This window comes from Acetobacterium sp. K1/6 (genome assembly GCF_034438075.1).
Classification (GTDB): domain Bacteria; phylum Bacillota; class Clostridia; order Eubacteriales; family Eubacteriaceae; genus Acetobacterium; species Acetobacterium carbinolicum.
In genome coordinates this window covers 115,343-230,685 of record NZ_JAXQGA010000004.1, presented here as the reverse complement: position 1 = coordinate 230,685, position 115,343 = coordinate 115,343, and the positions used below count along the sequence as shown (strand labels likewise).

Annotated in this window: 100 protein-coding genes, 1 tRNA gene and 3 riboswitches (2 of these 104 running past the window's edge); of the genes, 74 read left to right on the top strand and 27 right to left on the bottom strand. The window is 43.4% G+C overall.

Translation table 11 applies throughout. From position 1 onward, the window contains the following. Positions 1-270, bottom strand: partial view of an ABC transporter permease subunit gene (locus tag U2P91_RS05355; RefSeq protein WP_322519223.1) — the start only. Its footprint begins 528 nt before the window's first position; only the first 270 of its 798 coding nucleotides appear in the window; its start codon is at positions 268-270; its stop codon lies off the left edge, out of view. Further along, entirely contained in the window at positions 267-1,157 is an 891-nt protein-coding gene (locus U2P91_RS05350) for an ABC transporter ATP-binding protein (RefSeq protein ID WP_322519222.1), read from the bottom strand. The genes U2P91_RS05355 and U2P91_RS05350 overlap by 4 nt, the downstream gene beginning before the upstream one ends. Before the next feature lie 195 nt (positions 1,158-1,352). On the opposite strand from U2P91_RS05350, the gene U2P91_RS05345 reads away from it, so the two are divergent. Continuing rightward, positions 1,353-2,027 (top strand): NAD(P)H-dependent oxidoreductase, encoded by a 675-nt coding sequence (locus U2P91_RS05345; RefSeq protein ID WP_322519221.1) that lies wholly within the window; start codon positions 1,353-1,355, stop codon positions 2,025-2,027. 316 nt (positions 2,028-2,343) lie between these two features. Then, positions 2,344-4,434 carry a diguanylate cyclase gene (locus tag U2P91_RS05340; RefSeq protein WP_322519220.1) on the top strand — a complete coding sequence of 697 codons (2,091 nt, stop codon included), beginning with the start codon at positions 2,344-2,346 and terminating at the stop codon, positions 4,432-4,434. Positions 4,435-4,540: 106 nt separating this feature from the next. On the opposite strand, the gene U2P91_RS05335 is transcribed toward U2P91_RS05340, so the two are convergent. Both U2P91_RS05335 and U2P91_RS05330 read right to left on the bottom strand, forming a co-directional pair. Further along, positions 4,541-5,749: a HAMP domain-containing sensor histidine kinase gene (locus tag U2P91_RS05335; protein ID WP_322519219.1), complete on the bottom strand. Its 1,209-nt coding sequence runs from the start codon at positions 5,747-5,749 to the stop codon at positions 4,541-4,543. Between the two features lie 12 nt (positions 5,750-5,761). Continuing rightward, positions 5,762-6,436 (bottom strand): response regulator transcription factor, encoded by a 675-nt coding sequence (locus U2P91_RS05330; RefSeq protein WP_111888449.1) that lies wholly within the window; start codon positions 6,434-6,436, stop codon positions 5,762-5,764. 166 nt (positions 6,437-6,602) lie between these two features. Between U2P91_RS05330 and U2P91_RS05325 the strand changes: the two genes are divergently transcribed. From U2P91_RS05325 to U2P91_RS05310, 4 genes are all read left to right on the top strand, one after another. After that, complete coding sequence (locus U2P91_RS05325) at positions 6,603-7,277, top strand: polyphosphate polymerase domain-containing protein (RefSeq protein WP_322519218.1); 675 nt, start codon at positions 6,603-6,605, stop codon at positions 7,275-7,277. A 30-nt stretch (positions 7,278-7,307) separates the two neighbouring features. Further along, positions 7,308-7,979: a DUF4956 domain-containing protein gene (locus U2P91_RS05320; RefSeq protein WP_322519217.1), complete on the top strand. Its 672-nt coding sequence runs from the start codon at positions 7,308-7,310 to the stop codon at positions 7,977-7,979. Between the two features lie 14 nt (positions 7,980-7,993). Further along, on the top strand, positions 7,994-9,946 hold the full coding sequence (locus tag U2P91_RS05315; protein ID WP_322519216.1) for a CotH kinase family protein: 1,953 nt from the start codon (positions 7,994-7,996) through the stop codon (positions 9,944-9,946). Between the two features lie 209 nt (positions 9,947-10,155). Continuing rightward, positions 10,156-10,245 (top strand) — tRNA-Ser (locus U2P91_RS05310). A gap of 112 nt (positions 10,246-10,357) precedes the next feature. Here U2P91_RS05310 and U2P91_RS05305 read toward each other — a convergent pair. Together U2P91_RS05305 and U2P91_RS05300 are read right to left on the bottom strand one after the other, a co-directional pair. Further along, positions 10,358-10,786: a DUF3788 domain-containing protein gene (locus tag U2P91_RS05305; RefSeq protein WP_322519215.1), complete on the bottom strand. Its 429-nt coding sequence runs from the start codon at positions 10,784-10,786 to the stop codon at positions 10,358-10,360. A gap of 412 nt (positions 10,787-11,198) precedes the next feature. Continuing rightward, on the bottom strand, positions 11,199-12,362 hold the full coding sequence (locus U2P91_RS05300; RefSeq protein WP_322519214.1) for an iron-containing alcohol dehydrogenase: 1,164 nt from the start codon (positions 12,360-12,362) through the stop codon (positions 11,199-11,201). Between the two features lie 254 nt (positions 12,363-12,616). On the opposite strand from U2P91_RS05300, the gene U2P91_RS05295 reads away from it, so the two are divergent. The 7 genes from U2P91_RS05295 (at position 12,617) to U2P91_RS05265 (ending at position 20,948) form a co-directional block, all read left to right on the top strand. Beyond that, positions 12,617-13,234, top strand: coding sequence for a hypothetical protein (locus tag U2P91_RS05295; RefSeq protein ID WP_322519213.1), 618 nt, complete (start codon positions 12,617-12,619; stop codon positions 13,232-13,234). A gap of 55 nt (positions 13,235-13,289) precedes the next feature. After that, on the top strand, positions 13,290-13,958 hold the full coding sequence (locus tag U2P91_RS05290; protein ID WP_322519212.1) for a class I SAM-dependent methyltransferase: 669 nt from the start codon (positions 13,290-13,292) through the stop codon (positions 13,956-13,958). Positions 13,959-14,031: 73 nt separating this feature from the next. Further along, a complete protein-coding gene (locus U2P91_RS05285; RefSeq protein ID WP_322519211.1) occupies positions 14,032-14,883 on the top strand; it encodes a hypothetical protein in 852 nt (283 codons plus the stop codon). Between the two features lie 270 nt (positions 14,884-15,153). Further along, positions 15,154-16,893 (top strand): ABC transporter ATP-binding protein, encoded by a 1,740-nt coding sequence (locus U2P91_RS05280; protein WP_322519210.1) that lies wholly within the window; start codon positions 15,154-15,156, stop codon positions 16,891-16,893. Then, positions 16,890-18,764 carry an ABC transporter ATP-binding protein gene (locus U2P91_RS05275; RefSeq protein ID WP_322519209.1) on the top strand — a complete coding sequence of 625 codons (1,875 nt, stop codon included), beginning with the start codon at positions 16,890-16,892 and terminating at the stop codon, positions 18,762-18,764. The genes U2P91_RS05280 and U2P91_RS05275 overlap by 4 nt, the downstream gene beginning before the upstream one ends. 128 nt (positions 18,765-18,892) lie before the next feature. After that, entirely contained in the window at positions 18,893-20,164 is a 1,272-nt protein-coding gene (locus U2P91_RS05270) for a hypothetical protein (RefSeq protein WP_322519208.1), read from the top strand. A gap of 145 nt (positions 20,165-20,309) precedes the next feature. Further along, the gene (locus U2P91_RS05265) at positions 20,310-20,948 is read left to right on the top strand and encodes an SOS response-associated peptidase (RefSeq protein ID WP_111888439.1); all 639 of its coding nucleotides are present in this window, start codon (positions 20,310-20,312) and stop codon (positions 20,946-20,948) included. A 112-nt stretch (positions 20,949-21,060) separates the two neighbouring features. Here U2P91_RS05265 and U2P91_RS05260 read toward each other — a convergent pair whose 3' ends face one another. Beyond that, positions 21,061-21,684 (bottom strand): hypothetical protein, encoded by a 624-nt coding sequence (locus U2P91_RS05260; protein WP_322519207.1) that lies wholly within the window; start codon positions 21,682-21,684, stop codon positions 21,061-21,063. Positions 21,685-22,163: 479 nt separating this feature from the next. Here U2P91_RS05260 and U2P91_RS05255 point away from each other — a divergent pair, with 479 nt between their 5' ends. The 4 genes from U2P91_RS05255 to U2P91_RS05240 all read left to right on the top strand — a co-directional run bounded on the left by U2P91_RS05255 (position 22,164) and on the right by U2P91_RS05240 (position 25,617). Continuing rightward, positions 22,164-22,553, top strand: a complete 390-nt coding sequence (locus tag U2P91_RS05255) for an iron chaperone (protein WP_322519240.1) — start codon at positions 22,164-22,166, stop codon at positions 22,551-22,553. A 137-nt stretch (positions 22,554-22,690) separates the two neighbouring features. Next, positions 22,691-23,617, top strand: coding sequence for a helix-turn-helix transcriptional regulator (locus U2P91_RS05250; protein WP_322519206.1), 927 nt, complete (start codon positions 22,691-22,693; stop codon positions 23,615-23,617). Between the two features lie 248 nt (positions 23,618-23,865). After that, positions 23,866-24,933, top strand: a complete 1,068-nt coding sequence (locus U2P91_RS05245) for a GGDEF domain-containing protein (protein WP_322519205.1) — start codon at positions 23,866-23,868, stop codon at positions 24,931-24,933. A gap of 96 nt (positions 24,934-25,029) precedes the next feature. Then, positions 25,030-25,617, top strand: a complete 588-nt coding sequence (locus tag U2P91_RS05240; RefSeq protein ID WP_322519204.1) for a hypothetical protein — start codon at positions 25,030-25,032, stop codon at positions 25,615-25,617. Positions 25,618-25,633: 16 nt separating this feature from the next. Here U2P91_RS05240 and U2P91_RS05235 read toward each other — a convergent pair whose 3' ends face one another. Together U2P91_RS05235 and U2P91_RS05230 are read right to left on the bottom strand one after the other, a co-directional pair. Beyond that, entirely contained in the window at positions 25,634-26,518 is an 885-nt protein-coding gene (locus tag U2P91_RS05235; protein WP_322519203.1) for an EFR1 family ferrodoxin, read from the bottom strand. 1 nt (position 26,519) lies between these two features. Continuing rightward, positions 26,520-27,143, bottom strand: coding sequence for a TetR/AcrR family transcriptional regulator (locus tag U2P91_RS05230; protein WP_111888434.1), 624 nt, complete (start codon positions 27,141-27,143; stop codon positions 26,520-26,522). A 205-nt stretch (positions 27,144-27,348) separates the two neighbouring features. On the opposite strand from U2P91_RS05230, the gene U2P91_RS05225 reads away from it, so the two are divergent. Next, positions 27,349-28,062, top strand: coding sequence for a J domain-containing protein (locus U2P91_RS05225; RefSeq protein ID WP_322519202.1), 714 nt, complete (start codon positions 27,349-27,351; stop codon positions 28,060-28,062). A gap of 32 nt (positions 28,063-28,094) precedes the next feature. After that, entirely contained in the window at positions 28,095-28,505 is a 411-nt protein-coding gene (locus tag U2P91_RS05220) for a hypothetical protein (RefSeq protein ID WP_111888432.1), read from the top strand. Between the two features lie 56 nt (positions 28,506-28,561). Here the strand turns inward: U2P91_RS05220 and U2P91_RS05215 are convergent, their stop codons facing one another. Both U2P91_RS05215 and U2P91_RS05210 read right to left on the bottom strand, forming a co-directional pair. Next, entirely contained in the window at positions 28,562-30,556 is a 1,995-nt protein-coding gene (locus U2P91_RS05215) for an EAL domain-containing protein (RefSeq protein WP_322519201.1), read from the bottom strand. A gap of 392 nt (positions 30,557-30,948) precedes the next feature. Further along, a complete protein-coding gene (locus U2P91_RS05210) occupies positions 30,949-32,148 on the bottom strand; it encodes an ATP-binding protein (RefSeq protein WP_322519200.1) in 1,200 nt (399 codons plus the stop codon). Positions 32,149-32,531: 383 nt separating this feature from the next. On the opposite strand from U2P91_RS05210, the gene U2P91_RS05205 reads away from it, so the two are divergent. Beyond that, positions 32,532-32,795, top strand: coding sequence for a hypothetical protein (locus U2P91_RS05205; RefSeq protein WP_322519199.1), 264 nt, complete (start codon positions 32,532-32,534; stop codon positions 32,793-32,795). An 80-nt stretch (positions 32,796-32,875) separates the two neighbouring features. Here the strand turns inward: U2P91_RS05205 and U2P91_RS05200 are convergent, their stop codons facing one another. Genes U2P91_RS05200 through U2P91_RS05185 form a run of 4 tightly spaced genes read right to left on the bottom strand, consistent with a single transcriptional unit; the run spans position 32,876 to position 33,982 of the window. Continuing rightward, positions 32,876-33,091, bottom strand: a complete 216-nt coding sequence (locus U2P91_RS05200) for a hypothetical protein (protein WP_322519198.1) — start codon at positions 33,089-33,091, stop codon at positions 32,876-32,878. Positions 33,092-33,110: 19 nt separating this feature from the next. Then, positions 33,111-33,296, bottom strand: coding sequence for a hypothetical protein (locus U2P91_RS05195; RefSeq protein ID WP_322519197.1), 186 nt, complete (start codon positions 33,294-33,296; stop codon positions 33,111-33,113). A 12-nt stretch (positions 33,297-33,308) separates the two neighbouring features. Next, positions 33,309-33,764, bottom strand: coding sequence for a hypothetical protein (locus U2P91_RS05190; RefSeq protein ID WP_111888427.1), 456 nt, complete (start codon positions 33,762-33,764; stop codon positions 33,309-33,311). An 11-nt stretch (positions 33,765-33,775) separates the two neighbouring features. Then, positions 33,776-33,982 (bottom strand): helix-turn-helix transcriptional regulator, encoded by a 207-nt coding sequence (locus tag U2P91_RS05185; RefSeq protein ID WP_111888426.1) that lies wholly within the window; start codon positions 33,980-33,982, stop codon positions 33,776-33,778. Positions 33,983-34,335: 353 nt separating this feature from the next. Here U2P91_RS05185 and U2P91_RS05180 point away from each other — a divergent pair, with 353 nt between their 5' ends. From U2P91_RS05180 to U2P91_RS05145, 8 genes are all read left to right on the top strand, one after another. Then, complete coding sequence (locus U2P91_RS05180) at positions 34,336-35,835, top strand: carbohydrate-binding domain-containing protein (RefSeq protein WP_322519196.1); 1,500 nt, start codon at positions 34,336-34,338, stop codon at positions 35,833-35,835. Between the two features lie 208 nt (positions 35,836-36,043). Then, positions 36,044-36,766 carry a response regulator transcription factor gene (locus U2P91_RS05175; protein ID WP_322519195.1) on the top strand — a complete coding sequence of 241 codons (723 nt, stop codon included), beginning with the start codon at positions 36,044-36,046 and terminating at the stop codon, positions 36,764-36,766. Between the two features lie 47 nt (positions 36,767-36,813). Further along, the gene (locus U2P91_RS05170) at positions 36,814-38,118 is read left to right on the top strand and encodes a HAMP domain-containing sensor histidine kinase (RefSeq protein ID WP_322519194.1); all 1,305 of its coding nucleotides are present in this window, start codon (positions 36,814-36,816) and stop codon (positions 38,116-38,118) included. A 173-nt stretch (positions 38,119-38,291) separates the two neighbouring features. Then, the gene (locus U2P91_RS05165) at positions 38,292-39,050 is read left to right on the top strand and encodes an ABC transporter ATP-binding protein (RefSeq protein WP_322519193.1); all 759 of its coding nucleotides are present in this window, start codon (positions 38,292-38,294) and stop codon (positions 39,048-39,050) included. Between the two features lie 2 nt (positions 39,051-39,052). Continuing rightward, positions 39,053-41,419, top strand: a complete 2,367-nt coding sequence (locus U2P91_RS05160; RefSeq protein WP_322519192.1) for an ABC transporter permease — start codon at positions 39,053-39,055, stop codon at positions 41,417-41,419. A 79-nt stretch (positions 41,420-41,498) separates the two neighbouring features. Next, the gene (locus tag U2P91_RS05155; protein ID WP_322519191.1) at positions 41,499-42,221 is read left to right on the top strand and encodes a TetR/AcrR family transcriptional regulator; all 723 of its coding nucleotides are present in this window, start codon (positions 41,499-41,501) and stop codon (positions 42,219-42,221) included. Between the two features lie 3 nt (positions 42,222-42,224). After that, positions 42,225-43,259, top strand: a complete 1,035-nt coding sequence (locus U2P91_RS05150; RefSeq protein ID WP_322519190.1) for an amidohydrolase family protein — start codon at positions 42,225-42,227, stop codon at positions 43,257-43,259. Between the two features lie 142 nt (positions 43,260-43,401). Beyond that, complete coding sequence (locus tag U2P91_RS05145; protein WP_322519189.1) at positions 43,402-43,926, top strand: macro domain-containing protein; 525 nt, start codon at positions 43,402-43,404, stop codon at positions 43,924-43,926. A 154-nt stretch (positions 43,927-44,080) separates the two neighbouring features. Here the strand turns inward: U2P91_RS05145 and U2P91_RS05140 are convergent, their stop codons facing one another. Further along, the gene (locus U2P91_RS05140) at positions 44,081-44,740 is read right to left on the bottom strand and encodes a helix-turn-helix domain-containing protein (RefSeq protein ID WP_322519188.1); all 660 of its coding nucleotides are present in this window, start codon (positions 44,738-44,740) and stop codon (positions 44,081-44,083) included. 168 nt (positions 44,741-44,908) lie between these two features. Here U2P91_RS05140 and U2P91_RS05135 point away from each other — a divergent pair, with 168 nt between their 5' ends. From U2P91_RS05135 to U2P91_RS05115, 5 genes are all read left to right on the top strand, one after another. Next, on the top strand, positions 44,909-45,538 hold the full coding sequence (locus U2P91_RS05135) for a corrinoid protein (RefSeq protein ID WP_026393360.1): 630 nt from the start codon (positions 44,909-44,911) through the stop codon (positions 45,536-45,538). A gap of 50 nt (positions 45,539-45,588) precedes the next feature. Then, on the top strand, positions 45,589-46,575 hold the full coding sequence (locus U2P91_RS05130; RefSeq protein WP_026393361.1) for a uroporphyrinogen decarboxylase family protein: 987 nt from the start codon (positions 45,589-45,591) through the stop codon (positions 46,573-46,575). 82 nt (positions 46,576-46,657) lie between these two features. Beyond that, a complete protein-coding gene (locus U2P91_RS05125) occupies positions 46,658-47,746 on the top strand; it encodes a uroporphyrinogen decarboxylase family protein (protein ID WP_322519187.1) in 1,089 nt (362 codons plus the stop codon). A 66-nt stretch (positions 47,747-47,812) separates the two neighbouring features. Beyond that, the gene (locus tag U2P91_RS05120; protein ID WP_322519186.1) at positions 47,813-48,790 is read left to right on the top strand and encodes a uroporphyrinogen decarboxylase family protein; all 978 of its coding nucleotides are present in this window, start codon (positions 47,813-47,815) and stop codon (positions 48,788-48,790) included. A gap of 101 nt (positions 48,791-48,891) precedes the next feature. Then, positions 48,892-50,079 (top strand): MFS transporter, encoded by a 1,188-nt coding sequence (locus U2P91_RS05115; RefSeq protein WP_111888406.1) that lies wholly within the window; start codon positions 48,892-48,894, stop codon positions 50,077-50,079. A gap of 86 nt (positions 50,080-50,165) precedes the next feature. On the opposite strand, the gene lpdA is transcribed toward U2P91_RS05115, so the two are convergent. The 5 genes from lpdA to U2P91_RS05090 form a co-directional block, all read right to left on the bottom strand. Then, positions 50,166-51,551 (bottom strand): dihydrolipoyl dehydrogenase, encoded by a 1,386-nt coding sequence (lpdA, locus tag U2P91_RS05110; RefSeq protein ID WP_322519185.1) that lies wholly within the window; start codon positions 51,549-51,551, stop codon positions 50,166-50,168. A 23-nt stretch (positions 51,552-51,574) separates the two neighbouring features. Beyond that, on the bottom strand, positions 51,575-52,891 hold the full coding sequence (locus tag U2P91_RS05105; RefSeq protein ID WP_111888404.1) for a dihydrolipoamide acetyltransferase family protein: 1,317 nt from the start codon (positions 52,889-52,891) through the stop codon (positions 51,575-51,577). A 299-nt stretch (positions 52,892-53,190) separates the two neighbouring features. Beyond that, positions 53,191-54,165: an alpha-ketoacid dehydrogenase subunit beta gene (locus U2P91_RS05100; RefSeq protein ID WP_111888403.1), complete on the bottom strand. Its 975-nt coding sequence runs from the start codon at positions 54,163-54,165 to the stop codon at positions 53,191-53,193. Further along, a complete protein-coding gene (locus U2P91_RS05095) occupies positions 54,162-55,148 on the bottom strand; it encodes a thiamine pyrophosphate-dependent dehydrogenase E1 component subunit alpha (protein WP_111888402.1) in 987 nt (328 codons plus the stop codon). Before U2P91_RS05095 ends, U2P91_RS05100 begins: the two co-directional genes overlap by 4 nt. A 222-nt stretch (positions 55,149-55,370) precedes the next feature. After that, complete coding sequence (locus U2P91_RS05090) at positions 55,371-57,332, bottom strand: sigma-54-dependent Fis family transcriptional regulator (protein WP_111888401.1); 1,962 nt, start codon at positions 57,330-57,332, stop codon at positions 55,371-55,373. Between the two features lie 335 nt (positions 57,333-57,667). On the opposite strand from U2P91_RS05090, the gene U2P91_RS05085 reads away from it, so the two are divergent. Next, positions 57,668-58,153, top strand: a complete 486-nt coding sequence (locus tag U2P91_RS05085; protein ID WP_111888400.1) for a GNAT family N-acetyltransferase — start codon at positions 57,668-57,670, stop codon at positions 58,151-58,153. Between the two features lie 40 nt (positions 58,154-58,193). After that, on the top strand, positions 58,194-58,730 hold the full coding sequence (locus U2P91_RS05080) for a GNAT family N-acetyltransferase (RefSeq protein WP_111888399.1): 537 nt from the start codon (positions 58,194-58,196) through the stop codon (positions 58,728-58,730). 56 nt (positions 58,731-58,786) lie between these two features. Here the strand turns inward: U2P91_RS05080 and U2P91_RS05075 are convergent, their stop codons facing one another. The 3 genes from U2P91_RS05075 to thiC all read right to left on the bottom strand — a co-directional run bounded on the left by U2P91_RS05075 (position 58,787) and on the right by thiC (position 62,876). Further along, on the bottom strand, positions 58,787-60,214 hold the full coding sequence (locus tag U2P91_RS05075) for a sensor domain-containing diguanylate cyclase (protein WP_111888398.1): 1,428 nt from the start codon (positions 60,212-60,214) through the stop codon (positions 58,787-58,789). 115 nt (positions 60,215-60,329) lie between these two features. Then, entirely contained in the window at positions 60,330-61,472 is a 1,143-nt protein-coding gene (locus U2P91_RS05070; RefSeq protein WP_111888397.1) for a hypothetical protein, read from the bottom strand. A gap of 111 nt (positions 61,473-61,583) precedes the next feature. Beyond that, positions 61,584-62,876: a phosphomethylpyrimidine synthase ThiC gene (gene thiC / locus U2P91_RS05065; protein WP_111889752.1), complete on the bottom strand. Its 1,293-nt coding sequence runs from the start codon at positions 62,874-62,876 to the stop codon at positions 61,584-61,586. 108 nt (positions 62,877-62,984) lie between these two features. Next, positions 62,985-63,083: riboswitch (TPP riboswitch) on the bottom strand. A 334-nt stretch (positions 63,084-63,417) separates the two neighbouring features. On the opposite strand from thiC, the gene U2P91_RS05060 reads away from it, so the two are divergent. The 13 genes from U2P91_RS05060 (at position 63,418) to U2P91_RS05000 (ending at position 80,517) form a co-directional block, all read left to right on the top strand. After that, positions 63,418-65,538, top strand: a complete 2,121-nt coding sequence (locus tag U2P91_RS05060; RefSeq protein WP_111888396.1) for an HD domain-containing phosphohydrolase — start codon at positions 63,418-63,420, stop codon at positions 65,536-65,538. Positions 65,539-65,579: 41 nt separating this feature from the next. Next, positions 65,580-66,035 carry a redoxin domain-containing protein gene (locus tag U2P91_RS05055; RefSeq protein WP_111888395.1) on the top strand — a complete coding sequence of 152 codons (456 nt, stop codon included), beginning with the start codon at positions 65,580-65,582 and terminating at the stop codon, positions 66,033-66,035. Positions 66,036-66,181: 146 nt separating this feature from the next. Continuing rightward, positions 66,182-67,036 (top strand): DUF92 domain-containing protein, encoded by an 855-nt coding sequence (locus U2P91_RS05050; RefSeq protein WP_111888394.1) that lies wholly within the window; start codon positions 66,182-66,184, stop codon positions 67,034-67,036. Between the two features lie 52 nt (positions 67,037-67,088). Beyond that, positions 67,089-68,066, top strand: a complete 978-nt coding sequence (locus U2P91_RS05045) for a tocopherol cyclase family protein (RefSeq protein WP_111888393.1) — start codon at positions 67,089-67,091, stop codon at positions 68,064-68,066. A 49-nt stretch (positions 68,067-68,115) separates the two neighbouring features. Further along, a complete protein-coding gene (locus U2P91_RS05040) occupies positions 68,116-68,241 on the top strand; it encodes a hypothetical protein (RefSeq protein ID WP_256372195.1) in 126 nt (41 codons plus the stop codon). A gap of 395 nt (positions 68,242-68,636) precedes the next feature. Then, a complete protein-coding gene (locus U2P91_RS05035) occupies positions 68,637-69,569 on the top strand; it encodes a 5'-nucleotidase (RefSeq protein WP_111888392.1) in 933 nt (310 codons plus the stop codon). 4 nt (positions 69,570-69,573) lie between these two features. Beyond that, on the top strand, positions 69,574-71,085 hold the full coding sequence (locus tag U2P91_RS05030; protein ID WP_111888391.1) for a TIGR02677 family protein: 1,512 nt from the start codon (positions 69,574-69,576) through the stop codon (positions 71,083-71,085). Continuing rightward, entirely contained in the window at positions 71,072-72,217 is a 1,146-nt protein-coding gene (locus U2P91_RS05025; RefSeq protein ID WP_111888390.1) for a TIGR02678 family protein, read from the top strand. Before U2P91_RS05030 ends, U2P91_RS05025 begins: the two co-directional genes overlap by 14 nt. Beyond that, complete coding sequence (locus tag U2P91_RS05020; RefSeq protein WP_111888389.1) at positions 72,217-76,329, top strand: TIGR02680 family protein; 4,113 nt, start codon at positions 72,217-72,219, stop codon at positions 76,327-76,329. The genes U2P91_RS05025 and U2P91_RS05020 overlap by 1 nt, the downstream gene beginning before the upstream one ends. Then, a complete protein-coding gene (locus tag U2P91_RS05015; RefSeq protein WP_322519184.1) occupies positions 76,322-77,593 on the top strand; it encodes a TIGR02679 domain-containing protein in 1,272 nt (423 codons plus the stop codon). Before U2P91_RS05020 ends, U2P91_RS05015 begins: the two co-directional genes overlap by 8 nt. A gap of 63 nt (positions 77,594-77,656) precedes the next feature. Then, on the top strand, positions 77,657-78,826 hold the full coding sequence (locus U2P91_RS05010; RefSeq protein WP_111888387.1) for a YcjF family protein: 1,170 nt from the start codon (positions 77,657-77,659) through the stop codon (positions 78,824-78,826). After that, complete coding sequence (locus tag U2P91_RS05005) at positions 78,819-79,943, top strand: GTPase (protein WP_111888386.1); 1,125 nt, start codon at positions 78,819-78,821, stop codon at positions 79,941-79,943. The genes U2P91_RS05010 and U2P91_RS05005 overlap by 8 nt, the downstream gene beginning before the upstream one ends. Before the next feature lie 136 nt (positions 79,944-80,079). Next, the gene (locus U2P91_RS05000) at positions 80,080-80,517 is read left to right on the top strand and encodes a flavodoxin domain-containing protein (RefSeq protein ID WP_111888385.1); all 438 of its coding nucleotides are present in this window, start codon (positions 80,080-80,082) and stop codon (positions 80,515-80,517) included. A gap of 249 nt (positions 80,518-80,766) precedes the next feature. On the opposite strand, the gene U2P91_RS04995 is transcribed toward U2P91_RS05000, so the two are convergent. The 3 genes from U2P91_RS04995 to U2P91_RS04985 form a co-directional block, all read right to left on the bottom strand. Then, positions 80,767-82,035: an ammonium transporter gene (locus U2P91_RS04995; protein ID WP_111888384.1), complete on the bottom strand. Its 1,269-nt coding sequence runs from the start codon at positions 82,033-82,035 to the stop codon at positions 80,767-80,769. Positions 82,036-82,201: 166 nt separating this feature from the next. Further along, positions 82,202-82,543 carry a P-II family nitrogen regulator gene (locus U2P91_RS04990; protein WP_111888383.1) on the bottom strand — a complete coding sequence of 114 codons (342 nt, stop codon included), beginning with the start codon at positions 82,541-82,543 and terminating at the stop codon, positions 82,202-82,204. 102 nt (positions 82,544-82,645) lie between these two features. Continuing rightward, positions 82,646-84,679 carry a glutamine synthetase III gene (locus U2P91_RS04985; RefSeq protein WP_242988707.1) on the bottom strand — a complete coding sequence of 678 codons (2,034 nt, stop codon included), beginning with the start codon at positions 84,677-84,679 and terminating at the stop codon, positions 82,646-82,648. Between the two features lie 486 nt (positions 84,680-85,165). Between U2P91_RS04985 and U2P91_RS04980 the strand changes: the two genes are divergently transcribed. The 26 genes from U2P91_RS04980 to U2P91_RS04855 all read left to right on the top strand — a co-directional run. Beyond that, positions 85,166-85,393 (top strand): hypothetical protein, encoded by a 228-nt coding sequence (locus U2P91_RS04980; RefSeq protein ID WP_111888382.1) that lies wholly within the window; start codon positions 85,166-85,168, stop codon positions 85,391-85,393. Positions 85,394-85,903: 510 nt separating this feature from the next. Continuing rightward, entirely contained in the window at positions 85,904-87,232 is a 1,329-nt protein-coding gene (locus U2P91_RS04975) for a glutamine synthetase family protein (RefSeq protein ID WP_111888381.1), read from the top strand. A gap of 109 nt (positions 87,233-87,341) precedes the next feature. Then, entirely contained in the window at positions 87,342-87,914 is a 573-nt protein-coding gene (locus U2P91_RS04970) for an ANTAR domain-containing response regulator (RefSeq protein ID WP_111888380.1), read from the top strand. A 142-nt stretch (positions 87,915-88,056) separates the two neighbouring features. Beyond that, the gene (locus U2P91_RS04965; protein ID WP_111888379.1) at positions 88,057-88,428 is read left to right on the top strand and encodes a DUF2294 domain-containing protein; all 372 of its coding nucleotides are present in this window, start codon (positions 88,057-88,059) and stop codon (positions 88,426-88,428) included. Between the two features lie 179 nt (positions 88,429-88,607). Beyond that, the gene (locus tag U2P91_RS04960; RefSeq protein ID WP_242988484.1) at positions 88,608-89,786 is read left to right on the top strand and encodes a 5-(carboxyamino)imidazole ribonucleotide synthase; all 1,179 of its coding nucleotides are present in this window, start codon (positions 88,608-88,610) and stop codon (positions 89,784-89,786) included. 4 nt (positions 89,787-89,790) lie between these two features. Continuing rightward, positions 89,791-91,392, top strand: a complete 1,602-nt coding sequence (gene ppcA, locus U2P91_RS04955) for a phosphoenolpyruvate carboxylase (RefSeq protein ID WP_204355517.1) — start codon at positions 89,791-89,793, stop codon at positions 91,390-91,392. A gap of 73 nt (positions 91,393-91,465) precedes the next feature. Beyond that, positions 91,466-92,002, top strand: a complete 537-nt coding sequence (gene purE, locus U2P91_RS04950) for a 5-(carboxyamino)imidazole ribonucleotide mutase (protein WP_111888377.1) — start codon at positions 91,466-91,468, stop codon at positions 92,000-92,002. A gap of 301 nt (positions 92,003-92,303) precedes the next feature. Continuing rightward, positions 92,304-93,572, top strand: coding sequence for an adenylosuccinate synthase (locus tag U2P91_RS04945; RefSeq protein ID WP_111888376.1), 1,269 nt, complete (start codon positions 92,304-92,306; stop codon positions 93,570-93,572). A gap of 72 nt (positions 93,573-93,644) precedes the next feature. Beyond that, on the top strand, positions 93,645-94,763 hold the full coding sequence (gene carA / locus U2P91_RS04940) for a glutamine-hydrolyzing carbamoyl-phosphate synthase small subunit (RefSeq protein ID WP_111888375.1): 1,119 nt from the start codon (positions 93,645-93,647) through the stop codon (positions 94,761-94,763). Further along, positions 94,754-97,954, top strand: a complete 3,201-nt coding sequence (gene carB, locus U2P91_RS04935) for a carbamoyl-phosphate synthase large subunit (protein ID WP_111888374.1) — start codon at positions 94,754-94,756, stop codon at positions 97,952-97,954. The genes carA and carB overlap by 10 nt, the downstream gene beginning before the upstream one ends. A gap of 150 nt (positions 97,955-98,104) precedes the next feature. Continuing rightward, positions 98,105-100,369 (top strand): EAL domain-containing protein, encoded by a 2,265-nt coding sequence (locus U2P91_RS04930; RefSeq protein ID WP_111888373.1) that lies wholly within the window; start codon positions 98,105-98,107, stop codon positions 100,367-100,369. After that, positions 100,359-102,041 (top strand): GspE/PulE family protein, encoded by a 1,683-nt coding sequence (locus tag U2P91_RS04925; RefSeq protein ID WP_322519183.1) that lies wholly within the window; start codon positions 100,359-100,361, stop codon positions 102,039-102,041. The genes U2P91_RS04930 and U2P91_RS04925 overlap by 11 nt, the downstream gene beginning before the upstream one ends. Before the next feature lie 11 nt (positions 102,042-102,052). Next, positions 102,053-103,108 (top strand): type IV pilus twitching motility protein PilT, encoded by a 1,056-nt coding sequence (locus U2P91_RS04920; RefSeq protein WP_322519182.1) that lies wholly within the window; start codon positions 102,053-102,055, stop codon positions 103,106-103,108. Between the two features lie 254 nt (positions 103,109-103,362). Beyond that, positions 103,363-103,481: riboswitch (cyclic di-GMP riboswitch) on the top strand. 126 nt (positions 103,482-103,607) lie between these two features. Then, positions 103,608-103,712, top strand: a riboswitch (cyclic di-GMP riboswitch). 164 nt (positions 103,713-103,876) lie between these two features. After that, a complete protein-coding gene (locus U2P91_RS04915) occupies positions 103,877-104,437 on the top strand; it encodes a type II secretion system protein (RefSeq protein ID WP_322519181.1) in 561 nt (186 codons plus the stop codon). A gap of 343 nt (positions 104,438-104,780) precedes the next feature. Then, a complete protein-coding gene (locus tag U2P91_RS04910) occupies positions 104,781-105,179 on the top strand; it encodes a hypothetical protein (RefSeq protein ID WP_322519180.1) in 399 nt (132 codons plus the stop codon). A gap of 32 nt (positions 105,180-105,211) precedes the next feature. Continuing rightward, positions 105,212-105,976 carry a prepilin peptidase gene (locus U2P91_RS04905; RefSeq protein ID WP_322519179.1) on the top strand — a complete coding sequence of 255 codons (765 nt, stop codon included), beginning with the start codon at positions 105,212-105,214 and terminating at the stop codon, positions 105,974-105,976. A 32-nt stretch (positions 105,977-106,008) separates the two neighbouring features. After that, complete coding sequence (locus U2P91_RS04900) at positions 106,009-107,193, top strand: type II secretion system F family protein (protein ID WP_322519178.1); 1,185 nt, start codon at positions 106,009-106,011, stop codon at positions 107,191-107,193. Between the two features lie 11 nt (positions 107,194-107,204). Then, positions 107,205-108,698 (top strand): hypothetical protein, encoded by a 1,494-nt coding sequence (locus U2P91_RS04895; RefSeq protein WP_322519177.1) that lies wholly within the window; start codon positions 107,205-107,207, stop codon positions 108,696-108,698. Next, positions 108,695-109,462, top strand: a complete 768-nt coding sequence (locus U2P91_RS04890; protein WP_322519176.1) for a hypothetical protein — start codon at positions 108,695-108,697, stop codon at positions 109,460-109,462. Before U2P91_RS04895 ends, U2P91_RS04890 begins: the two co-directional genes overlap by 4 nt. 105 nt (positions 109,463-109,567) lie before the next feature. Further along, positions 109,568-111,685 carry a hypothetical protein gene (locus U2P91_RS04885; RefSeq protein WP_322519175.1) on the top strand — a complete coding sequence of 706 codons (2,118 nt, stop codon included), beginning with the start codon at positions 109,568-109,570 and terminating at the stop codon, positions 111,683-111,685. A gap of 10 nt (positions 111,686-111,695) precedes the next feature. Beyond that, a complete protein-coding gene (locus U2P91_RS04880) occupies positions 111,696-112,157 on the top strand; it encodes a hypothetical protein (RefSeq protein WP_111888362.1) in 462 nt (153 codons plus the stop codon). Continuing rightward, on the top strand, positions 112,154-112,663 hold the full coding sequence (locus tag U2P91_RS04875) for a type II secretion system protein (protein ID WP_111888361.1): 510 nt from the start codon (positions 112,154-112,156) through the stop codon (positions 112,661-112,663). Before U2P91_RS04880 ends, U2P91_RS04875 begins: the two co-directional genes overlap by 4 nt. A gap of 71 nt (positions 112,664-112,734) precedes the next feature. Continuing rightward, a complete protein-coding gene (locus U2P91_RS04870) occupies positions 112,735-113,541 on the top strand; it encodes a prepilin-type N-terminal cleavage/methylation domain-containing protein (protein WP_322519174.1) in 807 nt (268 codons plus the stop codon). Positions 113,542-113,718: 177 nt separating this feature from the next. Then, complete coding sequence (locus tag U2P91_RS04865; protein WP_322519173.1) at positions 113,719-113,847, top strand: AAA family ATPase; 129 nt, start codon at positions 113,719-113,721, stop codon at positions 113,845-113,847. A gap of 15 nt (positions 113,848-113,862) precedes the next feature. Next, positions 113,863-114,294: an arsenic metallochaperone ArsD family protein gene (locus U2P91_RS04860; protein ID WP_111888359.1), complete on the top strand. Its 432-nt coding sequence runs from the start codon at positions 113,863-113,865 to the stop codon at positions 114,292-114,294. Between the two features lie 254 nt (positions 114,295-114,548). Beyond that, on the top strand, positions 114,549-115,343 hold the 5' portion of the coding sequence (locus U2P91_RS04855; protein ID WP_111888358.1) for a nicotinate phosphoribosyltransferase. It continues 639 nt past the right edge of the window; 795 of the gene's 1,434 nt are visible here — the first part of the coding sequence; the start codon lies at positions 114,549-114,551; its stop codon lies beyond the right edge, outside the window.

Below are 115,343 nucleotides of genomic sequence, written 5' to 3'. Positions count from 1 at the left end.
GAGGTTCATGGCCTGGATGGCACCGGCCAGTAAAACATAGGTCAGGGCAAATTGATAAAAACTCAGAATGCTGGAAAGATCCAGGTCGGCAACCCCTGCCGCTTGTTGAAATTCAATGGGGAGGCTATGAAAAACCTTCTCAAATTCTTCCAATTGGCCGGAAATAGACGGATAAAGCAGCATAAAAAGGCTTAAAATCCCAATCAGTGAGATACACCAGACGACCAGTGCGTTTCGGCCCATCCGCAACTCCTGTTTTAGGATGTTCATGGCAGATCCTCCTTCTGGTAATAATGCATAAAAATTTCCTCAAGACTGGGTTCCTCAACCAGTAGATTTAAAAGGTTCTGACCCTGAAGCCGCTCAATTATGCGATTAATATCTCCTTTAAATAAAAAATGGAGGGTGTTTTCACTGACCGTTAAATTAGTAACCCCTTCCAGGTTAAAGTGGTGCACGTCAATAATTCCCTTATAATCCAGGGTGAATTTTTTATAATTGTGCTTTTGCATATCCCGGATATTTTCGACGCGAACAATGGTGCCATCCTTGATGATGGCAACTCGGCCGCACAGCTTTTGAACCTCAGAAAGAATGTGAGAGGAGAATAAAACCGTGGCACCGTTCTGGTTTTCCGCCTGGATCAGGTCAAAAAATTTCTGTTGCATCAGTGGGTCCAGACCTCCGGTAGGTTCATCCAGAATAATCAGTTTGGGTTCATGGAGCAGTCCCTGAATAATGCCTACTTTCTTTTTGTTTCCGTAGGACAGGTCGTCAATGCGCTTATTTAAATCAAGATCCATGACTTCAGCCAAACTTTCGATCCGTCGGTAGTCCACATTTTCATAAAAGCTGGCCGAATAATTGAGCACTTCGCGAACCTTCATATGCTCATAATAAAAAACCTCTGAAGGCAGGTAGCCAATGTCCCGGCGAATTTCATTGCCGTACTTAATACAGTCTTTACCGAAAATTGTAGCCGAACCGCTGGTCGGATGAATCAGCGATAGCAGGGCCCGAATCGTGGTAGATTTACCAGCTCCGTTGGGACCAATGAAACCGAAGATCTCACCTTCTTTCACAGAAAAGGATACATTTTCGATGCCTCGATGTTTTCCATAATATTTTGTCAACTGATTGATTTCAATTATATTCATGCAGATCCCCTTCTTTCACGTTTAATCAGATAAATTACTAGGATTTTATTAGTTTACCCGAATACAGAGAAAATAAACAGCAGCAGGAAAGGGGAAGATCAGCAAAAAAACGAATATTTTTGTTAGAAGTCCTGTTCCGGGGGAATATAAAAAAAATAGCTAAAAACAAAAGAGAAAAAACAGGAGGCGAGTACGTTGAAAAAGGAAGAAACAAGAGACCTGATTCTGAATATATTTAATAATCGTTATACCTGCAAGGGTTACGATGCCGATAAAAAAGTTAGTGATGAAGATTTTACGGTGATTATGGAGGCGGCGCGGCTGTCGCCCAGCTCAATGGGGCTGGAACCCTGGAAATTTGTGTTACTGAATAACCGGGTGATCCGCGAGAAAATTAAGCCCTTCGCCTGGGGTGCGGAGGTCAGTTTGGATGGTGCCAGTCATTTCGTCCTGATTCTGGCCAGAAAATCCGTTGATCTCCAACCGGACTCCGACTACGTGGAGTATATAATGAACGATATCCAACATTTTAGCGACGATTTGAGACAGGCGCGAAAAAATAAGCTGGCGAGCTTTCAGGCGGACGATCTGAAAATCGTCGGAAATGATCGGGCCTTTTTCGACTGGGCCGGCAAACAAACCTACATTCCACTCGCAAATATGCTAACCGCCGCCGCCATGCTGGGAGTCGATTCTACCCCCATGGAAGGCTTTAATACTGAAAAGGTGGAAGCGGTTCTGGTTAAAGAAGGCATTCTTGACCCGGTCCATTTTGGGTTATCCTGCATGATTGCCTTTGGTTACAAAAATAGAGACCATCGTCCTAAAACAAGAAGAAAAATAGAAGAAATTCTGGAAACCATTGATTAAAAGTAAGCCGATACTTAATCACAACTGACCGTGAGGCAAAGGTTTAATAATAAACAAATGATCAAAAAGTAAAAGTCGCTTCTCGACAAGTAGGAACTGAGCGCAAGGCGCACAGACTTTTCGGGGAGGGACTATTATTACTTAGGGCAATAAAAAAAGTGAGTTTCGAGATAAAAAAATAGGAATCTATTTAGTTATGTTATATAATGATGAAATTAAGAACAAAAAGTAAACCATTACAAATGAAAAATGATCATTTTACCGCTTCTTTAGGGCTCAAAGCATGGGTAAACAGGTTGGAAAAGGAGATAAAAGAATGGAACCAGCAGCGGCGAGTATGCTATTGATACTGGGACTATTTAGTGCAGTGGGAACACTTGCTGTGTTATTAGTTCGAAGTAATAAAAAATTGCAGAAATCGAATGAAAAGACGAGAAGCAGCAAGGATAGCCGAGGTAAAACAGATCAAGAAAAACTGATCAAAAAGCAGGAGAAAATGCTTTTTCGAAATAAGATTCTGGTTAATGTATTGAGTAAAAATTTCAGAAATGAAAAAAAGCAACTGGATTACGTTTTACACGAAGCCCTGAAACTGACGGTAAGTAAGGTTGGTTATATCTGCTTTTATAATGAAAAAAAACAGGAATTCACTCTAAAGACCTGGTCAAAAGGAATGATCAAAGAGGTGGAAGTGCCAAAGCTAATCTATCGATTAGAAGAAGCGGGGGTATGGGGTGAAGCGGTTCGTCAGAGAAAACCCATTATTTTAAACATCGCGGTTGTTGAGCCATCAGCCGGACAGGAATTTCCCGGGGGTCAGAAAATTGCCGGTAATTTTATCGCCATTCCCATTTTTATTGATGAAAAAATCAAAGCCACCGTTGGCTTCGCTGGTAAAGAAGACCGCTATGATGATAATGATGTGGATGAAATGACGGTGCTGATGAACGGTGTATTGAGCAATCTGGAAAGACGGATTATGCAAAGAAAACTGTTTGAAGAGCGCAGCAAATACTTTCAGACCCTGATCTCGATCGGGGATGGCGTAATGGTGGTCGATCCCGCCGGCAAGATAGAAATGCTCAATCAGGTGGCTCAGCAGCTGACCGGTTGGGCCAATGAAGAAGCCCGGGGAAAACACTATACCGAGGTTTTTGTTTTGTCCCATGAAGACCACCGCCAGGAGATTATTGACCCTATTTTTACGGCAATGAAAACCGATCAGACCCAGGAGTTGAGAAACCATGCGGTGTTAACGGCAAAAGACGGCTCGGTCTTTCATCTGGAAGATAGTGCCGCGCCAATCAAGAACGAAAAGGGCGAAACCGTTGGCATTGTTTTAGTATTTCGTGATGTTTCGGAGAAAAATGAGCAGCGCAAAGAAATTGAATATTTAAGCTTTCATGACGCCCTGACCGGACTTTATAACCGCCGCTTTCTGGAAGAAGAGTTATTGCGGCTGGATATTGAAAAAAACCTGCCGATTTCGATTATCATGGGCGATGTGAACGGTTTAAAATTGACCAATGATATTTTTGGTCACGCCCATGGCGATGTATTTCTTAAAAAAATTGCCGAAGTGATGCGCAGGACCTGTCGGGCGGATGATATTATCGCCCGGTGGGGTGGAGATGAATTTGTTATCCTACTGCCTAAAACCACCGTTGAGCAGGCAAAACAGATTAAAAAGCGGATTAAAACCGAGTTTGCCCGAGATGGGGTACAGGTTATCAAAGGAAATATTTCCCTGGGCTGTGATGTTAAAACATCAATGGATCAGAGTATCATGGAGTGTCTGGATTCCGCCGAAGAAAAAATGTATGCCGCTAAGATTTTAGAACGGGATGACTTTAAAAGTTCAACCCTGGATTCGATCATTACAACCCTGCAAAGTGACTGCCCCCAGGAAGAAGAACATGCCCAGCGGGTTAGTCAATGGTGTCATGATTTGGGTGTGACCATGGAACTTCCTCATGTAAAAATCAGACGGATGAAATTGGCCGGTTATTTCCATGATATCGGCAAGATTGTTTTGCATAAAGATTTGTTGGAGGAAAATAGTGAGCGCACCGCGGAAGAAATATCTGAAATCAAGAAGCACCCGATTATGGGGTATCGGATTCTTAATGCCTTTGATGATACCATGTCCCTGGCCGATGCGGTACTCCACCATCATGAAAGATGGGACGGCAGTGGCTATCCTAAAGGGCTGAAAGGGGAAGAAATCCCTTTTTTGGCAAGGGTGGTTGCGGTTGCCAATTATTATGACCGGTTGCTCTCTGCAAAAGAAGGGGAAGCCCTGGAGAAGAATCAACATCCACTGATCCATCTGGAAAAAATCGAGGGGCGTTTTGATCCGGAAATCAAACGGGAATTTATCAATATGATTAAAAATATTCCCAGTTAGTATAGCCCAGTTATTCTGTTTTATTCATTTCAGTTAAAAGAGTAAAAAGCCATCGGAGTTAAAACCCGGATGGCTTTTTAAACGCTCTTTTTTAGGGGCAGATCGTTTAGAGGATGACAGTAAACCGAACCCAGGAACCAACCTCGCTGTTTACCCGAATCGTTGCCTGATGTTCGTCAACAATCGATTTAGCAATGGCCAGTCCCAGCCCATAGCCCCCGGTGGCCTTGGAACGGGACGCATCGTAGCGGTAGAAACGCTGAAAAATTTTATCCTGCTGATCTTCGGGAATACCGGCACCGGTATTGAACACTTCAAGATGAATCGTATCACCAACTCGCTTAAGGATGAGTTCAACAAGCCCGTCATCGTCGGCATTTTTAATGGCATTGTCAATCAGGATGGCAACGACCTGTTTGATTTTATTCGCATCACCCAGATAGGAAATACCGTCTGTAATCTTAAGGGTGTAGTTTTTGTGTTCCTCAAAAGCGATGCTTTCAAAGGTTAAGGCAATGCTTTCCACGGCGTTGCTTAAATCAAAAGGTGAATAAACACCGATGGGTTTGCTGGAGTCCAGTCGGGCCAGGGTGAGAAGACTATTCACCAGGGTATTCATCCGGATTGACTCGGATTGAATGTGAGAAAGATACTTGTTTGCGCCAATGTCCCCTTCCAGGACATCGGCATTGACACTGATGACTGAGAGCGGGGTTTTTAGTTCATGACTGGCATCGGAAATAAAGCGCTTCTGTTTTTCAAAGGCTTCCTCTACCGGTTTGACCATCAGGTTGGCCAGAAAAAGCGAAACAAAGAAAAGCACAAACAGGGTTATACTGCCAATGATCAGCGAGGTGCTCAGAAGTCGGTCCGCCAGGGCATTGGAAATTCGCTGATCGACAAAGACCAGCAATTGACCATAGGGTTTTTCAACAATCAGATACCGATAACCGCTCAGGGTGCCGGAAGCTTTGTTCTTATTAAGCATCTGATTTGCCAGCTCCAGGACTTCTGCGGATTCCAGACTGGTATTGGTGCTGCCGTTGACAGAAAAGAGGTTAGTAGCCGGGTTAACCTTAACCGAAAAGGTTTTTTCCCGTTCAAATACATCCGGGGGGAGATGATCTCCGGGTACCATCGGGGTCTCACGAGGAGCCATCCCATCATTTTCGGCCAGGGCTGATAACAGGGTCATGCTTTGACGTTCACTGGACTGGTAGTTGAAATAGTTGATTGAGCCAATAATCAATAAAAAAACCAGAGACAAAATAATCATAATGGTGGCGACAAAGCGAATTTTTAGTTTTTTGATCATATCGGTTTATACTCACTTCGTCATTTCCAGAAAATAACCGATACCCCGGTTAACCTTGATCTGCACCTGAGATCCCACAAAACTGATTTTTTTGCGCAGAAACGAAATATAGACTTCGACATTGTTATATTCAGCTTCGTTGTCAAAACCCCAAACCTTTTCGATGAGCTGTTCCTTGGAAACGATCTGACGGGAGTTGATCATCAGGGTTTCCAACAACAAAAACTCCTTTAAACCAAGCTTTACTGAAGCACTACCACAAATAATCTCCCGGGTCTTCTGCCGCAAGGTTAAGTCGCCCCAGTGAGGATCGTCGATGATCACTTCACCTTTTCGTCGGGTAACAGCCCGAATCCGGGCCAGCAGTTCACCAGTTTGAAAGGGTTTGGTCAGATAGTCATCGGCGCCCCAATCCAACCCGGCAATTTTATCCTCCAGTTCGGTTTTGGCGGTCAGCATTAAAACCGGAGTTTTGATTTTAGCCTGCCGCAGTTCCTTTAGAATCGTCATGCCGTCTTTCCGGGGCAACATAATATCCAGAATAATCAGATCGTAGATACCCGTCAGGGCATAATCCAGACCGCTTTCACCGTCCATGCGAATATCCACACAATAGTTTTCTTTTGTAAAAATAGCTTTCAGGGCTTCCACCAGTCCCCATTCATCTTCTACCAGTAATAGTCGCATTCTTAACAACACCTCTTCCACTCTTGAATAGAACAATTATAGCATTATTCATTGAATCAAGCTTGAACTCTGGCTTAAAAGATTCTTGGTTCAATCTTTATTCAAGCTAACAAAACTATGATATGCAATGTTAAGAACGTGTTAAATCAAAACAAGGAGGTGCCCCATGCAATTTAGGCATGAACACAAACATGACATCAATTATTTAGACTATCTGATTCTGCGCAGCAAATTAAAAGCAGTGATGCAGCCGGATTTAAACACCAATGAAGATGGCAAATACCAGATCCGCAGTCTGTATTTTGATAATTACCGCGATGTTGCCCTGCAGGACAAGATCAGCGGGATCAATCGCCGGGAGAAATTCAGGATTCGCTGTTACAACAAGGATTTTAACTTTATCAACTTGGAAAAGAAAAGCAAGATCAATGGTCTTTGTTTAAAGATCAAAGCTATGATCACCAAACATCAGGCCGCCGCCATCCTGGACCACGACACCGATTGGATGGCTAAAAGTGAGGAGCCCCTGGTGGTGGAGTTTTACTCCAAAATGAAATCGGGACAGCTTAGGCCCAAGACCATTGTCGATTATAATCGGGAGGCTTTTGTTTACAGGCCGGGAAACGTTCGGATCACCATTGACCGGGATATTCGCACCGGTTTGTTCAGTACTGATTTGTTCAACCCCGATCTACCCACCGTTGCCACCGGGGATCAGCAGATTCTGCTGGAGGTGAAGTACGACCAGTTTATCCCGGAGGTTATTGCCAATATCATTCAACTGGATGGCCGCCGGCAAACGGCTTTTTCTAAATATGCGGCCAGCCGGATTTATAGCTGATAAATTATTAAACTAAGAGGGAGTAACTAAATGACATTTAACGATATTTTCAAATCTAATTTTCTGGAAAACGTCACATCGGTATCGATGATCGATATTGCCATAGCGATGATTCTGGCCTTTGGCATCGGTGTGTTTGTTTATCTTGTGCATAAAAAGACCTATAAAGGGGTCATGTATTCATCCGGTTTTGGGGTCACTCTGATCGCCCTATGTATGATCACCACCTTTGTGATGTTGGCTATTACCAGTAATGTGGTGCTGTCATTGGGGATGGTTGGGGCGCTTTCGATCGTCCGATTCCGAACCGCCGTTAAAGAACCCCTGGACATCGCCTTTGTCTTCTGGTCGATTGCCGCCGGGATTGTGTTATCAGCCGGTATGATCCCCCTGGCTATTCTTGGCTCGGTGCTGATTGGGCTTATCTTGCTGGTGTTTGTCAATCGCAAACCCAATGAGCTGCCTTATATTGTGGTGGTTAACTGTAGTGATCGGAACGCCGAAGAGGCGGTGAAAAAATTCATTGCCGACAGCGTTACCAAGAGCATTATCAAAAACAAAACGGTGTCCAAAGAAGGCGTTGAACTGAATATTGAAGTGCGGCTGAAAAATGACAACACCGATTTTATCAACGACGTGGTTGAGATGGATCATGTTAACCATGCCGTGCTGGTCAGTTATAACGGCGAATTTATGAATTAAGTGAGGTGACGGCATTGGCAGATCACAAGAATATTGAACGGATTTGCATAATCATTGGCATCATCACCCTGATCATCGGTATTGTTTTTTCATATTTTGGTGAAAGCGTGGGGATTACCGCCGGGAGCAGTGTTGATCTCAGCTACGAGACAAAATTATTTGATGACAGCGAGGTTCACACCATTGATGTAGTAATAAGCGAAGCAGACTGGAACAATCTTCAGGAAAATGCAACCGATGAAGCCGATCAGATTTGTGATGTCACCATTGATGGCGAAACCTTGAGCAATGTGGCCATCCGACCAAAAGGGAATTCATCTCTGTCTAGTGTGGCGTCCAGCGATTCGGAGCGTTACAGTTTTAAAATTGATTTTGACAAGTATAACGATAGCCTGAGTTATCACGGACTGGATAAGCTGAACCTGAACAATATTATCTCAGACAACACCTATTTAAAGGATTATCTTTGCTTTGACATGATGGAATATATGGGCGTGGATGCACCCCTGACCAGTTTTGTGAAAGTATCCATAAATGGTGAGTACTTTGGACTCTATCTGGCGGTGGAAGGGGTGGAAGAAGCTTTTGCCCAGCGAAACTACGGGTCGGATGATAGTAATATTTATAAACCCGACAGCATGCAAGTCGGCGGTGGAGAAATGGGTGGTGGCGAGAGGCCGGACATGACCAATATGCCGGAAATGCCCCAGGGAACAGATGGGGACCGGGAAATGGTGGATATGAGCCAGATGCCAGACATGACCGAGATGCCAGATATGACTCAGATGGGGAACATGGGTGGGTTCTCAGGTGATGATGTGGCCTTGATTTATTCAGATGATGATTTGTCCAGTTATGAAAATATCTGGGCAGGGGCTGTCTTTGATGTTACCACCAGTGACAAAAAGCGTCTGATTGAAGCCATCAAACAGCTTAATGCCGGCGAAAACTTAGAAGCAGTGGTGGATGTGGAAGCGGTGCTTAAGTACTTTGTGGTCCATAATTTTGTCGACAATTTTGACAGCTATACCGGCAGTATGAAGCACAATTATTACCTCCGGGAAGTGGATGGCCAGCTATCGGTGATCCCCTGGGATTATAATCTGGCTTTTAGTAACTTCATGGGTGGAATGGGTGGCGGCAACATGACGGCAACAGCGGTCAGTACCGATGAAGCCACAGCCTTGGTGAATTATCCCATCGATACCCCGGTATCCGGCACCACTATGGAAGAGCGGCCGCTGCTTAATCAACTGCTCTCGAATGAAGAATACCTGGCGCAATATCATCAGTATTTTGCAGAATTTATCTCCGGTTACTTTGACAGCGGTCAATGTAGTGAGACCATCGATGCCGCCGTGGCTCTGATCTCCGAATATGTAAAAGAAGACCCTACAGCTTTTTGCACCTACCAAGAGTATCAGGAAGGGGTTTCGGTACTAAAACAGTTTTGTGATCTTCGGGCACAAAGTATCAGTGGTCAGTTGGAGGGCAGCATTCCCGCGACCACCGACGGCCAGACTGCCCAATCGGCTACTCTAATCGATGCCAGCAGTCTGGAAGTTTCGGCAATGGGTAGCAATATGGGCGGCGGGATGGCCAGGGGTATCTCAGTACCGACCGATCAAAGTGTAGATCCAACAGCAAGTGCCGACGTAACAAGTCAGACACCGACAGAAATCAATCGGCAGTCGGCCAAGGGTCAACCCCCAAACCAATCCGACGGTGATGTAGAAATGGAAAAACCGGCCAACCAACCAGGAGCGGACACGGAATCAACAACTGTTGCCGGGGATCAGACCGGGGCGGGACAAACCACCCCGGCCAATGCGGACGGCCAGCAAAATAATCGCTTTAATCCCAATGGTGCGACAACAACAAATGATAATCTGTGGACCCTGATACTGCTAGGCGGCTCTTGTCTGCTGTTGGTTTTGGGCATTCTGGTGACAAAAATTTACAAATGATAAGCAGATACGGGTTAGAAAACTGACAGATTAACAAACACTAAAAAGCGGCGGTTGCCATTGGGAAAGCGCCGCTTTTAAGAACTTTAACCGGTGATTTATATCAATTGGCGAAAAAATGGAGGTGCAAAGAAATGATTGACTTTTATCTCGGTCTGCCGTATAATCAGTAAGCATGAAAAATTTGAATCGTTTTTTGTTCTACCTGAGGAGAGATGTCTGAGTGGTCGAAGGAGCACGCCTGGAAAGCGTGTGTACGTGTAAGCGTACCGAGGGTTCGAATCCCTCTCTCTCCGCCATTTAAAAAATTAGTAAAAATTAATAAAAAGTGATAACGCAGCCGCTCGGCTGTTTTTTTTTGTGGTTCTTTAGCGATTAAGGGATACCCATCAGGATAGACAAATGAAGCCATCACGGTCTGGGCTGGACCCGGATTTGAATCAGATTTTTTGCATCTTCCAGAATTCGTTCAGAGGTCACGGGAATCATCAGCCATCGGCCCCCGGCAGCAAAAGGTGTTCGGGCAAATAGCTCTTGAATTTCAGGGCTGGCCTGGGGAAGATACGCTTCAGCTTCAGTGAGTTCTTTATTTCCTATCACCACCAGTGCGATAAAATAACCATCCATTGGATAGAGCACACAAAGGGATTTGCTGCTTTTCCGGTACTTCAGATTCCAGCCACGCTGAGCGGAACAGCGGCTGTAATTCATGATCGGTTTGATGTGATAGGTGGCTTCAATAAAGCTTTGCAAAGCAATCCAGAGAGGATTATTGACGAAACTGATCATCTCGGCGAGTGTTGGCTCATGATCCTGTTCAAAATACTGACTCCATTCCATGGGAAAACCTCCAATATTTTTTCTGGTAATTGCAGAATGTACAAACGCCAAAACAAAGCCTAAGACACTTCCCCAACTACCGCTAATTTTATAATTAGAATTTATCACCATGACCCAGACAGGTCAAGTTAATTTAATAAAAATGGCGATTATCTATTGGAGAAGTCATCTGAAATTGAATGGTTTGGGGAAGAAGATGATGACTAATCGGCCTGGATAACATGACGAACAAAACATCCCCATGTTATGATGCCCATGTCAAGTTTGTTGATCACGAAAAGAACCCGATTTTCAATTTGAAAACCGGGTTCTTTGATAGTTTGAGAAAATTTTTCTTAGCGTTCTTCTTTTTTTTATCTGGAATAAAGGTGTTCTTTGTTATAATTGTTTGTCGGTATCAAGGGTGCGACAATTACATCGCATCTTTAAAGATCTGAATGACATCCTCTAGTTTTGCGGTTCTTGGATTGGTTCCGCTACAGGCATCTTTCATGGCATTTTTAGCCATAAGCTCGAAATCCTTTTCATTGACTCCAAGCTCGGTCAAGCCGGTTGGAATTCCAACATCTTGTGAAAGCTGAATAATGGCGTGCACCCCTTTTTCAGCGGCATCTCGGACAGAAAGACCATGAATGTTTTCGCCTAAAGCAACTGCAATATCGCTGAGGCGTTTGGGATTGCTGTTTAGGTTGTATTTAAGAACATGGGGGAGCAAGATGGCGTTGCATACACCGTGAGGGAGATCATAAAAGCCGCCCAGTTGATGTGCCATTCCGTGTACGTAACCTAAGCTGGCATTATTAAATGCCATGCCGCCTAAAAACTGTGCATAGGCCATATTGTTTCGGGCTTCAAAGTTTTGGCCGTTGGCGACAGCCTGACGAAGGTTTTCGCCGATGAGTTTCATCGACATTAATGCGGCAGCGTCAGTTATTGGGGTAGCAATGGTTGACATATACGCTTCAACCGAATGTGTTAAGGCGTCCATTCCGGTTGCGGCGGTTAAACCAGCTGGCATACCCATCATAAGAACGGGGTCATTAATTGAAACGGTTGGAGTCGCTCTCCAGTCAACAATGGCCATTTTAACGTGGGTTTCCGAGTTTGTTATAATACAAAAACGTGTCATTTCACTGGCGGTACCAGCGGTAGTATTAATGGCAATGAGTGGGGTCATTGGTTTGGTGCTTTTATTTACGCCTTCAAAATCACGGATGTTGCCGCCGTTGCTGGCAACTAGGCCGATTCCTTTTGCACAGTCATGTGAGGAGCCACCACCTAAGGATACAATTAAATCACATTTTTGTTTGGTAAAGACCTTTAAACCATCAGCAACATTAAGATCAGTTGGATTTGGCTGGGCACCTGAAAAAATAACGACCTTCAGTCCAGAAGCCTCAATAATATCTTTGACCTGATCCGCCACGCCCATTTTTGTCATGCCTTCATCGGTTACAATTAACGCTTTTTTTGCACCAAGACCTTTTGCCTGTTCGCCAACTTCTTTTACTGCACCGGGTCCCATTAAATTCACGACAGGCATAAAATACCCAAAAACTTGATCTGCAACAGCCATTTGATTATTCTCCTTTAAATTTTTTGTTTTTACCTCTATGCAAAACAGTAAGAGTAGAGCACGCATCCATTTATGAAAGGTTGTGTTGTGTCGGCAAGATCGTTTTTTAGTTCTCTTGTATTGATTATAGTCAAGGGAGATATTTATTCAGTGACTAGATCACTTTCAAATACGGTTGATAAAATTTGCATAAAAAGATGATTGGGTTTACAATAAATAAAAAGAGTTTAGGTAAATAATAAGGAGGATCTATCATGTATGTTACCAATAATAATTATGCGACTCAGAATCGGGTATTCTCTGGAACAGCAAAAATTGCTGGGGTTCGTTTGCCGGATTTTACGGATGTCCATGTCAATACAAAAAAGCAATCAGGAACGAGTGATTCTGAATATGAGCAGGCAATAATAGCACAAGCAATTAAGGATCAGCAAGCTGGAAAATTTCAGAATGAATCAGCGGGATTTAACAAATTGGCCAAAAGTTATGTTTCGGAAGTATCCCCAGATCGGAATCGAATTATTACGCAAGGTTTAAAGGAAGCATTAAAAAAAGGTTCGAAAAATGACCTGGATATTTTAAAACCGATTGATTGGATTGCTTTACTCTTTGAAGGAAAAATAAAGTATCAAAAAGAATCGGATTGTGTAGAATACGCTGAGTTTTATGATGGCAATGGCGAAATGGTTGCAAGCTATTCAAACGGCGGTTGGACAATGTTTGGTACAAAGGCAGAAACGGGTCGTCAAATGGAAATGTGCTCGATTTATAATGCGGCGTGGGGAGCGGCAGCAAAAGTAGGTAAACAGGAAAATGATGGTTTGGCAGAGAGTAACGCAAATCCAAACAATGCCCTTGATCGATTGGTATAAGGTCAAGAAAATCGGTGGTACCAGACAATCAATGACAACGAAAAGAGGATAAACAATGCATTTAAAAGACGTTTTTAACCAATATAGTCAAGATTATGATGCTAACCGGCGGCATTTCATTCCCCTATATGATACTTTTTATCAATCGGCTATCGATCTATTAAACTTTGATACTGATACGCCGAAGGTACTTGATCTTGGGGCGGGGACGGGGCTGATGTCAGCCTTTGTGCTGGCAGCTTACCCTAAGGCTCAGATCACCCTGATTGATCAAGCCCAGAACATGCTTGATCTGGCTAAGCAACGTTTTGAGGGGCGGGATCAGATGCACTATATTGCCGATGATTATACCAGTCACACCTTCGACGAAAAATATGATGCCATTGTATCAGCCTTATCCATCCACCATCTGGAAGATGATAAGAAGAAAAAGCTTTTTAAAAACTGTTTTTCAAGTCTTACTCAAAATGGCATCTTCGTCAATGCCGATCAGGTATTGAGCCCTGATCCGGAACTTGAAGAGCAGATCATTGGTATTTGGCATGATTTTGTTAGAAAAAGTGATGTTACTGAAGAAGAACTGGCCGCCTATTATCACCGCACCTCTTTTGATCAAACTACACCGCTTAATGATCAACTGGCCTGGCTTCTTAGTGAAGGATTTTCGAAAGCGGACTGCATCTTCAAATATCTGAATTTTGCGGTCTTTTTTGCAATAAAATAAGGCAGTAAGTGAAATAAAGAGACGAATAAGAATGATTCCCTCTTTGTTTTTCTTTTACATACGGAGGAAAAGTATGTCAGAAAGAAAAAAGAAGCAGTCAAGAAAAAACACTAAATGGATGATGACACTCCTGTTTCTGGTTTGTGCTCTGTTGGTACTATCGAGTTGTGCCAAGGATACCCTCACTGGTAATTGGGAATTGGTGCCCCGCGAAGGGGCGTTAAATGATACGGCAATGACAGGATATGTCTTTAACGAAAATGGTACCGTGAGCTTTTATAATGGTTATGATGGAAAGCTGACGATATCAGAAGGTGAGTGGCATAATGATAAAAACACCCTGGTGTTGCGTTTAGATGATATCGATACGCCAGAAAGGCGGATTCGGTTTAAAATAGAGGAACAAACCCTCTATCTTTTTTCGGATTCCGGAGAAGGAAAAACCGCTTATGATAGCCAATATAAAAAGGTCGAGCGATTCAGCTTTGAGGATTTTATTTTAGCGGCTAAAAGTCAGAAAGAAAAAGAAAAGCAGGATGCGCAAATTTTTTGCACCCTGTCACCGCAGGAAATCATTGAGCAGCTAAAAGAAGCGGGCCAACCGATTGGGGAAGTGGTCGTTTATACTGATCCTGTTTATGCAAGTGGCTTATTGAAACAACCGAATCTACAATTGGCCCAGGCGGCCCGCTTTGAAGATACGTCCATTGAACAGGCAGAAAATCAGAGTGAACCCTTGGGTGGATCAGTCGAAGTTTATCAGGATTATACGGTAGCGAAGCAGCGCTTTGATTATCTGAGTGTTTTTTCTGATGTGGCTGGGTTAACCTATCAGACCGGAAATGTCCTTTTGCGCCTGGATAATGCGATGCAACCAGAAAGCCGAAAGCATTATGAAACGGCACTCTCGGGTATTGTCAAATAAGTTGATTTACAGGATCATAATATCCTCTCTGACCCTTAGGAAAGACGGATGTCATGAAGTTATCGATTAAAGATGACTGGCATCCGTATAAGTTGGTCTTAGGTGCCTATCTTTCGAGTAGGCGATACGGTTTGAAACATAAAAATGAGATTTTTTAAACAAAATTGTTACTTTAAAAGGATATAAAAAATTTGACTGTTGAGACACGGTATTGCTTATGCTAAAGATAGCGATACAAAACAGTAAACAGCAATAAGGGAGGGATGATCAATGACCTATTTAATCCAATTTTTAAAAGAAAAAAAAATGATGCTGTTTTTAATTATTCTGGCCACGGTGATCCAGTCCTTTAGTATGTTGGCGGTACCCTTTTTTGCGGCCAAAATCATTGACGACGGGATTCTTAAAAAAGATCTGATGGCGATTGTGATATTGGGCTTACAGATGCTGGCGGCAGTGGGATTATCGGGCCTGATTTCTTTATTGGCCAGCTACCTGAGCGCCGATTTGGCCGCACTTTCAGGAAAATACCTGCGCGATCGAATTTTTGATAAAACTCAAGTCTTATCAATTCGTGATTTTAATCAGTTTAGTACCGCTTCGATGATTACCCGGGCAACGGGTGATATTACAGTTATTCAGCAGAGCGTGATTATGTTTGCCCAAATGATTTTGCCGGCACCGATTATCGCGGTAACAGCCATTATCATGACCATCGAAGTCAGTCCATCTCTGGTGCCAATTCCCATCATTGCAATGGTAGTTTTTATGCTGGCCATCTATGTTATCTTTATTAAAGCTACCCCGATCTCTAAAACCATCCAAAAACGGTTGGACGTTATTAATCGAATCATGGGTGAAGCGATTACCGGGGTTCGGGTGATCCGGGCCTTTGACAATTCGCAATTTGAACGAAAACGAACCAACGAAGCTTTTTTAGATTATGCTGACAATGTGATTCGCCTGAATAAGACTTTTGCAGTGTTTAGTCCACTGATCTGGTCAGTTGTCGGGATCAGCATGGTAGCGGTGTTGTGGTTTGGCAGTTTTCTGGTGCTCAATGGCGAAATTCAGGTTGGCGGTATTACCGCCGTTTCAGAATATACCATCCTTTTGTTGATCGCACTGATCATGTCGTCAATGGTGATGGTGATGTTGCCGAAAATGAAGGCCTGTCTGGATCGCACCCAGGAGGTACTCGATACGATCCCGGAAATTGAGGATGAAAAACAACCTCTGGCCTTACGAAACCCGGCTAGCCCTCAAAAGCTGGTCTTTGATCAGGTCAGTTTCTCCTATCGGGGTGCTGAGGAGTCCGTTTTAGAAGGCATTAGCTTTTCTTGTGAGCAGGGTAAAACCACTGCGATTATCGGCGGGACCGGGTCGGGCAAGAGTACCATTGCCAGTTTGATGCTGCGACTTTACGATGTAGCCAGTGGAACGATCACTCTGGAGGGGGCGGATATCCGTCAGATGACCCAGCACGAGCTTAGGGAAAGCATCAGCTATGTACCCCAAAAGGCGATTCTCTTTAGTGGGACGATTGCCGACAATCTGCGGATGGGAAACAGCCAGGCAACCCCGGCAGAATTGGAACAGGCTGCCCGGATCGCCCAGGCCGATGACTTCGTTACCGAGCTGGCAGAAGGTTATCAAAGTCTGGTGGCCCAGGGTGGCACCAATTTTTCCGGCGGCCAGAAGCAACGGCTGTGCATTGCCCGGGCCCTGGTAAAAAAAGCACCGGTGTATATTTTTGATGACAGCTTTTCAGCACTGGACTTTAAAACCGATGCCGCCCTCAGAAGAGCACTGAAAAAAGAGATGGCAGACGCAGCGATGGTGATCGTGGCCCAACGGGTCAGCACCATTATGGATGCCGATCAGATTATCGTACTGGATGCTGGCCGGATGGCCGGCATCGGACGGCATGGTGAACTGATGAAAACCTGCCTTGTTTATCAGGAAATCGTCGCGTCTCAGCTCAGCGAAACGGAGGCTGACAGTTTATGAAAAAACAGCGAAAAAAACCACAAAAGGAAAAGAAGCAAGCGCTTAATACCGAAGGCCTGCTTGAAAAGGAAGACCTCTCCGAGATGGCGGATATACCCAAAAATTCAAAGGCATCGGCTAAACGATTAATGGGGCTGTTGCTAAAACAAAAAGGGGCCTTGTTGATCATTCTGTTGGCGGCCGTGGTTAGCAACGGGCTCTTTGCCTTCACCCCCATCATCATGGGAAAAGCTCTGGATCAACTGATTCAAGCCATTAGTGATTACGGCATTGGCGGCAGTTTTGACAAGCTGGCTGGGATCCTGGGAATACTGCTACTCATGTTAGCGATGGCGTATCTGATTGGCGCAGTATTTTCCTTTCTTCAGGAATATACCATGGCCAGTGTGGGTGAAAAGCTGGCCTTATCGCTGCGGGAGAAAATAAGCGAAAAGATCACCAGGCTGCCGCTTCATTATTATGATGCCAATGAAACGGGAGAAATTTTAAGCCGAACCACCAATGATCCGGATAAGATTGCCGAGATTTTAAAAACCGGGGCCCTGCAGTTTGCCAATGCACTCTGCAACCTTGTCTTTAGCATTGTCATTATGTTTGTTCTAAATCCCGTCATGGCGGTGATCATCATTGCCACCATGTCCCTGAGCGTTTTTGCGACAAAGTGGATTTCGGGTAAAACGCTGGCAATTTTCTATGAAAATCAGAAGGTTTTAGGGGAATTAAACGGAAAAATCGAAGAATATTATAGTGGAAACCTGATTATCAAAAGCTTTAATCAGCAGGAGCAGGTTATTAAAACCGAGCGGGAGTTGAGTGATCGGCAGTACCAGGCCAACAAAAAATCACAATTTGTGATTTATGCCATCTATCCGGCAATCCGCTTTCTGACTCAACTCAGTTTTGTGACGACCGCCATTGTCGGAGGTGTTTTTGCCATTAATGGCACGATGACCATCGGGACAGTACAGGCCTTTTTGCAGTATGTCAATCAGATTGCTGATCCCATTACTCAATCTTCTTATTTTATCAATTCGATGCAGGCGGCCCTGGCATCAGCGGAACGGGTTTTTGAATTTCTGGACGAGCCTGAAGAGGTACCTGAAATCACCACGCCAAAACAGATTGTAGTACCGGAAGGTGCCGTGGTATTTGAACATGTCCGTTTTGGTTATCATCCTGGTGAATCGTTAATGGAAGATGTCAGCTTTACCGTCAGACCCAACGAGATGGTGGCCATTGTCGGGCCCACCGGTGCCGGGAAAACGACCCTGGTTAATCTACTGATGCGTTTTTACGAACTGGATGGCGGCACGATAAAAGTCGATGGAATTGATATTAAAGAACTGTCCAAAAGCGGGCTCCGGCGGATGGTGGGAATGGTGCTTCAGGATACCTGGCTTTTTAAAGGTACCATTGCAGAGAACATCGCTTATGGGAAGATGGATGCTACCCGGGAAGAGATTATCCAGGTAGCCAAGGCAGCCCGATGCGACCATTTTATCCGGACCTTGTCAGAGGGCTATGATACGGTGATCTCCAATGAAGAAGGAACTGTTTCCCAGGGGCAAATGCAGCTCCTGACCATTGCCCGAGCGATGCTGGCCAATCCCGCCCTGATGATCTTGGATGAAGCGACCTCCAGTGTTGACACCAAAACCGAATTGCAGGTGCAGAAAGCGATGCTTTCAAGTATGAAGGGAAAAACCAGCTTTGTCATTGCCCACCGGCTTTCGACCATCAAGTCAGCGGACCTGATTCTGGTAATGAAAAACGGCACCATCGTTGAAAAGGGAACCCATCAGGAATTGCTGGCCGCTGATACGTTTTATGCTGATTTATATAACAGCCAATTTAATAATCTGGCGCTGTGAAAAATACCAAATAGAATGAGAAACCGTAAGTCAAATATTGTGCTTGACAGAGAGGATAGTATAAAGACCAAGTTTATTTTTAAAGTGAATAACATAATCAAATTGTTGGATTTAAGTAGGGAGGAATTTTGAATAATTTTATTGTGCAGGAAATGATTGAGCAACTTAAGGGTAAATATATCAAATGGTGGTGGAAAACGGACAAGTGTTTTCCTGTTTTGGGTGAAAAAATCAGCCTCAAAGAAAAAATAAAACGGGAAAAGGAGTTGAACCAGTTTATCAATAACCTTTTTTCGCATTTAAAGCAATGTCCTAAGAATAAAGATCTACTAACGGACTGGAAAAATGCCTTATGGACACTGATAAAAAATCTTGGAGAACAGTCAGGCTTTACCGAAGATGAGGTTGATCAAGATTTTGCAAAAGCCCTTCCAAGTGTAACGAATCGCTTTATTTGCAGTGTCAAAGGGTTTAATGCTGAGATGGAATTAAAAAACATGCTGCAAGCCCTCAGAAATGTCTGGATCATGAATCTGCTCCAGGTTTTGTTTGCGGTTGAGGTTGAGTATACCCCTTCTATTTTTGCTTATAGCATGCTTTACCCGTATACTGATAATTATTTAGACGACCCGGAAGTATCCTTTGAAGATAAACAACAGATCAATAAACGCTTTAGACGCCGGTTAGAAGGTGAGCAAATAGATGCGAATGACGACTACGAAGCGGCCTTATTTGATTTTGTTGGGATGATTGAAAGCCAATATAGTCGGACAGATTTTAAAGAATTATATGAAAGTCTCTTATCTATTCACGACGCACAATGTAATAGTCTGATGCAGCATGATGAGATGACGTCCCCTTATGAAAAAGACGTCTTAGGAATAAGTGCGCAAAAAGGCGGGGCTTCGGTCCTGGCAGATGCCTATTTAGTGAAGGGCAAACTTTCTGATGGTGAGGTGGATTTTGCCTTTGCCTATGGCATACTGCTTCAATTATGTGATGATTTACAAGATGCCAAAGAGGATCTGGAAAATGAACACATGACTATTTTTTCGGTGACGTTGGGAAAGTGGCCGTTAGATCGGCTAACCAATGCCTTGTTTGATTTTTCTAATATGATAATGACAGATTCATATGAGCAACTGGATCATGAAAAATCCCGTAAAATGAAATCCTTCTTACAGAAAAACCTGACGCTATTAATATTTGAAGCGATTTCACAAAACCAGGATTTTTATAGTAAAGAGTATATAAAAGCCATTGAACCGTATCTGCCGTTTAGAATGACCTATACGAGAAAGCTTTATAAAAAACTGAAACGGAAGTATTCGAACTTTAAAAGCATGGCCGGATACACCATCGATGAGATCATCCTAATGGCAATGGAAGAAGCGCGTTAAAAATTAGCGAGTGCAATAAAAAGTGAAAATAGGGGGAAGTAAAGATGTGAGTATGTGTTACATGGGCTTGATAAGCCTAATGGGAATAGCAGAAAAAAATGTGTGGTCGTTGATTTTTAAAGGGGCCTTCTGGCAGGAGAAAAAAATGTGTGGACGTTATATTTTATATTCCGATAAAGAGGAAAGAGCGATCAAGGCAATCGTTGAAGAAGTGAATAAAAAATATCATACCGTGATAAAAAAAGGGGATATCCATCCAACTGATCTGGCGCCGGTTTACATCCCTCGGAAGGATCATCAGGGCATGGATCTGGTGTTAAAAAAATGGGGGTACACGCGGCATTTTGAGAAAAAGACCCTCTTGATTAATGCCCGCTCGGAAACGGTGCTGGAAAAACCCCTTTTCCGCGATGATTTTATGAACCGCCGTTGCTTGATTCCAGCGATGGGTTTTTATGAATGGAATGAGAAAAAAGAAAAATTCCGCTTTACCGGTACCGAGGAGCTGATTTATCTGGGCGGCTTTTTCCATCAACAAACAAAAGGTTTCGATGAGTTTATGATTATGACTAAGCCCCCAGTCGAATTGATCGCACCGATTCACAACCGAATGCCAGTGGTGATTCCAGCAGACCAGGCAACAGACTTTCTGTATTCCACAAAAACCGCGATAAAAATTAGCACGGAAAATCGGGTTGTCCTAAAAAAAGAATTGATTCAGGGAGAGAAGCAAGTTAGTTTGCTTGATCTTCTTGCGGATGTGGCTTCCCCAAAAGAAGTGTAACCAGATAATTTCAAAAAGTCTAAAAGTCGGTGAAATGTCTGTCATTTCACCGACCTTTTTATAGGCGGTATTAAATCTTCACCTTTTGAGGGCATTTAACAATTCGAGACTTTTAAAAATCAACAATTGTTTTAGCGACATCCGTTCCATCCGGGCCGGAGAATTTAACGGTTATCATGGATATCCCTTTTTTCATCCAAACTCGATCAATTTCCGGTTTGCCTTCAAAGCCCTGAGTTGAAGATAATTCATAACCATCTCCTCCGAGTTTCGCTTTAGTTTCCTCATAGGTCATCCCTTGAGTAATACTTTGTGCCTGTTCGTCAGTGACTCGTTTGTCATCCGGCAGTGTGATGAGGTAAGCTTCCAAACCCTCGACACTTTTATTAAAAACAACTTTTGAACTTCCATCTTGTGAAAAAACAGAGCTCAGACCAATCATAACACCATTTCCATTTGCGTCAGTATACTGGAATACATCAGTCATGGGTTCTTTAGCTGTTACGCCCAAGGCAGTATCCACCTCCGCTTTTGTCTGGCCGAGCTGAACCTTGTCATAGAACGCATAAATTTTATCCAGGGTAGCAGTGCTATCAACCGCTTCGGAACGATCACCCGTTTCGGAACCACCATCAGCGTCTTGAGTGCTTTGTTGACCACAGCCAGCCATAAAAACTGACGAAAAAACCAGCAAAACTAACAGTAAAATGAGTCGCCTGATTCTTGTCTTTGTCATCGAAAAACACCTCCTTTTTCTTTCAGTACGTTGATACCCATTTGGCGACTAAATAACAGTTTTGATTAAATATTGGCGGTGGTTTTTAAGGGCTGAAATAGGCGATTGATTTTAATAAGATTGACTAAAGTTTCAGAATAATCTGGAAATAGTGTTTATATCCACGTAAAGGTTAAAAGTTTAATGCACGGTTTCATAATAGGAGTATAATAAGGTATCAAGGAAAATGGGAGTTATTATGGAATTTAAAAATGTGATTGTTAAAAGACGGAGTATGCGGAAATACGACGTATCTAAAAAGATCGATGAAGGCGATCGGTTAAAGCGATGATTGCGGTGGGTTATGCAGCCCAGGAAGCTAAAATGCCTCCTCGTAAATCGGCTGATGAGATTCTAAAATTCTTTTAGAAAACTCTGGTTTGAAGAACAGTAGCCCGGAGAATGGTCTAGGGAAGGAGATATAGTTGAAAGGAATTAAAATGACTAAAATTGAAGACGGTAACCCAGTTGATGCGTATATCCGCCAATTCCCGGCGGACGTCCAGGTGATTCTTCAGCAAATCCGGCAGGTGATTAGAGAAGTAGTGCCTGAAGCCGATGAAAAGATTAGTTATCAAATGCCGACATTCTTTCTGGATGGCAATCTGGTTCATTTTGCTGCCCATAAAAACCATATCGGCTTTTATCCTGCACCCTCAGGCATCGAAAAATTCAAGAAAGAATTGTCAATATATAAGGGCGCCAAAGGTTCGGTTCAATTTCCACTTAATGAACCAATGCCTTTTGATCTGATCCGAAAAATCGTCGTTTTTAGAGTGGTAGAGAATCAGATGAAAGCGAAAAACAAGCAAAAAAAGAGCGAAATATAACAGCCTGAAAGATTATATCAAACGCTATAAAACAGTAAGCCCTCTAAATAAGGTTCTGGAAATGAGTGCTTTTAGCAAGGGCAGTCAAGCAATTTGATCCTTGTTGGTCTAAAATAAAGACAGGGGAGGTGAGAAAAATGGAAGAGGTACAGATTTTTCAGGCCGTGCAGCGGATGCAGGACTATATCGAAATCAATCTCACCCGGAAGATCACCTTGAAAGAACTGGCTAATGCGGCCGGATATTCGCCATGGCATGCGGCCAGGCTGTTTAAAGAAGTGGTCGGGAAAGCACCATTTGATTATATTCGGGCGTTAAGGCTCACAGAGGCGGCACTTTTGCTTCGGGATGGGGAGATGAAGATTGTAGATGTAGCCATGGATTTTGTCTTCGATTCCCATGAAGGCTTTACCCGGGCATTCTCCCGTCAATTTGGGATGGCCCCCAGCAAATATGGTCGACAGACACCGCCAATTCGATTGTTTATACCTCAGAAAGTTTTCGATGCCTACCAGTCTATGCATAAAGGAGAGAAAAAAATGAGTGAGAAACAAATGAATGAGAAACAAAATTCCAGAACCGTGTTTGTCCAGGTAATTGAACGACCGGCCCGGAAGCTTCTTTTAAAACGTGGTGTCAAAGCAACTGAATATTTTGCCTATTGTGAAGAAGTTGGCTGCGAGATTTGGTCGGTGCTCACCAGTGTGAAAGAAGCACTATACGAGCCCATCGGGATGTGGTTGCCCAAGCATCTCATTTTAGAAGGTACGTCCCAGTATGTCCAGGGAGTGGAGGTTCCGCTGGATTATGCCAATGTCGTTCCGGAAGGTTGTGAGCTGATTGAATTGCCTCCCTGCACGATGATGGTATTTCAGGGCGAACCCTATGACGATACCGATTTTATGGCCGAAATTGATGCAATCTGGGAGCATGTTAAGCGGTTTGATCCAACGGTTTATGGCTATCAATGGGCACCGGAAGCAGCACCGAGATTCCAGCTGGTGCCGATGGGCTATCGCGGGTATATTGAAGCCTATCCGGTTAACACCATTAACAAAATCTAGTCTCATCCAACACCAGCTAAGCCGGTTCAAAGCGGAAGAAAAATCTGCCCGCTTTGAACCGGCTTTTTAACAATCTATTATAACGATTTATTTCTCCATACAGTAAAAGTATGGAGATTTTTTGGGTGTGCCTGGTAAGGGGTGGATCTAAATAAGGGTTTCTTTTTAGTTTGAAAATGCATATAATAATGAGACGGTGAGGTCTGATTAAAATTCGAGCAAAGCGTTTTATTAATGGGGTGATACAGATGTTTTCAAAGTTATTTAATAAATATCTTACCAACGATTTTAGATTCACTTCCGAGGATCTTCAGTTTCGGCGGGTACGGATGATTAATTGTGTCCTGCCAATCGCTATTTTTGTGCTATTCGTTTTTTCCTTTGTTGCCTATGCCATCGAGCTTTATCCAGTGATGGTCAGTAATTTAATTGGCGGTGTGTTGGCATTTTTTGCGCTTTATGATTTTCACAAACGGCATTTTGTCTTTTTTACGGCGGTCTTAATAGTAGCTATTGAAATTTTTGTTCTGCTTAGTTTATTCTGGTTTGTGGGATTTAATCACTATGTACTTGTTTGGATAGTCGTCGTTCCCATTACTGCTTATTTTTTGCTAGGAAGAAAGGGCGGCCGAATTTTTACATTTAGTTTTTCCCTAATGGTTTTAATATTTATCTTCTTAAATTATGCGAATTGGGAAACCCAGGGTTTTACTAATGTTGGCCTACTTAATCTTGGCTTTTCATATCTGGGCATGATTCTGATAATCAGCTATTATGAACTCAGTATGCAAGAAGCACTAAAAAATTTAGAGCGAAAAAATCACGAATTGGCCATCTTATCTATCACCGATAGTCTTACCGGGATCTACAATCGGATTAAACTGGATGAGATTCTATTTTTAGAAATCAGCAATTATCGAAAAACCGGCAAAGATTTTGCCATCCTAATTGGTGATATTGACTTTTTTAAACAGATCAATGATAACTACGGGCACCTGTACGGGGATAGAGTTTTAAAAGAAATCACCCAAATAATGGGTGAAACGATCCGAGAAACGGATATTTGTGGGCGCTGGGGTGGTGAAGAATTTATGATTATTTGTTTGAATACGCAGATTGGCGGTGCTGTTTTTCTGGCGGAAAAACTCCGGCTGGCAATCGAAGATTTCTCCAGATTAGCACCTCATCAGGTTACCATGAGTTTTGGGGTTGCGCAATTTGAGCCACAGGATACCATTGAAACCCTCATCAAGCGGGCCGATGATGCCCTTTATCTGGCAAAAAAACGGGGTCGAAATCGGGTTGAACAATTATAGTTTAACGAGAGATATTTGCTTTAGATACAAAATTTAGTGACGGCACCATCATATAAATGGGTATATAAAAGAAAACTACAACAAAGGAGACGTAAAATGGACGATAAAATTTTAAAAAAGTATCCTTTTTCCTATGACATGGAAACCTTGGATAATGAACTGCACTTAAGAGGAAATGAAGCGATGTTGGATATTCTAGAACCCATCTATGAAATGGTTCAAAAGATTGCCATACCCAAAGTCATTTATTTTGAAGCTCAGATTACCGAAAAAACTGATGCATGGGTAAAGGTCAATGGTGTAGTCTTTGAAAGCGAGCTGTTGCGAGGTTATGTCAATCAGGGAGACCCGGTCTTTCCCTACATTGTTACCGTGGGTACCGAGCTGGATGATTATGCCAAAACCCTGAAGGATTCTATGGATCTCTTTATGATTGATGAAGTGATGAATCTGCTAGTTAATACCGGCAAGGTGTTCGTGGCGGATGCGGTCAAAGAGGTGTCAGGCTGGCAGTCGGTAAAGGATTATGTTCCCGGAAACGGCGAAGAATGGTCAACCGTGGAACAGAAACGTCTTTTTGACCTGTTTGCCGGCGAAACCGCCAAAATCGGGGTGACTCTGGGGGATAATTATTTTGTGCTGCCCGGGCGGTCCACCATTGGGATTTTATCACAGAAGAGATAAATCGGATCAGTAGAAGTTACTCAGCTTCTTTAAAATACGCGATAAAATGCTTGTAATAACCCTTTGATTTTTCGGTTACAAAGTTACCATTGATCTCTGGGTTATTTAAGATGCTATCAATATTAAACCCGCCGGTGTAGGGGTCGACAACACAGCCGGTCAGATTTCTTGCTTGTATGGCGTGAGTAGGACATCCGTAAATACAGCGCATACACCAAATGCAATGGGAGCCAAAACGGATTTGACCCGCAGTTTCGAGAATGTTATTTGTCGGACAATTACGGATACATTTGTTGCAGAGGTTACAGTTATCAGATGTTGAAAGACCTCTCGCAAAATATTTTGCCCCATAATGTTCTTCACCATAGTAGAGAATTCGAAGAAATTTACTAAGAATCCCATTGATTTTTAATTGCTGCGCCTGTTCATTGATGGTGTCGGTGACTATTTTATCAACTTTTTTTACAGCGGCGCCATATAATTGTTTATTTAGTTGATCGTCATATTTTATAAACCAGTTACAGGGCATGGCCAAGATGGAATTATGAAATACCAGATAGCCTTTTTCTTCCATTGTATGAATGATCGAATCGGATGCACCATGGTTAATGTAATGTGCAGAAGAGGCAGTTTTGAATATGAAGGCCTTCTTTCCCGAACAAGGGGGCAAGATCTTGGCAAACTGCTCAGTAATGCTGGAAGCACCGAATCCTAAGACCGGATGACCGACACCAATCATATCAAATTCATTAGTGATCAACGGTGTTTTATGATTTACAATATCCTCAATCCTGAATAATTCAACTTTGATGTGCTTTCGTTGATAGGATGCCGATAACAGTCTGGCGATAATTTCAGTATTGCCAGTACCTGAAAAGTAGAAAATCCCGATTCTTTTCATTTTAATAGTGCTCCTCTTGTGTGGATTCTAAAACCTTTTGGTCTAAAACAGAAGTGATAAACCGGTCCTCAAAATCTTCGATAATGGTATCTGAATTTGTATTCTTACTCATTACCAGAGAAGATAATACACCATCAAGTGCGGAGACAAGGGTTATTGCACTTGCACGGGTATTGTGTTTGCTAAACTGACCGCTGCTGACGCTTCTGTCGTAGAGCGTTTTGATAAAGTTGGTCATATTATCATAGTAATCCTCATAGACTTGCCACATTTCTGGAGACGAAAGGGCTTTAACCATAGTTAGAAAGAAAAAAGTCAGCTCCTTCTTGTGCGTCAACCAGTAACTGACATAGCTCTGGATGTAAAAGCGGATCCCCTCAACGGCGTCTGGATTTTCCGCAGCGATGCGGACATATTCATAAATCGGTTCGTTTAATTTTTCGTTTGCAAAATATAAGATTTCATCTTTGCTGCTAAAGTGATGATATAAACCGCCTTTACTGATCTGTGCTCTTTTTGCAATCGCCTCCATGGATGCACCTTCGTAACCCTTCTCAAGAAAAATTTCGACAGCGCTATTGACAATATCATCGATTCGCTTTTCTTTTGTTTCCCATTTAGACATTGTTTCCTCCTTTCAAAATAAAACCGACCGTCGGTTTTATTTTAATGCAATGACCTCGTTTAGTCAATCATTTTTCGTAAATGATAGTTGAATCAAAAGAAAACAATATTATTTTTAACGTTATTTAAACAAAACCTAAACATTTAGCGGTACAATCATTCCACAATTGATTTTAAAATAAATTTGCAGATAAGGTGGAATCATAATGAATTTGGATCCCTATCAAGTTTTAGGTGTCCCTCATGATGCCAGTGATGAGGACGTCTCAAAAGCATATAAAAAACTGGCGAAGCAATATCATCCGGATTTGAATCCGGGGGATCAGGAAGCCGCCCGAAAAATGAGCGAGGTCAATGCTGCCTATGATTTGATCAAAAGCGGTAAAGCCAATCTCGCTTATGGCAATGCCCATGGCACGGCCAGTCCGTTTTCACAAGGCAATTCGGGACAGACCAGAACGTATACCTATCGCTATGCAAGTAGTGATGGTCGTAGCGGCCAGGCAGACCCCTTTGAAGGTTTTGATCCCTTTGCGTGGATTTTTGGGGCATATTCGAGCCAGCGGCAGACCTATAGTTTTGAAGCAGCAGCAAACCATATCAATATGGGAAATTATGAAGAGGCAATTAATATCCTCAATCATCTGTCAGATCGAAGTGCCCAATGGCATTTCTACAGTGCCATTGCAAACTATGGCCTGGGTTACCGGGATATTGCCGTTGAGCATGCCAAAATGGCTGTTGAGATGGAACCGGGCAATGAAAAATATCAGAACCTGTTGAGTCAATTAAGTGGCAAACGCAGCTGGTTTTCTGGTCGGCGATCATCAAATTTTTCTCCTTTGGGAACTATTGTTAAGCTGTTTATTGGCTTTTACGCCATCCAATTTTTGCTTTCGTTTTTAGGCTTAATATTTTAGAACCTGTGATTAAATTAATTAGGAGACGATAAATGGAAAGTTTGAAAAATAAGCTGGTCCGCTTCATGACCGGCCGCTATGGGATTGATCAGCTCTATTATTTAGGGTTGTTTATGGGCTTGGGAGCGATGATGATCAATTTGAAGGTTGATTCGCTAGTTTTGACGATTTTTTCAGACGGTTTAATTCTCTTGGTACTGCTGCGAAGTTTTTCCCGAAATATCAGCAGACGGCGAATGGAAAATGAAAAATTCATGAGGCTCTGGAACCCGGTAAAAAAAGCAACCAGAATCTTGGTGCGAAGAATTAAAGGGATCGGCAGATACCGTTACCGGAAGTGTCCCCATTGTAAAAAGACGTTGCAACTCCCGATTAAGCGGGGAAAACACACTGTGAAATGTCCGACATGTCAGGAAAAATTTGAGGTTCGCGTGATTGTTTAAAAATAAAGCATCAGCAAGCCATAATAAATCGAGGAAATAATTGCTATCAACAGCAGCTATTGGTTGGCCAGCCCTTTAAAATAAACTGAGGGTGAATCGAAGGTAAAACTGCTGTCCTCAAAAATTGTATTTCTTTTTACAATGGTCTGAATTTCAAAAAGAATCTTTGTTAGTTCATCGCGCTCGTTAACGAGCGGAGCATAAGTATTTTGGGGAAGAAGAGGTTCGGGATCACTGATCCCAGTTTTTAGAATTGTTTTAGATTCATCTTTAGGTAAGGGTTTTGAATAGAAATCGCCCTGTCCGGCATAGCAATTGAGTTTTTCCAGAAAGGCTTTTTGTTCCCAGTTGTCAATTCCGACTGCGACCAGTTTGATATTCAGTTGCCGGGTAAGTTCAATAATGCTCTGCACAATTGATGCACTTGCTGTGACGGTCAGGACGTTATTTAAAAAGGATCCGTCCAGGATAAGGATATCGATATTAAAGTTCTGTAAACCGATAAAGCTGAAGTTGGGATCATTAAGAGCTATTTTAATACCCATTGACCGAAGTTCTTTTAAATTGTTTCGGATATTTTCCGAGTCATCAAGCAAAAGATCTTCAGTAACCTTGACAATTAAAAACTTCGGATCCAGAGAAAATTTTGTGAGAATTTCTTTTATCGTTAGGGCAAAGCTTTTTTCGTAGAACTGAATGCTGGAAAAATTAACCATCACATTTTGCTTGGGAAACCCTTCGTTTAAGGTTTTATTACAGCTTTGACAAACTTCATTAAGCATCCATTTTTCCATTTCAATGATACTTCCTGTTTCTTCTGACAGATAAATGAACTCGTCGGGAGAAACCAGTCCCCAGACGGGATGATTCCACCGGATCAAAGCTTCGGCAACCAGGATTTTTGTCTCTTTCAGGGTGACTATCGGTTGATAAAATATTTCAAACTGACTCTGGTAAATCGCCTTAATAAAATCGCTACGCAATTCGAATTGTTTATAATTTTGAATGCTGAAATCCGTGCAATAGAATTTAAACTTGTTCGGCCCCTCTTTTTTTGCCCAAAGCAGGGCAATATTGGCTTGTTTAATCAGGAACTCACCGCTTTCATCGGCCAGATCATCGGGATCCTTGCCTTTGGCATCCTCAGTGTAAAGACTGATTCCCATACTCATGGCGATTTCAAATTCATAATTAGCAGCTTTGAACGGCTGTAAAAATAAAGCGGTGATTTCACGAGCCATGGTCGCGTAGGCTTCTCGACTAGCGAGGTTTCTGGCAATAATACCGAACTGGTTTTCGGAATAACGTCCAATTATTTGATTTTTTTTAAGGAATGCTTTGAGCCGGATCATTATTTTCATGATCATCTGATCGCCAAATTGAGTGCCCAAAGCGTCACTGATATATTTAATCCGCTCAAAATCGAGCATCAATACGGCTAATGAGATGCCGTTTTTTTGGGAAAGTGCATACTGCTCAGCGAGAAGTGTTTTGAAATGGAGTCGATTGGGCAGGCCAGTCAGCTCGTCATGGGTAATTGTATAATTGAGTTTTTTTTCTGCTTTGACACGTGTTGTAGCATTGGTAAAACTCAGGATAATTCCTTCAATGGCGGGATGGCTTATTAAGTTTTGCATGTTGACTTCCAAATGAACCCGTTCACCAGTCTTTTTTTTATAGGTTAATATATTTTGGGTTTTGGCACCAGGATTTGCCAGTACGTAGCTGATCATGCCCTTTAATTTCGTCAGGTCCTCATCTTGGTAGAATTTAAATATTTTCTCGCCAATTAATTTGTCCGGCTGATAGTGGACGACCTTGGTTGCGGCATCACTGATAAACGTGATAATGCCCTCCGGGCTAATTATTTCATAGACTGTTTCAGATTCTTCGATCAAGGCTTGAAATCGATCTGTAACGTTCCAGTTGCTTCGCTGGGAGTCGACAAAAACCTGCGTATTATCCTCGGGCTCCGGGCTCTTCTTATCATGGTGTTGTCGAAAAAGTTTTTGAATATGATCCTGCTTTTCTTCCCAAATTTTAGGAATCATTTCAGATTTTTTTCTGGTGGATCATTTTTAGGGCTAAAACCCATATCGATTCTCCTTGTATCCTGTTTAAACCTATGTTTGATGGACGCTAAAACATAGTGATTAATTATTATGATAAGATTTCGCGTCTGACAGAGGTGCTAAGTGACATGTGGTCAGGGTGAACATCGATGCGTTTTGATAGACAACAGGGTTAATTTAGTATAGTTAACCTAACTGTAAATTTTTAGCGACTATTTGTCAAGCTAAAACAATACATTTAACATAGCTGGATACATCCGTTACATGTCGGATGATTGTGTAAAGAATAAAGCAACAAAAAACTTCAAAATCCCCCTTGCTTTCAGTTGAAAAGCACTGAAATAAGGAGGATTTTTAGGGTGCAAATAGTATTATGTTAGTAGAAAATCAAGGATATTGACAATTTTAATTCCGGAATAGTCATTAAAAACAGGGTTATCCATGGTAAGAATAAATTTAGGATAGTTATCGGAAATAGCTTCCAGGGGTCGCAATTCCCGCTGCCTGGTCGTTTCATCCAGAATGGTAGCCGAAACCTGATAATAATTTTTTTCATCAGATTTTGTTGCGACAAAATCGACTTCTAAGGTTCCGATTTTTCCAATCGTTACAGCATAACCTCGCCGTAAAAGCTCCAGATAAACGATGTTTTCCAGGACATGTCCATAATCAGTATTATACAGGCCAGTTAGCTGGTTACGCAGGCCCATATCCACCAGATAGTATTTCTCCAGAGTTTTGAGAAAAAGCTTGCCTTTGAGGTCATATCGATTGGCTTTATAAATAATAAAGGCATTTTCCAGCATTTTCAAGTAGTTGTCAATGGTTTCAGTGGTTACCTTCCGGCCGCTGCTGGTCAAGTAATCACTGATTTTCTTAGTTGACACAACATTGCCGATGTTGGCGGCGATATATTTCAAAATATTTTCGAGCAGAGCCGGATCCCGGATCTTATTTCGCTCAATGACATCCTTGATTAAAACCGTGTTGTAGACTCCTTCTAAAAAAGGGCCGATAGTGTCCGGCCGATCAAGCAGATCGGTGATGGTAGGAAGCCCACCGTATCTAAGATAGTTTGCGAACAATTGGGGAAGGGCCTCTTTGTTGTCTCCGGTAAAATCCAGATATTCCTTAAAGGATAGCGGCTGCATCTTAATTTCCACATACCGGCCGGATAGCAGGGTGGAAAGTTCGGAGGACAATAAATAGGCATTGGACCCGGTTAAATAAATATCAACATTGGCGTCCACCAAAAAGGAATTGACCACCTTTTCCCAAGACGGAATCTGCTGGATTTCATCCAGTAAAAGATAATGACATTCATCTTTATTGGTCAGACGATTCTGGATGAGCGTATGTAATTCCTTATAATTGGTAACGTCGTTAAACTCAAAGGATTCAAAATTCATGCGAATAATATAATCCGCTGAAATGCCGGTTTCAAGCAGGTGTTTTTCAAATAAATGTAACAGCGTGGATTTTCCGCAACGCCGGATCCCAGTTATCACTTTTATAAGTGGCTTGTCTCTGAATTGAATTAGTTTATTCAGGTATAGGTCTCTATTTTTCATTTTATCACCTCTATATTCGATTATAATCATAAATAGTTAAAAATACAATAATTTTCAGGATATAATCAAAGAACTTTAAGTTAATATTTGTGCGAAACCGGACAAGGAGATATTAAAATCAGTGCATGTAACCATTTGGTTTCATACGATAGGCTATTTTCCCCCCTACTGCTTAAAAGCAGTCTTTATAAAAAATTAAGCTTCCAAAACAGATAACGTTTCCATTGGTTATTTATTTAACAATCTATTCGATTTGTGTTATAATTCAAAAAAGATATAGAGTTACTAAAAATGCTGCCAGGGATCAACGGCGTTCAAAGCAACAATGCCAGTGATGCCGAATTCGATCCGTTTTCAGACTAAAAGTTTTGGAGGTCCAATCAATGATCGACACACATTTAAAAGAAGGAAAAGATGGAATACAAGTGGATGATGGCGTCAGAGAAATCAAGCTCTTCTGCAAAGTCTGTCCTCGTCAATGTGAAATGACCTTATTGATGGAAGGGATTTCGGTATTGATGGTAAAAGATGATGGCTGTAAAAAAGGCAGCAAGTTTGCCTATCGGGAAATGAAAAATCGAAAGATGCAGAAATATCAAAATGGAACGTGTTGCTGTGAAATGGACCCGATTGAAGAGGCTGTCTAAAGTGGTTAAAGTAGAATAAGAATATCGTTAAATATAGCACTCTCAATAAAAGGAACCCTCAACATTGTTGAGGGTTCCTTTTATTGAGGAGTTTTGAAATTTTTTAGTTTCAAGTAAGTAGACTCAGGTAAGATACCAATAATAATCTGACAAAGAGCCAGTCCCACCAGTCCCCCGAGGATAAAATGCAATGCTGGCATTTCCGGGAGCATATTTTTGCTGAAAAAATTGATAAGATTAAAAATGGCAAATAGCAGGATTCCAATTTTCAGTTCTTTTCTCATATTGGTTTTCATTTAATGAGCTCCATTTCTTTCACGGATTGTTCTGCACAAATCTTATTCGGGAATAAACCAGCACCGGTAGATCGGCTAGCATCATAAAACCAATGCTGCGTACGGCCCAATCCGGCAGGGGTAGGATTATCCAGTTAATGAACACCAACCCCAGACAAAACAGTATGATCATAACGGTAGCTGGAAATAGAATACGTTTTCTCATCAGCAGGCACCACTACATGGTTTTCGTACAATAAAGCTTAACCATGGCGCTGATCAATAGTTGAGCAGATACAGCGACGACCAGCGTATAAAAAACGACAATGTTAAAATACCCGGCAATTATGGCAGCAATAATCATCATGACAGAAGTAACTACAATCATTGGTGCACCAGCTTTATTACGGATTGCGATTAGCCGCTCGTCATGCTCCTTGTTGTACAATATTCTTAGCTTGGTCTCGTCATTGATTGTCAGACTCAGCTTGATGATATCAAAGACCGCCAGTCCGAAAATGCTGACAATCAGACCAAACTGGAATCCCGCCACAAAACCATCAGAGTGTGTTGCACTTGAGTGGTCCGTAATAATTATTGAATAAGTACTAAAAACCCCCAACACCATGGCAATAAATGCCATTCCTGAAGAAATTGCAATTCTTCGTTTAATCGTGGTTCTAAATTTTTCCATGATCCTGCCTCCTAAAATTCATTTAGTTCTGAAAAGTCAAAAACGTCTTCAATGGTCAGCCCGAAAAAATGGGCGATTTTGTAGGCCAGCACCAGAGAAGCAGTATATTTGCCCACTTCGATGGAGGTAATAGTCTGTCTGGTTGTTCCTACTTCCAGTGCCAGTTCTTCCTGAGATAGTTTTCGCTCTTTTCGTAATTCTTTTATTCGTGTTTTCATTGGTCACCTTCTACTAAATTGCATAGCATGCTTTGCACTATTAGTATAGTTCGCTTTGCATTAAATGTCAAGCGGGCTTTGCAAAAAAAATAAAATAACGATGCTACAATATTTAATTAACAAAAAACAACCAATTAAAATAAGAACACGGCTTATATCAATAAAAAAACAGCATTTATCCATATAACCATCACATTGCCCGCTTATAATTAAAATAAAAGAGACGGGTATCACAGAATTATTGTAAGATTCCCATTGCGATGCTAAAGGTTCTTCAACTGCCTGAGAATAAAAAGGACTTAAAAAATGCTTCGTAAAAATATTTTAAAAAGAGAGAAATGAGAGGATGTTTAATGAAAAAACTAAAGATTTTCATACCATTTTTATTGTTTATCATGGTAGTGGTTGCCGGATGCAGTTTGGATTCCGAGACAGCACCGGCAGAAACCACTGCGGCGGCGGTGATAGAAACCGCCTCAGTTTTAACCGCAGCAGTATCACCCACATCGACAATTGTTGTCGATCCGGAGTTTACTGATCGCGATCAGAAAACAACCTATGATGACACCAGTGCAGTTACTGTAACTCTGGATGGCAGTGACATTCAGGTAACCGGTGACGGTGCCACCGCCAGTAATGGCGTGCTTACCATTACGAAAGAAGGGACTTATGTGGTCACCGGGAATTTGACGGACGGGCAGATCGTCGTGGCAGCGGCCGATAGCGATAAGATTCAGATTGTGCTAAGTGGCGCGACCATCAATTGTTCAGACAATGCCCCGATCTATGTAAAAAGTGCCGACAAGGTATTTGTAACATTGAATGAAAACACCGTCAATACCTTAACCGATAGTGGTACCTATGTTCAGACCGATGAAAATAATGTTGATGGGGTTATTTTCAGCAAAGAAGATTTGACCATCAATGGCGAAGGAACCCTAAATATTACAACAAGTGATAACCACGGGATTGTGTCAAAAGATGATCTGGTGATTAGCGGAGGTATTTATAATATCACCTCAGCAGATGATGCGTTCAGTGGTAAAAACAGTGTCAAAATAAAAGATGGTGTCATTACCATTGATTCTTCAGCAGGCAAGGGGATGACCTCAAAGAATGCTGATGATAACACAAAAGGCTATGTCTACATTTGTGGCGGGACGATTACCATTAAAAACAGCACCGAGGGGATTGAAGGGACTGCGATTATTGTAGAAGACGGAACCATTAATATTACTTCATCGGATGACGGGCTTAATGGCGCCAGTGCCAGTGCCGCAGAAACCGATACCGGTGTAAAAGGCGGTGGTGCTGCGATGCAAAATGACTCAAACGTCTATGTTTCAATTTCCGGCGGCACTATCGATGTTAATGCAGCCGGAGACGGACTCGATAGCAACGGGAATCTCTATATTTCCGGTGGCACGGTGACGGTCAGTGGCCCCACCAATAGCGGCAATGGCGCCCTGGATTATAATGGCAGCGCCGATGTCAGTGGCGGAACCGTGGTTATTGCCGGTAGTACCGGAATGGCTCAATCATTTTCAGAAACATCGACCCAGGCATCATTGCTTTATAACCTCACATCATCCTGTGCAGCGGGGACAGAAGTAAAGTTAACCGATGCCAGTGGCAATAAGGTGGTTTCCTATACGCCGGATAAAACCTATCAATCGGTGGTGATCAGCACCCCAGATTTGGTCCAGGGTTCCACTTATACACTAACCTGTGGCAGCCAGACGGTGGAAATCCCCCTGACGGGCGTGGTTACCAGTAATGGCCAGACCGGCATGGGTGGGCCGGGCCAGGGTGGTCAGGGTCAACCCGGTCAGGGCGGTCAAAGACCGCAATAGATAAATATTTTTCTAAGAATTAAGAAAAGGCATGCTTCTTTTAATCAAAGGACATGCTTTTTTTTGAGTGGATCTAAGTGATAACAGCCAGTAATTCGAATTCAAACCAGATGCAATTGCGGCAGAATAATGATATGATTTAATTAAGGATTAGTACCTAATCAAATTGGATGACTTTCCCGATGCTTTCGGGAGGATTGGAGTAAGTGTGAACTGGGACTGTTTAATTGTCGATGATGAAATAGAACTTGCCAAAGCGACCTGTGAATATTTTGAAATGTTTGGCGTGACCTGCGCCTTTGTGACCAATTTTAATGATTGTGTTTTGTTCATGGAAAGCAACCTGGTTAAACTGATTTTGCTGGATATCAATCTGGGAAATGACAGTGGGTTTGAATTGTGTAAGGCACTCCGCCAAAAAACGGATATCCCGATTCTTTTTATCAGCGCCCGCCAGAGTGATGATGATGTTCTGATTGCCCTTAATATTGGTGGGGATGACTATATCAAAAAACCCTATTCTCTGAGTGTTTTGCTGGCCAAGGTAAAGGTGATTATCAAGCGGTATGAAGGTGCGGCTAAAAAATCTGGGCGAAGCGATACGGTCGGTTCTGAGGATCAAGAGAAAAACAACTATAGCAACCTGAGAATTGACAAGGATGCCATGAAAGTCTATCGGGATGGAAAAGACGTGGGTTTTAAAACAAAGGAATTCAAGCTGTTTTTATACCTCTATGAAAATAAAAACCGGGTGATTGCTAAAGACGAGTTATTTAAAATGATCTGGGGAGATGCATTTTTTAGTGATGGCACCCTGAATGTCCATATCCGCAAAATCCGTGAGAAAATCGAAGAAAACCCGAATCAACCCAAATATATTAAAACCATCTGGGGCACCGGATATATGTTTGAAACCCGGGAAAACGGATAGCTTTGGTCTTTATTATTCAGATACAAAACGATCAGTTGAGGAAATAGATGAAAATAAGAAATATCGTTATCCTGTTTACGGTACTGATGATGGCCATTTATATAGCCGCAGTCATCACGATAAATACCACCCAGATTAATCAGGTGAACGTCGCAGAGATTAACCACGTTGTTAAAACGATTGAAAAAGAGTGGACCCAAGGTGAGGTAGAAAAATCCGGTACGATTGCGGAGATGTCTTACCGGATCACTCTTGTTGCAGATGAAAACTATCAGGCGCTTCTGTTTGATGGCATCAAGAATCGTCAGACCATCATGGATTTGACTACATCTGATGGCCGACAAGAGGTGTTAGGTAAGATCATCTTTCTAACCAACGGCAGTGAAGAAGTAGTCATGAAAACAAATCTGCTGACAATAATCTCCTTTACCTTTGGCATTATGTTGATGATGGTTTATCTGGTTTTGGGGTTGGTGTATACTTCTGTTCTTCGGCCCTTTGGAGTGATGAAACAGTTTGCCCGGAAGGTTGCCGATGGTGATCTGGAATTTCGGCTACCGATGGATCGAGGCAATTACTTTGGCGCCTTCACTGAAAGTTTTGATCTGATGCGGGAAGAACTAAAAAAGGCCCGACAGGGAGAATATGCGGCCAATATCAGCAAAAAAGAGTTGGTGGCGGAACTATCCCACGATATTAAAACACCGGTGGCGACCATTAAGGCCATTTGTGAGCTCCTGGAGATCAAACTGGCAACTGTGAAAAGTGAGGATTTACCGGAGTCAACTGCGGTAATGACGCTCACCGAAAGCATCGAAAAAATCACCGTGATCGATTCCAAAGCAGATATTATTGATGCGCTGATTAGCAATCTCTTCCACGCAACCCTGGAAGAACTGGAAATGCTAGCGGTTCATGTGAGTGAACAGCCCAGTACTATCCTGATCCAGATGTTTAAGGATATGGATCATTTTGGGAAGATCAGCTTAAAAAATGATTTGGTCGAATGTCTGATTTGTTGTGATCCGCTGCGACTGGAGCAGGTGATTGACAATGTTATCAGTAACGCTTATAAATATGCCGATACTGCTATCGACATTTGGTTTAATCTGGACAAAAATAAGCAGTATCTGGAAGTCAAAATCCGAGATTATGGGGATGGGGTGAATCCCGATGAATGCCCGCTGGTGTTTGAAAAGTTTTTTCGCGGTTCTGGAGAAGCGGTTCAAAACACCCCGGGATCTGGGCTGGGACTTTATCTGGCCCGGCAGTTTATGACCGGTATGGATGGCAGCATCCATTGTTATAATGCGGATGGGTTCGTTGTTGAGTTGTGTATCAAGGTGGTTTAAGGTCGTCTTATTATAAAAAAAAGACTCGTTAAGAAACAGATAAGGATTTAATAAGAGTTGGTAAAAGACCGGTTAAGAACAGTTGACATATAATAGGGCCATGGAAAGCCAAAGCGGACCATGGTCTTTTATCATCGGGATTAAGACCGATTTAATTAATCGGGAGGAAAATAATGAAGCACACCATTTTAAAGGCGGAAATGCTCAGTAAAACCTATTCAAACGGCAGCATCATGCAGCATGTTCTAAAAAATCTCAACTTAGAAATTAATGGCGGAGACTTTACGGTCATCATGGGGAGCTCGGGTTCGGGAAAGTCCACCCTGCTTTATGCGCTTTCCGGGATGGATAAGCCGAGCCTGGGAACCATTGATTTTAGAGGTGAGGAGATCTCAAACTATTCCAATGACAAACTGGCGGTATTTCGGCGTAAGCATTGCGGATTTGTGTTTCAGCAGATCTATCTCAATGATACCATGACGGTGCTCGATAATATTATGATTTCAGGCCTGCTGGTCAGCCGCGACAAAAAGGCCATTGCTGCTCGGGCCAGGGAACTGCTGCAGCAGGTGGGACTAAATGATGCGTGCTATCACAAATATCCGTCTCAGCTTTCCGGCGGCGAAGCCCAACGGGTGGCGATTGTTCGAGCGCTAATCAATGCCCCGGAAATCGTCTTTGCGGATGAACCCACCGGGGCCCTTAATTCGACCAATGCCATCAATGTGCTGGATGTGCTGACCGAGGTGAACGCCTCGGGCCAGAGTATCATCATGGTGACCCATGATATCAAAACGGCCCGCCGGGCCAACCGCATCCTTTATTTAAAAGATGGGGTCATCATCGATGAGCTGAGTCTCGGCACCTATGTTAAAGACGATCCGGAACGACATAAAATCCTGCGCGAATTTCTGGAAAGAATGGGTTGGTAGCCATGAACATTCGGATGATTGCGACCAATAATATTAAAAAAGCCAAGGTGGCTACGGCCACCCTGATCATTCTGATTGCCATCGCCGCCATTCTTCTCTATGTGGGAATCAGCGTCCTTTCAAATCTGGGAACCTTTATCGATGTAAAAAATACCCAGAACAATGGGGCTCATTTTGTTTCGATTACCGATGGCACCAACGATCAGGAGATTCAGGCCATTTATGAAGCCAGTGAAACCTACGATTATGGTGAAAGAGAACCGGGAATTATGTCCTTAGCATCTAAGTTTCAGGATGTGAGTATCGGGGAGAAGGCTTACAGTATCTCCTCGCTGTTCTTAAATTTGGATACCAGCCGTAAAATATCTCAGGTGGATTTAATTGATGAGGCGGCGGTAATGCCGGAAAATGGGGTGGTCGTTCCTTATATTTTAAAGGTTGCCAATGGTTACAAAACCGGAGACATTTTGAAATTTATGGTGGATGACGCCAGCATTGATCTTGAAATCGCCGGGTTTTATGAAGATTTGATGTTTGCCAGTCCGTCAAATGTGAGTATGTATAAATTATTCGTGGGAGATCAGCAGTTTAATGAACTAATCGCACAACCGGAGTTTGGCTTAACGGTTAGTTATAGTGCTGTAATTCTGGACGATATCAATGATGCCGAAGCCTTTGAATCGCAATATATCGAAAAAACAAGGACCCTTATCCCAGATGGCAACGGCAATTTTAGTCTCGTATATGGAAGCATGAAGATTGGGGTCGCTATTTTTATCAATATTATTATGGCGGTGCTACTGTCGTTCTCGCTTATTATATTAGCCATTGCAGCCATTGTCATAAAGTTTTCAACCATCACCCATATTGAGAATAACATTAAAAATATCGGAACCCTGGAAGCAATGGGCTATACCACCCACCAGATCATTTGTGCCACGCTGCTGGAATACCTGATCATTTCCATAGTCGGTTTTATCGTAGGACTAGGGGCATCATTTTTTATTTCACCGGTAATTACCAATGTGGTGTCCTCGTCAATTGGGTTGAGCTGGACCATGGGAATCTATCCGGTCGCTGTTATCGTCAGCCTCGGCATGGTCATGATTTTGGTGCTGGGAATTGCCTATTTCAGTGCTTTTAAGATTAAACGGATCACCCCGTTAACGGCCCTGAGAAACGGCGTGCAAACCCATCATTTCGAAAAAAACAGAATTCCGCTGGAGCAGACAAAACTGAGCCTAAATCCGGCAATGGGATTAAAAATGCTGATTCAAAACAAAAGGCAGAATTTGATTGCCGGCGTCATTATCATGCTGCTGAGTCTGGTAACGGTATTTTCATTGGCGGCTTATTACAACTTTTCGGTGGATCAAACAGCCATGATAAAATTAATTGGACTAGAAACAGCGGATGTTCAGGTGTCAGTATCGGACAATGAAGCGGAAATATTCGCAGAAATTGAGGAAATGCAAGGTGTTGACGAGGTGATCAAGCTCACTTTCTTTGAGAGTATTATTAAGTATGAGGGAAAAGAAAGTGGAGCGAATACGAGAATAACAGAAGATTATGAACGACTGAAGGTTGATACCTGCGTGAAGGGGAGAATGCCGGTAAATGATAATGAGATTGCCATCACGAGTATCGTTCTAAATAGTATTGGTGCGAAGATGGGAGATACGGTATCCATTGACTACAATGGTTTAACACGAGAATATCTGGTGGTCGGGATCATCCAGCAGTTTAACATGCTTGGGAAAGGAGCCGCTATCACTACTGCCGGGATGAAAAAACTGGTGCCGTCCTTTGAGGAGAAAAATCTGATGATTTATCTGGGCGATGGTCTGGATACGGAAAAATTTGTAACCAAACTAAACAATCAATACATGGATCAGAATATCCAAAGCGTCAGCTATTTTGAATCCATTGAAATGATGCTCAATTCTTTTGAAGCGTCAGTACAAATTGTTGTCGTCGGCTGTTTGGGCGTCATTGCGGTAATCATTGTGTTTATTTTGTTTCTTGTTGTTCGGGTACGGCTATTAAGAGAGCGGACCCGGCTGGGAGTTTCTAAGGCCCTGGGCTTTACCTCTAGTCAGCTGATCGGTCAGATTTTAATCAGTGAAATGCCAGTCATTATCGGTGCTTCGATGGTGGGAGCCGTCGCTGGTTATTTCACCACCAATCCGCTGCTGGCCTTGATGCTTTCGGCCAACGGGATTCTTAACTGTGATTTTTATGTTGATCCTAGCATGGTGCTTCTTACTCCGATCGGAATCAGCTTGATCGGGCTGGCGACGGTACTGATTGTTTCCGGCAAGATCAGAAAAATCAGCCCCTGCAAGATGTTTGAAGAAACAACGGACTAAAAAACTAACGTAAATGAGAAGTACTGATATTCTCATATGTGACTAGGAAATCCCAGGAAACAGCAGCGTGATGCTCCTGATGAAAAATGTATTTACAAACGAGGACCGATATGCTATTATGACCATAAGTCACATGACTAATGGTCATGATTTGCGTGGAGGGAAAATTTTAATGCCAAAAAGCACATTTTTTAACTTACCGGAGGAAAAGAAAGACAAGATCATCGCCGTTGCGATTGATGAATTTGCTCAAAATCATTATGAAAAAGTAACCATTAATAAGATTGTTAAACAAGCAGAAATTCCCAAGGGAAGCTTCTACCAATATTTTGAAAATAAAGATGATGTGTACATTTTTTTGTTTAGCCAAATTGGAAACTCAAAAAAAAATAACCTTGAGGAATTAAAAGATAGAAGTAGTCAATTGGATTTTAAATCCTATGTTATGTTACTGCTTGAAGCAGGAAATCAGTTTGGAAATGAGGATTTAAGAATTTTAGAGCTAAAAAATCGTTTTATTAATGAATGCCCGCAAGAAATTAGAAAGAAAATACTAAGTAATGAATTTCCCAAAAGTTATCAATTGCTTGCGGACGTGATCCGATTGTATATAAAAAAAGGGGAATTACGGGAAAACCTGGATGTCGAAATGGTTGCTTACATCGTTACCCAAGGTCTGGCAAATATCGAATTTTATCAAAACGCTGGCTCAAGCATTAAAGACTTAGGGAGGCGGATATTGGACGTTGTCATTGAAGGGATACAGACCGAATCAGGAGGGGAAAATAAGAAGGGAGAATAGACCATGTTAACCAGGCAAGAGTTAGTTCAAGCTGAAAAATACCTAAAACTAAATGAATCCGGTGAGTTTGTCATTGATACCGATGAGGACCTGGAAATCATCGATTTTCATACGCATATGTGCAATGTTCTGCCGATTAAGCATAGTAATCCAAAGTCAAAAGGAAATAAACTTACATTTCCGACGCTTCCGCCAATTGAAAAAACAGACTTTTCAGTGCCTTACTGGACAAAAGAAGAACTAAATATTAATAGGAAAGGCATAATGCCAATATTTCACTATGCACAAAATGCCTATGCGGTGCTGCAGGACATGAAAAAAGGCGGGACTTATGATAATTGTTTTAAGTCTCAAGCGGATAATAAGATTGGCATCAATGTGGTGCTACCATTAAGTACAAAAAAATGCGATTGTTCACCAGAGGCCCTGAGAATTGTCGCCGATTATCCGAACCGCTTTATAGCATTTTGTTCGGTTCATCCTGATGATCCGGAGATGGAGGAAAAAATAGTAAAATACAAAGCCCTTGGTGCAAAAGGCTTTAAACTAAAGATATCAGATATTGAGCTTAAAAATGATTTCAAGCCGTTAATAAGGCTGTTTAGAACCTGTCATGAAGCAGAATTGCCGGTTATCTTGCATACCGGGTCAATTCCGGTGGATCAGGAAAGGACCTCTAAATTGCTATGGAAGTTTTTAAGGTCAACCCGGGTCGAATTATTTGGTCGTCTGCTTGAGGAAATGCCAAAAGATTTTGTCTTTATCTTCGGACATAGCGGGGTCTGCGAATATAAACGTGTCGCCGAATATTTAAAAAGATTTCCGGCAACTTATGCAGAAGTGTCAAGCCAATCCCAGCATAGCATCAAGTATTTAATTGATGAGGTCGGTTATGAACAGTTGTTATTTGGCTCAGACTGGCCGGCCTTACCCCAGGCAATCACCCTTTCGCGCGTACTAATGGCGACGGCAGAAAATAAAGAAGCAAAAGATCATATACTAAGTAAAAATGCTAAAAGACTACTAAATCAAGCATAAGATAATTATTCAAAGCCATGATGCCATTTGCGGCATCATGGCTTTTTTTCAAGAAGGGATTAATTTTATCGAGCACTCTGATATAATAAAAAAATGATTGGAAATATTAGGATTGAAATAATGAAGGGGTGGTGCTTGAGATATGCCATTTGAAATCATCCGAAACGATATTACTAAAATGATGGTGGACATTATTGTCAATGCCGCCAACACTGGTCTGAAAATGGGCGGCGGCGTCTGCGGCGCGATCTTTGCCGCGGCCGGGGCGGACCAGCTCCAGGCGGAGTGTGACCGGATTGGTGGCTGCGCGGTGGGTGAGGCGGTGATCACCGACGGTTATCGGTTACCGGCAAAGCGCATCATCCACACCGTCGGGCCGGTCTGGCAGGGCGGTGGTGCCAACGAGGCCAGGCTGCTGCATCGGGCCTATACCAGTTCCCTGCAGCTGGCGCTGAAACAGGATTGTAAAACGATTGCCTTTCCGCTGATTTCATCGGGCATCTATGGCTATCCCAAGGATCAGGCCTTAAAGATTGCGGTGGCAGCCATCGCGGAATTTTTGCGGGAACATGAGATGTTGGTTTATCTGGTGGTTTTTGATAAAAAGGCCTTCGTCGTCAACGATGTGGTTTGCGAAATGCGGGCTAGTAACCCCCATACCAGCTAGCTGGAAGGCAGAAATTGAAGCAGACTTTGAACAGAGGAAGAATAAGAATAATTAAAAACGAATACTAACAGTATATAGCATCGTGCTATTGCTGTTAGTATTTTTTGCGATTAAATATACAGAACTTAAAACACGCCCATACTTTATTATTGAATTATTCAATAATAAAGTATGGCTTGAATTCAAAGCCAACTTTATCAATAACTTCCTTACTTTTTTTAATTACTTCGGCAATTCTTTTTTCATCAACACGCATAAACCGAAAATTCATTTGCACGATATAATCAAGACACTCTTCCAAAGTACACTTTAGCATATTATTAATAAAATCGATTATGATCGCATGAGATGCTGCGGTAGCACCCCTTGCCAGCATGCTGATTTCATCATTTTGACGGTTGATGTTAAGGTGATATTGGCGGTCGTGGATTTTATAAAAACTTTTATAGTGTGGTGTAAACATATCTTCATAGTGTCCATCAGCACTTTCTCTAATATAGCGGGAAACTTTTGGATCCTGCAAAATCAAAGCTGTCGAAAGCCTTATTTCAATGGCCGTACTTAATTGTAAATCAAATTTATTGTTGCAAAAATATGTCTGATAGAGTTTAAAAGAAATGATGTTTTTGTTTCTAACAGAAAAAGTTTCTGTCACTTCTTTGGCCAATGAAGATTTCGTTTTAAAATGATAAGAAATCAAAGATTTCGTTATATTTAAAACTTCGGCTATTTGGTAAAAGTAGGTATCATCATAACCGTGTTCATAAAATAATTGAGTTGCCGTAGTTAAGATATTTTCACGTTGAGTCGACATGGATGCTCCTGTAATGATAGATTTTTTAACATTATATCAAAGAGTGTATTTTTTTTCAAAAGAAAACGAGCTGAACATGTTCAGAATTTTATTGACAATAAAATCGTAAAGCGTTACAATACACATAAAATTGAACATGTTCAGCAAATAAAGGTAAGGAGAAAGAAAATGTCAAAAATTGAAGAAGTAAAAGCAAAGGTAGAAATCGGAAAAACCAAACTCGTACCGGCTCTGGTACAAGAAGCTTTAGATGAAGGCAGTACACCTGCTATGATCCTCCAGGCAATGGTAGATTCTATGGGTGTTGTCGGAGACAAATTTTCTAAAGGCGAAATTTTCGTACCGGAGATGCTCATAGCTGCTAAAGCAATGGCAAAAGGCGTCGACGTTTTGAGACCACTTTTAGCAGGGGATAGCGAAACTTCATTGGGAACCTGCATTATTGGCACGGTTGCTGGCGATTTACATGACATCGGAAAAAATCTGGTTGCTATGATGATCGAGAGCGCTGGATTTACCATGGTTGACCTTGGGGTCGATGTACCAGCAGAAAAATTTGTTGAAGCAATCAAAGAAAACGAAAGGGTAACACTAGTTGCCTGCTCGGGTCTTTTGACCACAACTATGCCGGCACTTAAAGAAGCGGTACAAACCATCAAAGCTGCTTATCCTGATCAAAAGGTAATTGTTGGTGGTGCACCGGTTACCCCGGAATATGCGGCAGAAATCGGAGCCGATGGATTTGCACCAGATGCCGGCAGTGCCGCTGTCAAAGCAAAAGAAATCATCAGTGTTTAAGATTATGTTGATGAGAAGTGCATCTTTAAATTTTAACAGGAGGAATTAGAATGCTTACAAAAAAACAAAATTTATTAGAGACTATAAAGGGCGGTAAACCGGACCGCTTTGTAAAACAGTATGAATTTCTTAATATGATTTTTGAAGCGGCATTCCAGATGACGGGTATTCCGATGATGCCAGGTCCAACCAGCAAAGATATCTGGGGAATTACATGGACATTTATGGAAGGACAAATTGGTGGATTCCCAGTACATGATGAAGAACATCTCGTCATAAAAGACATTACAAAATGGAAGGAATATGTAAAGAAGCCTTTAATACCAACGGATGATGAATCTTGGGCACCGGCGATTGCGCATGCCAATGCAATCAATCGAAATGAAGAGTTTGTTACGGCAATGTATGCTCCGGGATTATTTGAAATGACTCATCACATGATGGGGATGGAGAATTCATTAATGGCTTTTTATGAAGAACCGGAAGCAATGCATGAACTGATTAATTACATTACAGAATTTGAATTGGAATTTGCTGAAATACTAATCGATCGGATCCATCCGGATGCTCTTTTCCACCATGATGATTGGGGTAGTCAGATATCTTCATTTCTTTCTCCGTCAATGTTCCAAGAGTTCTTCGTACCGGCGTACAAAAAAATCTACGGTTATTATAAAGCCAACGGGGTGGAGCTGATTGTTCACCATAGTGATTCCTATGCTGCAAACCTCGTTCCAGCAATGATTGAGATGGGTATCGATATTTTTCAGGGAGTTATGAATACAAACAATATTCCAGAACTGATTAATAATTATGGTCGTCAGATATCCTTTATGGGTGGACTTCATAGCGGCGAACTGGATTTCCCGGATTGGACACCTGAAAGAATTGCAGAGGATGTCGAGCGTGCTTGCAAAGCGAATGGTAAGTCGTTCTATATTCCTTGTATAACTCACGGCGGGGCAATGAGTCATTTTCCAGGAGTATATGAAGAAATAGATAAGCAGATTGATAAAATGAGTAAAGAAATGTTCTAGCATTATCCCTAAAGATGATGATACGTAAAACACTCAATCGCATTCGTTATTATGTGAAATAAATAATTTGAAGAGGAAGAGTATGATAAAAAGAGTAGAATTTTCAAAAGCTGAATTAGAACCAACGGGTGAGTATCCAAGCCTATTTCCGGGAGTACCGGCAACGCCAATCTATAATACGCCAATTACACCAAAAGAGAACTACAAGGCTCTATACAAAGGTGAAAAACCGCTATGGTTGCCAAATTATTATGACCTTACTACATTATGCCCAGCTTGTTATCCAGATGCAATTGCCAGAGGCTTTATCGTTAGCGCTGAATCGGGTGATTATATGGATGACAGCCAAAAAGGTGGAAAAGATTGTTTTGGTGTTGAGTGGGTTTATGAACCTTCAGCGATGGGATCGATGGTAATACCGGGAAACCCAACACTTAGAAATATATCCGAGTGGCGAGATAAAATCATCCTGCCGGATGTTGACTCGTGGGATTGGGCTCAAAGCGCAAAACGGAATAAAGACTATGCATATAATAGCTCTAATCTAGTTCAGGCCTGGATATTCACAGGGTTTTTCGAACGATTGATCTCACTACTGGATTTTGAAAATGCAGCAATAACAATGATTGATGATGAAGTTGAAGATGCAGTTCATGATTTTTTTGCAGAATGTGTCAAAATATACAAAAAAATGATAAAACACTATCAGGTCGATTTTAATGCTGATGTGATTTATTTTCATGACGATTGGGGAACTTCACAAAATTCCTTCTTTTCGTTGGAAGCATGCCGCAACTTAATCGTTCCGCACTTGAAAGACGTTGTTGATTATGCCCATGAACTGGGACTCTTTGTTGAATTACACAATTGCGGTAAAAGTGGAAAGCTGGTTCCAGCTATGATTGAAGCAGGCGTGGATGCATGGACACCACAAGAAATCAATGATTTTGGCAGTTTGTATAAACAGTTCGGGGGCAAGATCATGTTAGGTGCATACCATCAGGTACCAATAGATGTTGATGAAGCAGCGGCAATTGAGACGGGAAGAGAATTTGTTAAAAAATATGCCGGGGCAATCCCAGAAAAACCCGTTTTTTCGGGTGATTATGCAATTCACATCAAAACAAGAGAAGCCTTATACGAAGAAAGTCGAAAATACTTGAGTGAGTAAGATTAACAGCAATGAATCAGTTAAGATAATCGTTGCGAAGCCAAAAGGGTGAAAAGAGAAGCGAAAATGATTAGTAAACGTGAGAATTATTTGATGGCTGCTCATGGAGAAAAACCATTGTGGGTACCTTCATTTGCTGAAGACAGCAATGTGTTTCTGCCAGATTTCTGGATGCAAGTTGACCCTCAGAGAGGAACTGACTTTTGCAACATACGCTGGGTGGAAAATGACGCAGGCCGTATGCCTGATGAGAAATGGCGGGCAATGGAAAATTTGGATCAGTGGCGTGAGACGGTCAAGTTTCCAAAGGTGGCGGAACTCGACTGGCCAGAAATGGCAGAACGTTTCAAATCGATGAGTGATCCGGAAAAGGTTAATATTGCCATACTTAATACCAATGGGATCTTTCTGATTCCGATCGATATGATTGGGTGGGTGGATGGTCTTTGCGCAATTTATGAAGAACCGGAAGAACTGGAAGCGTTTATTTCGGCGATAACGGATTTTCTGGTTGAGGTGGTCAAGTATTTTGGAGCATATATTCATCCGGATATTGTATTTACAGGCGATGATTTAGCGGCTGCTAACGGACCTTTTATTTCAAAGGAAATTTGGGAATCGCTTTATAAACCCTATTTTAAAAAAATCATTGATGCCATTCATGAGATTGGTGCACTAGCAGAATTTCATTGTTGTGGAAACTGTCAATTCCTGATCGACGCGTTTTTGGAAATTGGAGTGGATATTTGTCAGCTACCCGAGCCAAATGAAAGTCTTAGGCAGAAAAAAGAAAAGTATGGAAAGCGATTGGTACTTACCGGTGGCTGGGACAGGCATTCAGCGGCAGCCTTTCCCGGTGCATCCGAGGAAGTCGTAAGAGAATCGGTACAAAAAGCAATTGATGATTATGGCAAAAACGGGGCGTTGATATTTTGGGATGGTGGCATCTGTGGTAGCAGTGAAGATTCGCGGAAAAAAATGGAATGGGTTTTAAGTGAACTGAATAAATATGGGCGGGCTGTTTATAATCATAAATCGATATGATTTTTCATACCTTCATATTGTGATAATTGATAAAAAAATACCCGCTTCGAATCGTGAATTAAAAAAAACACTAAATTATAATTATCTTAAAGGAGACGAACATGAATCAAAAAACATCAGCTTTATCTGGATTTGCGGTATTGGCCATGGCCTTTATCACAATGGGTGTAGGAACGGTTACTCCTGCGCTTAATGTAATTTTTGGAGCCTTCCCCCAAGAATCGTTAACAACATTATTATTGGTTTCAACCTTACCATCACTGACAGTTATACCGGCAACGCTGATTGCGGGTAGCCTTGCTGGCAATAAGGTAAAATACAAAACGCTTGCTATTGTAGGTATACTACTGTTTATAATTGGTGGCGTTGCACCATATTTTGCGAGTAGCTGGACGGTGGTACTCATTGAACGTGCAGTTTTTGGTATCGGTCTGGGTATTATTTCACCATTACCGAATGCTCTAGCGATGGGTCTTTATGAAGGTGATAAAGTAGCATCAATGATGGGTATGGTTACACTTCTAATGAATATTGGTGGTATGATTCTACAATTTTTGGGCGGATTTTGTGCAGGATTTGGATGGAATTTTGCTTTTTTACCACATGCACTTGGTATTATTTCACTGCTGGCCGTAATCTTCTTTTTGCCCGAACCGCCTAAACAGAATGGCGCGATTGATGCAGGAAAAGTAATAACGAAAGAAAAAATTCCCGGAAAATTATGGGTGGTAGCAGGCGTATTTGGATTTTCCGTCATGCTGATCTATCCACTGCTGGTTAATATGTCATCATTGTTAGAAGCCGGTAATTTAGGGGATTCAACGACGGCAGGCGTTGTTCTGGCATTTTATACAATTGGCGGAATGGCCGCAGGTGCTGTATTTGGTCAGATCTTTAAAGCAACAAAAAAATATATTCTCTCAATTGGTTTATTTGCAGCCGCTATTGGAATGGCAATGGTTTTATTCGGCGGAAACGTTGTGTTAGTTACGATTGGAACAGCATTGGCGGGTTTTGCATTTTCAATCGGTATGCCAGCTGTTTTCATGATTGTCAGTATGATCATAAAATCTTCACAACAGGCTCTTGCAACATCGATTATTCTAGCGGCAATGAATCTATTTGCATTTTTATCAACTTACTGGATCGCGATGACGACATTAATTACTGGCGATGCCCTTAAGGGACCGATCCTTGCAGGAATGATGATTTTGGCAATTCTTGGAATTCTGTTTATATTCTTGAATCCAATGTCTGGAATCGTAGGATCAAAAGAAGGAACCAATTAATCACAATGAACACTCGATTCAGAAAATAATCAGCACAGGCAAAAAGTGTTTTTAGCGCTTTTTGCCTGTGCTCGTTTGTTTTTGCTTTATTTCCAGTGAATGGCCCTATTTTCCGTCGCCAGGGCCGCCTCTTTAAGCGCTTCACCAACAGTGGGGTGAGCATGAATGGTCGAGATAATTTCTTCCACTGTCGATTCCAGCCGCAGCGCCAGCGCGCCTTCAACAATCAGGTCGGTGGCTCGTGGTCCTAGAATATGGACACCAACAATTTCCTTGTATTTTTTATCGGAAATAATTTTAATCATCCCCTCGGTGGCGCCCATAATCAGTGACTTGCCATTGGCCGCCAGCGGGAATCGGCCAATCGAATAATCTTTTTCATGGCCCCGGATATCCTCCTGAGTAAGGCCCACTCCGGCAAATTCAGGAGTGGTATAGACACAGGAGGGATTGGTTTTTTCGTCATAAACGGCCTCATGGCCCATCGCATTTTCAGCAGCAACTTCACCTTGCTGAGAAGCTATGTGAGCCAGCATGGTTTTGCCCAGACAATCCCCGACGGCATAAACATTTTCTAAATTGGTCTGCATTTTAGGATTCACACTAATCCCTTTTTTATCCCAGTTGATGCTGGTGTTATCCAGTCCCAAAGTTGATAATTCGGCTTTGCGTCCAATTGCCACCAATACCTTATCACCTGAGATGTCACTCTCGTTATCGTCCTTTTTAATTCTAACGGTCGTTTGGTGCTCATCACTTTGGACTGACAGCACCTGCGCACCCGTTAAAATTTTTATCCCATCTCTCACAAGTTTTTTGCACAGCATTTCGCCCAGTTCACCATCCATAAGCGGTAGAATTCCCGGCTGCATTTCTACAATCGTTACTTTGGAACCAAACTGATTGTAAACTGACGCCATTTCCACACCAATGACGCCGCCACCAATAATCACCAGTCGCTCCGGAACATGATTTAAAGAAAGCGCCCCGGTGGAATCCAGGCAATTGGGATGATCAATGCCAGGAATCGGTGGAAGTGCCGGTACTGAACCGCTGGCAATGATAATTTTATCCGCTCGTAACTCGTCAGTTTTACCGGAAACGTCAGTCACCAGCAAGACCTCATCATTTAAAAACTGCGCAGAACCGGTAATAATCTTAACCCCATTGGCCTTAAGCAGCCCTTTGACGCCGCCGGATAGCTTGGTGCTGATCTGCTCCTTATGGGCTTGAATTTTTGTCCAATCATAACCGACCTCAGGAATGACTAAACCGATTTTTGACGAATTTTTAGCTTCGGTTAATACCTCGGCAGAATGGAGCAGCGCCTTGGTGGGGATACACCCGACATTTAGGCAGGTGCCGCCCAGCTTTTCTTTTTCAATCAGGGTGACCTGGGCGCCCAGTTGGGCCGCTCGAATGGCCGCCACGTAGCCCCCGGGGCCACCACCAATTATGGCTATATGTTTCATGGTTTTACCTTCTTTCACAGCACTTAAACAAGTAACAGCGCAGGGTTTTCGAGATATTCCCCAATTCGCTGTAAAAACTGAGCAGCCAAAGCCCCGTCAATGATCCGGTGGTCGGCGGTGAGACTCAGATTCATCATCGGTCGGATGGTGATTTCACCACCGATAACAACTGGGGTGTCAACCATCGCATCGATACCTAAAATAGCCAGTTCCGGTTGATTGATAATGGGCGAAAAAGAAGTGATCCCATAGGCCCCCAGATTAGACAGGGTAAAGGTGCCACCAACCAGATCGTCCATATTTGTGCGGCCGGCCTTGGCCTCAGTGATCAGTTTTTCGGTTTCTTCAGCGATTTGAGAAAGCGGCTTGAGGTCACAGTTTTTCACGTTAGGGACCAACAGTCCTGAATCCATACCGATGGCCAGGCCAATATGGGCATGAGGATGAAGAATCAGGGTGTCATCAACCAGGCTACCATTAATATGAGGAAATTCCAGCAAGGCCTGGGCGCAGACTTTCATGATGATATGATTAAAGGTCAGCTTGAGACCTCGTTTCTCAAATTCAGGTTTTAAGCGGGAGCGGAACTCTTTTAAGCCGGTGGCATCGACTGGTCGGGTATAGGTGACCCGAGGTGACGTACTCCAGCTTTCACTCATTCGCTTGGCAATGGTTTTGCGCATCCCTTTAAGTGGGATGCTTTGAGCGAGGGCATCGGGTGCTTGCGATTTTGTCAGTAACGCTTCAACATCTTTTTTCATAATCCGACCATCGCTGGTTACGGTGCTTAAATCAACATCCGACGCAGCAGCCATTTTTTTAGCAACCGGGGAAACAGCGGTTTTTTTATCGGCTTTATCAGTTGGTGTATAGTTATTAACATCATCCACGGTAATACTGCCCTTATTGCCAGTACCAGTGATTAGAGCGAGATCAAGGCCTTTTTCTTTGGCCATTTTTTTAGCCAACGGGGAAGCATTAATCCGGCCGCCAGCAGTTTTAACAGCGGCTTTTGAAATAGCGGGAGCGTCGTCTACAGGCGAAACAGCTGCATCGACATCAGGAGCAGAACCACCGGCTAATAATGCGGAAATATCTTCGTTAGCTTCACCGATAACTGCAATCGGTTCCAGGCAGGTAACGGTCGCTCCGTCAGCTTCGATAATTTTTAGTAGCACCCCTGCTTTGGGGGATTCAAATTCATTGGTCAGTTTATCGGTTTCGATCTCGCAGAGAATATCGCCTTCAGCAATGGGATCACCCACAGCGACATTCCAACTGGCAATGGTACCTTCTGTCATTGTCAGCCCGAACTTGGGCATGACGATTAATTGTGCCATAATAACCTCCGTATTTTTTTGATTTTATTGAGCTGTAATCTTCTAAGGATAAGATTACAGCTGGCTGTCAGATTAAGGGATAAAGCAGTACCGACAATTGTTACATCATGTTGTACGCATCGGAGCGGACACGGCAAAGCCTGTCCGATTCTGCGCGCAGGCAGTCGCCAATCATAAGCTTGCTTATAGTTGGCGACTGCCCGCGACCAATGCGGAAGGAGCACAGCGGATTTCGCATGGTGCAGCGAACAACAGATTAACAATTGGTCGGTACGGGATCTCATCGATAACCTTAAAAATTAAGCCATGACTTCCTTGATGGCGTTGTAAATGTCCACGTCGTTGGGCAGGACAAAATTTTCCAGGTTGGGTGCAAATGGAATTGGGGTATCCAGGGCGTTGACCCGTTTGATCGGGGCGTCCAGATTGAAGAAACAGGATTCGGAAATCATCGCTGCCAGTTCACCGGCGAAACTGCCGCGTTTGACTTCTTCGGTAGCAATGACCACCCGGGTTGTTTTTTCAATCGAGTCAAAAATCATCTTTTTATCCAGTGGATAAAGGGTTCGGGGATCAATGATTTCGACAGAAATTCCTTCTTTCTCAAGTTTAGCCGCGGCTTTAAGTGCTTCATGAACCATTTTACCGGTGGCAACCACGGTGATATCGGTTCCTTCGCGCTTGATGTCGCCGACGCCTAATTTAATCGGAACAACCACATCATCGACTTCGCCCTTCATACCATACATCGCTTTGTGTTCGACAAACATTACCGGATCTTCATCGTCGATGGCACTGAGCATCAGACCCAGGGCGTCTTGTGGTGTTGATGGAAAAACGACCTTTAATCCGGGCACATGTGTTAACCAGGCTTCTAATGATTGGGAATGTTGGGCTGCGGCACTAACACCACCACCACCAGGTAAACGGACAACCATCGGAACGGAGATGTTTCCGCCGAACATATAACGCATTTTGGCAGCCTGATTGACCAACTGATCCATCCCAACGGTTAAGAAGTCAATAAACATCAGCTCGGCAATGGGGCGTAAGCCAGTGGCGGCTGAACCGACGGCACAGCCGATGATAACGCCTTCGGAAATAGGGGTATCCCGGACGCGTTTATCGCCAAATTCATCGAATAGACCGGCGGTGACACCAAAACAGCCACCAAAAGCCCCGACATCTTCTCCGAAAATACAAACATTTTCGTCTTCTTGCATTCTAATGCGCATTCCTTCACGAATGGCTTCTCCATATGTCATTTGTTTCATCTCTGTCGAACCTCCTCAACAATATCAAAGTAAATATCTTTTACCGCACTGGATAATTCCGGATAGGCACTGGCATTGGCAAACTCAATCGCTTCAGCAATTTCTTTAACCACGGAATCCTGGAGTGCTTTTAGTTCTTCAGCTGTTACAATTTCGCTGTCGATCATGTGTTTCTCAATTCGCGGCATGGGATCTTTTTTCATCCACATTTCCTGCTCTTCGATGGGTTTGTATTTTCCGGCATCGCCTTCGAAATGGCCGCGGTGGCGGTACGTTTTGCATTCGATGAGGGTCGGACCCTGACCGTTTCGGGCCCGTTTAACGGCTTCAACAGCGGCTTCGTGAACCGCAATCACGTCATTGCCATCGACCGAGATGCCGGGAATACCATAGGCGCTACCGCGGTCAGCAATATCTTTAATGGCCTGATGACGGGATTGACTCATGGAGATGCCGTAGCCATTGTTTTCACAAACAAAAACAACCGGCAGTTTCCAGATGCTGGCCAGATTCATCGACTCATGAAAGGTTCCCTGATTGGTTGAGGCATCGCCAAAAAAGCAGACGCAAACCTGATCAGTGCCTCGGTATTGCGCACTAAAACCTGCTCCCACCGCCAGGTTATGACCGGCACCCACAATCCCGTTGGCGCCAAGAATGCCTTTGGTAGCGTCGGCAATGTGCATGGAACCGCCTTTGCCTTTGCAGTAACCGGTTTCTTTTCCGTATAATTCGGCCATCATGTATTTCAGATCGCCACCTTTGGCAATGATGTGACCGTGGCCGCGGTGCGTACTGGTGATGTAGTCCTCATCGTTAAGAGCCTGGCAGACACCGGTGGCAACAGCTTCTTCACCTAAATAGAGGTGAACAAAACCGGGGATGGCACCTTCGGCAAAAAGGTTCATGGCCTTTGTTTCAAATTCCCTGATCCGTTTCATGCGGATGTACATGTCTTTGATAATCGCTTTATCAAGTTTCATAAATTCAGTGTTCTCCTTTTTTGTATTACCCAAAGATTTTAGATGACTTATCTAATAACAAGAACCGTGCCAACTTTAAAAATCAGTTGGATATTTTTTTTAAATGGCTTAAGCATAGGATTTAATCTGGGTGGGGGAGTCTTTTGCACAAAAAAAGATACACCGGATTTCTCAGGCGTATCTCATATTCGCGAATTGGTTGTCTCAAAAACGATAAAATTCTCACATTTGAGACATATAGCGATAATCTTTGATGTCAATATTGTATTTTTTTATTTTCCGGTAAAGTGAGGCGCGACTGAGGCCCATCATTTCGGCTGAGGCTTCCACACAACCCTGGGTTTCTTTTAGTATTTTTTCAAGATTTGCTTTAACCAGGTCGTCCAGGGTGGGGCTGGCGGCTGTCGGTAGAACCTTGGTTTCTTCGCGATACTTTGGTGGCGGTGTAGGCAGATAATCGCTTGAGATAATGGGTTCCGGACAGAGGTAAAAGGTTCGCTCGATGTAATTCTGGAGTTCTCTGACGTTACCTGGCCAGGGGTGAAGTTTAAGCCCTTCCAGAAATTCTTTTGAAAAGGTTTTGGTATGCTCAGGATATTCCCGGTTAAGCCGATCGAGGAAGTGGGAGGCGGCCCAGACAAGATCATCACCCCGAACCCGCAGCGGCGGAATATGAAGGTAAATCACATTCAGACGGAAATAGAGATCTTCCCGGAAATTCCTTTTTTTAACCTCCTGCTCCAAGTTACGATTGGTGGCAGCAATAATTCGGATATTTAGTTTGCGTTCACTTTGACTACCGATTCGTGAAACCGTATTTGTTTCTACCACCCGGAGCAATTTAGCCTGAACTTCCAGCGGCATTTCGCCAATTTCGTCCAGGAAAATGGTGCCGCCTTCGGCCAACTCAAATTTCCCGGGCTTGCCCTCGCTAAGAGCCCCGGTAAAAGCACCTTTGACATAGCCGAAGAGTTCGCTTTCGACCAGATCCCGGGGTAAACAGGCACAATTGACGACAATAAAAGGGCCCTGGGAAAAGGAGCTGGCCCGGTGAATAGCGTGGGCAAACATCTCTTTACCGGTACCACTTTCGCCTTCGATGAGGATACATTTTTTAAAGCGGGCCATCTTTTCGGCCGTTTTGATAATCATCCGCATCTGCGGATTCTGGGTGATGATGTCGGAAAAGGTATAAGTCGCCACGTTACCGCTGACCCGGTTGACGGCGCTGTGGAGGTGTTTGATTTCGCGGATACCAATGGAGTAGCCTTGAATTTTATCGTTTTCCAGAATCCGGGAAACATTGGCGCTACATTGAATTTTTCGACTGCCGATATGAGCGGTGACATCAGTATAATAACGCGTTGTCTCTTCTAAATCCCAGCATTCACCAGCCAGATCGAGTTTTTTAAAGATTTTTTTAAAGCCGAGTTCATTAAATTCATCCATACTAAGATGGAGAACTTTTTGAGCACCAATATTCATCCATTGCAGATTAACGTTCTCATCGGTAACTAGAATACCATCTTCGGTGCTGTCCAGGGAGGCTGACATGGATCGATAGGTATGGGATAGGGCCAGTTCATTTTCGATACTGTAGGCGGCCGCGACAACAATCCCCAGGGTATGAGAGTGAAGTTTGTGACTTTCCCCGGACATGTTGAGAACGCCAATGATTTCACCTTTTACATTGTGAATGGTGGTGGCGGAACAGGTCCACGTATGGTGGGAAACACAATAGTGTTCAGCGCCCACTACGTGAACGGGTCCATCTTCGTCCAGAGCGATGCCAATAGCATTGGAACCGACCGCTTCGTTGGTCCAGACGGTGCCTTTTAAAAAACGCAGTTCGGAAGCCCGCATACTGACGACCTCATCCCCGATGGTGTCCAGTAGTACCCCGTTTTTATCAGTTAGAACCAGAACAAAGTGGGATGATAAAACGATTTCATAAAGGTTTTGCATAATTGGTTGGGCGATTTTGATCAGCTCCCGGTTTTCCGCCAACACCTGCTCGAGTTGGCAGGCATCAATACTTTCGCCTTTACCACCATTTACATCCATTTTTATATTTTGACAGTGGTTCCAGGAACGCTGGATAATTCGCCGGGTATTTTCATCCAGAATGCCACGTTCGACAAAGTTTGTCCAATTGTTTTTTAGTTTATTCAGATCAGGTTCCATCTTAGTTAATCCTTTCTGCAAAGAATACGGTAAAGCAACAGAGCACGGGTATGCTGTCGAAGACGCGTTGAAGGTCGGTGAAAATAGAATTAGTCTTAGCGATCGCTACAGTAGTGGACAAAGACGATTGGTCTTATTGATTCACATTATAGCGGAGTTTTTAAAATAAATCAAAAATAATTGTAAAAAATAAGAATTACTAAAATTTGGGGTGGCAGCGAAATAGCAGGCCTTTTTTTTGTTGGAGAAAAGTAGGACTTATGTTATATTGAATAATTATAGTTGGTGTTTGAGAAAAACAATTGGTACAAAGTAATAGGTTTTAGGAGGTGTCGATGGATATCGAAATGAGACAATTAAATCAAGAAGATGTAAAACAGGCGACAGAAATTTGGAATTATATCGTCGCCGAGGCAAATAGTTTTCCCGGTGACAAACATCTTAGTGAAAAAGAGGCAGCAGCGATGTTTACCCAGCAGACCAAAACGATTTGTGCCCGGTGCGGGGAAGCGGTTGTGGGGCTTTACATTCTTCATCCTAATAATATTGGTCGGTGCGGGCATATTGCTAATGCTTCATTTGGGGTTGCAAAAGAATATCGGGGCAAAGGCATTGGACGTCTGCTGGTGGAAGACTGCCTCATGCGCAGCAAGGAAAGTGGCTTTAAAGGTCTCCAGTTTAATGCGGTGGTGGCGACCAATTATCCCGCTATCACCCTGTATTTGAAACTGGGTTTTAAAATCATTGGGACCATTAAAGAAGGCTATCGACTAAACGATAATAGCTATGTGGACACGCTTATTTTTTTAAAAAGTTGGTAAGTAGTTTGCATAAAAATTATAAAATAAAGAAAGTGATGTGATGACAATCGAACGATTGAAATTAGATGAAAAAGATTTTGAAAAAATATATCAACTGATGGTGTGTTCTTTTCCTAAGGAAGAGATCAGAACCCGGGAAAACGCAAGGGCTCAGCTTAGGGATCCCAATTACACCATTTGGACTTCAAAAAACGAAGCGGATGAAATCCTAGGTTTTATTGCTGAATGGGATATGGGTTCAACTGTCTTTGTGGAACATTTCGCGGTGGACCCGACAAGGCGGAGCGGCGGAATCGGTTCGGGAATGATGGCCGCTTATTTGTCGCGGACTTCAAAGCCGGTGATGATTGAGGTGGAGGATGAAAAAAATGAAATCAACTTACGCCGGATTGGGTTTTATCAGCGGTTGGGGTTTCACCTGTCTGAATACGGTTATGATCAGCCGGTGATGCGGGGTGATGCGAGTAAAAAAATTCCGCTTAAAATAATGCGTTTTCCTCAGCCTTTGACAGAAGAAGACTTTAAAAATTTTAGATACCAGGTATTTACCCAAATCTATAAATCGATCGATGCATAGATAAATAAAAAGGATGGATTGCTGTATGGCAATTCATCCTTTTTTCGACTTTATGATTAAAGCAGGGTAACCTGATTTTTACCGTTGGTCTTGGACTGATAAAGGGCGTTGTCAGCTCGCCGGACGATGGTATCTTCGGTATCGATATCAATGGCTTGGGTTACCCCGATACTGACGGTGATATTAAATTTTGCAAGCAATGGGTCATTAACAATTTCAAGTCGCAGGGTCTCTAGTTTTTCAGCGGCTAAAACCCCAGAAAGGTAAATAATACCGCTAAACTCGTCACCACCCCAGCGAGTGATGAGATGATCACTAAGAGCTGTTTTGCATAGTGTCATCACATGTTTTAAGATCTTGTCCCCCTGTAGATGACCGTGGGTATCGTTGACGTCTTTAAAGTGATCCAAATCAATTAGGAAAACCGACCAGAAGTCCTTTGTTTCATCAGTCAGAGCCAGTGTGGTTTTTAAATTCTGATCGAAATCTTTCCGATTGGAGAGGATACCCAAATTATCCAGCAGAGCCAGTTGTTTCATTTGATGATCATTTTTTATAATGATTCGCTGGACAATGATCAGCACAGAGGCCAGGACTAAAATGACAATAAAGAGATCATAGTATAATTGTTGATTAAAGGACTGAGCCAGCTCTGAGGTGTCTTTTCTAATGATCAGATACCAGTTTAGTTCTTCAATATAGTGACTGATGATATATTGCTGATTATATAAATTATCATCATTAAACACATTGATGGTGTCGGCTTTATTATAAAGATCAGAGCCGATGGTGGCATAAATTTCCAGATCGTTGATATTTTGATTTTCAATCAGATTGGGATTGGTGTGAGCCTGAATCAAGCCCGTTTCATCAACGAGAAAGGCTTCCAGATCATAATCCCGTTCAAAATTCTTAAGTAGCTCCTGGACATAAGTCATTTCAATTCCGACCCCGGCCACGCCCAGAAGGTTTCCCTGCTCATCTAGTATTTTACAATTGATAAAGATCGTCAAGCGTTGGTTATCGACCTGATCCTGATCGACATCCAGGATATAAAGCTGATCCTGATTGATAAAGTCGTAATACCATTGATCGTGGTCATCCTGGGGAGAAATGGTTTTAAATAAGCCATTGTAATGAAAATAGTGTAGCGATTTGGCTGAAATCAAAAAGACAGAATGGTAATTATATTTGCTTCGGATTCCCCACAAATAGTCAATGATTTCATGGTTTTGCGAAGAATCTTCCTGCTGGAGCCACTGCTTGACAAAACTGTCGTTAGCCATGGTCAGGCTGACAAAGATCGGTTTGGTCAGTTCGTTGTTAATTTCTGAGTAGATATTAGTGGAGGTGAGTTTGGAAATATTTAGTACATCATCTTTAATGATCTTGCTGTAGGTTGCAAAGCTGAAGAACACAATAGCAACGATACCAATGAGTATGATTAGTGAGATCAGCAGTCCGACTTTATTTCGTTGTTTCATAATGCCCTCATCAGTTAAGTTTTATTTCAATTTTAAACAATAAAAAGAGGTTTTGTCAATCAAAATTAACAAAACCTTTTATTTGGCGGATCGTAATGAAATTAAGTTTTAGCTCTTAGATACTCAGATCAATATGCTGAATCGTTCCGGCCGAACCATTTTCATTAAGATAGATGCCAGTGCGTTGCAGTTGGCCATCGGTTTGATTGTCGGCCCCTTTGAGTGCGAAGCTGGTGCTGACATTGCCCAGATAAATGGCGCCTACGCCTTTCTGACCCAGTGCCACTAACACATCGTTACCGGAGGAATCTTTGGACCAGATCTGTAGCTTATCATAGATGGGATCGTTCTCGTCGATCCAGTTATTGCCATCGGAATCATATTTTGCCAAATCATCAAAACCGTTGCCGCTTTGCGGGCCGAACAGCTCACTGCCGTCATTAATTTTACCATCGCCATTAAGGTCCAAGGCCAGGAAACCGCTGCCGGGACTAACAAAGGAAATTTGATCCAGGGTGCCGTTGGCATCAATATCAAAGGCATATTTCTGCTGCGTCAGCGAGGTGGTGGCGGCACCGAAATTAATAACCAGCGGGTCAACCTGAACCGGCTCATTGCCAGCTTTGATATTGAGATTGGAATAGGACATAAATTCCCGGCTGAGGGAAAGTTGCAGATTGACATTGATTTCTCGGCCATCGGCAGTTTTCACCATTGCCTGAGCCTGAAATGAAGTACTTTCAGATTCATAGTGGGTGACGCTCTGATTGTATTCAAAGCCGCCACTAGGAGAAGCACTGCGGGGTTGAGCACCGGCTAAACCCTGAGCCCACCCGGCGGCAGCGGTCAGTAGTGCACTTCGACTGGCATAGGCGTTTTGAATGGACTGACTCATTTTCGGATTTTCCAAAGTAATTTTTTTAGGCATCACAAATTTCATTTTTTTTCGGGTTAATGCCTTAAGCATTTGTTCTAGTAGCGTTAGCTCCTGTTCTTCTTTACTGGAGAGCGAAGCGGTTTCATCTCCCGAGGCCACTGTTGACACTGGGGTTTGATTTGATATAGGGGTTTGAGCAGGTAACTTTTTAGCTTGTTCTGACAACTCAAGGATATCCATCCCCTTTGCAGAAGCGCTGGCTGTGGTTGAAGTTACGGCATTGCCCTGAGCATCCCAAACTCTCAAAGATCCGACAGATTTGGTTGCTTCCCTATAACTGCTTTGACTTGCCATTGTGACGGTTGAACTTTCGATTTTCATAAATCCACCTCCATGTTTTTACGAAATGATCACGCCCAAAAAGACGTAATCCGTTAGAATTAATATCGGCAGATCAAAAAAAAAGATAAGTGCTAAATTAAATAAAGTTGATCAGTTCTCAGGATGGAGTGTCACGGTTTTGCCTTCAAGAATCATATTAGTGGTGCGCACCGCGCACATTTTGCCACACATCGAGCAGCTATGTTTTTCTTCGGTGGGGGTGCTTTCGTAATAGTCTTTGGCTTTTTCGCCATCAATAGCCAGTTCGAACATGGCATCCCAATCGATCTTTCGCCGGGCGTCAGACATCTTGTTATCCCAGTCTCGCGCGTTGGGTATACCTTTGGCAATATCGGCAGCATGGGCGGCAATCTTTGTTGCAATAATCCCTTCCTTGACATCATTAGCATCCGGGAGGCGCAAATGCTCGGCTGGGGTTACATAGCAAAGAAAATCGGCCCCATTGGCAGCGGCAATAGCTCCGCCAATGGCAGCGGTAATATGGTCATAGCCTGGGGCAACATCAGTTACTAAGGGGCCAAGAACATAGAAGGGCGCATTATGACACAATTTTTTCTGAAAAACAATGTTGGCGGAAATTTCATTAATCCCCATATGACCAGGTCCTTCAACCATTACCTGGACATCCTTAGCCCAAGCCCGTTTGGTTAGGTGACCCAGTTCGATGAGTTCACTGAGCTGAGAAGCATCGGAGCTGTCATCAATGCAACCAGGGCGCAGGGCGTCACCTAAACTGATGGTGACATCAAACTCCCGGAGGATCTTAAGAAAATCATCATAATATTCGTAAAAGGGATTTTCATTACCCGTCATTTCCATCCAGGCAAAGAGCAGTGAGCCGCCCCGGGAGACAATATTTGTTCGCCGTCCATCCCGCTTAAAGGCTTCTACCGCCCGTTTATTAATGCCGGCATGAATCGTCATAAAGTCAACCCCTTCTTCGGCGTGGGCTCGGACAACCCGCATAAAATCCTGGGCGGTAATTGCAAGTAGATCTTTGTCAAGATAACCGATGGCATCATACATCGGAACCGTACCAATCATTGCAGGGGACATTTTAATGAGTTGTTTTCTAAAAGTGTTGGTTTTCCCGTAGTTACTTAAGTCCATAATCGATTCGACCCCAAATTTTAGAGAGAGGTTTACCTTCTCCAGTTCCGCCTCATAGTTTAGACAATCTCCCGATACGCCGAGATTCACATTGGTTTTAGTTTTCAGACCGGTGCCAACACCTTCCGGCGAAAGGGAATGATGTCTGATATTGGCTGGTATAGCAACCTGGCCGCAGCCGACCAGAGCCATAAGTTTGGCAGCATCCATATTTTCCTTTTGTGCCACTGTTTTCATTTCCGGGGTGATAATCCCCTTTTTTGCCGCTTCCATTTGAGTTTTGTAGTTTTTCACAATACATTCCTTTCAAATCAGAGATTTTTAGGCACAAAAAAAGTGCCTTCCCGAATAGGAAAGCACTGAAAACACGTATTTGAAAATTAGCCAAAACGCCTTGCTTCCCTACGTCAGTATTAACTAACAGGTTCAAAGGGTCAGGTTTTAACCTTCTCAACTTTATAAGTCCCCCCGCAAATCAGTATTTAATTGCCAACATTATATCATGTAAAGTAAAAATGTCAAGAGCTAAGAGCTGGTTTAGTTAGGAGGGCAAAATAAGATAGAACATGAAAAAAATAGGGTTAAATTAGTAAATAAAAACTGTCATTTTAAGGTTATTATTGTTATGATAGGATCAAATAGAATTACTTTAATTAGAGTAGCCCTGGTGGATTGAAGCAATCAAAGGATGAGAGAAAATATGCGCTATAATTAGAATGATGCTTACGGAATAATAGTAAACAACGGTATATAGAAAACGATTAAATAAATTAAATTGAGCGGAGTCAGTTTAAAAAGACAGAGATGGTGTCATATGAAATTAAAACATAAAGCAATTATGATCGCCTTGTGCAGTGCCGCCGTGCTCTTGGGCCTTACCTATGGGATTTTTTACGGGGTTTTCTATGGCTATGTTGAGGAAGCCCAGAGAATACAGATCAGCAAAGATTTTGAAATGGTTGAAACCATCATCGAAAATGAAAAAGAAGACCTCAATAGTATTTTGAAAGATTGGGCCTATTGGGACGATACCTATCGTTTTATAAACGACCGGAATCCAAGCTACGTAACCGTGAATCTTAATCCGGCGTCCCTGGAAAACTTGAGCTTAAATATGATGCTCTTCGCAAATCAAAACAATGAGGTGATCGCTTATTCGGATTTTGACCTGAAAAATGAAGAAACGGTTGCCTTGATCGAAAAAATCAGACAAAACAACTTTTATAGCGGATCGATCACTGATGGTGAGGACGCTAAAACAGATCTGATTATTCTGAATGGGCAGCCATATCTGATTGCCTCCGGGCGGGTTAATAATTCCAGTCGTACAGCAACAAGTAATGGTAGTATGGTGATGTTCAAAAATGTTGATAAGGAAATGACCGCTTACATTGAAGTACTAACCGGCGTCAATGTGGAATTCAGAGAAGCCGGGTCGGCTGCCGTCGTTTTGGAAAACCAGATTGTCAAAAGAGAATTTGCTGGAAAACCTTATCTCACAGCCAGTCGTCTTCAGCGGGATAGCTACGATGAGGAAACCATCTTAATGACAATTTCCCGGATTGAAGAAAACTATAGCTTTGTAAAAGATCAGTTTAATCTGTTTATGGCCAGTTTCATTCTTATTCTGATAGTCATCCTCAGCATTGATTATTTTATTGTCGATCGGTATTTTTTAAAAAGAATTGAAAAACTCATCGCCTTTACCAAAGAAGTGGGGTTAAAACGAGATACGACCTTATCCATCGAAATGGATGGAAAGGATGAACTAAAAATGCTGGCGGTTTCAATCAATCAGATGCTTAAGCAAATAAATCAGGCCAATCAGCGTATCAAATCCAATATTACCAAAAGAAAAACAAAAGAGGAAGAAGTTTTGTTTTTAAGTTATTCTGATCCCTTGACCCGGCTTAAAAATCGCGATTATATGAAAATGCAGTTTGAATCCATCAGTCGTCAGAATGAGAGCCACTATTTTATTATCATGTGTGATATCAACGGCCTTAAACTGACAAATGATGCCTTTGGCCATCAGGAAGGTGATCAGGTACTGATTACCGTAAGCAATGTGCTCAGACGAATTTGTAGGCCGACCGATATAATTTCAAGATGGCCTGGAGATGAATTTGTTATCTTACTCAAAGACATTACTCAGGAGGAAGTCTGCCAAATCATTCAAGAGATTACCAATGAAATTGAAAAAATCCCGGGTTTTCATTTAAAGATCAGTGTGGCTATGGGCTATGCTGAAAAGAGTGAAGACCTAAAAAGACCGGAAGATGTACTAAACCTGGCGGAGAACCGAATGTACCGCAATAAGCTGATGGAAAGCAGCAGTTCCAGAAATGCCACCATTCGAACGTTAGCTAGAACGCTTCACGAAAAAAGTACTGAGACGGAAGCCCACACCATGCGGATCGGCCTATTGAGTAAAGCCCTGGGAAGCCGTTTGGATTTACGCAAAGATCAGCTGGATGATTTGGAGCTGTTATCGTTACTGCATGACATCGGCAAAATCGGGATACCAGAGTATATTCTTGACAAACCGGCCAAGCTTAGTCATGACGAATGGGAGATTATAAAAACCCATCCGGAGATTGGCTATCGGATTGCGAAGTCGACTCCAGCGCTTGAACATATTGCCGATTATATTCTGGCGCACCATGAAAAATACGATGGAACTGGCTATCCCAATGGCTTGAGCGCCCAGGATATTCCTTATCTGGGCCGAATCATCACCGTGGTAGATTCCTTTGATGTGATGACTCATAGTCGCAGCTATAAAAAAGCCAATGATTTAGCTTATGCTATCGGTGAATTGAAAACCTGTTCGGGAACCCAATTTGATCCAGAAATTGCGAAGGTCTTTCTTAAAATGATTGAGGAAGAAGGATTGCCAGTGGAACTTGAGATTTCAATAATAACGGAGGATTAGAAAAATTAAAAACAAGATAAAAATATAAGGAGGAAGAAGTTATGGCAGAGATAATTCAATTAGGGGCAATGGCTCCGGATTTTGCATTGCAGGATCAAAATGGTGAGGTGGTCACGCTAAGTCAGTTAAAAGGAAAAAAGGTGCTTCTGTCCTGGCATCCGCTGGCTTTTACATCGGTGTGCACCGATCAAATGCGCTCGCTTGATCGCAATGCGAACCGATTCGAGGAAAAAAACACCATCGTGTTGGGTCTTAGTGTTGATCCCCAGCCCAGTAAATCAGTGTGGGCCCGGGCGTTATCCTTAAAACACATCAGAATTTTGTCAGACTTTGTCCCTTTAGGTGAGGTAGCCAGAGATTATGGGATCTTCAACGAAGAGCATGGGGCGTCAAAAAGAGCGAATATTCTGATTAATGAAACGGGAATGGTGATTTGGGTTAAAAAATACGAAATTCGTACCCTACCGGATGTGGAAGAAGTGTTGGGAAAAATGTAATAAAGCAAAAATAATGTGTTGAAGTTGTCAAAAGATCATCAGTAGAAGTAAAATCTATGAAGCTGCCATTTTTAATACCCCGGGTAACCGGGGTGTTTTTTGAAGTATTTGGGGTATGAAAAAGACATACTTGAAAGGAGGTCAAAATGGAAAATTTAACCGACTATAGTTTAGTGGCTCAAACAGGATCGATCCTGGAGCATGTGATATACATTTTCTTTTCTTTGGCAGGCGCTTTTTTTGCATACTGGCGAAAATCATTAAGGCCTTCGGCGGCTTTGGGAGCCTTTCTCTTGGCAGTAGCCTTGTATTTAGCAGGGGGACCCCTATTCTTTATACTATTGATGGTCTTTTTTTTAAGTTCCACCTTTTTGTCGCATTTCAAAGCCGGTTTAAAAGATCCGATTGCGGCCAGAATCCATGCCAAGTCTGGTCCCCGGGATATTGTTCAGGTGGTTGCCAATGGAGGAGCGGCACTGATTATGGCGGTGCCCTTTGCCATATCTCAGAACCCCGCCTATCTGGTGGCAGTGGCGGCTTCATTTGCAGCCTGTAATGCCGATACCTGGGCTTCGGAAATCGGCATTCTCAGCCGCAGGGCACCAGTTTCGCTAATTACCCTAAAACCTGTTAATCAGGGATTGTCCGGTGGGGTCAGCCCTTTGGGCCTTCTGGCTTCCTTGGGCGGCTCGGCAGTGGTGGCTTTGACCTATGGTCTTTTTCAATTGATGGCTGGAAACAGCGGTGAACTCCTGTGGATGCAAATGGGTATTATTACTTTGGGAGGCCTGTTGGGGTCAATTCTGGACAGCTTAATGGGTGCTGCGATCCAGGCCAAATACATCAGCAGAGAAACCGGAGAACTAACTGAAAAATCAAGCTATAACAATAAACCCAACCAGTTGCATAGCGGGTTAAGCTTTGTAAATAATGATTTTGTCAACTTTGCCAGCTCCTTGCTGGCCGCCGTATTGGTTTTTATTTTTATCGACTTCCAGTGAAAATGGGTTGCATAAACAATATTATTTTGGGGGATAGGAAAGGAAAGTTGCGATGATCAAGCAGGCAGTTTTTCAGGGTAAAAACAAGAAACGACGCTATTTTGAAGGGTGGTATTACAAATGCATTAGCGCGGATCGGAAACATGCCATTGCCATTATTCCGGGAATGGCGATCGATCCTCAGGGAAATAAGCAGGCGTTTATTCAAGTGATCAATGCCGCAAATGGAAAAACCTGGTATCATCCTTTTCCTTATTTCGAGTTCAAGGCTAGAACAGATGAATTTGACGTAGAAATTGAAAACAATGCTTTCAATGCTCAGGGTCTGTCTTTAAATGTTGACACCAAGGAGGGGAGTATCAAAGGGCGGCTGACCTTTGATGAAATCCATCCTTTTCCCAGAGGACCAAAGCATCCCGGGATTATGGGGCCTTTTGGGGTAATCCCCTTTATGGAATGCTACCATGCGATCCTTCATTTATATCATGAGATCAAGGGCGTTATTGAGCTTGATGGTGAGTTGCTAGATTTCAATGGGGGCGTGGGTTATATTGAAAAAGACTACGGCCGGTCATTTCCCAAAACCTATCTCTGGCTTCAGGCCAGTCACTTTGCAGGCGGAAATGCTTCTTTTGTTTTTTCGCGGGCCAACATTCCTTTTTTAGGACTGGAATTTCCGGGTTTTTTCGCCTATTTTACTGACTTTAAAACGATTACCCGGCGTTTCGCCACCTATAATTTTTCCCGGCTGGAAAAATGGGAAGTGGATACAGAAAAGGGAACCTGCGCCGGAGTGCTGGAAGGTCCGAATGGGTCGCTTGCTTTTAGTGCTTTGATGAACAGTGGTGGTAGGCTTCGGGCACCAGTGGATGGCCTGATGGATCGGGAGATCATTGAGAGTATTACTGCCAAAGTTTGGGTGTGTTTAACAAATAATCAGGGCGTTGTTCTCTTTGAAAGCGCCAGCAATGAAGCTGGAATGGAAATATGTCTAGACGATCAGGTCGCTTCGAACAAAGAATCAGAATAACGGAAATTAAGGAACGACCTCTATTGCCGAGCGGAAAGAAGAGGGCTCTGTGGATAACTATTCATTTAATCCACAGGGTATGTTGATAACTTTGGGAAATGTGGATGAAATCCGAACATTTGACTCGGTGGAAGCCTCGGCTTTGTGCATTGTTCGGCTTTTAAAGGGGCTATAAACCAAAACCAGGGAAGATATTGTTGCCTTAAATGCCGGTCTGATTCTTTATTGAAGAGACAAGTCACCAAGCATCCGGGAAGGCTATGAAATGGCGCTGGAACACATTCTTAACAGAAATCGGTCATTTTGCTTAAACAAAGGTCGGGCAGGATTCCCTTTACTATCAACCAGTCAGGTGATATGATAAGAATAGAAAATTTAATTTTAGGAACCTTTCTCGTTGAGAAAGGTTCTTTTGGCATGTGGATAAGATTTTAAGGCAAAGAAAAGCAAGAATTACCAACTTATCCACAATTGTCCATAAAATCAACACAATTGTGGATAAGTATTAATCTTTAGACTGATGCATTAAGATTAAAAAATCATTATCAAATAGGAAGATAGGGGAATAACATGCATAAATTTGAAAACTGTTTGGTCGTTGGCATTTCATCCCGGGCGCTCTTTGATCTGGAGGAGGAAAATCAGATTTTTAATGAACAAGGTGTGGATGCCTATACAAAGTATCAGATTGAACATGAGAACGATCTGTTAAAACCGGGAACCGGTTTTGCCTTAATCAAGGCCTTGCTGAAACTCAACGAAGTCGGATCGGAGCAGCGAAAAACTGAAATCATTGTGATGTCCCGAAATAATGCCGACAGCAGTCTGCGCATTTTTAACTCGATCAAGCATTACCAATTGGATATTACCCGGGCGGCCCTGGTTAGCGGTGCGCTACTGTCACCCTATCTGGAGGCTTTTAATACGGATCTCTTTCTTTCCGCCAATGAGGAGGATGTTCAGGAGGCCATTAACGCGGGAGTTGCGGCAGGGATTATTTATACCCAACACCTGGCCTATGAAGAAACCACCGAAATCGATCAGATCCGCATTGCCTTTGATGGGGATGCGGTGCTTTTCTCCGACGAATCGGAACAGATTTATAAAAGTCAGGGCATCGAAGCCTTCCAGGCCAATGAAATAAGAAATGCCAAGAATCCCCTGCCAGAAGGTCCCTTTGCCAAGTTTTTAAAAACCCTCTCGGCGATTCAGAAGGCCTTTGATAAAAATCGGGCGCCGATTCGCACCGCTCTGGTAACAGCCAGAAATGCGCCGGCCCACGAGCGGGTGATAAGGACCCTGCGAGCCTGGGATGTGCGGATTGACGAAGCCTTTTTCCTCGGCGGGATGAGTAAGCAGGAGGTGCTTAAGGCCTTCGGTGCCCATATCTATTTTGACGACCAGGCCATCCATACCGATGCCACCGCGGAGTTTGTACCTTCGGCCCGGGTGCCCTATAAAAATAACGAAGTGAACAATGAAGAAATTAAGGAACGGGAATAATATAATGAAGTTTGAAGTCACCGCAAAACTAACCAGACAAATTGATGAGATGCGCTATCTGACAGCGGAAAATGCCTGGCGCTATCGGAGTATCTTACGTTTTTTTTATACCCAATCTGAGAAAATGAAGAACTGGCTTTATAAGGAAGAGGTCCATGCCGCCTTGCAGGAATATCAGGAGTTTGCGAACTATACTCTGGAGCAGTGCAAGCAGGATCTCGATGTGCTGTTGTCATGGAAAAATCTTTCCGCCTATCAGGATACCGCCAAGGTCGCCACGGTGGAGGAATTCAAAAATAAGCAGTTTCGCTATCAGATGACACCCTACAGTGTCGAAATTGAGCGGCTGACGATCCGGTTAGAGAATCTCTCAATTGAAAGTGCTTCACTGGAACCGACCCTGTTGGAACGGCTCCGCGAAGAACTCAAAAAGCTGCCCCAGGTGGCCAGACTTAGTGAAAAAGAAGCGGGCAGCTGGTGGAGTGGGGTCAACAATGATTTTAAACGCCTCAACCAGAATTATCAGGACTATATCCGCGATCTCTATTCCATTAAAGCCGAGGAAATGATGAAAACCAAGGCCTTTATGGTTTTCAAGGATCGCTTTATTGAATACCTGAGAGACTTTGTCAAAGGGCTACAAAACCATGCCAATGCCATTGAACATATTCTGACCCACCTTCCGCCCAATGCGGTCGAGGCGGTTTTGACCAAGGCGATTGCATATGAACTGTCGATCCCACGAATTGAAGCCGACATCGATGCCGCCGGCATCCGCGACAACATTATTGGCCGCTGGGACAATCTCAATGCCTGGTTTTTAGGTGAACATGGCAACCCCAGCGAAGCCGCCAAGCTGCTAGAGATCACCAACGATATCATCCGCAAAATTACCCGTTATGCCGCCCAGATTTCAGAGAGCCGCAGCAGTGCGATGAATCGCAAGGAAGAATACCGGAAGCTGGCTGAGCTTTTTGATGCCTGTAATGACATCAAAGAAGCCCATCAGCTGTCCAGCCTGTCCTTTGGCCTTTTTCAGATGAAGCACCTAAAGTCTGACCAGTTTAGAGAAACCGAGAGCATCAACAGCCAGATCTTTGAAGAAATGCCGGGCAGCACCCTGTTAAAGCCACGGGTTCGGGGCTTTAAGGAAAAAGCCCAGCGGAATCCGATTCGCAGCCATGCCGAAAAAAAGGCGGCCATGAAAAAAAAGATCCAGATGATCCGCGAAATCGAGAAAAAAACGATGGCCAGTTATCTGCTTGATGGCTGCATAGATTTTGAAAAACTGCCGGTGATTGAGGGCCATGTCCGGACTACCCTGCTGAAATGGCTTGGCAAGGGGATCGCCAGTAGCGATAAAAAAGCAAAAACCGAGGATGGCCGGATCTTTCAGGTCGAGATCCCGGGGGATCGCCGCCGTCGCTGTCTGTTGCGCTGCGACGATGGCAATCTTGAAATGCCGGCCTACGTGATTCGCTTTTTGGACGAGGAGGTTCAGGATGAAAGAGCTTGAAATACTGCTCGACCAATACTGGGTAGTTAAGGATGACAACAAGGACTTATTTTATCAGGTTAAGGACAGCATCCCGCAGTTTAAGAATTTCTTGAGTGACAAGCTGGGTTATGGACTGGTGATCAACCAGCACCTGATCAAGCTGGAAAAAATTCCCGGTTCAGCCGAGCCCTTTATGGGCATTCAGGCCTTTACCGATAGGATCGAATACGTGCTCTTGTGTCAGTTGTTGATGTTTTTAGAAGACCGTTCCCGGGATGAACAATTTGTCTTATCAGAAATTACCGAATTCATTGTTGGTAACCCGATTGGCAAGGAAAAAATCGACTGGACGCTGTTTAGCCACCGGAAGCATTTCATCAAGGTGCTGCGTTTTGCCCAGGAGCTTGGTTTGATGCAAATTAACGATGGTGATGATCAGAAATTTGCCCAGGATGATGGTGCCGAGGTCTTATACGAAAGTACCGGCTTGTCCCGCTATCTGGTGCGCCATTTTACCGCCGATATTAACGATTTTACAAGCGTCCGAGATTTAGAAAACGCCGAATGGGGTGACCTCAATGCCGATCGCGGCGTGATCCGGCGGCAGCGGGTTTACCGCAAGCTGCTAATGGAGCCAGTGGTTTATTCCCAAGGGGCTGATGATGTCGATTATGATTATATCAAGAAGCAGCGCGGCCTGATTGAAGCTGACTTTTTAAAATATCTGGAATACCCCCTTCATGTGCACAAAAACGGAGCACTGTTGTTGGTGCCGGCGGATAAAAATCTTAAGGATGGTTTTCCCAATACCAAAGCAATCTGCGATATTACGCTGCTGTTTTGTGCCCTGATTCGGCGCCGACTTGAGACAAAAAAACTGCGCCTGAATGGCTCCGGGGCAATCCGGCTGTCGCGGGTGGCCTTTGATTTGCTGGTGACAAAATTAAAGCAGGAAACCGGGGGTAATTGGAGCAAAGAGTATCGGGAAATGACGGCAGCCACCCTATCAGATCATCTGCTTTCTTATATGGAAGACTTTAAGATGCTGGCTCAGGCTGATGATCAACGCGAAATTGAGATCCTGCCGCTAGCCGGTAAACTGACCGGAAGCTACCCCGATCAGGTGGCGGAAAAAAATGGTGAAAAATAATGGAAAAAAATAATCAAAACAAAAAAAGGCAGGACAACCGCTGGGTAATCAATCGGGCAGGACTCGTAAATTTCTGGTATTATGATGAGGAGACCTTTGATTTTTCTAATGGCCGGCTGCTCTTGCGTGGCTCAAACGGTTCGGGAAAATCGGTAACGATGCAGAGCTTTATTCCGCTGCTGTTAGATGGCAATAAAAGTCCCGAGCGGCTCGATCCCTTTGGTTCTAAAGCCCGAAAAATCGAGAACTATATTCTTGGCGAAGATGAAAACAGTAAGGAAGAATCGATCGGCTATTTGTTTATGGAATTCAAAAAGAAACACTCCGATAACCTGGCCACCATTGGCATGGGCTTTAAGGCTAAACGGGGAAAACCGCTGAACTCCTGGGGCTTTGCCATCACCGATGGCCGGCGGATTGGCGAGGATTTCTTTTTATACAAACAGATGGGTGAAAAAATACCGCTGACCATGCGGGAGCTGGAAAACCGGATCGGGACGGGAGGACAGGTGGTCGAGGGTCAGAAAAACTACATGAAGCTGGTCAATGACCTGATCTTTGGTTTTGATGATCTGGAGGAATACGATGAGCTGGTCAAATTGCTGGTGCAGCTGCGCAGTCCCAAGCTGTCCAAGGACTTTAAACCGACGGTTATCTATGAGATCATGGAAAACTCATTGCAACCCTTGTCTGAAGACGATCTGCGGCCGATGTCTGAGGCGATCGAAAACATGGATAACATTAAGAGTCGACTGGAGGTATTAAAGGAGTGTAAGGGTGCATCTGACCGCATCCGCCATGCCTTTGACCGCTATAATCAGTTTATTGTGGTGGACAAGGCCCGGTATTATAATGAGGCCCATCAAGAATTGACTGAGCAACAAAAACGCCAGGAAAAAATTGGCCGCGAGATTAGCTCAACCACGAACGAAATTGAAAAACTGGAACAAATGATCACGGATCTGGCCATCCAATTAGAAACGCAGCAGGAAAAAAGGCAGGAATTGGAAGCCCATGACAGTGTTGTGATCCGTGAAAAAATCATCAAAATTGAAGAAGAAATCGAGCAAAAAAACCGTCAGCGGCAAGAAAAAGACCAACACCACGAGACCAAAAGACAGCAGGAGCGAGAGCTCGATAATCAGATTTCTGGCTACCGCCAGGAAGTGGAAGCCGGGGAACAAGCGATTTGCCGGCAACTGGCTGAGATGGATGAGCTGGCTGAAGCCTTTGCTTTTGATGAACACGCCTTTACCCGCGATGAAATCACCAAAGCACTGTCCGAAGCCTATGATTTTACCTATATCAGCAATACCCTGAGCGCCCATACCCAGACGATTGGCCAGGCGATCAAGGCGATAGAAAAGCAACAGCAGATCGCCGATAGCTATGAAAAACTATTGCTGGAGCTGGAGATGCTCAAAAAAGAACAGCAGGAAAAAGAGCGCTTACTCGAGCAAGCTAACCGCCAGTTAGTCGAAATTCAGGATGAAACCATCGAAAAACTGCATCTTAACAATCAGCACAACCAGGAATACATCATCCCGGCCGAGGGTTTGAGTCAATTGGCCCGGGAAATCCGGCAGTTTGGTCCGGACGCCAATGTCAACAGCATTGCCGGAATCCTGCAGGACCAGTACCATAATCAGGAAGCGATCAAACGCGAGCTGCTGTATAGCGAACAATCGCTTTGGAATCAGATTGATGCGGAAAGAAAATCGAAACAGGCCGAAATTGAGGCCTGGCAAAAGCTTAAAGATCCCGAACCACTAAGAGCCGATAAGGTCACCGAGAACCGCAAAAAACTGGTTGAGCTGGGGATTCCCCATGTGCCGCTGTATCAGGCACTAGACTTTATTGAGGGGATCGATGAAAAAAACCAGGCCGCGATTGAAGAAGCAATGGCCGATATGGGGATTCTCGATGCCCTGATTGTACCGGCAGCTCAGCGGGAAAAACTGCTGGCAATGCCAGGGCTTAGTGGTGATCACTATCTTTTCCCCGAGCCCCAGTTTATGGTTCATACCATTAACCAGTACCTCAAAGTTGATGACGCCCTCATCGCTATTTCTAAAGAAGAGGTGGTCAGTGTGATAAATAGTATCCTGATTGATCATACCCACCACACCCATATCGATGAAAAGGGCAATTATCGTTTAGGCATCTTATGGGGACGAGCGACCGGTAAGGAGACCGCCCGATTTATTGGTGCTTCTGCCAGAATCAAATATCGGGAAGAAAAACTAAGTTGTCTTAAAGCGGAGCTAAGTGAGATTAGCGACCGGTTAGCGGCAAAGACGCAAATCCTTAATCAGATCAAGACCGCCTTAGCGCTACTTAAGCAGGAGTTCACAGCCAGCTTTGATCCACAAGATTTGATTACCGCTGCCACAGTCGTCAAGCAGGCCGGATTTGATGCCCAGATGAGCGATAAGGCGCTGCAAAAAAAGAATGACGAAGAAAAAAGCTGTTATCACCAGCTCCAGCAGATCAAGGAAACCGTTCACCGGATTACCCTTCGGATCACCCTGCCCCAGGATTTAAAAACCTATGAAGAGGCTCAGGCCGCGGCGATTAGCTATGGCAGCGAACTGCACCGGCTGGAAAAAATCACCATTTTGCTGCAGCACAGTCTTGGGAGTCTGCGGGTAGCCGAAAACCGTTATCAGGAAATCTTACAGGAAATTGATGACCTCCTTTATGAGATCAATCAGCTTAATCAAAGTCGGTCAGCGATGGAAATCACTCGGGTAAACCTAAATGAACAATTGCAACTGACCGATTATCCGGCCATCCAGGCAGAATTGGAACACTGCTTGAAGGCCTTAAAGACCCTGCCCAAAGAAAAAGAGGAAGCCGTTAAGATACTAGAGCGGCAAAAGCTGGGGCTAGAGCGTTTTTATGAGGAAGAGGCGGCGGTTAAAAGAACCCTGTTATTGACAGCAAAGCGCTTTCAATTGATGGAAGATGCCTTTACCGAAGAACTGGCGCTAGGCTATCTGATCCGGCGAACTGAAGCCCCACTGGCCGATCAGGCTCGCGAGTTGATCCAAAAAAATCCCCAGTCGGAGAAACAGAACAAGGAGCAGATTACCCTGCGGCTGATGGAAATCTTTAAAGACAACAGCCAGTATCTGCGTGAGTATGCCGTTAACAGTCAGTATGTCTTTGAAGATCAGCCGCTTGATGAGGAAAATGATCGCTTCAAGCAGGTTTGGGATTTGCGGCGTCGGATGAATATCACCGCCAGGGTCGCTGGTAAGGTGGTTAACTTTTATGATTTATCAGATCACCTGAAAGACAGTCTCGACGAAACCGATAAACTCCTAAAAGAAAGTGACCGGGAATTGTTTGAAGATATTCTGGTTAAAAATATCAGTAAAAAAATCAGTGCCCGGATTTTTCACAGCGAAAAATGGGTAGATAACATGAATAAGCTGATGGAAAAAATGGATACCTCGATGGGTCTTAGCTTTAGTCTAAAATGGGCCAGTAAAAAAGCCGAAACCGAAGAACAGTTAGACACCAAAAAGTTGGTCAACCTACTAAAAATGGACGGTAATCTCTTGCGTGATGAGGATCTTGCTGCCCTTTCTGAGCATTTTCGCTCAAAAATAGCCCTGGCCCGACGCACCCTCGAAGACAAGGGCGTTAATCTGACCTTCCATTCAATTATGCGGGATATTTTAGATTACCGGAAATGGTTTGAGTTTAAGCTCTTTTTCAAGAAAACCGGCCAACTCAGTAAGGAACTGACCAATAACGGCTTCTTTAAATTTAGTGGCGGGGAAAAAGCCATGGCCATGTATGTACCCTTATTTTCAGCGGTTAACGCCCGCTATGAAGCCGCTGGCAAAGAAAGCGCCCGGATGCTTTCGCTTGATGAGGCCTTTGCCGGGGTCGATGAGCAAAATATCCGTGATATGTTCCGGCTCCTGAACGAGCTGGATCTCAGCTATATTATTAACTCGCAGATTCTCTGGGGGGATTATGATACGGTCGATTCACTGGCAATCAGCGAGCTGATTAGGCCAGACAATGCCGATTTTGTCACCGTACTCAATTACCACTGGAACGGCAAGCTGCGAAGGCTGGTGATCGATGATGCCTGATGAGTTTGCCGCTTATCTCAAAGATAGCCCGGGCTATCGCCGAATCATCAAACAGATTCGCGAAAAATATGAATCACTCGGTCATCTCGGTGGCACCATCTATTTAGATAAGATCAGCGACGACGAGCGGGCAGTGCTTAGAAGCCTGTTTAAAAAGAACTATCTCCAGAAAAGTGCCAGCTTCTCAGTCGAAAAATTTATCAAGGCCTTTGAAAGCACCCGCTATCGGGGGAGTGATTTTGAAGCGGTATTGAGCTGCTATTATGGCGAAAAGCTGAGCTGGAAAAAGGATGTGCGAAGTCAGTATCAAGACCAGAAAGGTCAATATTTTGAAGATATAATCAAGCTCTTTAAAGAAACCCCGGCAGGCTTGTGGCTGGAAGCGGTGCTGGTTAATAAAAATAATGCCTATTCCCTGCTTAATTTAAAGTATAACGAAGACCCTGAGTATTTAAGAAGTTTGCTGACTCAGGTTTGTCAGGGATTAAATCAATCGGTGACGGAAACAGAAAAGGTGCGGCTGGCACTTTTTGCCTCGCAAGTTACCAAAGATCCCCATGCCTTTGATATGAACCGTGATGGTGGGCGGTTGCTGCTTTACGCATTAGCCAGCTATTATAAGCTTAGTTATCCGCAAAATGCCGAAGCCCAGATGGAACTCTTATACCAGGCTGGTCTGATTTACGATGAGGTTTCCAATTACACCATTTGTCGGGGGATTCAGGCTTATGCAGGCGATAAAATCCATTCGGGTTGGGCGGGCTTTGCTAATTGCAGTGAACCACTGCACGTCTCGCTTTGGAATATTGGCATGATCGACCGGGTTACTTGCGTCAACAAGCGGGTTTTTGTTTTTGAAAACCCGACCGTCTTTAGTGAGGTGGCCGGGCTGCTGGAGAACCAGCCCGCCGCCCTGATTTGTTCGGCTGGTAACGTCAAGGTGGCAAGCTTATTGCTGTTAGATAAAATCGCCCAGAGTGGCAGTGACATTTATTATAGTGGCGACTTTGATCCGGAAGGGCTGGCGATTGCCGATAAACTCAAAAAAAGATACGGCGAAAAATTGATCTTATGGCATTTTACCCCGGAATCTTATCAGAAGATCCAGTCAAAAAAGATGATCTCAGCAGCCCGTTTAAAAAAGTTGGAAAAGATTGAAGCACCGGAATTAATAAGGTTAGCACAAGCGATTAAAAAATCCGGCTATAGTGGCTATCAGGAAATGATGGTTGATATTTATTTGCAGGATATTTTAAGGGGCTAGAACAGTTCGCGGTTAGTTAGCTAGAATTAGAGAACAATTAGAGAACAAGAAAGAGGGAACAAAATGAAAGACTATCGACCCGATGATTTTGATTTTAATAAAACCCTTGGCGAAATCAGTGCCGGCATCAAAAAACCAAACATCCTAATCTGTGGTGCCACCGGTGCTGGAAAAAGTTCGGTGGTGAATTATGTTTTTGGAGCGGCGATGGCGCAAATTGGCCACGGCATTCCGGTGACCCGGGGAATTAGCAAGTATCAGCGGGAAGATACCGGGGTGGTTCTTTATGACACCGAAGGCTACGAGATCGGCACTGAAAAAATATCGAAATACAAGGCGAATGTCGAAGACTGGGTAAATGAATCTTTTGCAGCCGCTACTAAACCGGCTGCAAAAGATCAACCCGAGCTTGCTCTTAGCAACCAGATTCATGAGGTCTGGTATTGCATTTCAGCTGGCAATAAACGCGTAACCGATATGGATATCGATGTGATCCAGATGCTAAGAGCAAAAAAGCTGCCAGTGGCGGTGGTGCTAACCCAGATTGATAATCTCGATGCCGAAGAATTGCAGGCGATGGAAGCGGCGATTAGAAATCATTGTCAGGTCGAATTTTTCCGTACCAGTGTCTCAGACGATCCCGCCGTGATTGCGGCGCTACAGGATTATCTGCAATGGGATGAGTTGATCAGCTGGGCAATCGAGCATCTGGATGAATCGCTGCGGGAAGGTTTTATCAGTGCCTTAAAAGGCAATCTTGAGGCTAAAAAAAGACTGATCAATCATAAGATTATCCCCTTGTATACCAGTGCGGCGGCAGCGGTGGCACTCACCCCGATCCCCTTTTCGGATGCGGCGCTGTTGGTGCCGATCCAGATTAAGATGTCGCTGCACATCATGAAAACCTATGCGCTGGACCAGAAGCTGGGGAATCTGTCCTCGCTGGTGGGGTCAGTAGTCGTTTCTGAATCTGGTCGGTTACTGGCGCAAACTCTCAGTGCCAACCTCTTCAAACTGATTCCCGGGGTAGGAACAGCCATTGGTACCACCGTCAACACCGTGGTGGCATCTAGTTTTACTGCCGCGATGGGTTATGCTATTTCGGAGATCTGCTTTCGCTGTGCCACTGCAGTATTTGAAGAAGGCAAAGACATCGACTGGGCCGACTATTTTAATGGCGAGAATATTGCCAACTTAATGTCGGAATGGTTCAAGGCCAGCCGGCATGGCTAAAGGCTGCGAAAGCAATGTTCTGATCCTCGGAAAAAGCGGGGTCGGGAAAACATCACTGTGTAATTATATTTTTGGCGCTGATGTCATGAAAACCGGAGCCGGACGGCCGGTGACCGGGATGGGAATCTTTAAAGAAACGATCGAGTTGAGTCCCGAGTTGACCCTCCATCTCTACGACTCCTGGGGTCTTGAAGCGGATAAATCCGAAAGCTGGAAAGCCCTGATTCAGGAAGTCCTTAATCAACATGATGTCCGCGAGATTAAGGACTGGTTTCACACCATTATTTATTGTTTATCAGCCAAATCTGCCCGGGTGGAAGACTTTGATCTGGAAATGATCAAGGCTCTGGGCAAGGATGGCAACCCGGTGTTGGTGGTACTAACCCATTGCGATGTGATGAATGTCGAAAAGGCTATTGGAGCAATGCGCGCAGCGATCATTAACAAGACCGGGGTACAAAATCAGGATATTGTCGAGGTATCCAGCCATGCTAAACAATTACTCAGTGGTAAGCAAACCGAAGTCTTTGGCAAGGAAAAAATCATTCATCGGATCAAGGTTAATCTGCTCGATTCGATTTCAGGCAAGATGCCGCAAATACTTCTAGCGATCGGCCAGGAAAAAATAAATCAGTGGTTTAAAGATTGTCAGGAAGTGGTACAAAAGCAGGTTGGCTTTTTAAACCCGACCTCAGAAAAAAAAGAAACCAGTCGCAATGAATTTTTTGATGTCTACGCGCAAGATATTTTTGATGAGATTAACAAGGAGTCGGATGCGCTTTTCAATGAGGCCTATGAATTCTATCGCGCTTTTAGCAGTCAATTTTCGGGGAATGCCCTGGTGGAAGTGACAGACAGGCAGAAGAAACCTCAGATTACGCACTTTCAGATAAAAAAGAGTGGAAAAATTCGAAACTCGATTGCCGGGGCGGTTCTACTGGCCATTCCAGTCATGGGACTGCTGGGGAAATTTGCCCTCCAGGAAAAAACCCGAGCCTATTATCGTCAAGGGCTGCGACAAAACAAGGCCTTACTGGAAGACCATCTGCAGATCTGTGCCCAGATCCTGGCTGAGGAATTAAGAAAAATTAATTTGGGATTAGAAATTGAAGATTGAAGATTGAAGATTGAAGATTGAAGATTGAAGATTGAAGATTGAAGATTGAAGATTAAAGATTGAAGATTAAATGAGTTTTTTTTGGGGTAAATAATGAGGCAAACCTAAATTCATGCATTAAGAAGGAGAGACTGAGATGGAACTGTTAGACAAAATTGGCGTAATCTATTGGAGTTATAAAGAAAGCACTGAGATTATGGCTGAAAAAATATCCAATGGCATTGATGAAGCCGGCGCTAAAGCGATTTTAGTCAACGTGGTTGACTTTGATTTAAAAAGTATCGATAGCTATTTTAAAATTGCCCTGGGTTGTCCGGCGATGGAAGGGGAAGGCCTTGAAAAAACCGAATTCGAACCTTTTTTTAAGGCGATTTCTGGTCATCTGAAAGGGAAAAAGGTCGCGCTCTTTGGCTCCCATGGCTGGGGTCAAGGTGAGTGGATGGCAGAGTGGGAAAACCAGGTAAAGGATCTCGGTGGCATTTTATTTGACCAAGGGCTGACCATCTTAGGAGAACCCGATAAAGCGGGCCGCCATCGTTGCGTTGAGTTTGGCAAGGCCTTTGCCAAATTTTAGAATTGGCATCATCAAGGAATTATTTAACCCTAGCATGAAAGCGATCAATTAATTAAAGAAAAACAAAAGGAGAAAAGCCCGGGAAGAAAAAACTTCCCGGGCTTTTTGTCACAACATTAGGTTTAAAATCATTGATTAGGGCACGGTGGGGGATTTCGAGCGGGGGTGTTCGAAACTCTCAAGCGGCTTTGATCATAATTTTAAAAAGCAAACACTTAAAAACATTTAAATACTTTAGGGCTAAATACTTTAGTTCATCCGGCTGACAAAGTCAGAGTATGCTTCAATACCGTGTTCATGAACGTCAAGACCTTCAATTTCAACAACTTTTTCAACCCGTAGACCGACGGTTTTCTTAAGACCATAGAAGAGCAGGAAAGCGGTGCTCAGGGTCCAAGCCGCTACTGCAACCACACCAATCGCTTGGACGGTTAGCAAATCAATCCCACCGCCGTATAATAAACCAAGAATTGCATCTTCGGTTCCTGGCAGATAATTGGCAAAAACACCAACCATCAAGGTTCCGACAACACCGTTCATCCCATGAACTGCAACCGCACCAACAGGATCATCAATCCGCAGTTTTTGATCGATAAAGGGAATGCCAAAGGTGATTACGATCCCGGCGATGATCCCGATCAGAAGGGCACCGTAGACATCGACAACCAGACATCCGGCGGTGATGGCAACGAGTCCGCCAAGGACACCATTAAGGGTCATTGAAATATCCGGTTTTTTGTAACGGATCCAGGTTAATAACATAACGGTCAGTCCACCCGCTGCGGCCGCCAGGTTAGTGGTCATGGCGATATGGCCGATATCCAGGGTAACCGCCAGAGTACTGCCGGCATTGAATCCAAACCAGGCAAACCAGAGAATGAAGACCCCAAGCGCACCAAGGGTTAAACTGTGACCGGGAATGGCATTGGCTTTGCCATCTTTGTTGTATTTACCAATCCGCGGGCCGACAATAATGGCACCCATCAGGGCTGTCCAGCCACCAACCGAGTGAACAACGGTAGAACCGGCAAAGTCAACAAATCCCATATCACCGAGGAATCCGCCGCCCCATGCCCAGTGTCCGACAACCGGGTATATAATCAGGCTGATAAAGGCTGAAATAACACAATAGACAGAAAATTTGGTTCGTCCGGCAACAGCACCCGATACAATCGTCGCTGCGGTGGCACAGAAAACCGTTTGGAAAAAGATAAACAATTCAGGGGTAACAGCATCAAAGGCACCGACATTGGTCAAGTCCTGGGGAGCAAAGAAACCACCCATCCCGATGAAGCCGGCTACGTCTGGTCCGAACATGAAGCCAAAACCAAACAAAAAGAAAAGGATTGAGCCGATCATAAAATCGACAAAGTTTTTCATGATGATGTTCCCGGCATTTTTAGCTCGGGTAAAGCCGGTTTCAACCATTGCAAAGCCAGCTTGCATAAAGAAGACCAGTACAGCGGCCAGAAAGACCCAGACGATATCAAGATATTGTTGCAGTTCTAATAATTCCATAATAATAACCTCTCTTAATAAATTGAATCAAGCAAATCAAAAATCGCAAATAAAAACATATAAATAGAAACAAAATAACTCAATAGGGTATAAAAAAAGAAGACAGCTTTAATATGGGATTAAAACCTATCTCCTTTGATAGTTTAGCTTACTTATTCTATTCATATTAGATTGCGCCAACGCCATGATCACCAGTACGAATACGAATGACATCTTCGACATCATAGACGAAAATTTTGCCACCGCCAATTTCATCATCATTTGCCAGTCGGTCTTTAATAATCTTAATGATAATTCCGGCAGTTTCGGCATCGGTTACGGTTTCAACCTTTATTTTTGGTAGAAAATTGACGGTATAGGCCGTCCCGCGATAGGATTTCTGATAACCCTTCTGGTTTCCAAATCCCATAATATTGGTAATCATCATCCCCTGCACGTCACAGGTATTGAGGATTTCTTTGAGATCTTCCAGTCTTTCGGGTTTAATAATTATTTCAAGCTTTTTCATTTGAACCTCCTTATAGTTTAAGATGAATGAATAACTGGGGGAGGGGTAAAAACCCCGACCCCTATTATTTTTAGATTGATACTTTTTTAATTGGGAGTTTAATTATACGTAGAATAAAATATCTTCGTAGGTTGGGAATGGCCAGTATTTTTCAGCGGTGATTTCTTCAAGGCTATCAGCAGCGAACCGCAGGGCAACCATGGCAGGAATTACTTTTTCACAGAAATAGTTGGCTTCAGCTTGTTCAGATTCGCATTCTTCGGCAGCAGCCAGGGTTGATTCAAGCGTATCGGTGGCCTTGATGAAGGTGCCAAAGAGGGTCGACAACCTTTCAGCTAATAGCGTTTCGGCCGTCACATCAATCGATCCAAGGGCTTTTTTAACGCTCAGGGTATCAACCACTTCTTTGCTATAGGTGACGATCGCAGGGGTTATTTCCCGTTTTGCCAGGCTCAGCATCGTTAAGGCTTCAATATTGATCGTTTTGATGTATTCTTCTAGTAGAATTGACTGGCGAGAATCCATTTCGGCCGGGGTGAAAATATTATGTCGACCAAATAAGGCAACATTCTTTTCAGAAGTAAATTCGGCTAATGCTTCCGGCGTTGTTTTTAAGTTTGGCAGACCGCGTCGAGCTGCTTCTTCAACCCATTCTTCGGAGTAGTTATTGCCATTAAAGACAATTTTTTTATTGTCTTTAACTGATTTTTGGAGTAAGGCTTCGAGGGCTGCTTCAAAATCATCCGCTTTTTCGAGGACATCCGCATAATCAGCTAAAACATCAGCAACGATGGTATTCAAGGTAATATTTGGACCAGCAATCGATTGGTTGGAACCAAGCATTCTAAACTCAAATTTGTTACCGGTGAAGGCAAAAGGAGAGGTTCGGTTTCGGTCTGTTGTATCTTTGATAAAGTTTGGCAGACTCTTAACGCCAAGTTGCATGACCAGGTCTTTTGCTTCGGTGACTGGCTCTCCCGTTTCAATCGATTTAAGAACTGCCGTTAACTGTTCACCAAGGAAAACTGAAACGATCGCTGGCGGTGCTTCATTGGCTCCTAAACGATGATCATTTCCGGCTGTGGCGACAGAGATACGCAACATCTCACTGTATCGGTAAACCGCTTCAATGGTAGCGCAAAGGAAAACTAGGAATTGCTTATTGTCAGCCGGGTTATCACCGGGTGTTAACAGGTTTTCGCCAGTATCGGTGGACATCGAAAAATTGTTGTGTTTTCCGGAACCGTTAACCCCATCAAATGGTTTTTCATGCAATAAACAGGCCAGATCATGACGATAAGCAACCCGTTGCATAAATTCCATAATCAGTTGGTTGTTGTCGGTGGCGACATTAGTGTTGGTAAAGATTGGCGCCATTTCATGTTGGGCCGGGGCGACTTCATTATGTCGTGTTTTAGAAGCAATCCCAAGACTCCAAAGTTCGCGATCCAGCTCTGCCATATAGTTGGCAACACGACCACGGATGCGCCCGAAATAGTGGGTTTCCATTTCCTGACCTTTGGGTGGTTTGGCACCAAAGAGGGTTCGGCCAGTCAGGATTAAGTCTTTACGTTTTTTAAACATATCCCGTTCAACCAGGAAGTATTCCTGCTCAGCGCCAATGGTGGTGGTTACTTTTTTGACATCTTTACCAAAAAGCTTTAAGATCCGTTTGGCATTATCATTAAGGGTTTCCATTGATCGTAACAGTGGTGTTTTCTTATCCAGAACCTCACCAGAGTAAGAACAGAAAATAGTTGGGATATAAAGGGTCGTGCCTTTAATAAAGGCGTAGGATGTTGGATCCCAGGCGGTATAACCACGCGCTTCAAAGGTTGCTCTTAGTCCACCGGATGGGAAAGATGAAGCATCTGGTTCACCCTTGATCAGTTCTTTACCAGAGAACTCCATAATGACTTTACCGTCTTCAGTTGGGTTGATAAAGGCATCGTGCTTTTCAGCCGTAATGCCAGTCATTGGCTGGAACCAATGCGTGTAATGAGTAGCACCCAATTCTAAAGCCCAATCTTTCATGGCGTTTGCCACAACTTCAGCGACGTTTTCTTCTAGAGGTAAATCCTCTTTCATTGTTTTTAACAGGGAAGCGTAAATGTGCTTTGGTAAGCGCTTGCGCATCACACCAGAGTTAAAAACTCTTGATCCGAAAAGTTCGGATACATTTTCACTAATTGGCACGTTTGTGTCCTCCTAAAATATAATTTGTATAATTATAACATATATGGCACCATTGTCAGATATGTTAAAATAAAAGCTTAGAAAAATTAAATAGAAAGTGGCTAAAAAAAAAGCGCCTCAGAGAAGCGTTCATCACACTCTCAAAGCACCATTGCTATCGCCACTCTCGTGACTAGTATTACAATATTAAATTTAAACTTATTATAGACGATCAAAACTCGCTTGTAAAGTAAAATTTACAAGAAATTACATGTAATGGTTATCAACTTATAAAGCTTGCAGGAATGATTTACAAAAACAAAGTCCTACTATATAATAGATATCATATAGAACTGAGCATAATAGAAAAAGCAAGTGATTAGAAGTGATACTGTTTACGGCTGGCATAGGCCAAATCATTGTTTAGTAATAGAAAGGAAAGCAAAAATGAGTATTGAGTTTAAAATGGATGAAGAAAAACATGTTAAAGTACTGGATGCCTTGTTAGGGGATGCAGATTTGATGATGGCTTTAAATGAAGCTAAAGACTTTGAAGCGGGTTATCGGCTGATTGCAGAACGGGTGCCAGGCTTAAGTCTTGAGGAATTTGCCGGTTCGATGGAAATGCTAAGACAAATTGTTCTGGCGCAAATGGAAAAAGGCCCGGTTCAATAAGGTAAACCTGAGATTCTACTAAGATAAAGCCCTTTAGACTAGCGGTTTAGAGGGCTTTTATCAATAATGTGAAACTGAAAACCTTGTCAGTCAAAATAAAGTAAAAATAAATTGAAACTGTAGCAGAAATGTGTTTTAATGATAAGACTAACACACTAAGTACATTGTATACAAAAATAGAATAAGAACTCTTATAAAGAACAAAGGCGTTCGATCCTCCTGTTAAAAACAGAGGGGATCAATTAGCATGTTCTTTTTTGTATTTGCTGCAGTGGAACAGAACCTGTGGATTTATCAAATTAATGGGTAGAAGTTTAGAAAACATCCGACAAACTGGTGTTGATAGAGTTACTTATGATAGTTTTCATATTACGGTTGATGTTAAAGAAATAGTGATTTAATGCAGTGACTATGTTTATAGAAGCAGCTTATGTTATAAAAGTGATTGATGATGGAAGCGTAACAATAACAATCAATGCTGCTTCTGATTAAAATAAGTGGAGGTTTAGAATGAGCTTAGCGAAAAATATAATTGAAGCGATGAAATTTATTGAAGCGAATGATGTAAAATTCATTCGTCTTCAGTTTTGCGATCTCTTTGGACAAAATCGGAACATTGCCATTACGCCGATGCAGATGGAACGGGCATTAGCCAGCGGGATTCCTTTTGATGCGTCCTTAGTGGTTGGTTTTCCCGAATCCCGGCAAACAGACCTGGTTTTATGCCCGGACATCACGACCATTCAGCTCTTGCCTTGGCGTCCCCAGCAAGGCAAGGTCGCCAGAATTCTCTGCGATATTCGCTATCCCAATGGCGAAATTTTTACTGCTGACAGCCGCTATATCCTAAAGCAAACGCTCAAGCGGGCAGAGGCTTTGGGGTATCAGTTTAATACCAGTGCTGATTGTGAATTTTATCTTTTTAAGCAAGATGAAAACGGCGATCCGACCACTATTCCGACTGATCAGGCTGGATATTTTGACCTGGCGCCCTATGATCGCGGGGAAAATACCCGTCGCGAAATTTGCCTGACCCTCGAGGACATGGGCTTTGAAATAGAAAGTTCCCGTCATGAAGCCGGCCGCGGACAACATGAAATTGACTTTAAATATGACGATGCCCTTTCCTCGGCCGATAAGATCATGACCTTTAAAACGGTGGTAAAAACGGTCGCCCAAAGAAACGGGGTGCATGCGTCATTTTTACCCAAACCGCTGGTTGATGAACCGGGCAGTGGCATGCACATTCACGTTTCCTTATCCAAAGATGGCCATGATATTTTTGAAAACAATGGTGGCCTGCTCGGAGCAGAGGCCGGACACTTTATCGCTGGGGTATTGGCCCATGTTAAAGGGATGACGGCAATCGCCAATCCCCTGGTCAACAGTTACAAACGCTTAACCGGTGGTAAGGAAGCCCCCCGCCACATCGGCTGGGGCTTTGGTAACCGCAGCTCGCTGATCCGGATTCCGATGGAATCCGATGAGTATTATCGCTTTGAACTGCGCGGACCAGATCCTACCTGCAATCCCTACCTGACCTTTGCCCTGATTCTGGCCGCTGGCCTTGAAGGGATTGAGCAGCAGATGGTCTTAATGGACGAATTAAAACTCGGCGAAGAGGAGATCAGCAAAGACCCGGTGGCAGCCGATACCATCCAAGAACTGCCGATTACCTTAATCGATGCCTTGACTGAAATGGCGGCAGACCCGCTGATAAAATCGGTACTGGGAGAAGAGCTGACCGAAAAATTCATCGAGCTGAAAACGGCCGAGTGGATGGACTATATCAAAACCGTTCATCCCTGGGAAATCGATCGCTACCTCTTAACTTATTAACAGCATAATATTTAAATGAATCATATTTAAATGGATCATATTTAAATGGATCATATTTAAATGGATCATATATTAAATGCATCATATTCTACGGCAGGAGGTGAAGGGGATGAGCAGCGTATTATTGGTATGTAAACAAGATGACGTCATCCGTGGTCTGGCGGATATTTTACGGCCGATGAATTTCCAACTGATTGACTCGGCCAATTCAGCAGCCGAAGGCCGGCGGAGACTTCAGGAAATTGAATATGATCTGGTGATCGTGAACACCCCTTTAGGCGATGAATTCGGAGTCGATTTTGCCGTTGATATTCTGGAAAAATATATGGTTGGGGTGATCCTGATCGTCAAAAGCGAACTGGTCGATCATGTTGAAGAAAAACTGATCGATACAGCAGCTTTTGTAGTGCCGAAACCGCTGAACCGGCAATTACTGGTTCAAAACGTCCGCTTTGTCTGTCAGTCGCGGGAAAAAATCCAAAGGCTGCAAAGTCAGAACCAGGCCTTGAAAGCAAAAATTGACGACCTCGGGATTGTCTATCGGGGAAAACTCTTCCTGATGGGGCATTTGAATATGACCGAAGATCAGGCCCATCGCTATATTCAAAAGAAGGCCATGGATATGCGAACATCGCCCCGCAAGGTGGCCGAACAGATAATCAAAACCTACGATAAAAAGTAAGATGAAGAACCATATTAATTAAGAAATCTTAAGTTGTCTAATAATAATTGAAAATTTCATATTAGTTATGATATACTTATGTAAACAAATGAGTTGTCAATGAGATTGGCGGTTTATCTGAATCCTGTTTGGAGGAATATCAGTGACAAAAGGACAAATTGAAGCGAAAATAAGCGAGGCAATTAGTAAGTTTGAAATTGAACAAATGGGAAGAGGACCAGACAAAATCAGAACCATTATTTTTCAGGATTTGATTATTGTCAGGCTGACTGGTTTTTTAAGTACCTCAGAAAAAAGCCTGGCTCAAAACAAAGAGGGCGTTGAACTGATAAAAAAAGTCCGAACGGCCTTGTTTGAAAATGCCCAGGAATTACTGATTGAAACGATAAAATCGGTGATCGATGTCGAAATTATCAGTACCTATTCCGATGTTAGTACCAAAACCGGCGAAAAAATAATAGCAATTGTTGCTGATCGTGATATTGAAGAAGATTTAAAAAACGACGCTAAGTAATTGTATTATAATGATTGTAGTATAATGATTGAATGATAAGACTAAGTTAAAAAATCAAGTTAAATAATGAGTGTTGGAAGATAGCTTGAAGGGTTAGAAACCAGTCAAAAAATAAGCCAACAGCAAAACTTTTATAAAAGTTTTGCTGTTGGCTTTTTGTTTAAAATCGGGAGGTTAAAGTGATAGATAGAAAAATAATAAAGCGCTTAGATTCGCCATCAACCATTGGGGTTATCGGTGGCGGACAATTAGGCAGGATGTTGGTGCTAGAAGCCAAGCGATTGGGCTTAAATGTGATTGTGCTAGATCCCAAACCAAATTCGCCGGCTGGTCAAGTTGCCGATTTTCAAATGGTTGCGGAATTTGATGATTTAACCGCACTTAAGGTACTGGCGCTAAAAACCGATGTATTGACCTATGAATTTGAACATATTGATGTGGGGTTGTTAGAAATCCTTGAACAAGAGGGCAACGCCATCTATCCCGGCGCAAAAACACTGGCTATGATTCAAAATAAATACCGACAAAAATCACGCTTGCGAAATATCGGCATTGACGTTCCGGATTTTCATCTAATTGAAAACCTCGACCAGCTGGTTGCGGCCTTTGACCAGTTAGATCAAAAGATGGTCTTAAAAACCTGCACCGGTGGTTACGATGGCAAGGGCAGTCGCGTCATTACCGAGCGCTCTGAACTAGAGCAAGCATTTCTAGAGTTTGGCAGCTATGGTGTGATGGCAGAGGAATTGATTGATTACGACAAGGAAGTTTCGATCATTTTTGCCATCAATCCCGATGGGATGAAGTTTTATCCGGTCGCCGAAAATATCCATCATCAGGGGATTCTGATCAATTCCTTTGTGCCGGCAAATATCTCCACTGAAGTTGAGCAGCGCATCCAGACAATCGCCGCCAAGATTGCCCAAGAAATAGATGATTATGGGGTTTTCTGCATCGAATTTTTTATTGATAGGAGTGCCAATATTTTTGTCAATGAAATTGCCCCGCGACCACATAATTCAGGTCATTATTCAATTGAAGGGTGCATTACCTCACAATTTGAACAGCTGGCGCGAATCATAACCGGGATGCCGCTGGGATCGACCGAGCTGAGATTACCCTGTGCGATGTTTAACATCTTAGGCAGTGACGCGACAACCGGCAAATACCAGATCAGCGGGATTGATCGATTGATGGCGCTGACCGATTGCCACTTGCATTTATATGGCAAGCCGGAAACCGGAGAATTCAGAAAAATCGGCCACCTAACAGCAATGGCTGATTCGGTGGCAGCAGCAAATATCAAAGCGAAAGAGGCCTTGAGCCTCATCAAAATAAATAGTTTAAGGAGTGCCTGAGATGATCAAAATTCCCAGTAGCATGGCGACCCAACACCCTGATAACGCCAACCGGTATATTACCATCCAACAAGAACCCGACGAAGCCATTCAAGGACTGACCAGTCAGGATCAGGGTGGATTAGGAATTGAAGAAATAATGATTGATTTTGAAGGTAAATTGACACCCTATCATCAAACCTCACAAATAGCCTTAGGTTTAATTGGTCAAGGGATCATCCCTGGCCAAACAGTGGCGATAACCCCGAGAATTCCCAACGCCAAAAAAGAGCCGATCTTTAGACAACTGATGAGTATTATGTCGCTGGTCGAGACCAACGTGCTCGCCTATCAGCAAACATCGGTACAGGCGATCACAGAAACGGTGGTGCCAATGGTTGAAACAGGGATTGAATTGATCCATTTACAAGAACGGATTAACTCGGTCATCGAACTGGGAAACAAAAATTACGATATACAATTTCCGCTCAATAGCATTAGAATCATACCGCTGATTGAAAGTGTCCCTGCCCTTGTCAATGTCGATGAGATTTTGGATGACTATTATCAAAATTCGATCAGTAACGGGAATCGCTTTGATCATTTAAGAATCATGTTTGCCAAGTCCGATTCGGCGATGTCGTATGGCATGATGGCATCGGTGCTGGCGGTATTGATTGGCATTGATAAATCGCTGAAATGGGGGCAATTAAACAAGGTCGAGATTTCACCAATTTTGGGATGCGGTGCCCTGCCCTTCAGAGGTCACTTCACCGCAGAAAATTTAGAACGGATCTATGAGACCTATGCCGGGGTCAAAACCTTCACCATCCAATCAGGACTACGCTATGACCATGGCGAAGAAAAGACAAAAGCGGTTGTCAACAGTCTTAAAAACAATTGCGAAAAACGGAAACATCGAAAATTTTCACTAGCAGATATTGAAGTGATGAAAGAGTGCATTGGGATCTTCACCAAGTATTATATCGACACCTTTGTAAAAACGATCAATATCGTCGGCCAGCTCGCAAAGTATATGCCTAAAAATAGGGATCGGCTGGCAAGTAAAAAAGCAGGGTTGGAATACATCAGAGAAATTGCCAATATGCAGGATATCGCCGATCTGGTGGCAGATCGGGATTTAAAAAATGAACTTTTGCAGATCAATACAAATGTCAAATGCACGGTGCCAAGAGCGATTTCTTTTACGTCGGCGATGTATACACTCGGTCTGCCGCCGGAGTTTGTCGGTATGGGCAGGGGCTTGCAAGAAGTTCAGGGTAAATATGGTGCGGATGGGATTAACAGACTGATCGATTTTTATCCCCAGCTGCGAGCAGATCTCGCCTTCGCGGCCCAATATGTCGATGTTGAGATATCCAAAGGAATCATTGATGAAAGTGCCCGGTTAGCTTATCAGAGTGACTATAAGCTGGCCTGTGAAATATTGGAGATAGAAAAGCTTGTTAATGATGAAAATGCCCTATATCATATGCTAATGCATTCGATCAAACCGATTATTGTCCACTTAATCGGCAAAGAAGAAACCGGTAAGGAACAGGAAGAAGAAAAAATCCTCAATGATTGGATCATAAAAATGGCGACAATCAGAGGTAGCCTGGGCTAACGCCGAGAGCTCATAAGAGCCCATCAACAATAAACGGGTCAGCAATGAATGGGAATGAAAGGAAATAGTGAAGATGATAGATAAAAATAAGCCTACAGCAGCGCCAATGGTGGCGATTATTATGGGCAGTAAATCAGATCTAAGGGTCATGAGTCAGGCGGCTCTGATCCTGGAAAAATGCCAGGTGCCCTATGAAATAAAGGTCGTTTCAGCCCATCGCACACCCGACCGAATGGTTGACTACGCCAAAAATGCCCAACCACGAAAGCTCGAGGTGATTATCGCCGGAGCCGGCGGTGCAGCCCATTTGCCGGGGATGGTTTCCGCCTTGACGATGCTGCCGGTCATTGGGGTGCCGGTAAAATTAGCGGAATTGGATGGGTTGGACTCGCTGCTGTCGATTGTCCAAATGCCCAAGGGGGTGCCGGTCGCAACGGTGGGAATTAATAACGCCAGGAATGCCGGAATTTTAGCAGCCCGGATATTGGGAATAAAATACCCGGAGATTAGAGCGAGATTGGAAAGCTATTTGAGTAGTGAAAATAAAAAGGTTGCTTATGATCTGGCCGAGGATTTACAAGAATATTTAGAAGCAGCAGAAAAAAACTAGAATAATAAGGCATCCAATGCAGCAAGAAGGCCGATCAGATTGCGCTTATTGGTGGTGTCAAGGCTGAGCAAGAATTAACACAGATTGTGGCAAAAAAGCTTCCGCGAATCATGAAAACAATATCATCGAAATTTAAAAAAAAAGATAGATCAATTCTTGTGACTTTATGTTATAATACTATGGGTAAAAATGATCCAAAAGTGTAAAAATTAAAAGAGAATTTGAGTCATAGTATAGATAAGAAATACAGTTGTTCTGATTGTGTTTTCTGATCTGAGGTTGATGGAAGGAATGAGAATAGATGTCGATTTCTGTATTAGTTGGCGCCCAATGGGGCGATGAAGGCAAAGGCAAAATGGTGGATTATTTCGCCAAACAGTCTGATTTAATTGTTCGGTTTCAAGGGGGCGACAACGCAGGTCATACTGTTATTAATGATTATGGTATTTTCAAACTTCATTTAATTCCCTGTGGTGTTTTCAACAAAGATTGTCAATGTTTAATCGGAACCGGCATGGTTGTTAATCCGGATGTTTTACTTGAAGAAATGCAACAGATCATTGAAGCAAAGTTAAGCCTGGCAGGACTTAAAATATCGGCTAAAGCTCATATTCTCATGCCCTATCATCAAAAACTGGATGAACTGATGGAAGCCAGCGGCGGCATTGGTACAACCAAGCGGGGAATTGGTCAAGCCTATGCCTATAAAGCGATGCGAAAAAGCTTGCGCTTTGAAGATTTACTAAATCTTGACAATGTCAAAAAGAAACTGGAAATTATTGTGCCAGTGGTTAATGACCAAATGGCTTCCTATAAGATCGAACCCTATACCGTGGAGGCTTTGTTTGCAAAATGTCAGGCCTGGGCAAAAACCTTTAGCCATATGATCGTTAATCCGGTTGGCTATTTACACGATATGATTGAAGCCGATAAAAAGATTCTTTTTGAGGGTCAACTGGGAGCGATGAAAGACATTGATCTGGGGATTTTTCCCTATGTTACCTCATCCAACCCGATTGCTGCCTATGCCGCCGTCAGCGGTGGCTTTCCGGCCAAAAAAATCGATACCGTGATTGGGGTGGCCAAAGCTTTTTCTAGTGCCGTCGGTGCTGGCCCCTTTCCGACCGAAGAGTTTGGTGGCACGATTGATATCCTCCGTGGTACCGGCGAAAAACCGGATGATGAGTTTGGCGCCCGCACCGGCCGGTCTCGTCGATTGGGCTGGATTGATATTCCGGTGCTGAAATATACCCATGCGATTAACGGATATGATGAACTGGCCTTATGTAAAATTGATAAACTCGATGACCTGCCAGAAATTAAAATCTGTATCGATTATAAATTAGATGGAGAACTGCTAAAAAGTTTTCCAAGCACCGAAGATTTAGGTCGGGTTGAACCAGTTTATATCACCCTTCCCGGTTGGCTAAGTGAAACCAGAGGAATTCGTCGACTGGAAGATTTACCAGAGAATGCCAAAAAATACATTAAAACAATTGAAGACTTGGTTGGAACGACCATCGCCTATGTTGGCGTTGGCCCGAACCGAGAGGACTTAGCAATTCGATAAATGTGCTAATTTGAAATACCTGGTTGCCTGCAATCAGGTATTTTTTGAAAATATTTAAAATGGAGGTAAACAATGTCTTATTACAAGCGAGATAAGCGAGCCTGGTTGGTGCTGTCAGATGGCAGTGTTTTTGAGGGCTATAATTTTGGGTGCGAAGGCACCACCATCGGCGAAATCGTCTTTACCACCGGGATGACCGGTTACCAGGAGGTGCTCACAGATCCCTCTTATTATGGACAGATTGTCCTGCAAACCTACCCCTTAATTGGAAACTATGGGATTAATGCTGACGATATGGAGTCAGAACGAAGCTGGATCAACGGTTATATCACCAAAGAATGGTGTGAAGAACCGTCAAATTTCAGAAATACCCACAATATCAATGAGTTTATGATTGAGCAGGATAAGATCGGGATCTGGGATGTCGATACCCGCGCCATTACCCGGGTAATTCGTGAACACGGCACCATGAACGGTGCCATTACCACCGAAGACATTGCCACCACCAAAGCCGCCCTGATGGAAAAAATCCGCGACTTTAAGGTGGTTAATCCGGTGCAGACGGTTAGCCGCAAAAACAAGGGCTGGTATTACAGCCAGGTTAACCGCGCCAACCATGTCGCGCTAATTGATTATGGCTACAAACATAACATCCTGCGGATGTTGCTGCGCTTAGGCTGCAATGTCACGGTGATGCCGGCCAACACCACCATTGAGGAAATCCGGATGCTTAATCCCGATGGCATCATGCTGTCCAATGGACCCGGAGATCCGGCTGAAAATATAGAAATCATTGAAAATCTCAAAGATTTTGTCAACTATGGCAAACCCATTTTTGGCATCTGTCTGGGACATCAGTTGCTGGCTTTAGCTATGGGCGGCGAAACGTTTAAACTGAAATACGGCCACCGGGGTATGAATCAGCCGGTTAAAGATGTCACCAGAGATCGGGTCTTTATCACCAGCCAGAACCATGGTTATGCGGTGGTGCCGGAGAGTATTCCGGCCGAAGTGGGAAACGTGACGCATTTTAATTTAAACGACGGCACCTGCGAAGGGGTGCAGTATCCGGACATCCACGCCTTTACGGTGCAGTTCCATCCCGAAGCCAGTGCCGGACCCAACGATACCGGCTATTTATTTGAACAGTTCACTGATCTTATGGAAAGGGGGCAACAAGGATGCCTTTAAGAAGCGATATTAAACGAGTCCTGGTGATTGGCTCCGGCCCGATTGTTATTGGACAGGCGGCGGAATTTGACTATGCCGGTACTCAGGCCTGTAAGGCCTTAAAAAACTATGGTCTGGAAGTTATTCTGATTAACTCCAACCCGGCGACGATCATGACGGATAAGGCCATGGCGGATAAAATATATATTGAGCCCTTAACCCTGGAAGTCATCAGACGAATTATCCTGCTGGAAAAACCGGATAGTATACTCTCCACCCTGGGCGGTCAAACCGGCCTGACCTTGTCGATGCAATTGGCCAAGGAAGGATTTTTGGATGCCCATGATGTCAAGCTGCTGGGCGCCAATCTGGAAACCATCGAAAAAGCGGAAGACCGTCAGGCCTTTAAAGATATGATGCGCGAAATCGGCGAACCCTGTATTCCCTCCGAAGTGGTACTTACCATTGAAGATGCGGTTCGCTTTGCGGCTACTATCGGTTATCCGGTGATTGTCCGACCAGCATTTACCTTAGGCGGCACCGGTGGCGGGATTGCGGCAAACCAGCAGGAGCTGGAAGAAATCGCCACCCACGGCATTCGGCTGTCACCAATTAGTCAGATTCTGGTCGAAAAAGGGATTGCCGGCTGGAAAGAAATTGAATTTGAAGTGATGCGAGATGCCAAAGGGAATGTCATCACCGTCTGTAGTATGGAAAACTTTGACCCGGTGGGAATTCACACCGGGGACTCGATTGTAGTGGCACCCTGCCAAACCCTCAGTGATAAAGAATACCAGATGCTTCGGACCTCCGCCCTTAAAATTATTTCCGCACTGAAGGTTGAAGGCGGCTGTAATTGTCAGTTTGCCCTCAATCCGGAAAACTTCAACTATGCGGTGATTGAGGTTAACCCCCGGGTTTCCCGTTCGTCAGCTCTGGCGTCAAAAGCGACCGGCTATCCGATTGCCAAGGTGGCCAGTCAGATCGCGATAGGTTTTTCACTCGATGAAATTATTAATGAAGTAACAGGGACGACCACAGCTTGCTTTGAACCGGCTCTGGATTACATTGTGGTTAAATTCCCCCGGTGGCCCTTTGATAAATTTGTTTATGCCAAACGCACCCTCGGTACTCAGATGAAGGCCACTGGTGAAATTATGTCGATCGGTTCCAGCTTTGAACATGCGATGATGAAGGCCATTCGTTCGATTGAGTTGGGGATGGAAACATTAACCGTTGAAAAATTGGTGGAAGCGAGTGATGAAGACATCATGAAAATGCTTGCGGATTCGGATGATGAACGTTCTTTTGTCGTTTATGAAGCGATTAAGCGGGGCGTTGCTCTGGATACGATCTTTGCGATCACCAAAATTGACAAATGGTTTTTAGATAAACTGCGCCATCTGGCGGTGATGGAAAAAGATCTGACGACCCTGGGTTTAACCGAAGAACGGGTGCGAGTAGCCCGGGAAATCGGCTTTTTAGATAAAACCATCGAGGAATTATCGGGCGAGAAAATCAACGAAGATCCTAAAACCTATGCTTCGTTTAAAATGGTTGATACCTGTGCCGGCGAATTTGCGGCGCAGACGCCCTATTTTTACTCGACCCGGGATAAAGAAAATGAAGCGGCTTTATTTATTGCCGAACATCCCTCGGGTAAGGAACGGGTTTTAGTACTTGGTTCCGGCCCGATTCGGATCGGCCAGGGGATCGAGTTTGACTATTGTTCGGTGCATTGTGCCTGGGCGCTGCGGGAAAAAGGCTATGAAGCGATTTTCATTAACAACAACCCGGAAACCGTCTCGACCGACTATGATACCTCAGACCGACTCTATTTTGAACCCTTGACCAAAGAAGATGTCCGCTCGGTAGTCGAAACTGAAAAACCAATCGGTGCGATTGTTCAGTTTGGCGGCCAGACTGCCATCAAACTGACCCGTTATTTAGAAGAGATGGGCGTCCCGGTACTGGGTACCTCACCAGCGAATATTGATGCCGCCGAAGACCGTGAAGTCTTTGACCAGCTACTGGAATCCTGCCAGATCCGCCGCCCTCAAGGCGAAACCGTTTATACCACCGCAGAAGCGGTCGAAGTGGCTGAACGCTTAGGCTTTCCAGTCCTGCTTAGGCCTTCTTATGTACTGGGTGGGCAGAACATGATCATCGCCTACGAGAGTGAAGACGTGGTAGAATATATGGATATTATCACCACCATCGCCCTGGAAAACCCTGTCCTGATTGATAAATACCTGATGGGCAAAGAAGTCGAAGTCGATGCCATCAGCGATGGTGAAAACTACCTGATCCCGGGAATCATGGAGCATATCGAACGGGCTGGGGTTCATTCTGGTGATTCGATTTCGGTCTATCCGCCGCAAACGCTTGATCAGCGGACCCGCGATACCATCATCGACTACACCGGCCGCTTGGTCAAGGCGCTGGATATTGTCGGGATGGTCAATATTCAATATGTTATTTATGAAGAGGAAGTCTACGTCATTGAAGTGAACCCCCGTTCATCGCGAACGGTGCCCTATATTTCTAAGGTGACCGATATTCCGATGGTCAACATTGCCACTAAAATGATGCTCGGCGATAAGCTGGCTGACCTGGGTTATGCCCCGGGGCTCCACCCCGAAGGCGACTACGTAGCCGTTAAGGTGCCAGTCTTTAGCTTCTCTAAGCTGCAGGATGTCGATACCCAGTTAGGACCAGAAATGAAATCGACCGGCGAAGTTTTAGGTGTTGCCAAAACCTTTGCCGATGCCCTCTATAAAGGTCTGGTCGCGTCCGGCCGCAGCATGGAACGGTCTGGCGGAGTCCTGCTGACCGTTAAAGATCGCGATAAAGAAGCGATTGTCGAAATCGGTCGCCAATTCCACGAAATGGGTTTTGTTATCTACGGCACCGTGGGAACGGCCCTGATTCTCAACGAAAACAATATCCCCACCAAGGTGGTTCGTCGATTGGCGGAAAGCAAGCCAAACATCGGTGATCTGATTGAAAGCGGCAAGCTGAACTACGTGATTTCCACCTCAAGCAAGGGTCGAATGCCCCATCATGATGATGTTCGGATGCGACGAAAATGTGTGGAAACCTCGATTGCTCTGCTGACTTCTTTAGATACCGCCCAGGCGCTGCTGGATTGCTTAAAATCCAATCGTACCATGGCCGAAATCGAGTTGGTTGATATCAAAGAAATCCGATAGATTTAGCAGTCTTTTAACATAAGAACTTATTCAAGGCCATTGAATAAGTTCTTTTTATTTGGTAGAATGAAAAGAATGCTCCGATTAAAATGATGCTGCGATACAAGCGGTTTGTAAGGTGGGGATAATTTATAGAAGAGAGGATGACAAATGAAGCCACGTTTAAAATTTGTTCGGGGAAGCGTCATTGCAACTGCGATTGTTGTTCTCTTTTTAACGCTTAGCTTTGCATATGTATCCCTTATTGATCGGGAGTTAGAAGAACAAACCTATTTGTATTTATCGGAGGTGGGAAATCAGGGTGCCCAATTAGTGGAGGCCAAGGTTGAAACCCACCTACAAGATATGGAAACCATCAGTAAACTAATTGAAGCCAGTGGAAAAGTGGATCAGCGGGAAATGCTCGAACTGATCAAAATAAATGCGGTAAAAAGTGAGTATAAACGAATGGGGATTGTTAGTCTCAGTGGCGAGCTGATGACCACGGATGGGCTAACTTACAGTGTATCCGAGCGCCCTTATTTTACCGAAGCCAAGGTCGGCAAGGTGGTCGTATCGGATACTCTTGCCGACTATTCTGACGGCAAACCCATTAATGTTTATGCAGCTCCGATTTATCGCAACAATGAAGTGGTGGCAGTTGTTCTGGCTTCGGTGGAAACTGAAAAAATGAAAAACTATCTGGAAGTCGAGAGCTTTTCAAACCAGGGTTACTCTTATATTGTCAAGGCCAATGGGGATGAGGTGATCTCATCGCTTCATCCCAATAGTGTGGGCGTGTTTGGAAACATGTTTAAGGTATTGGATTTTGGAGAAATGAGAGCTGGAGATGATATGACAGTGGTGAGACAAAAGATGGCCTTAAGGGAAGAGGGCAGTTTTTCGATTCGTTATGCTGGTCTGGAACGCCATACGGTCTATCAGCCGCTTAAGATTAACGACTGGTATATGATGACAGTCGTGCCGACCCAGGTAATCAGTGACCAGACAAGAAGAATTAGCTGGTATTCATTTCTGCTGATTGGCGGGTCATTCATTGTCATTACGATTTTGTTTGCCACGATCTTTGTTTTTCAGGACCGTGCTAAAAAAAGGTTGGAGCGGATTGCCTATGTGGATGAGGTGACCGGAGGCAATAATTGGCAAAAGTTCAAGTTGGAAGCAACTGAAGTTTTAGAATCTAAAGCGGTAACCAGTTGCGCCATTTTGACCTTTGATATTGACCGCTTTCGCTTTATCAATGAAGAATATGGCCATGAAAAGGGTGATTTAGTGCTTAAGACAGTGGTAAAGATCTTAAAAGAGCGGATGAACAAGCAAGAAACCTATGCCCGGGTGTCTGGTGATCATTTTGCGATTCTCTGTCTTTGTGATGAGCGGGATAAAATAACCCGGCGGATTAAAGAATTTATTCGCGTCCTTAACGTTGAAAGAGAAGCCATTGGTATTAAGGAACGGATCTCCTGTCATTTTGGCATCTATATTATTGAAGATAAAAAGGGCAACCTCGAAAAAATCAGAGAAAAGGCCAACATGGCGCGGATTGCGGCTAAAACCGCTGATAATCATCATTGGTTTTTCTATTCAGATGCCTTCCGTAAAAAAATTGGGGATGAAAAAGAAATTATCGATCAGATGGAAGATGCACTGGAAAACAATCAGTTTGAAATGTATCTCCAACCCAAGTATAATCTCCATACCAATAGCTATTGCGGGGGTGAAGCATTGGTGCGGTGGCGGCATCCTCAAAAAGGGCTGATCTCTCCGGGGGAATTTATTCCTATTTTTGAACAAACCGGGTTTATTAGAAAATTGGATATGTTTATGTTAGAAGAGGTGTGTAAAGTCTTAAAAAGCTGGGAAGCCAAAAAACATCCAGACATATCGATCTCAGTCAATATTTCTCGAAAAAATCTCAATCAGATTGATTTTATTGAACGGGTTCTAAGCATTACCAACCAGTACCGAATTCATCGGGGGCAGCTTGAAATTGAGCTCACCGAATCCAGTATTTTTGAAGATGTCGATCGGATGATTGAGATTGGGCAAGCCTTTCGGAACTATGGCTTTAAAATGTCCATGGACGATTTTGGATCCGGTTATTCTTCGATCAACCTGTTGGGAAATTTACCTTTGGACGTGATTAAGATGGATCAGGGCTTTTTCAACAGCCGCATCAATCGCGAGCAAAACCATATCGTGGTGGAATCCACCATTGATATGATTAAAAAACTGGGGATGACGGTGGTTGCCGAAGGGATTGAAACAAAAGAAGAGGTAGAAATGTTAAGAAAACTCGGCTGCGATATTATCCAGGGCTACTTTTTTGGGAAACCGATGTCCGTACATGAATTTGAAAAGCAAATTTTTTTAAAGCAAGTGATTTTTGGGGAAGAAGGAAAGAATGGAAACTAAAAATATTCGAATTGGTGATATTTTAATAAACGCCGGATTTATTAAGGAAGAACAGCTTCAAGAAGCCCTGGCTTATCAGAAGGTGGATAAAAGTAAACGGCTGGGGGCGATTCTGGTTGATTATGGTTACGTTACCGAGTCTCAGTTGTTGGAGGCCTTGTCTAAGCGCCTGAATGTACTGGTGTTGGATTTAAAGGATACCGTTATCGATTTGGATGCGGCGGGAAAAATCCCTCAGAATATTGCCTTTAAGTATACGCTGATCCCGATTGCCGAAGAGAACAATCACCTGGTGGTGGCGATGAATGATCCTTTGGATTTTTATGCCATTGAAGATCTACGGCTGATTACCAATATGAACATTGATGTTGTTCTGGCCACCCGCGAAGTGATTCTTGAGACAATCCGAAAAACTTATACCGAAATTGAAGCAAAAAAAGCCGCCAAAGCCGCCAATAAGACGGTTGAAGGCAGTAGTTTGTCTTTTGTGGAGGACATTCTTACCAATGAGGGAGACGCCCCGATTGTCAATTTGGTCAATTCGGTTTTGTTAAAAGGACATAATGCCGGGGCCAGTGATATTCATATTGAACCCTTTGAAAAAGAAACCATTATTCGGCTACGAATTGACGGCCTGATTGTTGATTACCTGACTCTGGCTAATAATCTCCATCAGTCCCTGATTGCCCGTATTAAGATCCTGTCAAACCTGGATATCGCCGAACGCCGGGTCCCCCAGGATGGCCATTTCCGGATTCGTATCGATGGTGTTGAAATGAATGTCAGGAGTTCCAGTATCCCTACCGTTTATGGCGAAAAAATGGTGATGCGTTTTTTAAGCATGAATGTACCACTTGATCATGCCGGTCAATTTGGAATGAATGATGGGGATTATCAGAAAATCCTTCAAATGCTTCAAAGCCCCCATGGGGTGGTTTATATCACGGGTCCGACCGGTAGCGGCAAAACCACCACCCTGTACATGATTTTAGAAATGCTCAGTCAGCGGAATGTTAATATCGCTACCATCGAAGATCCGGTGGAGCGGAACCTGCCCAAGATCAATCAAACTCAGGTGAATATTCTGGCGGGACTGACCTTTGACGTGGGTCTGCGTTCGATTCTGCGTCAGGATCCGGATATCATCATGGTTGGTGAAACCCGGGACTCCGAGACGGCTTCCATTGCTGTGCGTTCCGCCATCACCGGTCATCTGGTGTTGTCTACCCTCCATACCAATGACGCGGTATCGGCCGTGGTGCGACTCCAGGATATGGGCGTTGAGCCTTATATGGTGGCCAACTCATTAACCGGGGTAGTAGCCCAGCGACTGGTCAAAAAAATCTGCCCCAATTGCCGGGAAGCCTATGCGGCGACCGAGATTGAGAAAGACCTGCTGGGGGAACCCCGGCTGACCACCTTGTATCGGGGCCGCGGCTGCCACATGTGCAACAATACCGGTTACAAAGGCCGAACGGCTATCCATGAAATTCTGGCCATCGATAAAACCATTCGGGCTATGATTTCCCGAAGGGAACCGATTGAGAATATTTACAGCTATGTGGAAGAAACCGAGCGGCTGATCCCCTTGCGAAAAAGTGTCTCTAATCTGACGATCCAGGGGATTACCTCGATGGAAGAATTTCTTAAATTATCATATTACGTCGAATAGGGAGAAGCAAGATGACAAATTTTTTAGAGCTGGTTAATTATGGCCGCCGCAATGATTGTTCGGATATTCATTTATCCCGGGAGCTGCCACCGGTTTTCAGAAAAAATGGTAAGCTTTATCAAAGCGACTTTGAACATAATCCGCAAATGATTGAAAACCTGATTTTTAGCTTGTTGACTCCGATTGAACGGGAGAGTCTGGAGTCCGGTACCGATCTGGATTTTTGCCATGTCACCCCAGAAGGGCTAAGGCAGCGGGTCAATATCTATAAACAGCAGGGCAGTTATGCTGCTGCCATCCGTTTGCTTAACGATACCATTCCCAGTTTTGAAGACCTCAAACTGCCGCCGATTATTCGGAAGTTAGCCAGTGAGCCACGGGGACTGATTTTAATCACCGGTCCCACTGGCAGCGGGAAATCCACCACCCTGGCCTCGATGATTGACTACATCAACACCAATCGGGCGGTCCATATTTTAACCATTGAAGACCCGGTGGAGTACAAGCACGAACATAAGCGCAGCATTGTTCATCAGCGCGAAATCGGGGTCGATGCCAGTTCTTTTGCCGCGGCGCTGCGGTCGTCGCTGCGGGAGGACCCGGATGTCATTCTGGTCGGCGAAATGCGGGACTACGAAACCGTTTCCGCCGCCGTCACTGCCGCCGAAACCGGCCATCTGGTCTTGTCCACCCTCCACACCATCGGTGCCGCCAATACCATTGACCGGATCATTGACGTCTTTCCGCCCCACAGCCAGCAGCAGATCCGCACCCAGCTGTCCAGTATTTTAAAAGGGGTCGTCACCCAGCAACTGGTGCCCCTGGCTTCCGGTGAGGGCCGGATGGCTGCCCTGGAGGTGCTGATCGGCACCGATGCGGTGCTGAACCTGATCCGCGAAAATAAAACCCACCAACTGGCCTCCGTGATGCAAACCGGCGGCCGGGACGGCATGAAAACCCTGAATGCGGACTTGGCGATGCTGGTCCGGGACCAGAAAATCACCTACGAGGTCGGTTTGGAATGGGCCAGCGACAAGCAGGAGTTTAACCAGTATTTTGGACGATAGCTTAAAATCGTCTGAATTCGGTTCGTAGGAGCGGTTATCAAGCGCCTGAAAAAACACTGAAAATTTGCAAGACCTCAATTCCAAGAACCAACGTAGATCAAGACTGTCGGGGCGGTTAGTAACCGCCCGAACGCTGTCTTTTATTAACCCGAACGCAATACCAAAACAAATAAACCCTTAACTAACTAAGACGCAAATAAAAACAATTTACCGTGTAATTTGCTTGACTTTTAGTCGAACAACAATTAAGATATGAGAGTAAATAGCATACCAGACGAAAGACTGGGACGCAAAGCTTCAGGGTCTAAGTTATCGTTGTGTAATTTTTAAGCAGTTGAAAAGACACAAGATAATATGACAGCCAGCTGCCACACCAGGTGTGGCTTTTTTTATACCATAAATAGACATGTCACAAAAAATGCAGTAAAATGTCACGAAAATGTAAAATTTTAACTTGACTTTTATTCCGGCGTAGACTACGATTAAATAGAATTAAAGACGATGAAAAAGGCAAAACAGAGGAAACTCTGGGACGCAAAGCTATAGGGTCTAAATCAGTGGGTGTGACAAAAAATCCATCATGATACGACAGCCAGTTGCCGCACGGTGAGAGTGCGGCTTTTTTTGACCCCGAAATGGGTTGGATTAAGGCCAAAAAATGAGAACTGTGAGATAATTGTTCGCAGTTAATAACCGATACGGTATATAAATCATCTTCAGGCGCAGATGATTATATAGAGCTTAAAATAAAAGAATAAGGAGCGAAAAATGGAATTAATTAACAAGATACGGAAAAGCAGAAAAGGGTTTACTCTGGTGGAAATTATTGTGGTGTTGGTGATCTTGGCGATTTTGGCGGCGTTTACGATTCCGACGATGTTGGGATTTGTGGGTGACGCTAAAGGAAAATCTTATATTGCCGAAGCGAGAGAAGTGTATGTAGCAGCACAGGCAACTGCAACAGAAATGACGGCTAAAGGTGGATTGACTCCTAGTCAGTTGCAGACAGCTTTGGGCTCTGGAGCAGTTAAAGCCGTAAAATTAACTCCGCCAGTTGGTAGTCCATCGCTTGAACAGAGTGCAAGTATGCAAATGTGGTCATATCTTAAAGGAGATTTAAATGCCGTAGAGCAGGAAGACTCAACATATAATACAACAGATGGCTTAAATAGGGGTTATGCATATTGGGCAATTACTTTAAGTGCTAGTGATAGCAGTAGTTTAGTGAGTACCACTAATAAAGCGAAAGTAACGACACTGGTTTATTCAAAAGGTGGCTATCAAGTTACGATAAAAGACGGAAATGCCTCAGTAAAAAAATTGAATTAATAGTACTGACATAATAAAGCTTCATTACCCTATGCGTCATAGAGTGATTGCTCTCTATCCCAGGCGCAAACCTGTCATCGGGTTTGCGGGGATGGGGAGATTTTTTATTTCAGGTAGATCATCCCAAGCAGTAATTTACTTATATCAGGCATGCTCAGATAGTTCTTAGAAACCATAAAAATGCAAGTTTTAAATATCAGGGCATGAACAAAAAATTATAACAATTTTACCTCGCCTTAAGCCAATCCTTTAAATTAAATGGTAAAATTAATCTGTTTTGTTACTACTAATATATAACTTTCAAATGCTAAGCTTTGCATCTCACAATCCCGGGAGGTAAACCGTGTACCCAATTAAAAATTATCAGTTTGCTCCCACCAGTCCAGAACCGATCCGCTTCAGCCGGGGCTTTTCCTTGGCGGTATCGGTGATCCTTTTTTTTGTCGTTGTTATCATCGGCGGTCTGGTCTTAAGCATTCAGAATACCACCTACGCAGCCAACAGCCGGCTGGTGTACCTGGCCGCCCAGGCTAAAGCCATCGAATTTGCGGCTTCCGGCAACTACCATGTGCCAGTACAGGCGGATCTTATTGATTATATCGGTGCAGAGGTCAATCAGGCTGCGGTTATCACCGTCATCGACGAAAACCGCGACGCCGCCATCGATTATATTGTCTATACCCGGGGCGGTCTGGTCACCCGATACGCTCCCGGGGAGCTGGTTGCCAGTAAAGAAAAATAGCGGTTAGTATCTATCAGAAAGGATAACGGTCTATGGTCGCATTCATCAACTTCATCCTTTATCTTTATATCTTTGTTGTCGGCATCGTTATCGGCAGCTTTCTTAACGTCGTCATCTACCGGGTGCCCAAAGAAATTTCCTTTGCCAAAGGCCGTTCTTTCTGTCCCCATTGTCAGGCCCAGATCAAAGGCTATCATAATGTGCCGGTGTTCAGTTATCTCTGGCTCCGGGGGAAATGTGCTGATTGCGGCGAACCGATTTCCATCCGCTATCCGTTAGTTGAACTCTTTACCGGGCTGATGGCAATCCTGATTTTTGCAGTTTATGGTCTATCCTTTCAGTGGCTGGTAGTATTCTCGGCAGGGGCCATTTTAATCTGTATTACCATGATTGATTTTGATACCATGACCATTCCCAATGGTCTCGTGATTGCGCTGATGGCACCGGCTTTACTCAGCTTTTTCTTTTTCCCTCAGATCGGGCTCCTTTCCCGGGTGATTGGCATGGGAGTGATTAGTCTGCCGATGTTGGTCCTGGCTTTTTTTATCGCCGATGCCTTTGGCGGTGGGGATATTAAGCTGATGGGGGTCGCCGGATTTCTGTTGGGCTGGGAAAATACTTTGCTGGCAGCCTTTATTGGCCTGATCCTTGGGGGCACAGTTGCAGTTACGCTGCTGGCCAGAAAAACTAAGGATAAACACATGGCCTTCGGCCCATATTTGTGCATCGGAATCATGACAGCATTACTATTTGGTGATATAATAATACAGTGGTATTTTAACCTGTTCGGGTTATAATCGCTTGAGCTAAAGTCAAAAACGGAGGGCCTATGCCTGTTTATAAATACACTGCCAAAAATTTACAGTCTCAAATGGTAAAGGGTACCATGGAAGCCGCAAGTCCGGATTTGGTTCGACGAACGCTGCGGCAGAATAATGAATTTGCCTTAAAAATAACCGAAGTTTCGGAACATCATAAGGTTTATAAACTAAAACCAATGGAATTGTCGGACTTTTCCAGACAGATTTCCGGGATGTTGGCTTCGGGTATCACCATGATCCGGGCGATTAAGATTATGGAAGAACGTGATATTAAACCGCCGATCAAAAAAGTTTACGGTATCCTGTATCAGGAAATCCAACGGGGGAATACCCTGTCTTATGCCATGGAAGCAACCGGCGGCTCCTTTCCCGAGCTGCTGATCAATATGTATAAATCTGGGGAAGCCAGTGGTCAGATGGAGGGAACAGCCCGAAAGATGGCCGATCACTATGAGAAGGAACATAAGCTCCGGGGGAAAATTAAAAGTGCGATGACCTACCCGATCATTTTATTTTTTATCACGATCATGGTTGTGATTCTGATTTTTACCTTGATTTTACCCCAGTTTTTTACCCTCTTTGAAGGCATTGAATTGCCGGCGATTACGCAGTTAATGATAAATATCAGTAATTCGATGACCACCTATTGGTATATTTATCTTATTGGAACATTGATTTTAATTGTGTTGGGAAGCTTTCTGATAACAGTCCCCAGTGTCAAAAAAGCCTTGGATCAGTTTAAATTAAAAATCCCCCAGATCGGCAAGCTGATGAAGATTATTTACACTGCCCGTTTTGCCAGAACCCTAAGTTCACTATATTCCAGCGGTTTGGCGATGATCAACGCCCTGACCATCAGCGGGGATACCATCGGGAACACCTACTTGCAATCGCAGTTTCCTCATGCCATTGAGCAGGTACGCAATGGGGAGCCGCTTTCAGCGTCGATCCAAACCATTGAAGGGTTTGACGCCAAGCTGGTATCCACGATCTATATTGGCGAAGAATCCGGAAATCTGGATGATATGCTAGAATCAGTGGCGGACTCCTTTGACTATGAAGCGGAAATGGCGACCACCCGGCTGGTGACCTTTATTGAACCCATTATGATCATTATTATGGCTGTAATTGTCGGCGGTATCATGTTATCGGTGATGCTCCCAATTATGAGCTTGTATCAAAATATCGGATAGGAAGGCTTTATATGCAGACAGTTGTCTATTTTTCAAATGATGGTATCCAAGTCCTCCAGGGGACCATTAAGGGTGGACGTCTTAACATATCTAATTTCAAACTATTGCCGGTGGAGACCGGAGCGCTGATCAATGGCGTCATTACCAATGAAGAAGCGGTAAGAGAGTCGATTGTTGCAGCACGAAAAGAGAATCCCAAACTGTTTAAAAATATGAAACTGGTCATCGACAGCAGTTTGATTGCCACAAAAACGGTGGCGGTTCCCAAACTCAAACCCAAAGAACTAGCCGCCCTGGCTGCCGCTGAATTTGATGATTCGGCCGGTAACTATGATGACCTGGTGGTGGATTATGCCCACATACCTGGAGTGACTGGTAATAATATCTTTGGTTGCGGCGTTGAAAAACGGGTGTTGGAGTCTTACATTACCTTGTTTGCCAGTTTGAAAATTCAGATCAAGAGCATCGATGTGGGGCTTAACACGCTGATTCAATATGTATCGGCAACCAAAGACTACAAGGGCATGACCTTTGCACTTAATATTCTGGATGGGAAAAACCTGGTATCGCTGTTATTTGAAAACGGCATTTATATTTTTTCCAATCGCTCCCGGTTGCTTGCTGAACGAGGGACTGATGCCTTTGCCGATGAACTCTTTGGCAAGCTGTCATCGCTGATCCAGTTTAACAAATCACAGAAATCCGAACATACCCTGAATATGAGCCTTTATGCCGGGTTGGATGAGTATGAACTAAGCGGCCTTCGGGCACTTAATTTTGATCCGGATCTCAATCTTTTTAATATACCTCAGACCCCCAATATAAAAAATGGCTTTGTGATGGATGAGTCCTTCGATTTTGGGCGCTTTATTTATCCCATTGCCGGTTTTTTTGCCGGAACAAAACCGATCAATCTTTTTGTCGCCTTTAAAAAGAGCAGTGTGGTTAAAAAAGAACTGCCTTTTGAATATAAGGCGTTAATTCTTCCTGCTGCTATGATCCTGATCTGCCTAATTGTTTTTGGGGTCTTTTTTGGACTTAAATACCGTGCTCAGAAAGAGCTGGAAGAAATAAATGCTTATATCAGTGATACCAACAACCAGGCCGAATATTTGCAGGCCAAAGCATTAACCGATGAGGTCAGTGGATTACAGACAGAAGTTTCACGAGTTGAAGCCATCAATGCCGCGATTAGCAGCAATCCTGATTTAGTATCGGTGATGATGAACAACATTGCGACCCAGGGGAATAATGTGATCGATCTTAATTCTCTGGATTATGATGGAACCACTGGAGCGCTCCAGATTATTGCGATCGCCGACAACGAAAAGGAAGCTGCACGTTATATTGAACGGTTAAAAAGCACCGGGTACTTTACCCAGGTGGAATACACCGGTTATGCTGAGATCTTGACACAAACAAGCACCACGACAACAACGACGTCAACAACCAAGGGATACGGATTTGCCGCCGTTGCCTATCTGAAAGCAGGTAATAGCCAATGAAAAAACTGACCAAAAGAGAAAAATTGCTAATTTATACTTTAGGTTGTTTTCTGATTGGATTTTTCGGTATCTATTTTGTAATTTTGCCAAGCTTTAGCAGTTTTCAGGTGGTTAACGATCAGGTAACGGAGGCCCAGTTCACAAAAGAATCGATAGAAATGGCAATTGATGCCATCCCGTCCACGATGCAAACCCGGGATGATGCCACGGCCAGTCTGGCCACTTTAAAAGCGCCTTTCCAACCGAAGCTGACCAATGAAGGGTTGGATATGCTACTAACCCAGTTGAGTCTGGATTACAGTCTATCTCCCAAGGTGTTGGCGATTGAAAGTAATGAGTTGGCTCGGGTGGCGACATTTACGGCCTACACATCGGATGAACAGCCGTCGGCATCAGTGGGGACCGAAGATACGACACTAGATACGACGGCAAGTACTGATGCAACCACGGACACAACCACTGAAAGTGCTGATGCAACCACGGACACAACCACTGAAAGTGCTGATGCAGCAATAAGCGGAGAAGGGCCAGAAACCTGGGCTGGGGTGGTGAATATGGAGCTCACTGGAACACAAACAAACTTTTATCGCTTACTGGATGCGGTGGCAGCCCGACCGGATATGATTGTATCGACCTTTGCAATTGCCCCGGAAGCAGCAGCGACAACGGCAGGAACAACGTCTACCACAAACACCACCGCTCAATTAAACGGCGGGAATATTAGCATTAATGTGACATTTACGGTTTATATGGTTGAAAAATAAGCATTACAAAAGAAGAGCATATTGTACAAGATAGGTAATCAGTAGAAAATTCAGTAAGATAAGGCATTTCGAAATATGAACCATAGAATTGGGTGGAGGGTGATCGTGGGTATTAGAATAATAGAAAAACTAAAGAATCAACAAGGCAGTTCCCTGGCGTTTGTTCTAATTATCGGTATGATTATCATGATCATGGTCGCCTCCCTGCTTGCGGTCGCTAACAGCGATTTTACTTTTACTCAGGAAACGGTTGAGAGCCGGCAGGCCTATATTGACGCCAAGTCGGTGATTGAGTATGGGAAGATTGAGATCGACAGCCGGATCAAAAACCTTAATGCAATCAACGTAGAACTTTATCAGAAATATCAGGACTATAAAACGGCAGTTGAATCAGAAAACTCTACCGAAGTGCTTCGTCTAAGAAATGACATTGATGCTCTGGAAGCACGGAGAGAAATTGCTTTTAATCGACTTAAGGCTTCATCTTCAATTCATGGAGATAAAAAAAATGTATCCGAAACGCTTTCGGAAAACACTAGTGCAGGAGAAAAGGTCGGTGAATTACAGGTCGAGGAAACAGGCAATCTGTTTAAATTCATGGTTGAGACAGAAAATTTAAGACGTAAGCTTGATTACACAATTTCTTTTTCCTATGATCCGGCTTCTAAGACTGAAACGCAAAATCCGGGAGGCTCAGAACCGGAAAAGCCGATTGATACCCCTGTTATTGGAAATTATGCAAAGGTTCAGATTAATGCAACTGGAAATGATAAATTAAAGGCCAATGTTCAAGGTCACGGAAATGATAAGGAAGATATTGACGAAAACGGAAAATTAGAATTAAATATTAGTTACCCGGCTAAAGATTTAGAAATTGAAAAAAAATTTGAATGGGTCAATGGAAGAACCCTTAATATGTTTGGGAAAAACATTCTTATTTCAGAAAAATTTCCGACTAAATTTACGGATAGTGATAGTTCAGTTTCGAATTTCAACATTACGGCTAGTGGTGAGATGAGATTTAAACAAGACTATTATCAAAAAAATAAAGGTTTAAATCAGTATAATGCGGATAAGGTGGTTTTTGAAAAAGATCTAAAAATTGGCGACAAAAGTGTCTTGGAGATAAGGTGTAAAACGCTCTTTATCAAGGGTGATCTAGAACTGGAGTCAGCAAATTCGCAACTAATTATCCATGCGGATAATATTGTAATCGCAGGAACTGTTAAGATGGCAAGTGGAACAACAATTGAAACTAATTGTGAGAACATCTGGATTGATAAAAACATACAGATTCTTGCCAGTAATTCTTTGTTTAACTGCAATAATCTAGAGTATTTTCAGTCGGGTGACATAAACGTGGGAAGTGGATCGGGAGTCCACCTGGCAGGAGCAGCTAATAGCCAGATTATGATAGGCAATATAACGACGCAGAGTTCAGGTGCAAAGCTAGAGTTTGAGAATATTAACTACCTGGAAACCGGGGATATGAATTTAGAAAACGCAACAGAATTGACAGTGACCGGTGCACAGGGCAAAAATAACAATGTCATGATTTGTGGTTATGTTAAACCACCTTCAATTTCAACCCATAGTTTAAAACTAAATATGACAAATTTAGCTTATTGCATATTTGATGGTTTAGAGTTAGATCAAAATTGTACGGCTTTGATCTCTTCAAATTTTGTTCGATTTAAAAACACCTATAAACAGTTTAATGGTGATGTTATAATCAAGGATGCGGATAATGTCGTATTTAATGGTGGGATATTTGATCTGGATGGAAATTGGAATAGCTACAAGCTTCGTATTGAATCAAATAATATCTATCTGGATGCCGACTCAATAAATATTCGACGTTTCAATACAGATGACTATCGTGGTTTTGTCTATCTGGGAAAAAGTGGTCAGGTGAATACAAACTTGTATCTGAAGCAGACGATCACTAATTGGTCAAAACCTATTGCAGCGGGCAAGTATAGTGGCATCAGTGGAGACTTTCCAAGAGTCGGGGTCGTGGAACCTTATCGGTGGCTTTATGATTTGATACCAACTGCTTACGTATCACCGAGTTGGTCCGATCCATCACCTGGCTCTGGAGGCAGTGGCTCAGGTGGTGGCTCTGGAAGTGGTTCGGGAACCGGAGGCGGTACCGGTGGAAGTTCCGTATCAGTAACAGAAGGAGCGGTCATTCTTTATCCAGCAACGGAAAAGTATTATTAAGGAGGACATCATGAAAAGGATAGTTAGAAACCAGACTGGTGTTACCCTGATAGAAACGGTGGCTACCACAGCTATTATTGCCATCATTCTGATCACTATTCTTGGTGCCCTTTTATATGGGCAGAAGATGGTGGTATTCAGCGATTCGAAAAACAATGAATCGGCTCAGGCTCAGGATTTGATTGATTCAATTATGACCCAATTGTCAGAGAATAAAGATCCGTCTAGTTTATCAACGGGGGATGCAATAAAAATGGCTAGTTTTGCAGACCCTAAAACAATATTAAACCCTCCGTCCGGAAAAGATTCTCGAAAGCAATATATTGTCGAAGAGGATAAAGTCCGAAAAATGGTCAATGAAAATCCTGTAGACTATCCTGTCTATACGATTCAAGTTCGGATTTATTATAATAATGATGAATCATATGTGGATCTAAAAGCCTATACTAAAAAGGGCGGTGTCACAGTATGAAAAAAATAGATCGCTTCAGATCAAAAAAAGGTTTCACGCTGATTGAAGTAATAGCAGGACTGCTCATCACCGGGATTCTGATGGTGGCGGTAATTTCTGTTTTCCTCATGTCACAAAAGATTTATACTCGTGGTGGTGATATTTCTTATAAACAAAAGAGTATTACGAATATAGAAACCGAATTGCAGAATGCTATAGCCACAGCAACTGATATTAAGATAGAGACAAGCAAGCCGGGTGTAGGGGCTTTTTACGGTATTGGTTTTAATGAAAAAGGCGAATGTGTTGAAGTGATTAATGGAGATGAATATAAAACTGATCAGATCACGGAGATTAGCTTCAGTGTTAGCAATGGTAATACCATGAATTACGAAATCGTACCGAAACATGAGATGTCTGTTTTAAAGGGTGGTATTGTAATGAACAATATCAAAGGCGCTATCCTAAACACCCAACTTAATGGTATCGATAAGAAAGGTTATCTTGTGATCACGCTGGTTAACTAAAAGTTTACTTCAATATTGAGATGCCTGTTAATAATAAATAGTCAAAGCGATGCGAAACAATGAGGTGTGTGATGAATAATAAAAAAGGCTTTACCTTGACCGAAATCATCGTCGTTCTGGTTATTCTAGCTGTTCTGGCAGCCTTTGCTATTCCGACGATGCTGGGCTTTGTCAGCCATTCACAGGAATCTTTGTGCGACACCCAGCGCAAGGATATTGTTCGGCTCTTTGAAACCCAATCCCGGATTACGCCAGGCTTGAATATTAATGCTTTTACAGAAGAAAATTATGGCGACGAAGCTCATCTGTGCCCCGGAGGCGGTGTTTGTTATGGGTATTCCTACTATGAAAGCGAGGATCACGCTGTGGGGGTAATGTACTGCTCAGAACACACAACGGTTGCTGATGGCAGACTTTATCTTGACACGCTAGTGCTTTTAGATAAGATTAAAGACATGTCAGACGAAGAAATACGAAAATATTTGGGGATCACGAATAGCAATTTTTCAAATGATACGTTTCGGGCAAAAATACTAAAAGAAAATGGTGGGGAGTGGGAATTAATGCCTCAGACGGTATTGAGTAAAACCACGTATCAAAAAAGTTCTTCAGATTTACGGGTACAGGCCTACTTTTTTGGAAATAATTGGAAAGAATCCATAATCTATTCCAATCCGGCTAAAGATACCACGGGGACGAATTTATGGGCAACGAATCTGGTTTTCAATCATGAAAACGGCAAATGGTATGAATATATTGTCAAACATCCTTTCAATGATAGTCGTGAAAGCTTCAGCATGACAAGTCTTAATCATATGACGTGGACATCTTTCAAAGAAGAACTTAACGATGCGGCCAAATGGCAAGTGGTTGAATGATGTCGTGTGCGTACCGGCCTCTCACTAATTAATTAACGTATAATAATCATCATCAACAACCTCAGTACCTCGCGCCGATCGGTTTCAGCGATTAGTTAAAAAAATTGATGAAGCCCGGGATATCTGCTATAATAAAGACGTATGAAATAGAGAAGTGATTACAGTGAGGCTGACTAAATGAAAATCGAATCCATAAAAATAAAAAATTACAAAGTACTGCGAGATGTTGAAATTAAAAACATCCTTAATATGGCGGTTTTTCTCGGAGTGAATGGTTCGGGTAAATCAACCTTAAATAAAAAATAATCGTAGGAGGCAATAATGAAAAAAGTAGAAATATACGAACCGGCGGGCTGCGCCAGTGGCGTTTGCGACCCGATGATTGAAGCAGATTTGATTCGAATTGAGCGAATGGTAAAGGATTTACGAGAACGCGGTGTTTCGGTGTCGCGATATAACGTCATCGACGATATGCCGGCATTTATGGATAGCTTTGTGGTAAAGGAAGCGATTGCCACGAAAGGCATTGACTGTCTGCCGATTACGATTGTGGCGGGCAAAATTGAAATGCTGGGAAAATATCCAACAGATTTGGCTTTAGCAAAATGGGCGGGACTTCCCTGGAGTGATTTAGAAATTTATGCAGAGCGGGAAAAACGGGGCCAAACAGTTTTATTCGGATTTTCTGATGAAGTCAAAAAAAGTGACTGTGATGACAGTGACTGCTCAGGTGATTGCGATAGCTGTAGTTGATTAGCAAAATTAATCGTAAAAAAATATGAAATGCGAGAGCATTTCTTTTTTTTGCCACAATTGACAGCAAGAATTTGTTATCGTGATTGTATATTTATTAACAAGGCGATTATTAGCAAACGAATTCAGTCGAAAAATGGATAAAAACGGGAAAAATCGGGAACAACATGCAAATATTTATATTGAAAAAGTTTGTATTTTACTCTAATAAAGTGGTAGAATAATATGCAATGTGAAAAGAAGGAGAATTTAGTATGCAATTTGACCGAAAGCTTCAGCTTGCAACGGATTTATACCAATTTACCATGGGAAATGTATACGTTCAAGATGGTAAGGAAAATGAAGAAGCCGTTTTTGATGTTTTTATTAGAAATAACCCGTTTCAGGGTGGTTATACAGTTGTTGCCGGGTTGGAACAGGTTGTTGAGTATATCAATGGGATCCGGTTTACACGGGAAGATACGGTATTACTAAAAAAGAATCATCCTGAATTTTCACCCATTTTTTTAACCTATCTGGAGAATTTTAAATTCGAAGGAGAAATATTTGCCATTCCGGAAGGCAGTATTGTATTTCCGATGGAACCGATTATTCGGGTCAAGGCGCCGCTGATTCAGGCCCAGATTGTGGAAACCACGATTCTCAGTATTATCAATCATCAAACCCTCATCGCCACCAAGGCATCCCGGATTATAGAAGAAGCCCGTGGGGATGTCGTCATGGAGTTTGGTTTGCGCCGGGCCCACGGAACAGAAGCCGGTTATTATGGCGCTCGAGCCGCTGTCATCGGTGGCTGTACCGGAACCAGTGTGGTGGAAACTGAAGCGATGCTTAATCGCCCGGCAATGGGAACCATGAGTCATAGTTTTATTTTAAGCTATGATACCGAACTGGAAGCCTTTGAGAAATATGTTAAGTACAATCCAGACAATGCCATCCTTTTAGTCGATACCTATAATACTCTGGAAAAAGGCGTCCCCAATGCCATTAAGGTGTTTAAAAAAGCGCTGGCTACGGGCGGGATTACCGGACGATATGGGATTCGAATT

Bases quoted from the DNA above. Each gene is read 5' to 3' on its own strand.
- U2P91_RS05350 (WP_322519222.1), bottom strand. From the start codon at position 1,157: ATGAATATAATTGAAATCAATCAGTTGACAAAATATTATGGAAAACAT.
- U2P91_RS05340 (WP_322519220.1), top strand. From the start codon at position 2,344: ATGGAACCAGCAGCGGCGAGTATGCTATTGATACTGGGACTATTTAGT.
- U2P91_RS05335 (WP_322519219.1), bottom strand. From the start codon at position 5,749: ATGATCAAAAAACTAAAAATTCGCTTTGTCGCCACCATTATGATTATT.
- U2P91_RS05330 (WP_111888449.1), bottom strand. From the start codon at position 6,436: ATGCGACTATTACTGGTAGAAGATGAATGGGGACTGGTGGAAGCCCTG.
- U2P91_RS05325 (WP_322519218.1), top strand. From the start codon at position 6,603: ATGCAATTTAGGCATGAACACAAACATGACATCAATTATTTAGACTAT.
- U2P91_RS05320 (WP_322519217.1), top strand. From the start codon at position 7,308: ATGACATTTAACGATATTTTCAAATCTAATTTTCTGGAAAACGTCACA.
- U2P91_RS05305 (WP_322519215.1), bottom strand. From the start codon at position 10,786: ATGGAATGGAGTCAGTATTTTGAACAGGATCATGAGCCAACACTCGCC.
- U2P91_RS05300 (WP_322519214.1), bottom strand. From the start codon at position 12,362: ATGGCTGTTGCAGATCAAGTTTTTGGGTATTTTATGCCTGTCGTGAAT.
- U2P91_RS05295 (WP_322519213.1), top strand. From the start codon at position 12,617: ATGTATGTTACCAATAATAATTATGCGACTCAGAATCGGGTATTCTCT.
- U2P91_RS05290 (WP_322519212.1), top strand. From the start codon at position 13,290: ATGCATTTAAAAGACGTTTTTAACCAATATAGTCAAGATTATGATGCT.
- U2P91_RS05285 (WP_322519211.1), top strand. From the start codon at position 14,032: ATGTCAGAAAGAAAAAAGAAGCAGTCAAGAAAAAACACTAAATGGATG.
- U2P91_RS05280 (WP_322519210.1), top strand. From the start codon at position 15,154: ATGACCTATTTAATCCAATTTTTAAAAGAAAAAAAAATGATGCTGTTT.
- U2P91_RS05275 (WP_322519209.1), top strand. From the start codon at position 16,890: ATGAAAAAACAGCGAAAAAAACCACAAAAGGAAAAGAAGCAAGCGCTT.
- U2P91_RS05265 (WP_111888439.1), top strand. From the start codon at position 20,310: ATGTGTGGACGTTATATTTTATATTCCGATAAAGAGGAAAGAGCGATC.
- U2P91_RS05260 (WP_322519207.1), bottom strand. From the start codon at position 21,684: ATGACAAAGACAAGAATCAGGCGACTCATTTTACTGTTAGTTTTGCTG.
- U2P91_RS05255 (WP_322519240.1), top strand. From the start codon at position 22,164: ATGACTAAAATTGAAGACGGTAACCCAGTTGATGCGTATATCCGCCAA.
- U2P91_RS05250 (WP_322519206.1), top strand. From the start codon at position 22,691: ATGGAAGAGGTACAGATTTTTCAGGCCGTGCAGCGGATGCAGGACTAT.
- U2P91_RS05245 (WP_322519205.1), top strand. From the start codon at position 23,866: ATGTTTTCAAAGTTATTTAATAAATATCTTACCAACGATTTTAGATTC.
- U2P91_RS05240 (WP_322519204.1), top strand. From the start codon at position 25,030: ATGGACGATAAAATTTTAAAAAAGTATCCTTTTTCCTATGACATGGAA.
- U2P91_RS05235 (WP_322519203.1), bottom strand. From the start codon at position 26,518: ATGAAAAGAATCGGGATTTTCTACTTTTCAGGTACTGGCAATACTGAA.
- U2P91_RS05230 (WP_111888434.1), bottom strand. From the start codon at position 27,143: ATGTCTAAATGGGAAACAAAAGAAAAGCGAATCGATGATATTGTCAAT.
- U2P91_RS05225 (WP_322519202.1), top strand. From the start codon at position 27,349: ATGAATTTGGATCCCTATCAAGTTTTAGGTGTCCCTCATGATGCCAGT.
- U2P91_RS05220 (WP_111888432.1), top strand. From the start codon at position 28,095: ATGGAAAGTTTGAAAAATAAGCTGGTCCGCTTCATGACCGGCCGCTAT.
- U2P91_RS05215 (WP_322519201.1), bottom strand. From the start codon at position 30,556: ATGATTCCTAAAATTTGGGAAGAAAAGCAGGATCATATTCAAAAACTT.
- U2P91_RS05210 (WP_322519200.1), bottom strand. From the start codon at position 32,148: ATGAAAAATAGAGACCTATACCTGAATAAACTAATTCAATTCAGAGAC.
- U2P91_RS05205 (WP_322519199.1), top strand. From the start codon at position 32,532: ATGATCGACACACATTTAAAAGAAGGAAAAGATGGAATACAAGTGGAT.
- U2P91_RS05200 (WP_322519198.1), bottom strand. From the start codon at position 33,091: ATGAAAACCAATATGAGAAAAGAACTGAAAATTGGAATCCTGCTATTT.
- U2P91_RS05195 (WP_322519197.1), bottom strand. From the start codon at position 33,296: ATGAGAAAACGTATTCTATTTCCAGCTACCGTTATGATCATACTGTTT.
- U2P91_RS05190 (WP_111888427.1), bottom strand. From the start codon at position 33,764: ATGGAAAAATTTAGAACCACGATTAAACGAAGAATTGCAATTTCTTCA.
- U2P91_RS05185 (WP_111888426.1), bottom strand. From the start codon at position 33,982: ATGAAAACACGAATAAAAGAATTACGAAAAGAGCGAAAACTATCTCAG.
- U2P91_RS05180 (WP_322519196.1), top strand. From the start codon at position 34,336: ATGAAAAAACTAAAGATTTTCATACCATTTTTATTGTTTATCATGGTA.
- U2P91_RS05170 (WP_322519194.1), top strand. From the start codon at position 36,814: ATGAAAATAAGAAATATCGTTATCCTGTTTACGGTACTGATGATGGCC.
- U2P91_RS05165 (WP_322519193.1), top strand. From the start codon at position 38,292: ATGAAGCACACCATTTTAAAGGCGGAAATGCTCAGTAAAACCTATTCA.
- U2P91_RS05160 (WP_322519192.1), top strand. From the start codon at position 39,053: ATGAACATTCGGATGATTGCGACCAATAATATTAAAAAAGCCAAGGTG.
- U2P91_RS05155 (WP_322519191.1), top strand. From the start codon at position 41,499: ATGAAAAATGTATTTACAAACGAGGACCGATATGCTATTATGACCATA.
- U2P91_RS05150 (WP_322519190.1), top strand. From the start codon at position 42,225: ATGTTAACCAGGCAAGAGTTAGTTCAAGCTGAAAAATACCTAAAACTA.
- U2P91_RS05145 (WP_322519189.1), top strand. From the start codon at position 43,402: ATGCCATTTGAAATCATCCGAAACGATATTACTAAAATGATGGTGGAC.
- U2P91_RS05140 (WP_322519188.1), bottom strand. From the start codon at position 44,740: ATGTCGACTCAACGTGAAAATATCTTAACTACGGCAACTCAATTATTT.
- U2P91_RS05135 (WP_026393360.1), top strand. From the start codon at position 44,909: ATGTCAAAAATTGAAGAAGTAAAAGCAAAGGTAGAAATCGGAAAAACC.
- U2P91_RS05130 (WP_026393361.1), top strand. From the start codon at position 45,589: ATGCTTACAAAAAAACAAAATTTATTAGAGACTATAAAGGGCGGTAAA.
- U2P91_RS05125 (WP_322519187.1), top strand. From the start codon at position 46,658: ATGATAAAAAGAGTAGAATTTTCAAAAGCTGAATTAGAACCAACGGGT.
- U2P91_RS05120 (WP_322519186.1), top strand. From the start codon at position 47,813: ATGATTAGTAAACGTGAGAATTATTTGATGGCTGCTCATGGAGAAAAA.
- U2P91_RS05115 (WP_111888406.1), top strand. From the start codon at position 48,892: ATGAATCAAAAAACATCAGCTTTATCTGGATTTGCGGTATTGGCCATG.
- lpdA (WP_322519185.1), bottom strand. From the start codon at position 51,551: ATGAAACATATAGCCATAATTGGTGGTGGCCCCGGGGGCTACGTGGCG.
- U2P91_RS05105 (WP_111888404.1), bottom strand. From the start codon at position 52,891: ATGGCACAATTAATCGTCATGCCCAAGTTCGGGCTGACAATGACAGAA.
- U2P91_RS05100 (WP_111888403.1), bottom strand. From the start codon at position 54,165: ATGAAACAAATGACATATGGAGAAGCCATTCGTGAAGGAATGCGCATT.
- U2P91_RS05095 (WP_111888402.1), bottom strand. From the start codon at position 55,148: ATGAAACTTGATAAAGCGATTATCAAAGACATGTACATCCGCATGAAA.
- U2P91_RS05090 (WP_111888401.1), bottom strand. From the start codon at position 57,332: ATGGAACCTGATCTGAATAAACTAAAAAACAATTGGACAAACTTTGTC.
- U2P91_RS05085 (WP_111888400.1), top strand. From the start codon at position 57,668: ATGGATATCGAAATGAGACAATTAAATCAAGAAGATGTAAAACAGGCG.
- U2P91_RS05080 (WP_111888399.1), top strand. From the start codon at position 58,194: ATGACAATCGAACGATTGAAATTAGATGAAAAAGATTTTGAAAAAATA.
- U2P91_RS05075 (WP_111888398.1), bottom strand. From the start codon at position 60,214: ATGAAACAACGAAATAAAGTCGGACTGCTGATCTCACTAATCATACTC.
- U2P91_RS05070 (WP_111888397.1), bottom strand. From the start codon at position 61,472: ATGAAAATCGAAAGTTCAACCGTCACAATGGCAAGTCAAAGCAGTTAT.
- thiC (WP_111889752.1), bottom strand. From the start codon at position 62,876: ATGGAAGCGGCAAAAAAGGGGATTATCACCCCGGAAATGAAAACAGTG.
- U2P91_RS05060 (WP_111888396.1), top strand. From the start codon at position 63,418: ATGAAATTAAAACATAAAGCAATTATGATCGCCTTGTGCAGTGCCGCC.
- U2P91_RS05055 (WP_111888395.1), top strand. From the start codon at position 65,580: ATGGCAGAGATAATTCAATTAGGGGCAATGGCTCCGGATTTTGCATTG.
- U2P91_RS05050 (WP_111888394.1), top strand. From the start codon at position 66,182: ATGGAAAATTTAACCGACTATAGTTTAGTGGCTCAAACAGGATCGATC.
- U2P91_RS05045 (WP_111888393.1), top strand. From the start codon at position 67,089: ATGATCAAGCAGGCAGTTTTTCAGGGTAAAAACAAGAAACGACGCTAT.
- U2P91_RS05035 (WP_111888392.1), top strand. From the start codon at position 68,637: ATGCATAAATTTGAAAACTGTTTGGTCGTTGGCATTTCATCCCGGGCG.
- U2P91_RS05030 (WP_111888391.1), top strand. From the start codon at position 69,574: ATGAAGTTTGAAGTCACCGCAAAACTAACCAGACAAATTGATGAGATG.
- U2P91_RS05025 (WP_111888390.1), top strand. From the start codon at position 71,072: ATGAAAGAGCTTGAAATACTGCTCGACCAATACTGGGTAGTTAAGGAT.
- U2P91_RS05020 (WP_111888389.1), top strand. From the start codon at position 72,217: ATGGAAAAAAATAATCAAAACAAAAAAAGGCAGGACAACCGCTGGGTA.
- U2P91_RS05015 (WP_322519184.1), top strand. From the start codon at position 76,322: ATGCCTGATGAGTTTGCCGCTTATCTCAAAGATAGCCCGGGCTATCGC.
- U2P91_RS05010 (WP_111888387.1), top strand. From the start codon at position 77,657: ATGAAAGACTATCGACCCGATGATTTTGATTTTAATAAAACCCTTGGC.
- U2P91_RS05005 (WP_111888386.1), top strand. From the start codon at position 78,819: ATGGCTAAAGGCTGCGAAAGCAATGTTCTGATCCTCGGAAAAAGCGGG.
- U2P91_RS05000 (WP_111888385.1), top strand. From the start codon at position 80,080: ATGGAACTGTTAGACAAAATTGGCGTAATCTATTGGAGTTATAAAGAA.
- U2P91_RS04995 (WP_111888384.1), bottom strand. From the start codon at position 82,035: ATGGAATTATTAGAACTGCAACAATATCTTGATATCGTCTGGGTCTTT.
- U2P91_RS04990 (WP_111888383.1), bottom strand. From the start codon at position 82,543: ATGAAAAAGCTTGAAATAATTATTAAACCCGAAAGACTGGAAGATCTC.
- U2P91_RS04985 (WP_242988707.1), bottom strand. From the start codon at position 84,679: ATGCGCAAGCGCTTACCAAAGCACATTTACGCTTCCCTGTTAAAAACA.
- U2P91_RS04980 (WP_111888382.1), top strand. From the start codon at position 85,166: ATGAGTATTGAGTTTAAAATGGATGAAGAAAAACATGTTAAAGTACTG.
- U2P91_RS04975 (WP_111888381.1), top strand. From the start codon at position 85,904: ATGAGCTTAGCGAAAAATATAATTGAAGCGATGAAATTTATTGAAGCG.
- U2P91_RS04970 (WP_111888380.1), top strand. From the start codon at position 87,342: ATGAGCAGCGTATTATTGGTATGTAAACAAGATGACGTCATCCGTGGT.
- purE (WP_111888377.1), top strand. From the start codon at position 91,466: ATGATAGATAAAAATAAGCCTACAGCAGCGCCAATGGTGGCGATTATT.
- U2P91_RS04945 (WP_111888376.1), top strand. From the start codon at position 92,304: ATGTCGATTTCTGTATTAGTTGGCGCCCAATGGGGCGATGAAGGCAAA.
- carA (WP_111888375.1), top strand. From the start codon at position 93,645: ATGTCTTATTACAAGCGAGATAAGCGAGCCTGGTTGGTGCTGTCAGAT.
- carB (WP_111888374.1), top strand. From the start codon at position 94,754: ATGCCTTTAAGAAGCGATATTAAACGAGTCCTGGTGATTGGCTCCGGC.
- U2P91_RS04930 (WP_111888373.1), top strand. From the start codon at position 98,105: ATGAAGCCACGTTTAAAATTTGTTCGGGGAAGCGTCATTGCAACTGCG.
- U2P91_RS04925 (WP_322519183.1), top strand. From the start codon at position 100,359: ATGGAAACTAAAAATATTCGAATTGGTGATATTTTAATAAACGCCGGA.
- U2P91_RS04920 (WP_322519182.1), top strand. From the start codon at position 102,053: ATGACAAATTTTTTAGAGCTGGTTAATTATGGCCGCCGCAATGATTGT.
- U2P91_RS04915 (WP_322519181.1), top strand. From the start codon at position 103,877: ATGGAATTAATTAACAAGATACGGAAAAGCAGAAAAGGGTTTACTCTG.
- U2P91_RS04905 (WP_322519179.1), top strand. From the start codon at position 105,212: ATGGTCGCATTCATCAACTTCATCCTTTATCTTTATATCTTTGTTGTC.
- U2P91_RS04900 (WP_322519178.1), top strand. From the start codon at position 106,009: ATGCCTGTTTATAAATACACTGCCAAAAATTTACAGTCTCAAATGGTA.
- U2P91_RS04895 (WP_322519177.1), top strand. From the start codon at position 107,205: ATGCAGACAGTTGTCTATTTTTCAAATGATGGTATCCAAGTCCTCCAG.
- U2P91_RS04890 (WP_322519176.1), top strand. From the start codon at position 108,695: ATGAAAAAACTGACCAAAAGAGAAAAATTGCTAATTTATACTTTAGGT.
- U2P91_RS04880 (WP_111888362.1), top strand. From the start codon at position 111,696: ATGAAAAGGATAGTTAGAAACCAGACTGGTGTTACCCTGATAGAAACG.
- U2P91_RS04875 (WP_111888361.1), top strand. From the start codon at position 112,154: ATGAAAAAAATAGATCGCTTCAGATCAAAAAAAGGTTTCACGCTGATT.
- U2P91_RS04870 (WP_322519174.1), top strand. From the start codon at position 112,735: ATGAATAATAAAAAAGGCTTTACCTTGACCGAAATCATCGTCGTTCTG.
- U2P91_RS04865 (WP_322519173.1), top strand. From the start codon at position 113,719: ATGAAAATCGAATCCATAAAAATAAAAAATTACAAAGTACTGCGAGAT.
- U2P91_RS04860 (WP_111888359.1), top strand. From the start codon at position 113,863: ATGAAAAAAGTAGAAATATACGAACCGGCGGGCTGCGCCAGTGGCGTT.